This window comes from Acidovorax sacchari (assembly GCF_042847045.1).
Lineage (GTDB): Bacteria > Pseudomonadota > Gammaproteobacteria > Burkholderiales > Burkholderiaceae_C > Paracidovorax > Paracidovorax sacchari.
Map to the genome: position 1 here is coordinate 946,555 of NZ_AP035783.1, position 113,475 is coordinate 1,060,029.

Genomic DNA, 113,475 nt, shown 5'->3' on the forward strand with positions numbered 1-113,475 from the left:
CCAGCGTGGAGGCCACGCGGTCCGGCTACGAACTCACGCGCTCGCAGCTCGCGCAGGGCTATGCCTCGCGGCCGTCGCTGCTGGCTGCCGAGCAGGCGTGGCGGCAGGCGCAGGCTGCGCGGGCCGCTGCCTACGGTACGCTGCTGGGCGACAGCGTGGCGCTCTACCAGGCGGTGGGCGGCGGCGTCCAGCCGTGAGGCCAGCGCCCGCGCCCTGTCAGAGACGGAACACGCCGTCGTCGTAGGCGGCGTTGTAGTCGGCCGCGTCGCGCAGCGTCTTCTCGGCCATCTCCGCCGCGGCGGCCTGCAGCTTGGCCTGCCACTTGCCGCGGCGTGCGTAGTCGATCAGTTCGTCCGCGATGGCCGAACCCTGGCGGCCGGCGCTGCGCAGCTGGCCCCAGGCGACCAGCCGGCCCATGGTGGCGACGACGCCGCGGATGTCGGCGAGCTTCTGGCTGGCGCCGGCGATGGTCACGCGGTCCTCCAGGGGCTGCAGGCCGCGCAGCACGTAGGGCCGTCCGTCCATCTCCACCGGCTGCAGGAACGCCATCGAGACGGCCTGCACGCGCCGCTGCACGGCCACCACCCGTTCGGCCTGCGTGCCCCAGCGGGGCTGCTTCGTCTTCAGGTGCGGTACCAGCGATGAGGGCAGGGCCTGCTTGAGGTCCAGCAGGTAGTTGCCGTCGGGCGAGCCCTTGCCTTCCACGAGGATGGCGTAGCGGTCCACGCCCAGGCTGCCGGTGCCGGCGATGCGGCGGGCCACGTCGAGCACGCGGAAGAAGTGCGGATGGTCCGGGTCGTGCTGTTGCGCCTTGGCGAAGTCTTCCATGAAGCCCAGCACCCCGGCACGCTGGGCGTCGGTGACGGGCAGGGCCTTGCGTCCGTCGGTGCGCAGTCTGCGCTTGCGGCCTTTGGTGACCGTGCGGCTGTCGAGGAAGTCGGCGCGCTGCCGGTCCCGCAACCCGTCCAGCAGGGTGCGGACCAGCCCCTGCGCGGTCTGCGGCTCCACCCAGTAGGCCTTGCCGTCGCCCAGGGCATGGACGTAGGCGGACAGGAAGGCCGTGCAGAGTTCTTCCACCGCGAGGGGGGCCAGCTGCAGGCTGCCGGCACCCACCCGCAGGCTGGCCAGCAGCCGCACGAGGTCCCAGGTGGCGGGGGCGAGCGCGGCTTCGTCGAAGTCGTTCAGGTCAAAGTACGCGATCCGGTGCTGGCCCTTGTAGCTGCCGAAATTCTCCAGGTGCAGGTCGCCGCAGCACCAGGCGGGCGGCGCCGACTTGAAGATGCCGCCCCGTGGCAGGCGGGCGTAGAACAGGTGGCAGGTGCCGCGCAGGAAGACGAAGGGATCGCTGCGCATGTGCTCGTACTTGAGCGCCAGTCGTTCCGGGTCGCGGCCCGCGTTGTAGTGGAGGATTTCCTGTACGGCGTCCATGGGGATAACTCGGCTGTAGGGAGTCCCATTGTGCGCCCGCGGGCGGCCGTCCGGGCCCTGGCGGCCCCCTTGTTCCCGGTTCCGCCTTTCGATTGCGCCATCGCGGCATCAGGCCGCCTGCGCCCACTCCTGCGCCGGCACGCCTTCGCCGAAGTACAGCGCCCGGATGTCGGCGCGCTCGCGCAGGTCCGCGGCGCTGCCGCACAGGGCGCTGCGGCCGGTCTCGAGCACGGTGGCGCGGTGGGAGTGGCGCAGTGCCACGGTGGAGTTCTGCTCGGCGATGAGCAGCGTCAGCCCTTCCTCGCGGTTGAGGCGTGCCAGTTCGCGGAAGATGGCCTCCACGGTGCGGGGCGCGAGCCCCATGCTGGGTTCGTCCAGCACCAGCAGGCGGGGCCGGGCCATCAGCGCGCGGCCGATGGCGGCCATCTGCTGCTCGCCGCCGGAGGCGAGCCCGGCGGGCGTGCGGCGCAGGGCCTGCAGGCGCGGGAAGGCGGCATAGACGCGGTCCAGGTCCTGCGCGAGCCGCGAGCGCGGCGCGCCGCCGCCCAGGCCGCCGGCGACGAGGTTCTCCTCGATCGTGAGCGACGGGAAGCAGTGCCGGCCCTCCAGCACGGGCACCAGGCCGCGGCGCACCAGCGCGTCCGGCGTGGCGCGCAGCACATCGTCGCCATCGAAAGCGATGCGCCCGCGCGTGACCTGGCCGCGCAGGGCCGGCAGCAACTGCGAGACGGCGCGCAGCACGGTGGACTTGCCGGCGCCGTTGGCGCCCAGCAGGGCGTGGATCTCGCCGCCCCGCACGTCCAGGCTCACGCCCTGCAGCGCGGCGATGGCGCCCCGGTAGTGCACATGCACGTCCTGCAGGCGCAGCAGTGGTGCGTCGTCGTCCCGTGCGGCCATGGCGCTCAGCTCCAGGCGTGGAAGGGCGGTTTCACGCCGTTCAGGTGGTAGTTGCCCACGATGGCGTACTTCCACCGCACCGGGTCGTGCAGCGTGTGGGTGCGCGCATTGCGCCAGTGGCGGTCCAGGTGGTACTGGCCCAGCGTGGAACGCGTGCCGGCGAGTTCGAAGAGCTTGTTGGCGGCCTGCAGGGCGATCTCGGTGGATAGCACCTTGGCCTCGGCCACCGCGATCTGCGCGGCGGCCACGGTGTCCGCGTCGGGCGCAGCCAGGGCGCGGTCGATGGCGCGGCCCGCGCGCTCCAGCAGCGCCTCGCTCGCGTGCAGGCGGATCTGCAGGTCGCCTACCGCGTGGATGGTGTAGGGGTCTTCGGCGGCGGTGTCGCGCTGGCTGTCCACCCAGGGGCGGGTCTTGGTACGCACGAAGTCCTGCGTATCCTCGATGGCGTTGCGCGCGATGCCCACGTCCACCGCGGCCTGGATGATCTGGAAGATCGCGCCGTCCGCGGAAGGCCGGTCGTAGCCCTTCCAGGCCGGCACGAGGTGGGTGCGGGGCACGCGGACCCGGTCGATGAGCACGGTGCCGCTCAGCGTGGTGCGCTGGCCGAAGCTGCTCCAGTCGTCGATGACCGACAGGCCGGGTGCGTCACGCTCGGCGATGGCATACCAGGCGCGGCCCTGCGGATCGTTGGCCACGATGGGCACGTAGTGCGCCAGCAGCGCGCCGCTGGAGTAGAACTTGCGCCCGGTCACCACGACGTGGTCGCCGTCCTCGATGAAACGGGTCTCGAAGTCCGCGGCACGGCGGGAGCCCGATTCGGAAAAGGCGTTGCCGAAGCGCGCGCCCGCGAGGATCTCGCCGAACAGCAGGCGCTGCTGGGCCTTGTCCGACACGGTGCGGATGGCGGCCACGATGCCCAGGTGGTTCTGGGTGATCTGGCCGATGGAGGGGTCGGCCGCGGAGATGATCGCGATGACCTCCGCGAGCGTGGCATAGGACACCTCCGCGCCGCCGTGGGCGCGCGGCACGTTGATGGCCCAGAGGCCGCTCTGGGAATAGGCGTCGATCTCCTCCACCGGCCAGAGCCGGTCGCGGTCGCGCAGCGCGGCGCCTTCGCGGAAGCGCTCGGCCAAGCCATGGGCGACGGCCAGGGCTTCCCGGTCGTCGCGTATCACGTGGGCCGGGGCTGCGGGACGTGGCAGCCCCGGCACGGGCTGGCCGGGCTGCAGGGCCGCCTGCAGGGCGTGCGGGCGGACGGGCTGTTCGGTGGCGGGGTTCTGGAGCACGGCGGACATGGTGATTCCTCCTGGTGGTGGATGAAAGAGGGGCGTAAAGGAACGGTCGATCAGTCGTCGATGCTGCGGCGCAGCGGGATCTTCCGGTCGCGGGCATAGGCTTCGGAAGAGGCTTCGATCAGCGGACGCAGCAGCTTCCAGTCCGGCGCGATCCAGTCGGAGACCACCTTCCACTGCGTGCCGTCCCATTGCTGGAAGGCCACGCGGCCGTCGCCTTCGTGGTTGTCCCAGGTGACGTGGATGGAGTGGAAGAGGCCCTTGGCGCCGAGCGCCGCGGCGCGCGCCTCGTCGATGCGCAGGTTCTCGAAGCCCCAGCGCACTTCGTCGCCGGTGAGGGTGCGCCGGCCGAATTTCGCCTGCGCGATGCGCACGGCCTCGACGTTGAGGATGCCGTTGAGCACCCCGAGATTGTGATAGACGCTGCCGATGCGGCGCGTGTCTTCCAGGTTGCCCTTGCCCGCGGCGTACAGGGTCTTGCGGATCTCCTGCAGCACGGGGTACTGGTCGCCCGCCGCCACCGTGGTGATGGCGGTGTAGCCCTTGGCCGCGTCCCCCGCGGGCAGCACATCCTCCTCGGAGTTGGACCAGACGTTGCCGATGATGCGCGTGGCGGGAAAGCCCGTTTTCTGCGCCGTGCGCAGGGCCACCGGGTTCATCACGCCCCAGCCGCGCAGCACCACGTAGTCGGGCCTGGCGCGGCGGATGGCGAGCCACTGCGACTGTTGCTCGTTGCCGGGGTGCGGTACCTCGATCTGCTGCAGCGTGAAGCCGTACTGCTTCGCCAGCAGTTCGTAGATGGGGATGGTTTCCTTGCCGTAGGGCGAGCCGTGGTAGAGCACCACGATCTTCTTTCCCTTGAGCTTCTCGGCGCCGCCTTCCTTGCCGGCGATGTAGTTCACGATGCCCGAGGTCTCGCTGTAGGGGTTGAGCAGCAGCGGGAAGGCGTACTTGAACACGCGGCCGTCGGTGGTGTCGGTGCGGCCGTGGTTGATGGTGATGAGCGGCACCTTGTCGGCGGTGACGCGGTCCAGCATGGCATAGGCGATGCCCACCGACAGCGGGTTCCAGGCGGCGATGCCGGGGCGGGTCTTGAAGCGTTCGTACACCTCCACGCCGCGCTCCACCTCGTACTGCGTTTCGCCCTCCGCCCAGGTCAGCTTCACGCCGCCCACGCCGCCGTCGCGCAGGTTCACGAGGTTGAGGTAGTCGATGAAGCCGCCGAAGAAGCCCGTGCCCCCGGCGGCATACGGCCCTACGCGGTAGCTCTGCAGCGGGAAGAACTGTTCGTCGGCCCGGGCGGGCTGCACGGCGAGGGCAGCGGTGGCGGCCAGCGCGAGGGCTGCAGCGCGCAGGTGCGGAAGAAGGCGCATGGAAGATAACTCCTGGAGGACGGTGTGAAGCGATGGAAAGGGAAGGGGCGGTCAGCGCGGGGCGTGCGGGACGTGCGCGGCGATGCGGCGCGCACAGGCCTGCCGCAGGCGGCTGCAGAGTGCCGCCAGGCCTTCGGGCTCGGCGATGAGGAAGCCGATGATCAGCACGCCCAGCACGATGCGCTGGACCATCTCCAGCACACCGGAATCGAGCACTCCGCCGAGCGCCCAGCCGCCCAGGCGCGAGAGCAGCAGGGGCAAGGCGACCATGAGCGCTGCGCCGAGGAAGGCGCCGCGCAGGGTGCCGAGCCCGCCCAGGATGACGATGAAGAGGATCTGGAAGGAGCGGTCGAGGTTGAATCCCGCGGGCTCCACGGTGCGCAGGTACACGAAGGCCCAGAGCACACCGGCCACGCCGACGATGAAGGACGAGACGGCGAAGGCCAGCAGCTTGGTGCGCAGCACCGGGATGCCGATCACGCGCGCGGCCAGCTCGTTGTCGCGCACGGCAATGAAATGCTGCCCGGTGCGCGTGGACACGAGCCTCCATGCGGCCGCCGTGAGCAGCGCCACCACGGTGAGCGCGAACAGGTAGCGTGCTGCGGGGGTATCGAAGACCCAGGGCCCCACGCGCAGCTCGGGCGCATCCACCACGCCCGAGCGGCTGTCCAGGGTGAACCAGCCGAAGCGGGTGAGCGCCCATTGCACGAAGAACTGCGCGGCCAGGGTGGCGACGGCAAGATAGAAGCCCCGCAGCCGCAGGCTGGGCAGGCCGAAGACGAGGCCCACCGCCATGGCGCACAGGCCGCCCAGGACCATGGCGGCCGGCAGCGGCATGCCGGGCACCCGCAATTGCAGGTTCAGCGCCGCGAACGCACCCACTGCCATGAAGGCCGCCGTGCCCAGCGAGAGCTGGCCGGCATAGCCGGTGAGCAGGTTGAGGCCCACCCCGGAGAGTGACAGCACCAGGAAGGGCAGCAGGATGGCGTCGAACCAGTAGGGCGTGGCCAGCGCGGGCACGAGCCCGTACGCCAGCGCCAGCAGCGCGGCGGGGGGCAGCCAGCGGGGCGCCGTGCGGCTGCCGGGGACCGTGTGGACGACAGCCGTGGCGTGCGCAGCCGTGGCCGCGGTGGGAGGGAGGATGGCGCTCATGGTCATGCCCTTTCCACGAGGCGCTGGCCGAACAGCCCCTGCGGGCGCACCAGCAGGAAGGCGAGGGCGACGGCGTAGGCGAACCAGCCCTCGATGCCGCTGCCGACGACCGGGCCCAGGTACACCTCGGCCAGCTTCTCGAATGCGCCCACCAGCAGCCCGCCCACGATCGCGCCCGCGACCGAATCGAAGCCGCCCAGCACCAGCACGGGCAGGGCCTTGAGCACCACGAGCGACAGCGAGAACTGCACCCCCAATCGTGCGCCCCACAGCAGGCCGGCGGCCAGCGCGATCACGCCGGCGGCGGCCCACACCGCGGACCACACCCGGGGCAGGCGCAGGCCCACGGCGAGCGCGGCGAAGGTATCGTCCGCCACGGCGCGGAAGGCGAGGCCCGTGCGGGTGAAGCGGAAGAAGGCGGCCAGCAGGACCACCAGGGTGCCCGCGCACGCGGCGGCCACGAGGTCGAAGCGGGAGACCAGCATGCCGGCGACGTCCAGCGGCGTGTCCTCGATGCCCAGGTCCAGCGCATGCACCTGCGTGCCCCAGGCGAGTTGCGCCACGCCCTCGATCACGTAGGACAGGCCCAGCGTCGCCACGAACAGCGCCATCGGGGAGCGGCCGGCCAGCGGCCGCAGCACGGTGCGCTCGATGGCCAGCCCGAGCAGCACCATCAGCACGAGGGTGGCCGCGAGCGCCAGGGCGAAGGGCACGCCGCGCTCCACGAGGCTCACGAAGGTCAGCGCCGCCAGCAGCAGCTGCGCCCCCTGCGCGAAGTTGAGCACGCCCGAGGTCTTGTAGATGAGCACGAAGCCGATGGCCACGAGCGCATACATCACGCCCGAAAGCAGGCCGCCCACGAGCACTTCGGCGAAGAAGGTGAAATCCGCGTCCATCACGCGCCCTCCGCTTCGGTGCCGGCCTGCTCCACGCCCAGGTAGGCGTCGATCACGGCCGGGTCGTGCCTCACTTCGGCGGGCGTGCCGTCGGCGATCTTGCGGCCGTGGTCCAGCACCGCCACCCGGTCGGAGAGGCCCAGCACCACGCCGATGTCGTGCTCGATGAGCAGGATGGCGGTGCCGAACCGGTCGCGCGCCGCGCGCACCAGGTGGGCCATGTCGCGCTTCTCCGAAAGCGTCATGCCGGCCATGGGTTCGTCCAGCAGCAGCAGGCGCGGCGCGGCGGCCAGCGCGCGGGCCAGCTCGACGCGCTTTTGCAGCCCGTAGGGCAGGGTGGCGGCGGGCCGGTCGCGCACGGATTGGAGGTCCAGGAAATCCAGCACCGCGTCCGCCTGCACGGCCGTGCTGCGGCGGGCGGCGCGGGCGCCGGGCGCGCCGGCCCACTGCGCGAGCCAGTTCCCCTGCGGATCGGTACAGCCCAGCGCCACGTTGTCCCGCACCGAGAGGCCCCGGAACAGTGCGAGGTTCTGGAAGGTGCGCGCCACGCCCAGCCGCGCCAGGCGCTGCGTGGGCACATGCGCGAACTCCTCCGCGCCCAGCCGCACGCGGCCGCTGTCGGGGCGGTACAGGCCGCACACCACGTTGACCAGCGAGCTCTTGCCGGCCCCGTTGGGGCCGATCACGGCGCGGATCTCGGCGGGGGCGATGTCGAGGTCGATGTCCGACAGCGCCTGCACGCCGCCGAAGGAGAGGGCGACGTGCCGCAGCTGCAGCACGGGAAGCGGGGTGGGCGTTGCCATGGTGTGTCGGGCGCGGAATGTTCCGTTCGTGCGGGTGGGCGGAGCTCAGGCCTCCGCCGCCTCCAGTGCGGGCTGCGTGTGCGGCTGCGATGCCTCCGCGGCCTGGCGTGCTTCCAGCTCGCGCACCAGCGGCAGCACCTTGCGGCCGAAGTACTCCACCTCTTCGATGAAGTGCAGGAAACCGGTCAGCACCAGGTCCACGCCGATGGCCTTGAGCGCGACGATGCGCTCGGCGATCTGCTGCGGCGTGCCGATCAGGTTGGTGCGGAAGCCGTCGTTGTATTGCACGAGGTCCTCGAAGGTGGACTTCGCCCAGTTGCCTTCGCCTTCCGGCGAGGCGCGGCCAGCCTGCTTCACGGCATCCCCGAAGGCATGCACCGCTTCCACGTGCGCATGACGGATGATGTCCTGCAGCACGGCCTGCGCCTCTTCCTCGGTATCGCGGGCGATCACGAAGGCGTTGACCCCGATGCGCACGGTGTGGCCGTTGACGCGGGCCTTGGCCTGGATGTCGTCGATCTGGGCCTTGAGCCCCTCGGGCGTGTTGCCGTTGGTGAAGTACCAGTCGGACACGCTGGCCGCGTTGTCGCGCGCGGCGCGCGAGCTGCCGCCCTGGAAGATCTCCGGATGGGGCTTCTGCAGCGGCTTGGGACTGAGCGTGTAGTCGTTGAAGCGGTAGAAGTCGCCCTTGAAGGTGAAGTGGTCCTGCGTCCAGATGCCCTTGAGCGCGCGGATGAATTCGTTGGAGCGGCGGTAGCGCTCGTCGTGCTCCAGCCACGGCTCGCCGATGGCCTGGAACTCGCCCTTGAACCAGCCGCTCACCACGTTGATGCCGATGCGGCCGCCCGAGATGTGGTCGATGGTGGCGATCTGCTTGGCCACCACCGCGGGGTTCCACGGCCCCGGCAGGATGGCCGCCAGCACCTTCAGTCGCGTGGTCGCGTGCAGCAGCGCCTGGCTGAACGACACGGACTCGTGCTGGTGCTCCGCCCCGTAGCCTGCCGTGAAACGGATCTGGCTCAGGGCGTATTCGAAGCCGGCCTTTTCCGCCGCCACCGCCAGCCGCTGGTTGTATTCCAGGCTCCAGTCGGTGCGCTGCTCGATGGTGCTCACGACCAGGCCGCCGCTGACGTTCGGCACCCAGTAGGCGAATTTGACGGGTTCGTTGCGGGATGTGCTCATGGTGAAGGCTCCTTGGGTGGGATGGAGGAAGGCGTGCGGGATGCGTTGCGGGTGGGCGGCGCGGGCCGGCCCTCAGGCCACGGCGGCCAGCGCGGGGCGCACGGGCGTGGAGGCTTCCCGCCCTGCGCGCAGCAGCGGCAGGGCGCGTTCCACGGCCAGGTCGGCGCGTGCCAGCAGGGCCGGGTCGGTGATGCGGTAGTCGGTGAAATCCTTGTCGGTGCCGTACACGCCCAGGGGCAGGGTGCGGGCCTGGAAGAAGCTGAACAGCGGGCGCAACTGGTGGTCGATCACCAGGGCGTGGCGCTCGCTGCCGCCCGTGGCGGCCAGCAGCACCGGCACATCCACCAGGGCCTCGTGGTGCACGAAATCGAAGAAGTGCTTGAACAGGCCGGAGTACGTGGCCCGGTACACCGGGCTGCCCACCACGAGCACGTCCGCCTGTTCGACGGCGGCGATGTCGGCCTCCACCTCGGGCGGCAGCTGGTTGCGGTAGAGGGCGCCCGCCAGGCGGGGACCGACGGCGCCGAGTTCGATGGTGCGCACGCGGACCGGGACGGCGTCGCCGATCCTCTCGACGAGGTGTTCAACGAGCGCGAGGGTGCGCGAGGGGCGCTGGAGGCTGCCGGAGACGGCGACGAGATTCAGGGTTCGGGCCATGGTGATCCATTCGTTGCGATGAAGGGGGCGGCACCGCGGCGCGGTGTCCGTCCTGTCTTCAGCAGCTTGCGTGCCAGAGATTTTTTCCTTTGGAATCAATGGCTTGCGAATCCGCTGTCACGCAACGGGTGTGTGCTGCACAGCACGCTGCTGTCGCGTTGCTGCAGGATCAGCAGTCCACCGGGAAACGTGCATGCATATGCGTTTCCCGCAGCAGCGGATCACGAATAGAAGGAGGGCTCGGGCCGCTGCCCGTGCAGGGCCCACCGGCCCAGTTCGCGGCGCTTGTAGTCCACCGGGTCGTGCAGCGTGTGTACCCGCAGGTTGCGCCAGAAGCGGTCCATGCGCAGGGCGGCCGTGGTGGCGCGCGGGCCGGTCACCTCGAACAGCCGGTGCGCCACATCGAGCGCGGCGCGGCCCGCGGCCACCTTGGCGGCCGCCACGGCCACGGCCACGTCGCCGCGCGCCTGGGGCGGGAGCGCCAGCCCTTCGGACCAGGCTGCGTCGAACAGCGCGGCCGCGCGGTCCGCCAGCAGGCGCGCACCTTCGAGGGCCAGCCAGAAGTCGCCGTAATGGCCCAGCAGGTACGGGTCTTCGCCCGCCTGGTCCACGCCGGAGGCATGCCATGGGCGCGCATGCTGCAGCGTGAAGCCGCGCGCTTCGGCCAGCGCGCCTTCGCCCAGCCCCAGGTACACGTGGGCCAGCACCAGCTGAGCGAGCAGCGGGCGCAGCGCCGCGAAGGGGGAGGACAGGGGACCCGGGTCGGTGAGCAGCTCATGCGCCTGCACGCGCACCTGGTCGAAGACCACGCTGCCGCTGTCCGTCTGGCGCTGGCCGATGTTGTCCCAGTCGCCCTGCACCTGGATCCCTTCCCGGGTGGTCGGCACCACGGCGATCAGCATCCGGCCCGTGGGGTCGAATGCGGAGGCGAGCAGCATGTCGGAATCGCCCGCGCCCGAGCAGAAGCTCTTGCGGCCATGGAACGACCATGATCCGTCCGGTTGCTGCGTGGCCACGGTGCCCCGGTCCAGCGGGTTGAGCGCATTGCCCCAGAACCATTGCCGCGCCACGGTGGATTCGAGCCAGGGCTGCCACTGCGCCGGCCGGCCGAAGAGCTGCGCCGTGGCCAGCAGCAGGTGGTGGAAGCCGAACACGTGGGCGACCGCGCTGTCCACGCGCGCGAAGTGGCGCACCACGCCCAGTACATCGCTCCAGGAGGCCCCCGCGCCACCCAGGGCGGCGGGAACGGAGAGGGCCAGCAGTCCGCTCTCTCGCAGCAGGCGGCGCTCGTGCAGCGGCACGCCCCCGGCCTGGTCGCGCTCGATGGCCGTGGCGGCGAGGGATTCGGCCATGCGGTCCCGGGCACCGTGCCAGTCCCGGTGCGCTTCGGCTGCGAAATGCTTCATGGTGGGGGTCCTTTCGTGTCCGTGGTGAAGTGGAACAGCCGGCATCGCAGGGTCCGTGCCATCGCCGCCCGGGGGAGGCGGAGCGGGGCGGCTGCTGCGCAATCAGCAACCGCCCCGCCGGGCTGCTGCGGCAGTGTCCGCCAGGGCGCAGTTGCTGCTGCAGCCGCAAAACGTCTATCGATGCTTGGAATCCTTATTTGCCGCGGGGCGTCCGGATTCCCAGAATTGCTGTCCAGGCAGCAGTTTTCGTCCTTCCCGCACGCGCCGCGGCCTTCCCGGCGGCGCGGCGGGACCCTTACCGAGGAAAGAGCCCGACATGAGCCTTGCGACGATGCCAGTGCACGACCCTGCCGCCGATGGCGGGGACGCGGCCGCCGCCGCGCCTGCGTCCGACGTGGTGGCGCGGCAGTTGGCGGAGCAGTTCGCCCGGACGGCGGCCGAGCGCGACGAGCGCGGCGGCACGCCCAAGGCGGAGCGCGACGCGCTGCGCGACAGCGGCCTGCTGGCGATGAGCATTCCGGCCGCGCAGGGCGGCGGCGGGGCGGGCTGGCGCGATACGCTGGAGGTGGTGCGCATCCTGGCGCGCGCCGATTCGTCGCTCGCCCACCTGCTGGGCTTCCACCACCTCATGCTGGCCACGGTGCGCCTGTTCTCCCAGCCGCGCCAGTGGGAGCCCTGGTTCCGGCAGACGGCGCGCCTGCGGTGGTTCTGGGGCAATGCCCTCAACCCGCTGGACGACCGCACGCAGCGCACGCGCCAGGGCGGCTGGAGCGAGTTCTCGGGCCGCAAGAGCTTCTGCTCGGGCGCGCTCGATTCCGAGATGCTGGTCGCCTCCGCGCGCGACGCGGATTCGGGCGATCTCGTCGTGGCGGCGCTGCCCACGGGGCGCACCGGCATCTCCGTGGCACCGGACTGGAACAGCATCGGCCAGCGCCAGACGGACAGCGGCAGCGTGGTCTTCGAGCGCGTGCGGGTGGAGCCGCACGAGATCCTGGCCGACCCCGGTCCGCTGGCGACGCCCTTCGCCTGCCTGCGGCCCCTGCTGGCGCAGCTCGTGCTCGCCAGCATCTACCTCGGCATCGCCGAGGGTGCCTTCCAGGACGCGCGCCACTACACGCTCCACGAGGCCCGGCCCTGGCGCAGCTCGGGCGTGGCGCGCGCGATGGACGACCCCTATGTGCTGGGCCACTACGGAGACTTCTGGGTGGGGCTGGAGAGCGTGCGCGTGCTGCTGGACCGCGCCGCCGAACGCTTCGACGCCGCCTGGGCGCGGGATGGGCAACTCACGGCCGCCGAGCGGGGCGACGTGGCCGTGGCCGTGGCGACCGCCAAGGTGGCGGCCACGCGCACCGGCCTGGACCTCTGTACCCGCATGTTCGACGTGGCCGGCGCACGCGCCACGCACGGCGGGCTGCGCCTGGACCGCCACTGGCGCAACCTGCGCACCCACACGCTGCACGACCCGCTGGCCTACAAGCTGCGCGAACTCGGGGAGTGGGCCCTGCAGCAGCGCCATCCCGATCCCAGCTTCTACTCCTGACCGCCATGTCCTCCCTGCACTTCCATACCGCCTTTCCCGAAGACGGCGACGCACCGGCCCGGCACCGGGAGACGCCACCGCTGCTCACGCTGCCCGGCGCCCGCGCCATGCCCACCTCGATCCGCGCCACCGCGCAGGTGTTCGAGGATCCGCGCTCGCTGGCGCTGCTCGAGCGCATCCGCCTCGTGGCGCCCAGCGATGCCAACGTGCTCATCCTGGGCGAGACCGGCACCGGCAAGGAACTGATCGCGCGCCACGTGCATGCGCTGAGCGCGCGGCGCGAAGGGCCTTTCGTGGCCGTCAACTGCGGCGCGCTCTCCGAGACGCTGGTGGAAAGCGAGCTGTTCGGCCACGAAAAGGGCGCCTTCACCGGCGCCTTCACCGCCAAGGCCGGATGGTTCGAGGCCGCCAACGGCGGCACGCTGTTCCTGGACGAGGTGGGCGACCTGCCGCTGTCCATCCAGGTCAAGCTGCTGCGGGTGCTGCAGGAACGCGAGGTGGTGCGGCTGGGCGCGCGCAGGAGCCTGCCGGTGGACGTGCGCGTGGTGGCGGCCACCAACGTGCGCCTGCAGGATGCGGTGGCCGCGGGGAATTTCCGCGAGGACCTGTTCTACCGGCTGCACGTGGTGAACCTGGCGCTGCCCACGCTGCGCGAGCGGCCGGGCGACATCCTGCCGCTGGCGCGCCATTTCATCGACGAATACCGGCACCGCCTGGGCTACGGCGCCGTGCGGCTCGATGCCGGCGCGGAGCGCAAGCTGCTCGCCCACGACTGGCCCGGCAACATCCGAGAGCTGGAGAACGTGATCCACCACGGCCTGCTGATCTGCCGCCGCGGCGTGCTCCTGGCCGAGGACCTGCAGCTGTCGTCGCTGGGCCTGCAGCGCCGCCCCGGGAGCGACACGCCGGCGGACGCGACGCCGCTGCAGGCGCTGGAAGCGGCGCTGTCCGGCCTGTTCCAGCAGCAGGGCGACCAGCTGTACGAGCGCATCGAGGAAACCGTGGTGCGCGCCGCCTTCGAGTTCTGCCACCGCAACCAGGTGCAGGCTGCGCGCCTGCTGGGCATCAGCCGCAACATCCTGCGTGCGCGGCTCATCAAGAATGGGGACATCGCGGCGGCGAGGTGAACCGTTGCCCGCGGGCGCGCGCCCCGCGTTCAGCCAGACAGCGTCGCTCCGGCCCAGCGGCCCTCGCCGATCAGGCTGCGCACGCAGTCGCGCACCACGCCGCGTGCTGCCAGCACCGCCGGCGGCAGTTCGTCGTCGGCCAGGCTGCACAACAGGTTGACGCGGCGCGCCACCGGGGCGTCCAGGCGCGCGTGCCGGAAGCGCCTGTCGGCATCGGGATAGCGGCCCAGCGCGGCCCAGGGCTGCAGGGTGGAGCCCAGGCCCGCATCCACCGCGGCCATGACCATGGCCAGCGAATCGACCTCCAGCGCCACCTTCGGAGCGATGCCGGCGTGGTCGAAGGCCGCATCGATGGCGCTGCGCAGCCCGTGCGGACCCGTGGGCAGGATCAGCGGCTCGTCCCGCAGGGCCTCGATGTCCAGCTGCGCCGGCAGGGCGGGCTGGGCCACCGAGCGGATCAGGAACAGGGCTTCCTCCATCAGCGGCAGCACCTGCCAGCCGCGTCCCGCGCCGCTGGCCGGCCGGTGCAGGGCCAGGGCGTCCGGCCGGTGGCCGAACAGCACGGCGATGTCCAGCTCGCGCGCGCGCAGCATGGCCGCGAGGTGGCCGGACATGCCCTCGACCATGTGCAGCCGCACTTCCGGATAGCGCTGCCGCATCGCCAGCATCAGCGGCAGGCCCAGCAGTGCCGAAGTGGTGGGCGCGAGGCCGATGCTGACGCTGCCCGACAGCCGCGCATGCTGCGCCGAGCGCACGGCCTGCTCCGCGTGGCGCAGTGCCAGCTTGGCCTCGTGGAAGAAGGCCAGGCCTGCCTCGGTGGGGGTCACACCCTGCGGCGTGCGCTGCAGGAGCCGCGTGGCCAGTTCGCTTTCCAGGCGCGAGACCTGCTGGCTCAGCGCCGACTGCACCATGTCCAGTTCCAGGGCGGCGCGGCTCATCGAGCCGGCCTCGACGATGCGGACGAAGTAACGCAGCTGGCGCAGTTCCATGGCGTGATTGTCGTAGGGCGCAGGAGGTCCGGCGGCGGCGCCGCAGACTCAGTCGGCCGTCAGCTTGCGTGCCCGGGCGATGGCGCCCCACTGGTCGTATTCCTTGCGCATAAATGCCGCGAACGCGGCGCGGCTGGTGGGCTGCGGCGTCAGGCCGTGCTTTTGCAGGGCCTCGTGGACGCCCGGGTCGTTCAGTACCTTGACGATCTCGCGGTTCCAGGCGTCGAGCACCGGCGCCGGCGTCCTGCCCGGCGCGACGAAGGCATACCAGTTCAGGGCCTCGAAGCCCGGGTAGCCGGCCTCGGCCACCGTGGGCACGTCGGGCATGTAGGCCGGCCGCGCCAGTCCCGTGGTGGCCAGGGGGACGAGCCTGCCCGATTCGATGTGCGGCAGCGCCGTGGGCGGGGCCGAGAAATACGAGGCCACGCGCTCGCCCAGCAGGTCCTGCAGCGCGGGCGCGCCGCCCTTGTAGGGCACGTGCACCATGTCGATGCCGGCGCGCTGGTTGAACAGCTCGCCCGCGAGGTGCGAGGCGGAGCCGGCCCCGGTGGAGGCGTAGTCCACGCTGCCCGGCTTCGCTTTGGAGAGCTGCACGAACTCCGCCAGCGTCTTCACGCCCAGGCCCTTGTGCACGACCAGCACGTTCGGAAAATACACACCGCCGGAGATCGGCGCCAGGTCCCTGAACGGGTCGTAGTTCAGCTTCATCAGGTGGGGCGCGATGGTCAGCGGCCCGACGGAGCCGAACAGCAGCACCGAGCCGTCCGCCGCGGCGCCGGCCACCTGCTGGTGGGCGATGTTGCCGCCCGCTCCGCCCTTGTTGTCCACCACCACGGACTGGCCGATGTTCTCGCCCAGCTTCTTCGCGATCAGGCGTGCCGCCGCATCGGCCGCGCCGCCGGGCGCGAAGCCGACGACCAGCGTCACCGGCCTCTTCGGGGGAAAGTCCTGGGCCTGGGCGGCTGCGCCCGTGAAGCCCGCCAGTCCGGCCACGCAGGCGGATGCGGCCAGCGCCAGGGCGCGCAGGGGTTGTCGTCGGTTCATCGCAGGTCTCCTTGTGTTTTTGGGATCAGTCCGCGCCCGGCGCGATGGGCGAGGGCTGGCGCTTTTCCACCGCGTGGCGCAGCAGCGCCGCCGTACGGAAGATGCCGTGGGCGAACTTGCCGTAGGGCAGCGTGGCGAACAGCGCCATCACCGCGCCCAGGTGCAGGCACAGCAGCAGGGCCAGGGCCGGCGTGCCGCGCGCCAGCCACAGCGCCAGGCCGCTGGTGGCGGTCAGGAACAGCAGGGCGATGAAGCCGCGGTCCATGGGCTTTTGCGCGGCGTCGCCCTGCAACGGATGGCGCCGCAGGTGCAGGCGCCACAGTCCAGCGGTGCCCAGCGCCAGGCCGATGCCGCCCGGCACGCCCAGCAGCTTGGGCAGGCTGGGCAGGTCGTAGGGCGCGGGCAGGCCCAGCGCATAGTGGTAGAGCGTGGCCACGCCGGTGGCGGCAAAGCACAGCAGGAAGCCGTAGAAGGTGAGGTGGTGGCAGCGGCGGCGGGCCTGGGTGTAGGCGTCGTCCTCGTTGTTGCAGCCCTGGCCGTGGCCGCCGTCCAGGTATTTGAGCCGCAGCACCGCATCCGCCGCCTCGGCCGTGGCCGGCGGCGACAGGGGCGCGCCACTGGTGGCCGGCGCCACGTCGCGCCAGAAGCGGCGCACGCCCAGGCCCAGCGCCAGCACGGCGAACAGGAACACCGGGGCGAACAGGCCCACCAGCAGGTGGTGCGGGAAGATGGCGTAGAAGTCGCTGCCCGGCGCACTCCAGAGCGTGCCCTTCGACGCCACGGCCAGCAGCAGGAACAGCGCCAGCCCGCCTGCCAGGGCCAGCGACAGCGCCAGGCCGTTGTGGCGGTAGAGCCGCCCCAGGCCGGGCGGCCATGCGTAGTCGTGGTAGGTCTGGCCGCGCACGGTGGCCATGGCCTGCGGGACGTTCACCGCGAATGCGTGCGGCGGCGCGTACTGGCAGGCGTGCAGGCAGGCACCGCAGTTGTGGCACAGGTTGGCCAGGAAATGCACGTCCGCCTTCGGAAACTCCAGCCTCCGCGTCATGGCCGGGAACACGGCGCAAAAGCCCTCGCAGTAGCGGCAGGCATTGCAGATCTGCAGTTGGCGCGCCACCTCGGCCTCCGCCGCGGTGAGCGCCGGCGCAGGGCCGGCGGATGCGGCGGGTGGGGCGGATGCGGACGTGGGGGCGACGGCGACGGCAACGGGCTCGCCCCTGGCCAGGGCCTGGGCGTCGCGCGCGAGGGCTTCAAGCGATTGCATGGGGGTGTGCTCCATGGTCCATGGCGACCAGCGCAGACAGCGATCGGGCGGTGGCCCGCCGCGATGCCAGGGCGGCGTTGACGCCGGCGATGCGGCCGAAGGCCGTGCCGATGCTCATGCCCACGCCGGCCGTGTAACCCTTGCCCAGTACGTTGCCGGCCATCATTTCGCCGGCCACGAACAGGTTGGGACTGGCCGCGCCGCCGAAGCGCACGGCCGCGGTATCGTCGGTTTCCAGGCCGAGGTAGGTGAAGGTCACGCCCGGCTTGAGCGCGTAGCCGTAGAACGGCGCCGTGTCGATGGGGCGGGCCCAGTGCGTCTTGGGCGGCGCCAGGCCCTCGGTGCGGCAGTCGTCCAGCGCCGTGTGGTCGAAGCTGCCCACGCGGCAGGCGGCGTTGTAGGCGTCCAGCGTGCGCAGGAACGCGTCCACGTCCAGCCCCAGCTTCTGCGCCAGCCCGGGCAGGCTGTCGGCCCGCGTGCCGGGAAACACCGGCGGCATGAAGCGGCCCACGGCCTTGCTGTCGATGATCGAGTAGCCGATCTGCCCCGGCTGCTGCGCCACCAGGCGCCCCCAGATGGCATAACGCTTGGGCCAGAAGTCCTCGCCCTCGTCGTAGAAGCGCTCGGCATCGCGGTTGACCACCACGCCCAGCGAAACGCAGTCGATGCGCGTGCAGATGCCGCCGTCGTACAGCGGCGCGCGCGCGTCGATGGCCACCATGTGGGCCTGCGTCGGGTCGCCGATGCGGTCGGCGCCGTGGTCCTCCAGCAGGTGGCGCAGCAGCACGCCCTGGTTGTAGGCCGTCCCGCGGATCAGGAAGTTGTCCGAAGGCCACTCGCCACGCGCGTTGCGGCCCCAGGCCTCGCGCAGCCAGTCGCGGTTGGATTCAAAGCCGCCGGCCGCGAGCACGCAGGCCCGTGCCGCGATGCTCTCGCCGCCCTGCAGGTGCGCAGCGACGAAGTGCCCGCCGTCGATCTCGATGCGCTCCACGGGCGCTTCGTAGCGCACCCGCACGCCCAGCGCCTCGGCACTGCGGTAATAGGCGTTCACCAGGGCCTTGCCGCCACCCATGAAGAACGCGTTGGTGCGCGCTACGTGCAACGCCCCCGACAGCGGCGGCTGGAAATGCACGCCGTGGCGGCGCATCCAGGGCCTGCAATGGGCCGAGTGGCGCACCACCAGCCGCGCCAGCCGCTCGCTGGTGAGCCCGCCCGTGACCTTGAGCAGGTCCTGCCAGAACTCTTCTTCGGGATAGGCATCGACCAGCACGTCCTGCGGTGCATCGTGCATGCAGCGCAGGTTGCGGGTGTGGGCCGAATTACCGCCGCGCCAGGCGCGCGGCGCGGCTTCCAGCAGCAGCACGCTGGCGCCGGCCTCTCGCGCCATCAGCGCGGCGCACAGCGCGGCATTGCCGCCGCCGATGACGAGCACGTCGGGTTGCATCGTGGGGTGTCTCTTCCTGGTATTGGGCCGGCCGGGCGGAGGCTGGCCGGATGACCCGAACTCTAGGAAGAAGCCCGCCCCCGGTGCAGCGGGGCGGGCTCATGGGGGTATCACGCGACGAGATGGGCGCGCGCCGGAGCCCCCAAAGCGGCCGGTGGCGCGGATGGAGGCTCAGCGGTGCGTGAAGGCCGCCGGGCGCTTTTCCAGGAAGGCGGCCATGCCTTCCTTCTGGTCCTGCGTGGCGAACAGCGCGTGGAACAGGCGGCGTTCGTACATGAGGCCGTCGGAGAGCGTGCCCTCGAAGGCGCGGTTGACGGTTTCCTTGGCCGCCATGACGGCCACCTGCGAGAAGCCGGCGATCACCAGGGCCGCGCCCAGGGCTTCGTCCATGAGCTTGTCGTAGGGCACGACGCGGCTCACCAGGCCGGCGCGCTCGGCCTCCTGGGCATCCATCATGCGGGCGGTGAGGGCCATGTCCATGGCCTTGGACTTGCCCACGGCGCGCGGCAGGCGCTGGGTGCCGCCCGCGCCGGGAATGACGCCGAGCTTGATCTCCGGCTGGCCGAACTTCGCGTTGTCGGCCGCGATGATGAAGTCGCACATCATCGCCAGCTCGCAGCCGCCGCCCAGCGCAAAGCCGCTCACGGCCGCGATCACGGGCTTGCGGATGGAGCGGATGCGCTCCCAGTTGCGCGTGATGTAGTCGCCCTTGTAGGCGTCGGCGAAGCCGTACTTGGCCATGGCGCCGATGTCCGCGCCCGCCGCGAAGGCCTTCTCGCTGCCGGTGAGGATGATGCAGCCGATGCGCTCGTCGGCATCGAAGGCGGCCAGCGCGTCGCCCAGCTCGTCCATGAGCTGGTCGTTGAGCGCGTTGAGCTGCTTGGGGCGGTTCAGCGTGATGACGCCGACCTTGTCCGCCTCGGTGCGGACCTCGATGACTTCGTAGGCCAAGGGGTATCTCCTGGATGTCGTTGTGGTGCGGACGACTATACCCAAGGGCCGCCTTCCGCGCCCGTCCCGCAGGCTACCCGGCGGCCATGCCCGTGTCCGGCTGGCCATCCAGCCAGCGCCGCGCCAGGGGCGCGTCCGCCAGCGCCAGCGTGACGGTGTCGTCCGGCGCGCCGCCTTCGCGCTCCAGCGCCAGCGGCAGCCGCAGCACGCGGCGGTCGCGGGACACCAGCGCCGTGACGCGCTTCTCGCGGCCGGCGTAGAGCGCGACATCGTCCAGCCGCTGCACGCGCCAGGTCTCTCCGTGCGCCTCCACGGCCAGCCACTCGTCGCCCGCGGAAAAGCCGGCTTCCTCGGCCAGGCCGCCGCGCAGCACCACCTTCACCTGCAGGCCTGGGCCCTCGGACACCCGCAGGCCCAGCCGCTGCGCGGGCTGCGCCGCCTCCGCGCGCAGGGCCACGCCGTGCGCGGCCAGCATTTCCGCCAGGGGCAGGTCGCCGGTGCCGTGCACCCATTCGGCGATCTCGCGCGCGAACGGGCGGCCCGAGAGGGCCTCTAGCACCGCCAGCAGGTCGTCTTCCGACATGGGGCCGGCATCGCAGCGGTCCCAGAGCGCGCGCATCACGTCGTCGAGCGTGGTGCGGCCCTCGCGGCGCAGCGCCAGGTCCAGGCACAGGCCGACGAGCGCGCCCTTGGTGTAGTAGCTCACCGTGGCGTTCGGCGTGTTCTCGTCCTGGCGGTAGTACTTCACCCAGGCGTCGAAGCTGGCATCGGCCACGCTCTGCACCCGGCGCCCCGGCGTCTGCAGCACCTGGTTGATGTTCTTGGCGACCAGGCGCAGGTAGGTGGCGTCGTCGATCAGCCCGGCGCGGCGCAGCAGCAGGTCGTCGTAGTAGCTGGTGAAGCCCTCGAAGAACCACAGCAGGCGGGTGTAGTTCTCCTGGGTGTAGTCGTAGTGCGCCAGCTCGGCCGGGCGCAGGCGCTTGACGTTCCAGGTGTGGAAATGCTCGTGGCTGATGAGCCCGAGCAGCGTGGTGTAGCCCTCGGGCGTCCTGGCCTCGCCCTGGCGGGGCAGGTCGCGGCGGCTGCAGACCAGGGCCGTCGAGTTGCGGTGCTCCAGCCCGCCGTAGCCGTCGTCCACCACGTTGAGCAGGAACAGGTACTGCGCATAGGGCGGCTTGCCGGCGCCATGCCAGAAGCGGATGCCGGCCTCGCAGATGCGGCGCGCGTCGGCCACCAGGCGCTCGCCGTCGAACGAGGGCGCCGCGCCGGCCACGACCAGGCGGTGCGGCACGCCGCAGGCGGTGAAGCGGGCACTCCAGAAGGGGCCCATTTCCACCGGGCAGTCCACCAGCTCGTCGTAAGAGGCCGCGCGGTAGGTGCCGAAGCCCGCGCGCGTGGTCTTCTCCGCCGCGAGGCCCGTGGCCACGGACCAGTGCGACACCTCCGGCGTGGCGACGATCTCCAGGTCGTGGCGGGCGTCCTCCCGGCCATGCACGCGCAGGCACAGGCTCGTGCCGTTGAAGAATCCGCGCGACGAGTCCAGCCAGGCCGTGCGCACCGAGTTGTCGTAGGCGCTGACCTCGTAGGTCAGCACCAGCGGCGATCCTTCGCGGCAGGCGGCCTGCCAGAGGCTCTTGCTGCGCTGCACGAGCGCCACCTCCTGCCCGTCCTGGCGCGCTCGCAGGTTCTGCAGGTTCTTCGCGAACTCGCGCACGAGGTAGCTGCCGGGGATCCACGCGGGCAGCGACAGCTCCTGCTGCGCGGCGGGGCTCTCCACCGTGAGGGTGACGTGGTAGATGCGCGCGTGCAACTGCGCGGCTTCCACGCGGTAGTGGACGGCGGGGGCGTGCGATCGGTGGGCGGCCATGCGGTATCCGGGAGGGGCGGGAAAAGGGTCAGTTCGTGGCGGGCGCGGAGCCGGAGCCCGCGTCGGCGAGGCGCTTTTCCACCTCGCGCGCGTCGATGGCGCCCGGCACGCGCGAGCCGTCGGTGAAGATCAGCGTGGGCGTGCCGGTGATCTTGTGCTTCTTGCCGAAGGCCAGGTTGCGCTGCACGGCGGCCGTGTCGCAGCTCGCGGCCGGCGTGGTCTTGTCGCGCACCATGTGGTCCTGCCATGCCGCCGCGCGGTCCTTGGAGCACCAGATGTTGCGCGACTTCTCGGCCGAGTCGGGGCTCAGGATGGGATAGAGGAAGAGATAGACCGTCACGTTGTCCACGTTCTGCAGGTCCTTCTCGAAGCGCTTGCAGTAGCCGCAGTTCGGGTCCTCGAACACGGCGATCTTGCGCTGGCCGTTGCCGCGCACGATGGTGAACGCGTCCTGGAACGGCAGGGAGGCGAAATCCACCGCCGTGAGCTTGTTGATGCGGTCCTCGGTGAGGTTGCGGCGTGCCTTGGTGTCGATCAGTTCGCCCTGGATGAGGTAGTTGCCCTTGGCGTCGGTGTAGAACACATCGGTGCCGATGCGCACTTCGTACAGGCCCTGCATGGGCGTGGCGCGCACCTCGTCGATGTTCTGCAACTGCGGGATGCGGCTGCCCAGGGCCTTGCGGATCGCCGATTCCTGGGCGTGGGCGCCGAGGCCGAGGGTGAGCGCGGCGGCGCCGGCGAGCAGGGCGGGGATCAGTTTCATGGTGCTCCTTCGTGATGCGTGGATCTCTGGGGAATGGGCGGCACGGCGGCCGCCGCATTCCGGGATGGGGGCGGGCCGTCAGCCCAGGCCCATGGCCTGGCGCGTCACCCAGTCCTTCAGGGGGCCGCTGCGCTCGAATCCGCGCATGCCCCAGTTGCGCAGCCAGGGCACGGGCCCCTCGTGGTGCGAGAAAAGCTGCTGCAGGCCGTCCATGGCCCAGCCCATCGGCAGCAGCGCGGCCTTGCGCTCGCGCTCGTAGCGGCGCAGCAGGCGCTGGTCCGCCACGCCGCGCCAGTAATCGCGCTCGCGCAGCACGCGGGCCAGGGCCAGGGCATCGGCGAGGCCCAGGTTCAGCCCCTGGCCGGCCAGCGGATGCACGGTGTGAGCCGCATCGCCCGCCAGCGCCCAGCTGCGGGCCGGCGCCTTCGCGGACGCGGGGGCGCTGCCCGCGGCGGCCGGCATCGGCCCGCACCAGCGGTCGGCCTGCGCCTGCTGCAGCGGCCACGCGGCCCGGGGTGCGTCCAGCGTCAGGGCGCCCAGCGTGTCCAGGCTGGCGGAGCGGATGCGTTGTTCGAAATCGGAGGGTTCCATGGCCAGGAGGCGCTGCGCCTCGTCCTGCCGTACGGACCACACCACGGCCACGGAGTTCCCCTCCGGCCCCCCCAGGGGCAGGAAGGCCAGGATGCCGTCGGGCAGGAACCACTGGCGCGCCACCTGGCCGTGGGGCCGCTCGCAGCGCAGCCGCGTGGCCACCGCGTGCTGGCCGTACGGCACTTCGGCGTAGCGCACCCCGAATTCCTCGCGCGTGCGGCTCGCGCGGCCTTCGCAGACCACGGTGAGCGCGGCCTGCACGGGCGCATCGACCACCTCCACCTGCGGCTGGAAGCGCACGGCGTCGGCCAGCCGGGATTCCAGCGCAGGCACGTCGATGATCCAGGCCAGCGCCTCGGTGGCGGGATGGCGCTGCGCGTCGAAGGTGACCTCGCCGCCCATGTCGCCGTGCACGTCCATGCGCAGCACCGGCGTGGCGTGTTCCGCGCCGGGCCAGCTGCGCACGGATTCCAGCAGCGCGCGCGAGGCGGCGTTGAGCGCGTAGGCCCGCACGTCGGCGCCCTCGGCCGCCGGGGCCGGCCCCGGGACCAGGGCCACGCGCAGGCGCTCGCGCGCGAGAAGCAGGGACAGCGCGCGGCCCACCACGCCAGCGCCGCGAATACAGACATCGAAGGTTTGCGCCATGCGGCCATTGTAGGAGCCGGCCCGTGCTCTGCCGTGCGAAGGCACAATCGCCGCTTCCCCTTTTCCCACCGCGCTACCCGGAGACCTCCGCGTGACCTTCCGCACCGACCGCGACCTGGGCGGCACCATCTCCCGCCTGTTCATCCACCCCGTCAAGTCCTGCGCGGCCATCGCCGTGCCCGAGGCCCTGCTCACGCCCACGGGGCTGGAATGGGACCGGTCCTGGATGGTGGTCGATGCGGCGGGCGAATTCCTCACCCAGCGCACCGTGCCGCGCATGGCCCTGGTGCGTCCGCAGCTGGACGCGCAGGCGCTGTCGCTGCACGCGCCCGGCATGCCGGTGCTGCGCGTGGCCCTGCAGGCCGAAGGGCCGGTGGCGCAGGTGCGCGTCTGGGACGATGCCGTGCCCGCCCGGGACGCGGGCGAGGAGGCCGCGCGGTGGTTCTCGGAATGCCTGGACCGGCCCTGCCGCCTGGTGCGCTTCGATCCGGCCCACCGCCGGCTCTCCAGCCTGCGCTGGACGGACGGGGTGGAGGCGCCCAACCAGTTCGCCGACGCCTACCCCGTGCTGCTGGCCAGCGAGGCCTCGCTGCAGGAACTCAACGTGCGGCTGCAGACGGCAGGCGCGCCGGCCGCCGCGATGGAACGCTTCCGGGCCAACATCGTCATCGACGGCGTGGAGGCGCACGACGAGGACCGCATCGATGCCCTGCACGTCGACGCGGAAGGCGGCGAAGCCTGCCTGCGGCCGGTCAAGCCCTGCACGCGCTGCCCGATCCCCGACATCGACCCGGCCACGGCCGAAAGCACCCCGGACGTGGGCGACACCCTGCGCGCCTACCGGCAGGACCGCCGCGTGAACGGCGCCGTCACCTTCGGCATGAACGCCATCGTGCTCGAAGGGGCCGGCCGCGTGCTGCGCGTGGGCCAGCGCATCGCGGCCGACTGGCGCTTCGACTGACCCTCCGGGGCGGGCGGGCCGGCAGGGACACGGCCGCCCGGTAAAATCGCCGGTTTTCCCCCGAACCCTGAAAGCCCCGCCATGAGCCTGAAATGCGGCATCGTGGGCCTGCCCAACGTCGGCAAGTCCACCCTCTTCAACGCCCTGACCAAGGCCGGCATCGCGGCCGAGAACTACCCCTTCTGCACCATCGAGCCCAACACCGGCGTGGTGGAAGTGCCCGATCCCCGCCTGCAGCAGCTGGCCGGCATCATCACGCCCGAGCGCATCGTGCCGGCCATCGTCGAGTTCGTGGACATCGCCGGCCTAGTGGCGGGCGCCTCCAAGGGCGAAGGCCTGGGGAACCAGTTCCTGGCCCACATCCGCGAAACCGACGCCATCGTCAACGTGGTGCGCTGCTTCGAGGACCCGAACGTGATCCACGTGGCCGGCCGCGTGGATCCGATCGCCGACATCGAGGTCATCCAGACCGAGCTGTGCCTGGCCGACCTCGCCACGGTGGAGAAGGCCCTCAACCGCTACAGCAAGGCCGCCAAGAGCGGCAACGACAAGGAAGCCGCCAAGCTGGTCTCGCTGCTCACGCCCATCCAGGCCGCGCTCGACCAGGGCAAGCCCGCGCGCACGGTGCCCGTCAGCAAGGAAGACGCACCCCTGCTCAAGCAGTTCTGCCTGATCACCGCCAAGCCGGCGATGTTCGTGGGCAACGTGGCCGAGGACGGCTTCGAGAACAACCCGCTGCTCGACCGCCTGAAGGAATACGCCGCTGCCCAGAACGCGCCCGTCGTGGCCATCTGCGCCAAGATCGAATCCGAGATGAGCGAGATGAGCGACGAGGACCGCGACATGTTCCTGGCCGAGATGGGCCAGGACGAACCCGGCCTGAACCGCCTGATCCGCGCCGGCTTCAAGCTGCTGGGCCTGCAGACCTACTTCACCGCCGGCGTGAAGGAAGTGCGCGCCTGGACCGTGCCCGTGGGCGCCACCGCGCCCCAGGCCGCCGGCGTGATCCACGGCGACTTCGAGCGCGGCTTCATCCGCGCCCAGACCATCGCCTTCGACGACTTCATCGCCTTCAAGGGCGAGCAGGGCGCCAAGGACGCGGGCAAGATGCGGGCGGAAGGCAAGGAGTACGTCGTCAAGGATGGGGACGTGATGAACTTCCTGTTCAACGTCTGATTCGAGCAAGCCATTTCGGTCACTGCGTCCGCTAGTAGGGGGCAGTGGTCGATAGAAGTCCTTGATTCAATGATGGATGGCGGCGAATTGTCCGACTTGTATCGCCCACCTATCGACGATAAGGCGCTATTTGTCCGATAAACCGCTCATGCCACTGCCCAGTACCGCCGCCAGCGGTTGTTGCCCTCAAAGCGGACTTCCCCGCGCCCGATCAACTGCTCCAGGGCTCGTTTGACCTGTTTGGCGTGGATTTCACCACCGACGCGCCGGTGGATATCGCTAATAGCCGATCGAGGATAGCGCTGCAGATCCTCCATGATCAGCGCGGCCAAGCGGTGCGGCTCGATGCGTTTGAGGGTGGTTTCGCCGCTGAACTGCAGGCTGCGCAGCAGATTCGGATCGACAAAGTAGCGTGTTGCCTGGGTGCGCCCAGCGCTCTGCACTAGTTGCCAGTCCAGCAGGCGCTTGAGCCAGGGCTGCAGTGCCTCTACCGATGACAGATCCAGGGCGTTGATTAGTTCGCGGGCAGTCAGTGCGTCGTGTTGCGCCAACAGCCCTAATGCGATCCGCTCGCGCTGCGTGAGCTGATAGGTCTGATCCGCCCTGGCAATGAAGTCGATGACCTCGGGCTTGAGAATGCGGCGACGCACAGTCACTTGCACGCGGTCGTGTGTCTCGACCAACTCGGGAGCTGGACGACCTTGCGAGAGCAACACCTCGAAGATTTTGTCGAAGCCACTGCCTTCCCGCTCCATCAGTTTCAAGTCATGGAAGAGGCGAGCCAAGTGCTCGTTACGGCGTACCGTGGTGTGCAAGATGTTCCTTGGCGAGACACCCAGGGGCAGCGGCCCAGGGTTGACCACTTCCAGCCGGTCTGGATGCAGATTCAGGAAAACGTCGCCGCGCTGGGTGTAGGGGCGGTGTACCAAGGCATTGACCAGCAGTTCGCGCACCACGATTTCATCGAAGGCGGGCACGTTCTGGCGATACAGGCCATCGGGTAGCTCGTAGCGCTCGCGGAAGTCAGGCACTTCCTGCCAGACCGCCTCGATCAACTCCATCGGATTTTGCGTGTGGTCGTCCCACACCAGCTTGTTCACCTTCTGCCCATGTTCGTCGTACTTGATGAACTGGATGACTGGTGCCGTGGTCAATTGGGCGCGATGATGTTGGCGGCCAAGACTGAGCACGCCCAGGTTGGTGAGTTCCGCCCCTCGAGCGAGTTGATAGTGATCAAGAAGTTCGTCGTCAGACTTCTCCTTGACGGAGGGCTTGACGCGATCCGAGGCGCGCAAGGCGGCCAGCAACCTGTCGCGCTTCGCGATATCCATCTCCGCGCTTCGAACATGCAAGGTGGTTTGTGTTTCCCATGGCAGTGCAGAACGCTCACTGGCCAGGCGCATCACGTCATCGCCCGTCACGGGCTTGCTCTGGTCGGCCACCCGCAGGAAGTAGCGACCATCCGTGGTGGATGCGACGGCCATGGAGCGAGGGATGCGCAATTCGACGTACTGACCACCATTGGGCGAGGTGGTGACATCCGGCAATACGGTCACGTTGACCGTACGCTCTGCCAGCTTGCGGCGAAGTGTGTCAGGCAGGTCTGAAGGGATACGCTGGTCGGCAGGAGGCTCGCTCTGGCCATCCTCTATTCCCAGCAGCAGGCGGCCACCCGTTGCATTGGCAAAGGCGATGCAATCCTTGGCGATTTCGCTCCAGTCTGCCGTCTTGCCGGTGACCGCTCGCAAGGATTTCTGGTCGAGGAGTTGTCCTTCCAGGCTCAAGAGCCACCTTCCTCTGCTGGATTCATTTTTCCTCGTATGGAGGTCGTTTGGGATCGTTTCGAGTCTACCCGTTTGATGTTTGGAAACCCTGGAGCGATTTGGTACCCAGCGTACTCGAACGGTCTGTCGGGCAGGCGAGACGGCCTTGCCCATTTCCTCCCTTGGGTATGCTCGCTGCATCGTGCGGAGCAGGCGATGTGTACTGAGCGACGCTGCGCTGCACTCGTACAAATGCGAGACCTTTTGCACTTGCCTTTCGACCCGACGTTTGAGGGGGGCGTCACGCCGTCCCTGCGCCGAACAACGCGCCGGACTTCGGCGCACGTCCCCGCCACCCCATGCCTCTCCGCCTGACTGTGCGCCTGCGCCGCGCGGCGCTCGCCCTCCGGCCCGCGCCCATGCACGTGGACGGCCGAGAGCGCCTGCGCATGGTCCTGGGCGCGCTGCTCGGCGTGCTGCTGGCCGGCCTGCTCAGCCGCTGGGTGGGTGGCCAGTGGGGTATGTCGCCCTGGCTGGTCGCGCCGATCGGCGCGAGCGCAGTCCTGGTGTTCGGCGTGCCGGCGAGCCCGCTGGCGTAGCCCTGGCCGTGGCGCTGGCGATCGCGCTCATGGTGCGGCTGCGCTGCCTGCATCCGCCGGGCGGGGCGGCGGGCTGTTCGTGGTGATGGCGCACGGCGCATCGCCGCAGTTCGCGTTCTTTCCCGTGATGACCAATTCCCTGCTGCTGGTTGCGGCGGGCATGGCGTGGCATGCGCCCACGGGCAAGCGCTACCCGCACGCGCAGCAGGTCCGTCCCGCCCCCGCGAGCGCCACGGAGGCGCGCGCTGTGGGGCGCTTCACCCCCGAGGACCTGGATGCCGCATTGGCCCGCTACAACCAGGTGCTGGACGTCTGCCGCGATGACCTGGAGGCGCTGCTCCACCACGCCGAGGCCGAGGCCTGGCGCCGCAATTTCGGGCAGCTGCGCTGCGGCGACATCATGTCCGCGAGCCGGTCACGGCCGCGTTCGGCACAGGGCTGCAGGAGGCCTGGGCGCTGATGCGCCACCGCCGCATTAAGGCACTGCCGGTGGTGGACCGCGCGCGCCGCATCGTGGGCATCGTCACCACGGCCGACTTCATGCGCCAGATCGACCTCGACGTGCACCACGGCATCGGCGAGCAGCTGCGCGCGCTGGTGCGCCGCGTGGGCGCTGTGCATTCCACCAAGCCGGAAGTGGTGGGCCAGATCATGACCCGTCAGGTGCGCGTGGTGAGCGAACAGCGCCCCGCGCTGGAACTGGTGCCGCTGTTCACGGAGGACGGCCACCACCACATCCCCGTGATCGACGAGGAGCGGCGGCTGGTCGGCATCATCACGCAGTCGGACCTGGTGCGCGCGCTGCACCGGGCCGTGCGCTAGCATCGACGCATGCAGACCGGCATCCTCTACGCCACGCTCGCCTATGTGGCGTGGGGCATCTTTCCCGTGTACTTCCACCAGGTGGCCTCGGTGCCGGCGCTGGAGGTGGTGCTGCACCGCACGCTCTGGTCGATGGTGCTGCTGGCCATCGTGCTGGCGGCGCGGCGGCAGCTCGCCTGGGTGGCCGCGCTGCGCCGGCAGCCCCGGGTGGTCGCGGCCTTCCTGCTCTCGGCGCTGCTGCTGTCGGCCAACTGGCTGATCTATGTCTGGGCGGTACACAACCAGCACGTGGTGGATGCGAGCCTGGGCTACTTCATCCTGCCGCTGGTGAACGTGGCCATGGGCTATGCCTTCCTGCACGAGCGCCCGCGCCCCGGGCAGTGGGTGGCGCTGGCCGTGGCCGCGGCCGGCGTGCTGTGGCTCACCGTGCAGGCCGGCCGCCTGCCCTGGATCGCGCTGGTGCTGGCCCTCACCTTCGGCTTCTACGGCCTGCTGCGCAAGACTGCGGTGCTGGGCGCCATGGAGGGTCTGGCCCTGGAGACGGCCTTGCTCGCGCCGCTGGCCGTGGGCGGCCTCGCGTGGCTGGGCTGGACGGGGCAGGCTGCCTGGGTGCATGCCGATGCGGCCACGCTGGGCTGGCTGGTCGCGGCCGGGCCGATCACCGCCATCCCGCTGCTGCTGTTCGCGGCAGGGGCGCGCCGCATCCCGCTGGCGACGATGGGCGTGCTGCAGTACATCTCGCCCAGCCTGCAGTTCGCGCTGGGCGTGTGGCTGTTCGGCGAGGAGGTGCAGCCGGCGCGGCTGGCGGGCTTCGTGCTGATCTGGGCGGCGCTGGTGCTCTATACGCTGGAAGGCACCATGCTGCGCCGGCGTGCAGCGGCGCCCTGAGGGCTCCGGCCTAGCGCGGGTGGCCGCACTTCAGTGCACCATGACCTTGGGCCAGAGATAGAGCAGGCTCCCGGTCATGGCCAGGTAGCGCAGGAACTTGCCCACGGCCATGTAGGCCACGCAGGGCCAGAACGGCAGTTTCAGCCAGCCCGCTACGGCGCAGAGCGGGTCGCCCACCACGGGCAGCCAGCTCAGCAGGCAGGCCTTGGGGCCGAAGCGCTTCAGCCAGGCGAGGGCGCGCACGTTGGTGTGCTCGCCGCGGGCCTTGTCCACCGCCTTGTGCGCGCCCAGGCCCATCCACCAGCTGACGGCGCCGCCCAGGGTGTTGCCCGTGGTCGCCACGAGGATCGCGGGCCAGAACATCTGCGGGTTGAGCTGGATGAGGCCGAACACCGCCGGCTCCGAGCCCAGGGGCAGCAGCGTTGCGGAGATGAACGACACCACGAAGACCGTGCTGAGACCGTACTGGGGCAGCGCCAGCAGGTCCATGAGGTGTTGCATCCAGAGTTCCATAGCTGGCGCGAGTTTAGGGGGCCGTGGCGGGCCGGCGCTGTAGCCCGGCACGCCGTCGCGCTGTGGCGGGCCGTCCCATGCCATAGCCTGCGTGCAGGCGGCGGGGCAGGCCGTTTGGAAGATTTGATAAGCTGCGCCCCCACATGGAGCGTAACTGCTCTACCTGCACAGCCCGTCACCATGTAACATTCGGTAAGGCGATGTGCGCCGCCGTAACGTCTTTCAAGCAGTTCAAGCGCCAGGCGGTTCCCTGGCGGCATGGAGAGGGCATCCGTCGCTATGGGTCTTGCCAAATTGTGGGGATCGCTGCAAACGCGCGGCCCGGAGCGTTTTTCCAATACGGAGGCGTTCTCTCCGAGCGAGGCCTTTTCCGAATTCGACGAATCCGCGCAGTTCCGCGGCTCGGACCTGCAGGCCGCGCGCATCCTCGAGCGCCGGCTGGGCCGGCCCTACCGCCGGATGGTGCCCGTGTTCCTGTGCGGGCTCTATCTGGTGTGCACGCTGGCGTTCTATGCGCTGGGCATGGTGTCCGGGCCCCTGGTGCTGATGGTGGCGGCGCTGATCGCCTGCGGCATCGCGCTGGGCACGGCCTACATGCGTTTCGGCCACCCGGGCGAGGCGCCGGAGCCGGGGCGGATGCGCGACCGGCAGTTGCGCCTGCCCATCGTGGTGGCATCCGCGGCCACCCTGCTGCTCGTCTTCTACCTGGAGCCCGTCACGCAGATCGCGCTGGCGCCGTTCCTGTTCGTCGCCATGTCGTACGGGCTGCTGACGCTGTCGCGCCGCACGGCCCTGCTGCTGTGCGGCGGCATCCTGGCCGGCTATGCCCTGGTGATGGGGCTGCACTACGCCGAGCGCGCCGACGGCGTACTGCTGCGCCTGGAGGCCCTGCATTTCGTGGCGCTCGCGCTGGCCCTGCCGGCCTATGTGCTGCTGATGGGCCGCGTGCGGCTGCTGCACCGGCTGCTGCAGAAGACCAGCAGCGAGATGAAGTCCATCGCGGAGAGCGCGCGCCTGGATGCGCTCGGCTGCCTGAACCGCCGCTCGATCCTCGCCGCGCTGGAAGAGCAGAAGCAGCTGGCCGACGAGAGCGGCATCCCGCTGTGCCTGGCGGTGGTGGACCTGGACCATTTCAAGCGCATCAACGATGAGATGGGCCATCTGAGCGGCGACGAGGTGCTGCGCACCTTCTCGCAGCTGGCCCAGCAGATCGTGCGCGGCGACGATTTCTTCGGCCGCTACGGCGGCGAGGAGTTCCTGCTGATCTTCCCGGCCACGCCCCTGCTGCCCGCGCTCAATACCTGCGAGCGCATCCGCTCGCAGGTGGAGTCGCACGACTGGAAGGAGCCGTTGCGCGGGCGCGTCACGGTCTCGGTCGGCGTCACGCAGTACGTGCTGGGCGAATCCGTGCTGGAGTTCTTCTCGCGCGCCGACACCGCCATGTACCTGGCCAAGCAGGGCGGGCGCAACCAGGTGGTGGTGCAGGAGCCCGTGGGGGCCTTCGCCCCGACCGAGGCCGGCGAGCCGCAGGTCCCGGCGCACGGCTATTTCTGAGCGCGCCGGGCAATGCCCGGGTCCGCGTCCCCTGCTTTTCATTTGCTGAAAATTTAAGCAGGTACAATCCCGCCTCTTTTTTCTTCCGCCTGTTTTTTCAGCACTCCCGCGCGCCATGCAGATCGGCCACATTCCCCTGGCGAACCGCCTCTTCGTCGCCCCCATGGCGGGGGTGACGGACCGGCCGTTCCGCCAGCTCTGCAAGGCCTTGGGCGCGGGCTACGCCGTGAGCGAGATGGTGACCTCGCGCAAGGACCTGTGGAACAGCCTGAAGACTTCGCGCCGCGCCAATCACGAGGGCGAGCCCGGCCCGATCGCCGTGCAGATCGCCGGCACCGACGCGGCCATGATGTCCGAGGCCGCGCTCTACAACATCGACCGGGGCGCCGAGATCATCGACATCAACATGGGTTGCCCCGCCAAGAAGGTCTGCAACAAGTGGGCGGGCTCGGCCCTGATGCAGAACGAGGCGCTGGCCGTGGAGATCGCGCAGGCCGTGGTCGAGGCCTGCGCACCGCGCAACGTGCCCGTCACGCTCAAGATGCGCACCGGCTGGTGCCAGCAGCACAGGAACGCGGTACAGCTCGCGCGCGCGTTCGAGGACGTGGGCATCCGGATGCTGACGGTGCATGGCCGCACGCGCGAGCAGGGCTACAAGGGCCATGCCGAGTACGACACCATCGCCGCCGTGAAGGCCGCCGTGCGCGTGCCGGTGGTGGCCAACGGCGACATCGACTCGCCGGAAAAGGCGAAGGCGGTGCTGGCCGCCACGGGCGCCGATGCGATCATGATCGGCCGCGCGGCCCAGGGCCGGCCCTGGATCTTCCGCGAGATCGGCCACTACCTCGCCACGGGCGAGCACCTGGCGCCGCCGCTGGTGGCCGAGGTGCGGCGCCTGCTGCTGGACCACCTGCAGGACCACTACGCGCTCTACGGCGAAGCCACGGGCGTGCGCAGCGCGCGCAAGCACATCGCCTGGTACGTGCGCGCGCTGCCCGGCGGCGAGGCGTTCCGGCAGCACATCAACACCATCGACGACTGCGCCGCCCAGTGGGAGGCCGTCGCGCTGTTCTTCGAGGAGCTGGGCCGGCACATGGACCGCCTCCCCGCGGCGGCGCCCGAGGGGGCCGGCGCGGATACCGACGACACGCAGGAACCACAAGGACTGCCCGCATGAGCAACAAGAACATCGAAGACTGCGTCCGCGAGAGCCTGCAGGGATATTTCCGCGACCTCGGGGGCGAGACCCCCGACGGCATGTACGACATGCTCGTGCGCCTGGTCGAGAAGCCGCTGCTGGAGGTGGTGATGAACCACGCCGACAACAACCAGTCCCGCGCCGCCGAATGGCTGGGGCTGAACCGCAACACCCTGCGCAAGAAGCTCGTGGAGCACAAGCTGCTCTGACCGACCGAATCCACAACCTCCCCACCACCATGAACGCACTTCTCTCCGTCTCCGACAAGACCGGCATCGTCGAATTCGCCCGGGCGCTGCACGCCCTGGGCATCCGCCTGCTGTCCACCGGCGGCACCGCCAAGCTGCTGGCCGAGCAGGGCCTGCCCGTCACGGAAGTGGCCGAGGTGACGCAGTTCCCCGAGATGCTCGACGGCCGCGTGAAGACGCTGCACCCCAAGGTGCACGGCGGCCTGCTGGCACGCCGCGAGCTGCCGGAACACATGGCCGCGCTGAAGGAGCACGGCATCGACACCATCGACCTGCTGGTGGTGAACCTCTACCCCTTCGAGGCCACGGTGGCCAAGGCCGGCTGCACGCTGGCCGACGCCATCGAGAACATCGACATCGGCGGTCCCGCCATGGTGCGCAGCGCTGCCAAGAACTGGAAAGACGTGGGCGTGGTCACCTCGGCCGACCAGTACGACGCCGTGCTGGGCGAGCTGAAGGCCGCGGGCAGGCTGTCCGACCAACTGCGCTTCGCGCTGTCGGTGGCCGCGTTCAACCGCATAGCCCAGTACGACGGCGCGATCAGCGACTACCTCTCCTCCGTCACGTTCGAGGCCGAGAAGCTGTCCGAGGCCTATGTGCCCGAGCGCAACCCCTTCCCGGGCCAGAGCAACGGCCAGTTCGTCAAGGTGCAGGACCTGCGCTACGGCGAGAACAGCCACCAGCAGGCGGCCCTCTACCGCGACCTGTATCCCGCGCCCGGCTCCATCGTCACGGGCGAGCAGCTGCAGGGCAAGGAACTCAGCTACAACAACATCGCCGACGCCGATGCCGCGTGGGAATGCGTCAAGAGCTTCGACGCCGCCGCCTGCGTGATCGTCAAGCACGCCAACCCCTGCGGCGTGGCCGTGGGCCTGGACGCCGCCGATGCCTACGGCAAGGCCTTCCAGACCGATCCCACCAGCGCCTTCGGCGGCATCATCGCCTTCAACCGCCCGGTGGACGGAGCCGCTGCGCAACTGGTCGTGAAGCAGTTCGTCGAGGTGCTGATGGCGCCCGAGTTCACGCCCGAGGCGCTGGAGATCTTCAAGCCCAAGACCAATGTGCGCCTGCTGAAGATCGCGCTGCCGGAGCACAAGGGCACGACGGCCTGGAGCCGCGGCCGCAACGCCATGGACGCCAAGCGCATCGGCTCCGGCATGCTGCTGCAGACGGCCGACAACCACGAGCTGTCGCTGATGGACCTGAAGGTGGTCACGAAGAAGCAGCCCACCCTCGAGGAGATGGAAGACCTGCTGTTCGCCTGGAAGGTTGCCAAGTACGTCAAGAGCAACGCCATCGTGTTCTGCAAGGGCGGCATGACCATGGGCGTGGGCGCCGGCCAGATGAGCCGCCTCGACTCCGCGCGCATCGCCAGCATCAAGGCCGAGCACGCGAAGCTGTCGCTGCAGGGCACGGTGGTGGCGAGCGACGCCTTCTTCCCGTTCCGCGACGGCCTGGACGTGGTGGTGGACGCCGGCGCGACCTGCGTTATCCAGCCCGGCGGCTCCATGCGCGACCAGGAAGTGATCGACGCGGCCGACGAGCGCGGCGTGGCCATGGTGTTCAGCGGCGTGCGCCACTTCCGCCACTAAGAGCCGGCCGCCGCGGCGCCCGGCCGCGCAGATTCCAGGCGGTCCGGAGTCAGACCGTCTGTATCGACTGGCGCACGCTGTGCGTGCCCTGCACGTTGGCGGGGTTGCCCGCCATCACGTTCACCGGCGTGCGGCCCCCGTCCACGTCGGTGTTGGCGATGTGCACGGTGGATTGCCGGGAGTCGAAGCGGAAGAGGAAGGATTTCAGGTTCTGCGCGGTGGAGTCTGCGATGTCCACATGCGCGGTGATCGGGTAGCCGCCGCGCGTGACGGCCAGCTGCCCGATCTGGTTCGCATAGATGCCGCGCAGCTTCAGGTCCACGTCGCCGTTGATCTGGATCGCCTTGTCATGGCTGTTCTGGAATGACGAGTTCGTGATTTCCACCCGGGCCGGGCCCGGAGGGATGCTCTTGGCGGAATAGCCGGCGCGCTGCGCATCCACGGCCCGGTTCTCCGCGCCGTCCACGGTGACGAAGTCGTCGTCCGTCTGCAGGCCGTGCACGTTGTCGAGCCTGGCGTCGCCGAGCAGGTGGATGCCGTCGCCGCCCTTGAACTGCAGGTTCTTCACGGACGCGCCCGGCTCCAGGATGAAGACCGGCAGGTGCGTCTCCGCCGTGCCGCCGCCGTTCAGCCCTGGCCCGGCGCTGAAGAGTCGCCCCTGGCCGTCGAAGGTCTGGCCGGCCTTCACGACGATGGGTCGGTTCACCTCCACCGTGCCCGTCGGCGCGCCGACCTGCATGTTCGTGGGCGGCTTCGTGGCATGGGCCGTGCCGGCGCGGTTGGCATCGGTGTGCGCCGCGGCCCGTTGCGTGGTGTGCGAGGTCGGATGCGCCGCTTCGGCGCCATGCCCCGCGGCGCTGCCGCGGGAGCGGGACGACGGTGCGGCTCCGCCGCGCATGCGCTTGAGGAGGCCTTCGAGCAGGGTGGCGAGGGATTGCTGCAGCGCCTGGCTGCCCTGGTGCCGGGCGGCAGATGCGGCCTGGTCCGATGCCGCGGCATGCCGTGCGGTCAGGGAGGGCGAAAGAAAGGCGATGGGGTTCATGGATGCTCGCGGAAATGCGCCGCCGAAGCGCCTGTTCGCCATGCCCGATGCATGGCGTCGCATCCACTCTGCGCTCCGGAACCGGCACGCCGCTGCCGCCACGCGAAGCGGCGGCCGTGTTGCCGAAGCGCCACCCGGGCGGGCTTCGGCAGCGACCGGGGTCAGCCTGCGGAGACCAGGCGGAACACCTCGCGCGCCGCGGCGATGGTGTCGTCGATGTCCTGCGCGCTGTGGGCGCTGCTCACGAAGCCGGCCTCGTAGAGCGCGGGCGCGATGTACACGCCGCGGTCCAGCAGCCCGTGGAAGAGCGCGTTGAACCGCGCGCCGTCCGTGGTCATCACCGTCGGATAGTTCCGGGGCAGCTCGGGCAGCAGGAAGAAGCCGAACATGCCGCCTTCGCTGTCCGCGCTGAAGGGCAGGCCTTCCGCGCGCGCGGCGTCGGCCAGCCCGCCGACCAGGGCACGGGTGCGTTCGCCCAGCGCTTCGTAGAAGCCGGGGCGGGCGATCTCGCGCAGCGTGGCGAGGCCGCAGGCGGTGGCCACCGGGTTGCCCGAAAGCGTGCCGGCCTGGTACACCGGCCCGAGCGGGGCCAGCTGCTCCATGATCGCGCGCGGTCCGCCGAAGGCCGCGAGCGGCATGCCGCCGCCGATCACCTTGCCGAGCACCGTGATGTCGGGCCTGAAGCCCGGGATGTCGCGGGCATAGATGCTCTGCGCGCTGCCGAGCGCCACGCGGAAGCCGGTCATCACCTCGTCGAACACCAGCAGCGCGCCGTGCTGCGTGCAGAGCTCGCGGCAGCGCTGCATGAAGGGCACGCTGGCGCGCACGAAATTCATGTTGCCGGCGATGGGCTCGATCATGAGCCCGGCGATCTCGCTGCCGTGCAGCGCGAAGGCCTCCTCGAGCTGGGCGATGTCGTTGTATTCGAGCACCAGCGTGTGCTGCACCACCTCGGCCGGCACCCCGGCGCTGGTGGCGTGGCCGAAGGTGGCCAGGCCCGAGCCGGCCTTGACCAGCAGCGCGTCGGCATGGCCGTGGTAGCAGCCGTTGAACTTGACGATCTTGCTGCGGCCCGTGGCGCCGCGCGCGAGGCGGATGGCGCTCATGCCGGCCTCGGTGCCGGAGCTGACCAGGCGGATCATCTCCATGGACGGCACGTGGCGGAGGATCTCCTCGGCCAGTTCGACCTCGCGCTCGGTGGGCGCGCCGAAGCTGAAGCCGTCGAGCGCGGCCTTCTGCACCGCGTCCAGCACGGCCGGATGGCCGTGGCCCAGGATCATGGGGCCCCAGGAGCCGATGTAGTCGATGAAGCGCTGGCCGTTGGCGTCCCAGAAGTAGGCGCCCCGGGCTCGCTGCACGAAGCGGGGCGTGCCCCCCACTGCGCGGAAGGCGCGCACGGGCGAGTTGACGCCGCCGGGAATGAGCGCCTTGGCGCGTTCGAAGAGGGGGAGGTTGAGGTCAGTGCTGGGTGTCATGGGGAGGCATCACGAAGCCGTCGGTGGACGTGGGATCGGTCCCGGAGCCGTCGTCGGGGTCTTCGTCGTCGTCATCGTCGTCCGGCTGGGCCCAGAACATCCGGTCGGGCAGGATGTGGCCCATGCCCGGCCGGAAGCCGGCGTCCAGGCAGCGGTCGAGGTAGGTGAGCGCTTCGCTGGCCGCTTCGGCGAGGTCGTTGCCGCTGGCCACGAGCGCGGCGAGCGCCGCCGACAGCGTGTCGCCGGCGCCGGTGAAGGTGGCGTCGAACAGCTCGAAGCGCGTGGTGCCGAGCACGGTCTGCGCCGAGGTGAGCACGTTCTCGACGTGCTGCTCGGGCGCGGGAATGCCGGTGACCAGCAGGTAGGGCACCCCGAGTTCGGAGGCGGCCATGGCCAGGTCGCGTGCGGAGGGCTTGCGGTCGCTGGACCAGTCCGGCAGCAGCCAGCGCGAGAGCGTGCTGTAGTTGCCCACCAGCACGGAGGTCTGGGGCAGCAGCAGTTCCTGGAAGGCGTCGAGGTACTGGTCGATGAGGTCGTCGCGCCACCACGACAGGTTGGGCATGTACGCGATCACCGGCACGTCGTCGTAGTCGGACGCGATGGAGGCGATGGCGCTGAGGTTCTCGGGGCTGCCGACGAAGCCGACCTTGATCGCCTGCACGGTCAGGTCCTCGAGCACGCTGCGGGCCTGCTCGGCCACGGCCTCGTCGTCCAGGGCGTAGTGGTCGAACACCTGCGCGGTGTCGCGCACGTACGCGCCGGTCACGACGGCCACCGGATGCCCGCCCACGGAGGCGATGGTGGCGATGTCGCCCGTCAGGCCTCCCGCGCCGCTGGGGTCGCTGGCGTTGAAGGCCATCACGCAGATGGGGACCCCGCCGTCGTCGTCGGCGGCGCCGGAGGAGGGGGGAAGGGGAGCTTGGAGGGGGAATCTGTGGTCATTGCGCCGCACCAGCGTAACGGTTGGCACGGAAGCTGCGTCCCGCGGTGATGTCTAGATACAATCGTTGCATTCTATGTGAAGGCCCCTTAAGCTGTGACGGACCCTAAAACCTGGATGTGCCTGATTTGCGGCTGGATATATGACGAAGCCGCAGGTTCGCCCGAGCACGGAATAGCGCCCCAGACCCGCTGGGAGGATGTGCCCATGAATTGGACCTGTCCTGAATGCGGAGCACGCAAGGAAGACTTCGAAATGGTCCAGATCTGAGCGTGCCTCCGGCAAAAAGCGTCGTTTTTTACCATCATCAGCGGTGACGAAATTGACCCAGACCAGTGGCGCAACCTTCAAGGTGCTTGTCGTGGACGACAGCAACACCATCCGCCGGAGTGCCGAGATCTTTCTCAAGCAGGGAGGCCACGAGGTCCTGCTGGCGGACGACGGTTTCGACGCCCTGGCGAAGGTCAACGATTATCAACCCCAGTTGATTTTCTGCGACATCCTGATGCCGAAACTCGACGGCTACCAGACCTGCGCCATCATCAAGCGCAATGCGCGTTTCGCGGACACGCCCGTTGTCATGCTCTCGTCAAAAGACGGCGTATTCGACAAGGCGCGCGGCCGCATGGTGGGCTGCCAGGAATATCTCACCAAACCATTTACCAAAGACCAGCTGCTGAAAGCCGTTCAGCAGTTCGGTAATGCCCAACAAGGAGCGATGTAATGCCCATCCAGAAAGTTCTGGTTGTTGACGACTCGAAGACCGAGCTGATGTTCCTGACCGACCTGCTGCAGAAGAAGGGCATGCAGGTGCGCACCGCCGAGAACGCCGACGAGGCCTTCCGCCGCCTGGCCGAGGAAAAGCCCGACCTCATCCTGATGGACGTGGTCATGCCCGGCCAGAACGGTTTCCAGCTCACGCGCGCCATCAGCCGCGATCCCCAGTACGCCGACGTGCCCATCATCATGTGCACGAGCAAGAACCAGGAGACCGACCGGGTGTGGGGCATGCGCCAGGGTGCGCGCGGTTACATCACCAAGCCGGTGGATCCTGCGGAGCTGCAGGCCAAGATCGACGCGCTGAACTGATCCCGGCCGCCCGTCCATGGCCAATCGCGAAGCGCTCCGAGAACTCCAGACCCGGCTGGCGGCCCGATTGCAGGCCGCCCGGGTCGAGGGCTCGTCCGTGTCCTCCTGGCTGGCCGTGGAGTCGGCCGGCCGCCGTTTCCTGCTTCCCCTGGGCCAGTCCGGAGAGATCTTCCCCTGGACGGGCGTGCAGCCCGTCCCGTACACCCAGGGCTGGTTCCTCGGTGTCGCCAACCTGCGCGGATCGCTGATCGGCGTGGTGGACCTGGCCGGCCTGCTGGGGCAGCCCACCGCCCGCACCGAGCAGGCGCTCGGCGAGGCCAGCCTGCTCGTGCTGAACGCCGCGCTGGATGTGAACGCGGCGCTGCTGGTCGATCGCCTCTCGGGCCTGCGCGGCACCGATGCCTTCGTGGACTCCTCGCCCCCGGGTGCCGACGCACCCCCGTACTTCGGCACCACCTACCTGGATGCCGAGGGGACCCCGTGGCAGGAGCTGAACCTGCAGGCGCTCTCCCAACACCCCGCATTCCTCAGCATCAGCGCTTGAGCGCACTCCCTCTCTGAAGGCCGAACCATCATGTCCGTCGTGAATCCGTTTGCAAAACTCTTCCCCCGCAAGACCGCGGGAGATGCCTCTGCCGGCCAGGACTCGCTCGCGGCCGCCTCCTACCAGTCGGACGGCATGCAGAGCGTGCAGGGGGAGCCTTCGGCCCTTCCGCCGTCGCCGGAGGGCGAGGTCGCCGACGAGGACCTGATCTCGCTGCCCCTGCTCGGCCGCGCGACGGCGGCGGAACACCAGCGCCGGCTGCTGGCGCTGTTGGCCGTGGGCGTGGTGGTGCTGGCGCTGATCGCCGGCTGGGTGCTGAAGCAGGCGGACCGTTCCGCCCAGCAGCTCGCCGCCACCGGCCAGGCCCTGATGCAGTCCCAGCGGCTGGCGAAATCGGTCTCGCAGGCGCTGGTCGGCAGCCCGCAGGCCTTCCCCGACGTGGTGGATAGCTCGGGCGTGCTGGTGCGCAACGTGCGCGCGCTGTCGTCCGGTGACGATGACCTGCGCGTGCAGGCCCTGGGCGAGCCGTTCAAGCCCGACCTGGAAGCCATCACGCCGCTGATGGAGCGCGCGGAGCGCAATGCCGGCGTCGTGATGGGGCAGCAGAAGATCCTCACGCAGGTGGGCGATGCGCTGCGCACCATCAACCGCCAGTCGTCCGACCTGCTGGAGATCGCCGAGACGATCTCCTCGCTCAAGCTGCAGCAGAACGCCCCCTCCACGGACATCTCCGCGGCCGGCCAGCTCGTGATGCTGACCCAGCGCATCGGCAAGTCCGCCAACGAGTTCCAGACCACCGAGGGCGTGAGCCCCGAGGCCGTGTTCCTGCTGGGCAAGGACCTGAACTCCTTCCGCGAGATCGCCCAGGGCATGCTCGACGGCAGCAGCGAGATGCGCCTGTCCGCCACGCGCGATCCGCAGACGCGCGAGCAGCTCGAGAGCCTGATCAAGGTGTACGACCAGACCCGTACCCAGGCCGGCGCCATCCTCGGCAACCTGCAGGGCCTGGTGTCCGCCCGCGAGGCGCAGTCCGCCATCATTGCCGACAGCGAACCGCTGCGCCGCCAGCTGGAAGGCCTGCAGACCAAGCTCTCCGAGCAGACCGGCCTGGGCGCCGGGCAGCTGGCCGCCCTGGTGGCCGCCGGCCTGTTCGTGCTGCTGTGCGGCGTGGGCATCTCCCGCGTCCAGCTGATGGACAGCCGCACCCGCCAGGCCGCTGCCGAAATGCAGCAGCGCGACGCCCGCCGCCAGGAGCAGGAGGCCAAGCGCGTCAACGACGCCAACCAGGCCGCCATTCTGCGTCTCATGAACGAACTGCAGTCCGTCGCCGAGGGCGACCTGACACAGGAAGCCACCGTGACGGAAGACATCACGGGCGCCATCGCCGACTCGGTGAACTACACGGTGGAAGAACTTCGCCAGCTGGTGGGCAGCGTGCAGAACACGGCCACCCGCGTGGCCCAGACCACGGCGCAGGTGGACAGCACGTCCACCGAACTGCTGGCGGCCTCCACCGAACAGCTGCGCGAGATCCGCGAAACCGGCCGCTCGGTGCTCGACATGGCGACCCGAATCAACGAGGTGTCCGCGCAGGCGCAGGAATCGGCCGCGGTGGCGCGCCAGTCCCTCCAGGCCGCGGACTCCGGCCTGCAGGCCGTGCAGAACGCCATCGGCGGCATGAACTCCATCCGCGACCAGATCCAGGACACCTCCAAGCGGATCAAGCGGCTGGGCGAATCGTCGCAGGAGATCGGTGAAATTACCGAACTGATTTCCGACATTACCGAGCAGACGAACGTGCTGGCCCTGAACGCCGCCATCCAGGCCGCGTCGGCCGGCGAAGCGGGCCGCGGCTTCTCCGTCGTGGCGGAAGAAGTGCAGCGCCTGGCCGAACGCTCCGCCGACGCCACGCGCCAGATCTCGGCGCTGGTGAAGGCCATTCAGACCGACACGCAGGATGCGGTGGCCGCCATGGAGCGCTCCACGCAGGGTGTGGTGGAAGGTGCGCGCCTGTCCGACTCCGCCGGCACGGCCCTGACCGAGATCGACCGCGTGTCGCGGCGCCTCGCCGAACTGATCGAGCAGATTTCCTCGTCCGCCTCCCGCGAGGCCGAACTGGCCAACGGCGTGGCCGACAACATCCAGCACATCTTCGCGGTGACCGAACAGACCGGCGAAGGCACGCGCACCACGGCACAGCAGGTGCGTGAGCTGTCGCACATGGCCGAGGAGCTCCGCCAGTCCGTGGCGCGTTTCAAGATCGCCTGACGGGCCGGCCTGCAGCCAGCTAGCATCAACGAAACGGCTCGCGGAGCCGGGGACGAATTCATGTCACCTATTGACGCCGCAAACGCACCGGCCGCGGATTGGAGCCAGGGAGAACAGGATCTCGGGCCCCTGGCCTGGGTGCTGGATGAGTTGCGCAAGTCGCTCGATGGCGCCGTCAAGGCCATGCGCCGCTTCGTGCGCGATGCCGAGGCCGCGCGCGGATCCGATCTCGCCTCGCTGGACGCCGGAGCCCTGCGCATCGCGCGCCAGCAACTGCACCAGGCCAGCGGCGCGCTGGAGATGGTGGGCATGGGGCCGCCGGCCCTCGTGCTGCGCTCCATGGAGGCGGCCGTGCAGAAATTCGTGCAGCGGCCCGACCTTTGCAGCCAGGATTCCGCCGCCGTGATCGAGCGCGCGAGCTTCGCGCTGGTGGAATACCTGGAAAGCGTGCTGGCGGGCAAGCAGGTGTCGCCGGTGGCGCTGTTCCCGCAATACCGCGACGCGCAGGCCCTGACCGGCGCCGAACGGGTGCATCCCGCTGACCTCTGGCCGGTGGAGCGGCGGTTCCGCGAGCCCGACTTCGTGGTGGATGCCGCCCCCCTGGAATACGGTGCCGAGGCGCGCAGCCGTCTCGACGCCGCCGTGCTGCGCATCGTGCGCTCCGGCGACCTGGCCGCCGCGCGCGAGATGCAGGACATCTGCCTGGGCTTCGTGGCCGGGCAGTCCGACCGCCAGGCGCGTGCCTTCTGGAAGATCTGCGCCGGCTTCTTCGAGGCCCTGGCGCAGGGGCGCATCACGCCGGACGTGTACGTCAAGCGCGTGGCCTCGCGCGTGCTCATGCAGTACGCCACGCTGGCCCGCGGCGAGCCCACGGTCGCCGACCGCCTGGTGCAGGACCTGCTCTTCTTCTGCGCGCAGGCACGGCCCGTGTCCGACGATGCCGCCGCGCCGCCGCCCGGCCCGTCCGTGCTGCATGCCGTGCGCCAGGCCTTCGGCCTCGAGCGCTTCCGGCCGGTGGACTATTCCACGCCGCGTTTCGGGCTCTACGATCCGGCGCTCCTGGCCCAGGCGCGCAAGCGCATCGCCGCGGCCACCGAGACCTGGTCCGCCCTGGCCGGCGGCGACCGCAACAAGCTCAAGCCCGCGGCCGACCAGTTCAGCCTGGTCTGCGATTCCCTGGCCAAGCTGCAGCCCGGCAGCGAGCCGCTGTCCCGTGCGCTGTCGCGCGCGGTGGATTCCACGGCCCGCTCGGGCGAGCCGCCGCTGCCCGCGCTGGCCATGGAGGTCGCCACGGCCGTGCTGTACCTCCAGGCCTCCTTCGAGGAACTGGAAACCGCCCAGGACCACATGGCCGACCGCGCCACCCGGCTCGCGGAGCGGCTGGACAGCGTCGCCGCGGGTGGTGAGTCTGCGCCGCTGGAGCCCTGGATGGAGGAGCTCTACCGCCGCGTGAGCGACCACCAGACCATGGGCAGCGTGGTGGACGAACTGCGCGCCACCCTGGGCGAAGTCGAGAAGTCGCTGGACCAGTATTTCCGCAGCCCCGGCGACCTGCCGGTGCTCGGCAGCGTGCCCGGCCGTCTCGCGCAGATGCGCGGCGTGCTGTCCGTGCTGGGCCTGGACCAGGCCTCGCTGGCCGTGGTCCACATGCGCGACACCGTCGAACGGTTGTTGCGCGGCGACGTCCCCGAGGAAGAGCGCCAGGCGGTCTTCGAGAAGCTGGGCAGCAACCTGGGCGCGCTGGGGTTCCTCATCGACATGCTCAGCTACCAGCGCACCATGGCGCGCAAGCTGTTCATCTACGACGAGCCGGCGGGCGAATTGCGCATCCTGATGGGGCGCACGCGCACCCGCGCCGGCGACCTGCCCGAGGAGCAGGATGCCCATATCGAGGCGCGCGCGCCGCTGCCCGCCCCGCTGCCGCAGATCCCGGACCGGGTGCAGCCGCCGATCGAGGACGAACTGGACGCAGCGCCCGCGCAGCTGCCCGCCCCGGCGGATGCCCTCACGGCCGCCGGGCCAGCCGCGCCCCGGGCGCCCCATGCGGCGCCCGTGGCTCCCGCGCCTGCCGCCGTGGCTCCGGCTGCTCCGGTGGCCTCGGGAGACGATGCCGACGACGAGGCCGAGCTGCTGGACATCTTCCTGGAAGAGGCCCGCGAAGTGGTGGCCAACGGCCTGGAGGCGGTCGAAGGGCTGCGCGCCGCGCCGGCCGACCTGAGCGCCCAGACGACGCTGCGGCGCGCTTTCCACACGCTCAAGGGCAGTTCGCGCATGGTGGGCCTGGACGCATTCGGCGAGGCCGCCTGGTCGATGGAGCAGGTGCTCAACGCCTGGCTCGCGGAGCAAAAACCCATCCAGCCGCCGATGCTGCAGCTGTCGGACGAGGCACTGCGCGCCTTCGGCCGCTGGGCGGACGACATCGCCGCAGGCCAGGCCGGGGGCTGGGAGCCCCGGGGCTTCGCGGAGTCCGCGCAGGCCATGCGCGAGCGGGGCGAATACCTGCCGCTGGCCGGTGCTGCCGCGGTGGCTGCGGGCGTGGCCGCGGAGGCAGTGTCCGACGACGTGGCGGCGGAAGAAGCTCTGCATTCCGGGGTTCCTGCAGCGGACGCCGCGGACATCGCCGAACAGCCGGCAACCGACGCGCCGGTCTTCGATCTGGCCATGGACATCGAGGGACAGGACGCGGCAGCCCATGCGGAGGCGGAGCCTGCAACCTCCGGGGCTGCCACCGACGTGGCCCCTGCTTTCGACCTGGACCTGGATCTGGACTTTCCTTCCGAGGGGGCCGCGGCGGACGAAGTGCCGCTGGAGGCGCCGCTGGATTTCGCCGAAACCCTGCCGCCGGTGCCCGACGCGGCCACGGAGGCGCTATCCGGGGATGTCCCGGCGGAAGTACCTTCGGCGGAAGTGGCCGAAGACATCGATTTCTCGGCATTCTCCGAGGCGCTGGCCGAGGGGGCCGCGGGCCAGCCGGCGGAAGCCGCACTGCCCGCCGGGCACGACGATGCGCCGCTGCCTGCAATTCCGGATGCTTCCTCGCCCGACGCGGCGCTGCAGGCGGCGGGCATGCCGCCGCTGGCCGATCTGCTGGCCGAAGCGGAACTGCTTCCCGATGACGGCATGCCGTCCGAGGACATGTCGTCCGAGGGCGTGGCGCCCCTGGCGGAACTGCCGGCCGATGCCTGGCCCGACCTGTCGCTGGAGGGCGAGCCTGCCGCTGCGCCAGGAAATGCCGCCGTGGACGAAGGCGCCGCCGAAGAGGCTGCCTTGCCCGCTGTCGAAGCGAGCGGCGACGCGCCGGATGCCGTCGAGTTGCCGGCGGAACCGGAGCCTGCCCTGGCGGATGCCGCGGCGCTGCCGGAAGCCGAAGCCGAAGCCGAAGCCGAAGCCGAGGATGCGGTGGCTGCCGTGTCCGTTGCCGAGGAAGAGCCCTCGGCGGAAGCCGGCTTGGAGCAGGCGCTCGGTGCCGAGTCGCCGGAGGAGGCCGTCAAGGTCATCGAGACCCTGCGGATCGGCATCCCCCTCTACAACGTCTATCTCAACGAAGCGGACGAGTGGTCGCGCCGCCTCGTGACCTGCCTGCAGGAGTGGTCGCTGGAACTGCACGAGCCGCTGCCGGACACGGCCGTGGCGCTGGCCCACTCGCTGGCCGGCAGCTCCGCCACCGTGGGCTTCCAGGCGCTGTCGGACATGGCCCGTGCGCTGGAGCATGCCCTGCAGCACGTGCAACTGCAGCCGCAGGGCACGCCGGAGCAGGCGCGCGTCTTCATGGCTGCGTCGGAGGACATCCGCCGCCTGCTGCACCAGTTCGCCGCCGGGTTCCTGAAGGAACCCCATCCCCAGATCCTGGCGGAACTGCGCGAGATCCTCGAGTCCGAGATCGTGCCCGCCCCCTGGGAGCTGCCGGCCGGCGAGGCTGCGGATGCCGAGCCGGCCACCCAGACCACGGCGGACGACGACGCCACGGCCGAGGCCGCTCCCGTGCCCGAGGCCGAACCGGAAGAGCCCGCCCCGCGCGGCCATGTGGCGCCCGCGCTGTCGGTGCCGCTGCCCGCGCAGGATGCGGTCCAGGGTGCCGGGCGTGCGCTGGAGCCGGTGACCACCGATATCGACGACGACATCGACGCGCTGGACGTGATCGATCCCGACCTGTTCCCGATCTTCGAGGAAGAGGCGATCGAGCTGCTGCCCGCGCTGGGCGCTGCACTGCGCCAGTGGGCGGCCCGCCCGGAGAACCTGGGTGCCCGCAACGAGGCGCTGCGCGCGCTGCACACGCTCAAGGGCAGCTCCCGCCTGGCTGGCGCGATGCGGCTGGGCGAAATGGCCCACCGGCTGGAATCGGCGGTGGAGCAGGTGGATTCCGAAGCGCCGAGCGCCGAGGCGATCGAGCCGCTGCTGGTGTCCTTCGACGGCCTGCAGGCGAGCTTCGATGCCCTGCGCTCCATCGGTGCCCAGGGGCTGGCCCAGCCCGTGGCCGTGGAGCCGCTGGCGACGGAAGGCCCGGCTGCCGCGCCCGACGCCACGGTGGCGGAGTCCGTCCCGGCACCCGCGCCGCGCCGCGCCGTGGCCCTGCCCGGAGCGTCCCAGCTCACGGCGGCCCGGCCGGTCTCGAGCCAGTCGGTGCGCGTGCGCGCCCAGCTGCTGGACCGCCTGGTCAACCAGGCGGGCGAGGTGATGATCGCCCGCTCCCGCCTGGATGCCCGCATGGCGCAGATGAAGGATTCGCTGGCCGATCTCACCGGCAACCTGGAGCGCCTGCGCCAGCAACTGCGCGACATCGAGGTGCAGGCCGAGACGCAGATGCAGTCGCGGCTGGCGCTGTCGAAGGATTCGTCGGCCGACTTCGACCCGCTGGAATTCGACCGCTTCACCCGCGTGCAGGAACTGACCCGCATGATGGCCGAGTCGGTGAACGACGTGGCCACCGTGCAGCGCAACCTGCAGCGCACCATGGAAGGCGCGGAAGACGACCTGATCGCCCAGGGGCGGCAGGCGCGTGAGCTGCAGCGCGACCTGCTGCGCACGCGCATGGTGGAGTTCGAGGGCATTTCCGAGCGCCTCTACGCCGTCGTGCGGCAGGCTTCCAAGGAGACGGGCAAGCAGATCAAGCTCGACATCGCGGGCGGCTCCATCGAGATGGACCGCGGCGTGCTCGACCGCATGACGCCCGCCTTCGAGCACCTGCTGCGCAACTGCGTGGCGCACGGCATCGAGGCTCCGGAGGCACGGACGGCCGCGGGCAAGCCCGCGACCGGTTCCATCACCGTGGCCCTGAAGCAGGATGGCAACGACGTGTCCGTGGAGTTCCGCGACGATGGCGCCGGCCTCGACCTGGAACGCATCCGCGCGAAGGCGGCCAGCCAGGGCCTGATCGCCCCGGATGCCGTGGTCGGTCCCGCGGAAGCCGCCCAGCTGATCTTCATGCCCGGCTTCTCCACGGCCGCCGAGGTCACCGGCCTGTCCGGGCGCGGCATCGGCATGGACGTCGTGCGCTCCGAGGTGAACGCCCTGGGCGGACGCGTGGAAACCACCACCGAAGCGGGCCAGGGCACCTCGTTCCGCATGGTGCTGCCGCTCACGACGGCCGTGACGCAGGTGGTCATGCTGCGCGCGGGCGCGCTCACGCTGGGTGTCCCGGCCAACCTCGTGGAGATCGTGCGCCGCACCGGCGCGGGCGAACTGGACGAGGCCTACCGCACCGGCAGCTTCGAGGACGGCGTCGAGGCGCTGCCCTTCTTCTGGGCGGGCGCGCTGCTCCAGTCCTCGGCCAGCAGCCAGGAAACGTCGGGCCGCACCCGGCCCGTCGTGATCCTGCGCAGCGCATCGCAGCGCATCGCCATGCACGTGGACGAAGTGCTGGGCAACCAGGAAGTGGTGGTCAAGAACCTCGGCCCGCAGCTCTCGCGCCTGCCCGGTCTGGCCGGCATGTCGGTGCTGGCCTCCGGGGCCGTCGTGCTGATCTACAACCCCGTGGCACTCGCGACGGTGTACGGCGAGCAGGTACGGGGCCAGATGGCCGCGCCCGTGGCCGCTTCCCTGGAGGCCGGCTCCGCGCCGGCAGTGGCTGCCGGTGCCGTGGGCGGCGGTGGTGCACTGACCGTGCCCGTCGCCCAGGTGCCGCTGGTGCTGGTGGTGGACGATTCCATCACCGTGCGCCGCGTCACGCAGCGCCTGCTCAAGCGCGAGGGCTACCGCGTGGCGCTCGCCGCCGACGGGCTCCAGGCCCTGGAGCGCCTGCAGGAGGAGCGGCCGGCCGTGGTGCTCTCGGACATCGAGATGCCGCGCATGGACGGCTTCGACCTCGCGCGCAACATCCGCGCCGACCGCGAACTGCACGAGCTGCCGATCATCATGATCACCTCGCGCATCGCGCAGAAGCACCGCGAGCACGCCGCGGAACTGGGGGTCAACCACTACCTGGGCAAGCCGTATTCCGACGAGGAACTGCTGAGCCTGGTGCACCACTACGCCCGTGCCGCGGCCGCTGCTGCGGCGGGGCAGGGCGGCGAGGAAGCCGTGCCGGCGGAGGCCACTGCCGGCTGACGTGGAGCCGCCCGGCCGCCGGCCCACCGGTCAGGCTGGCGCGGCCTCCGACTTCACCACGGCATAGCGCGCCAGCGTCCGCTGGCGCGCCTCGTCGTGGTCCACGATGGGGTGCGGGTAGTTCTCACCCAGCCGCACCCCGGCGGCCTCCAGTTCCAGCGGGCCGGCCTCCCAGGGGGCGTGCAGCCAGCGGTCGGGCAGCTCCGCCAGCTGCGGCAGGTAGATGCGGATGAAGCGGCCCTTGGGGTCGAACTTCCGGCTCTGGCTCACCGGGTTGAAAATGCGGAAATACGGTTGCGCGTCGCAGCCGCTGGAACTGGCCCACTGCCACCCGCCGTTGTTGGCGGACAGGTCGAAATCGTTGAGCTTTTCCGCGAAATAGCGTTCCCCCCAGCGCCAGTCCACGCCCAGGTCCTTCACCAGGAAGCTGGCCACGACCATGCGCAGCCGGTTGTGCATGTAGCCCGTCTGGTTGATCTGGGCCATGGCGGCGTCCACCAGCGGGTAGCCCGTGCGTCCCTCGCACCAGGCGGCGAAGCGTTCCTGCGCTGGCGTGCCGTCCTCCCAGGCGATGGCGTCGTATGCGGGCTTGAAGCTGGCGCCGCCGGCCACCTGTGGATGGTGGGCCAGCACCTGGAAGTAGAAGTCCCGCCAGATCAGCTCGCTGAGCCACGTGGCGGCGCCGGTGCTGCCCTGGCGCATGCGCTCGTGGGCGGCGCGCGCTGCCCGCCGCGGCGACAGCGTGCCGAAGCGCAGGTGCACGCTGAGGTAGCTCGGCCCCTTCACGGCCGGAAAGTCGCGTGCCTCGCCGTACTGGTCGATCCGCTGCAGAAAATCGTCCAGCAGCGTGCGCGCGCCGTCCATGCCCGGCGGCAGGGGCAGGCGGTCCAGCCCCGCGGGCTCGAAGCCGATGTCGGCCAGCGTGGGCACCCTGCCGCGCTCGCCTTCCGGGCGGGGCGCGAGCCGGCCCGCATGGCGCTCCACGGGGTAGGCGCTCAGGTAGAACGCGTCCACCTTGCGCAGCCAGGCATTCTTGTAGGGCGTGAACACGGTGTACGGTGTGCCGCCCTGGGTCAGGACCTCCGCGCGCTCGAAGACGGCGTGGTCCTTGTAAGTGAGCATTTGCACACCACCTGCGACCAGCCGGTGGCGGACACGGTCGTCTCGCTCCAGGGCGGCCGGTTCGTCGTCGTGGTTCGCGAACAGGGCCTGCACGCCCAGGCCCACGGCCAGGGCGGGCACCTCCTCCGCGGCCACGCCGTGGCGCACGATCAGCCCGCCGTGGCGGTGGCCCGAGAGGGCGCGCAGGGACGCGTCGAGCTGCACCAGCGATTCGCGGATGAACTCCACGCGCCGGTCCGCCCGCGGCAGCGGGTCCAGGATGTCCGTGTCGAAAACGAAGACGCAATGCACCTGGCTGCACTGGCGCAGCGCGTGGTAGAGCGCGGCATGGTCGTCGCTGCGCAGGTCGCGGCGGAACCAGACCAGGCCTTTGGAAAAAGTGGGCTCCATGATCGTCGTTAAAATTGCGGGATGCCTGCCGATTCTGCGCCCATGAACCTGACGCACCACTTCCTGATCGCCATGCCGGGGCTGGAAGACGAGTCGTTTGCCCGCAGCGTCGTGTACCTGTGCGAGCACAGCGAGCGCGGCGCGCTCGGGCTCATCATCAACAAGCCGTCCGACCTCAGCCTCAAGGGCCTGTTCGACAAGGTGGACCTGTCGCTGCGGCGCGAAGACCTGTCGCTCGAGCCGGTGTTCCGCGGCGGCCCGGTCCAGACGGAGCGCGGTTTCGTGCTGCACGAGGCCATGGGCCCTTCCACGGGAGGCGACAAGCCCTCCGCGGGCGACGGCGGCGCGCAGGGCGAAGGCGAGGGCGCGGAGGAGTCCGCCTACGCCTCCACCATGTCCATTCCCGGCGGGCTGGAGATGACCACGAGCAAGGACGTGCTCGAGGCCCTGTCCACCGGCGCCGGCCCGCGGCGCGTGCTGGTCACCCTCGGCTATTCCTCGTGGGGCGAAGGCCAGCTCGAGTCGGAACTGGCAGAGAACAGCTGGCTCACCGTGGGGGCCGACCTGTCCGTGATCTTCGACACGCCCGTGGGCCAGCGCTACGACCGGGCCCTCGCCCTGCTGGGGCTGCAGTCCTGGATGCTCTCGCCCGAGGCGGGCCACGCATGAGCGGTCCCATGCCGGACCCCCTGCCTGCCGCTCCCGCCGCCGCATCCCCCGCCGTTCCGGCGCATCTCCAATCCTTCCTGGCCTTCGATTTCGGCGCCAAGCGCACCGGGGTCGCGGTGGGCTCGCGGCTGCTGCGCACCGCCAGCCCGCAGGCCACGATCCGCGCCGAAGGGGCGGATGCGCGCTTCGCCGCCGTGGCCGAACGGCTGCGCGAGTGGCAGCCCGATGCGCTCGTCGTCGGCGTGCCGTACCACCCCGACGGTGCCGCGCACGAGAACACCGCGCGCGCGCTGAAATTCGCCCGGCAGCTGCGCGGGCGCTTCGGCCTGCCGGTGTTCGAGGTGGACGAGCGCTACAGCACCACCGAGGCCCATGCGGGCGGCGCGAAAGATGCCGATGCCGCATCGGCCTGCATCATCCTGGAGCAGTTCTTGAGGCAACTTCCATGACTCCGACGCCAACTTCCGCCCCGCCCGGGGCCCTCACCCTCGATGCCGAGGCGCTCTACCGCGAACTGCTGTCCGGCGTGCGCGCGTTGCGCACCCCGCAGACGCATCTGGCCGGCATCGCGTCCGGCGGCGCCTGGCTGGCCGAGCGCCTGCAGCAGGACCTGGGCCTGCCGGGCGAGGCCGGCGTGCTGTCGTCGGCGCTGCACCGCGACGACTTCTCCCAGCGCGGCATGGCCGCCAGCGCCCAGACCCGCCTGGGCTTCGAGGTGAACGGCGCCGACATCCTGCTGCTGGACGACGTGCTCTACACGGGCCGCACCATCCGCGCGGTGCTCAACGAACTGTTCGACTACGGGCGCCCGGCGCGCGTGCGCCTCGCCGTGCTGGTGGACCGGGGCGGCCGGGAGCTGCCCGTGCAGGCCGAGTTCGCCGCGGCGCGCGTGGCGCTTCCCGCCACGCAGTCCCTCGCGCTGGCCCGTGCGGACGGCGGCGCCTTCCACTTCCACGTCCAGGAGGCCTGACGCCGTGCTCTCCAAGCGCAACCCCCAGCTCAACCGCAACGGCGAGTTGATCCACCTGCTGTCGATCGAAGGCCTGCCCCGCAGCATCGTCACGCACATCCTCGATACGGCGGCGAACTTCGTGTCGGTGAACGACCGCGAGGTGAAGAAGGTGCCGCTGCTGCGCGGCAAGAGCGTGTTCAACCTGTTCTTCGAGAACAGCACGCGCACCCGCACGACCTTCGAGATCGCTGCCAAGCGCCTGTCGGCCGACGTGCTCAACCTCGACATCGCGCGCTCGTCCGCCAGCAAGGGCGAATCGCTGCTGGACACCATCGCCAACCTCTCGGCGATGGCGGCGGACCTGTTCGTGGTGCGGCACAGCGAGTCGGGCGCGCCCTACCTGATCGCGCAGCACGTGGCGCCCCACGTCCACGTCATCAACGCGGGCGACGGCCGGCATGCGCACCCCACGCAGGGGCTGCTCGACATGTACACCATCCGCCACTACAAGAAGGATTTCTCCAACCTCACGGTGGCGATCGTGGGCGACGTGCTGCATTCGCGCGTGGCACGCTCGGACATCCACGGCCTGACCACCCTGGGCTGCCCCGAGGTGCGCGTGGTGGGCCCGCGCACCCTGGTGCCCGGGGACCTCTCCCACATGGGCGTGCGCGTGTGCCACACGCTGGAAGAGGGCATCAGGGACGCCGACGTGGTCATCATGCTGCGCCTGCAGAACGAGCGCATGAGCGGCGCGCTGCTGCCTTCCAGCCAGGAATATTTCAAGAGCTTCGGCCTTACCCCCGAGAAGCTGCGCCTGGCCAAGCCCGACGCCATCGTCATGCACCCCGGGCCGATCAACCGCGGGGTGGAGATCGACTCCGCCGTGGTCGATGGGCCGCAGGCCGTGATCCTGCCCCAGGTGACTTTCGGCATCGCCGTGCGCATGGCCGTGATGTCCATCGTGGCGGGGAATGAGGCTTAAACGATGAAGATACTGATCCAGAACGGCCGGGTGATCGATCCGGCGAGCGGGTTCGACAAGACCGTCGACGTGGCCGTCGCCGCGGGGCGGGTGATCGCGGTCGGCCGCGCGCCGCAGGACTTCCATCCGGCGCGCACGATCGACGCCACGGGCTGCGTCGTGCTGCCGGGGCTGGTGGACCTCGCTGCCCGCCTGCGCGAGCCCGGGCACGAGCACGAGGGCATGCTGGAGTCCGAGATGGCCGCGGCCGTGGCCGGCGGCGTCACCAGCCTCGTGTGCCCGCCGGATACCGATCCGGTGCTCGACGAGCCCGGCCTCGTGGAGATGCTCAAGTTCCGCGCCGAGAAGCTGCACCGGGCGCGCCTCTTCCCCCTGGGCGCGCTCACGCGGGGCCTGGCCGGCGACGTGCTGACCGAGATGGCGGAGCTCACCGAATCCGGCTGCGTCGGATTCGGCCAGGCCGACGTGGCGCTCGCCAGCACCCAGGTGCTGCAGCGCGCGCTGCAGTACGCCGCCACCTATGGCTACACGGTCTGGCTGCGGCCGCAGGAGCTGCACCTGGGCAAGGGCGTGGCCGCCAGCGGCCCGCTCGCGACACGCCTGGGCCTCTCGGGCATTCCCGTGGCGGCCGAGACCATCGCGCTGCACACCATCTTCGAACTGCTCAAGCCCATCGGCGCGCGCGTGCACCTGTGCCGCCTCTCCAGCGCGGCAGGCGTGCAGCTCGTGCGGCAGGCGAAGGCAGAGGGCCTGAAGGTCACCTGCGATGTGAGCATCAACTCGTTGCTGCTCACCGACACCGATATCGGGTATTTCGACAGCCGCGCCCGCCTGTCGCCGCCGCTGCGCCAGCAGCGCGACCGCGACGCCCTGCTGGCCGCGCTCGCCGACGGCACCATCGATGCGCTGGTCTCCGACCACACGCCGGTGGACGAGGACGCCAAGACGCTGCCCTTCGCCGAAGCCGAGCCCGGCGCCACGGGGCTGGAGTTGCTGGCGAGCATCGCGCTCAAGTGGTCGCGCGACCATGGCGTGCCGCTGGACCAGGCCTTCGCCAGGGTGACTTCCGAGCCTGCCCGCGTGCTGGGTTCCGCACTCGGCACCTTCGCCGCCAGCGCCGGCCGGCTCGTGGAGGGCGGCGTGGCCGACCTCTGCGTGTTCGATCCCCAGGCCGCCTGGACCGTGGAGCCCGGGGCGCTGCGCAGCCAGGGGCTGCATACGCCTTTCTCGGGCTACGAGCTGCCGGGCCGCGTGCGCTGGACGCTGGTGGGCGGCATCGTCGCGTTCGAGCGCGCCTGATGCGCTCGCTGCGCGCGGTGGCGCGCCTGATGCGGCTCCTCGCGCACATCCTGGCGGGGCTGGCCACGGTGCTGCTGCGATTCCCCCGCATGGGGCCGGACGAGCAGCATGCGCGCGTGCAGGCCTGGTCGCGCGAGTTGCTCGCACGCATCGGCATCAACCTGGAGATACGGGGCACCCCGCCAGCGGCCGGGCCGGTGCTCCTGGTGGCCAACCACCTGTCCTGGCTCGACATCACCGTCATGCACGCCGCCCGGCACTGCCGTTTCATCTCGAAATCGGACGTGGAGCGCTGGCCCGTCATCGGCCGGCTCGCCACGGCCGCGGGCACCCTCTACATCGAGCGCAACACGCGCCGCGACGCCATGCGCATCGTGCGCCTCATGCAGGAAGCGCTTGCGCGCCGCGAGGTGCTGGGCGTGTTTCCCGAAGGGACGACGGGCGACGGCACCGAGTTGCTGCCGTTCCATGCGAACCTTTTGCAGGCAGCCGTGATGGCCGACGCGCCGGTGCAGCCCGTGGGCCTGCGCTTCGTCGACCGCGCCACGGGCCGGCCCAGTGCGGCCGCCCTCTATGTGGGCGACGACACCCTGTTGGCTTCGCTCTGGCGCGTGCTGTGCACCGACGGCCTCGTGGCCATCGTGCACTACGGTCCGCCCCGGCACGCAGCGGGCCGCGACCGGCGCGCGTGGGCGGAAGACCTCCGGCAGGCCGTGGACGCACTGCGGCGGACCTGAACGTTCCGCAGCCTCAGGGCCGCGGCGACGGGCTGGAGGTACCCGCTGCGGGCCCGCCCAGGGGCGGCAGGCGGTTGGCCACCGGCATGGACCGCACGATGGACGTGCTCGTGCTTGCGTAGGGCGCGATCCTGCCCAGGCAGTGGTCCAGTTCCTCGATGCTCCGCAGGTGCAGGCGGCAGAAGAACGCGTCTTCTCCCGTGACCTTGTCGCACTGCACGATCTCCCCGATATCGTGGATCACCTGCTCGACCCGCGCGACCTCGCCGGGAAAGGGGCGCACCCGCACGATGGCGGAGATGGGAAAACCGACGGCCTTGTGCGACAGCTGGATCGAGAATTTCTCTATCACGCCGCGCTCGACCAGCCGCTTGATCCGTTCCGCGCAACTGGGCTGTGACAGCCCCACCCGTTCGCTGAGCGCCTTGACGGTGGTCTTGGCATTCTGGTGCAGTGCCACCAGCAGATTCCGATCGATGTTGTCCATTTTAAAAAATTAGGCAAAGAATAAAAATTTCTAATTTATTTAGGGATTCGCACGATCGGGGCTTTCTTTGTCCATTTCCATGGACGGGCTGCCTCCGTAAAATCCCTCCCATTCCAGGCGGCGGAATATAAACGATAGCAGCCTCCGGAACAATTTCATGCCCATCCGGAATGGGGCATTGCGCGCAACGAATGGAGCGCCTCACTGGAGGTGGTTATCCGGGTTGCGTCGTTTATCAAAATAACGTGCATCCAATGATCAAAAGTCAACTGAAAGAACTGGGTTATTGCCATTTCGTCCCGGAGATCGAATGCGATTCCCGTGAGCTGAGGGTTCTGCATCAGGAATTCGAGCAGCTCGAGCATGATCCCTATGCCCCTGCCGAAGTGAAGCGATTCCGGCGCTACGGGAACGGCGTCATCCTGCCGTGGACGGAAGAGGTGGGCATCCACTGGATTCCGCCGGTCGAGGACGACTCCGGCACGCCGCGATCGGGCTACGACCAGGGGGGCAACAATCCCGAGCACCCCGATATCCGGTATTTCCATGCACTCGGAGACAGCGTGAAATCGACGGATTTCCTCTGCGATCTGGTCCGGCACGATTTCTCGCACACGTTCTGGTCGGAGATCGATCGCCGGTCGCCCATCTATTTCGGTGTCCACTTCGTGAAAATCCGGTCCGGCGCGGCATCGGATCTCGGCATCAGTTCGCCGGACTGCTTCCACCAGGACGGCGAGCCGTTCACATTCGCGCACTTGGTGCGAAGGACACAAAGCACGGCCGGAGGTGTCAATTACATCGGTACCGTGGAAGCGAGGGGTCTTCCTCTGGAGAAGGTCGCAGAAAAACAGATAATCGCGAGCTTCGAGCTCTCCCATTTCATGGAAAGCTTCGTGGTGCACGACCCCCGGGTTTCACATTATGTGACGCCGATACGCCGGGACGAGCGGATTTCGGGCGATGGAGAGCGCTGTGTTATTCTGATCGACTTTTCCAGAATGAGGCAGAGCCTGTAAGCCATGGATGTCCTTCAGTCCCTGCTTCCCATCGTGATGGCGCTGGCCGGCGGTTTCGCCGTGGGCCGTTTCCTGCCGGAGAAAATCGGCTCCCTGCTGGTTCGGTGCATATTGCCGCTCGTATGGCTGCTGCTTTTCCTGATCGGCGCCGAGTTCGGCGAGGTCATCCTTTCCGCCCGGTCGGTCGGACAGGTGATCCGGTCCGCAGCGGTTTTCGCCGTGCTGACCACTTTGCTGCCTGCCGCGCTGATCTTCGCGGCGAAGGTGCGGGGCGCGGGGGCCCGGGAGGGACGCAGCGGCGGAACGCATATGCAGGCGATCTGGCCTCCGCTGAAGGAGTGCTGCCTCGCACTGTCCATGGTGGTGCTCGGCAGCCTGTTCTTTCTCGCCAATGCGAACTTCATGGACGGCGCGTTTCCGCTGCCCTCCAGTTCCGCCGTCCTGATGGCGCTGATCGCCCTCGTGGGGATCGACCTGGCCCGGGTGAAGCTCAGTGCCCGGTGGTTCTCATGGCGGGTGTTGATGGTGCCCGGGCTGGTGGTGGTGGGGTCCTTCGCCGGTGCGATGGCCGCCTCCCTGCTCACCGGTGAAACCATGAGAACCTCCATGGCGCTGTCCAGCGGGTTCGGCTGGTTCACCCTGTCCGGCGTGATGGTGGGCAACCACCTGGGCCAGACCTACGGGACCATGGCGCTCATGATCGACCTGTTCCGTGAATTGCTGGCGATCATCGCCCTCTACATGCTGGGCCGCTACCACCCGGCGGTGGGCATCGGCAGTGCCGGTGCCACCGCGCTGGATTCCACGCTGCCGATCGTGAAACAGGCCTGCCATCCGGATGCGGTGCCGATGGCCCTGGTCAGCGGCTTCGTCCTCACCATTCTCGCGCCGGTGTTCATCGCCTTCTTCCTGTCGTGAGGCCGCTTCCGGCGCTGCCCGCGCCCGCTCAAGCGCGCGGAAACGCCACCACGTGGTCCACCTGCGGCCGGATGCCGATCCATTCCCCCACGGCATGGTCATGGTGGCTCGGCACGTGGGCCATCACGGTGAGCCCGCTCTCGAGCTGCAGGGTGTAGAGGAATTCCGACCCCCTGAAGGACTTGCGCACGATGCGCGCCTGCACCGGAGCGCCGTCGTCGTGCACCACGTCGTCCGCGCGCAGGAGCACGTCGCAGGCGCCGCCCGGATAGCTGGAGGGCAGGGGGCATTCGGCCAGGTCTTCCAGGTCGCCCAGGGGCGTGCGCGCCACCACGGTGTCGCCGCGCTGCTCCAGCGTCGCGGGCGCGAACACGCCGTGCCCGATGAAGTCGGCCACGAAGCGCGTGGCCGGGCGGTGGTAGAGCGCATAAGCGTCGTCCCACTGGTGCAGCGTGCCGCTTTCCATCACGCCGATGCGGTCGCCAATGGCGAAGGCTTCCAGCTGGTCGTGGGTGACGAAGAGCGCCGTGGCGCCGGCCGCCTTGAGGATGCCGCGCACCTCGTGCGCGAGCCGTTCGCGCAGGTCCACGTCCAGGTTCGAGAACGGCTCGTCCAGCAGCATGAGGCGGGGCCGGGGTGCCAGCGCGCGGGCCAGCGCCACCCGCTGCTGCTGCCCGCCGGAGAGCTCGTGCGGATAGCGCGCCGCGCTGCCTTCGAGGCCCACGAGGCGCAGCACCTCGTCCACGCGGGCTGCCTGCTCCGCCTTCGGCAGGCGGTGGATGCCGAAAGCCACGTTGCGGCCCACGGTCAGGTGGGGGAAAAGGGCGTAGTCCTGGAACACCATGCCGATGCGGCGCTGCTCGGGCGGCACGCTGCGGCCGGCCGAACCCACGCTCTCGCGCTCCAGGCGGATCTCGCCGGCCGCCACGGGCTCCAGCCCGGCCACCGCCCGCAGCAGCGTGGTCTTGCCGCAGCCCGAAGGACCGATCAGCACGCCGATCTCGCCAGCGGCCAGGCCCAGGGTGGCGCCGTGCACGGCCGCCTGCGCGCGGCCGGGGTAGCGCACGTCCAGTTGGATGACTTCGAGGAACATGCGGGGATTCTAGAAGGGGCAATGCGTAGAATTCGCATTTGCATCCAGGGCGGTGCCGCCCGGCCGCCGTGGGCAGCCCCGCCCGTTGCGGCCTTTTCCTTCCCGGCTTTCGTTTTTCCTCCCACCGCCTTGCGTTTCCTCCCCGCCCTGCGCGCCGTTCCGCTGCTGCTGCTCGCCTGCTTCCTCACCCTGCCGGTGCTGGCCGTGTTCGCGTCCTGGCTGCCGTGGGGGCATGGCGGCGCCGAGTCCCTCGCCATCCTGCGCGAGATGGCGGCCACGGTGCTGCCGGACTACTTCGCCACCACCGTCTGGCTCGCGATCGCGGTGGGGGCGGGCGCTGCGCTGGTGGGAACGGCCACCGCGGCGGCAGTGACCCTTTTCGACTTCCGCGGACGGCGCACGCTCGAGTGGCTGCTGCTGCTTCCGCTGGCCATGCCCGCCTACGTGACCGCGTATGCGTACACCGATTTCCTGCAGTTCAGCGGCCCGCTGCAGGTCTGGCTGCGCGCCACCTACGGCCTGGAGGGCCGGCTGCTGCCAGAGGTGCGCAGCCTGGGAGGGGCGGTGTGGGTGTTCGTCTTCTCGCTCTATCCCTATGTCTATCTGCTGGCGCGCACGGCGCTCGGCGAGCGTGCCGCCCACCTCATGGAAGCCGCTCGCCTGCTGGGTGCGCCGCTCGCGCGCCGCGTGCGCACCGTGGCCCTGCCGCTGGCACGCCCCGCGGTGGCGGCGGGCGTGGCGCTGGCGTTGATGGAGACGCTGGCGGATTTCGGGGTCGCGAGTTACTTCGGCATCCAGACCTTCACGACAGGCATCTACAAGGCCTGGCTGTCGATGGACAACCGCCTCGCGGCCGCGCAACTCGCCACCCTGCTGCTGGTGCTGGTGGTCGTGCTGCTGCAGCTGGAGCAGCGGGCACAGCGGCGCATGCGCTTTGCCACCAGCGGCGTGGGCCGCGCGGGCTCCGCCGAGGCCCAGCCCCAGCGGCTCGCGGGCTGGCACTGTGTGGCCGCCTGGCTGGTGTGCGGGCTGCCGGTGGTGATGGGCTTCTTCGCGCCGGTGGCCTTCATGCTGCGCCCGCTGGCTGCGGACTGGTCCGTGCTGCCCTGGGGCCGGTTCGTGGAGTGGGCCGGCCACAGCGTGCGCCTGGGCGCCATCACCGCGGTCCTGGCCGTGGGCGTGGCGCTGGCGCTCGCCTTCGCCGTGCGGCGGCGCGCGGGTCGCCTGACGCGCGGTGTGGTGCAACTGGCCAGCGTGGGCTATGCCGTGCCAGGTGCGGTGATCGTCGTCGGCCTGCTGCTGCCCGTGGGCTGGCTCCAGGCCGCGGTGCCGGAATGGCGCGTGCCGGCACTGGTCACCGCCACGGCGGTGGGCATCATCTGGGCCTACCTCGTGCGCTTCTGCGCGGTGGCGCTGCAGTCGGTGCAGAGCGGCTACGCGCGCATCCCCGCCAGCCTCGACGACTCCGCGCGCATGCTTGGCACGGGAGGGCTGGGCCTGCTGGCGCGCGTGCACTGGCCGCTGCTGCGCCGCTCCACCGCGGCGGCGGCGCTCCTGGTGTTCGTGGACGTGATGAAGGAACTGCCCGCCACCATGGTGCTGCGGCCCTTCAACAGCGACACGCTGGCCGTCGTCGCCTACCAGCTCGCGCGGGACGAGCGCCTGGGCGAGGCGGCCCTGCCGTCGCTCGCGCTGGTGGCCGTGGGGCTGGTGCCGGTCATCCTGCTGAGCCGCACGCTCCGCGCGTCCGGTGCGCGCTGACATCCCGGCGCGCCGTTGTGGGCCCTAGACTCGCGGCATGACCGCCGCCACGCCCCATACAGACGTCACCATCTACCACAACGCCCGCTGCAGCAATTCGCGCGGTGCGCTCGCCCTGCTGCGGGAGCACGGCATCGAGCCGCGCATCGTGGACTACCTCGCCGAGCCGCTGGACGAGGCCGTGCTGCGCACGCTGTTTTCTCACGTGGGCGGCCCCGTGCGCGCGCTGCTGCGCCCGAAGGAGCCCGCCTGGCAGGCGCTGGGCCTGGACGACGAGACCATCGGCGACGAAGCGCTGATCGCGCACGTGGCGCGCCATCCGGAGTTGATGAACCGGCCCATCGTGGTCACGCCGCGTGGCGCGCGCCTGTGCCGGCCGCCGGAAACGGTGCTGGAGCTGCTGCCGGCCGCCCGCTGAGCGTCGGGCGCTCCGGACGATGGGCTGCGCCTACTCCCGCGTGACGCGCAGCACTTCCTCGGGGCTCGTGATGCCGGCACGCACCAGCCGCTCGCCGTCTTCGCGCATGAGCGTCATGCCGCCCGCGATCGCGGTGGCGCGCAGCTCCGCCTCCGCGGCCTGGCCGTGGATCTGCGCGCGCAGCGTGTCGTCCACCACCAGCAGCTCGAACACGCCCGTACGGCCCCGGTAGCCGCTGGGCTCGGTCGGGTCGAGCTTGCGCACCAGCCGCTGCGCCAGCACGCCCAGCAGGGAGCTGGAGAGCAGGAACGGCTCCACGCCCATGTCGGTCAGGCGGGTGACGGCGCTGGCCGCATCGTTGGTGTGCAGCGTGGCCAGCACCAGGTGGCCCGTCAGCGAGGCCTGGATGGCGATCTGCGCGGTCTCGAAATCGCGGATTTCGCCGATCATGATCACGTCCGGATCCTGGCGCAGGATGGCGCGCAGCGCCTTGGCGAAGGTGAGGTCGATCTTGCTGTTGACCTGGGTCTGGCCCACGCCCGGCAGCTCGTACTCGATCGGGTCCTCCACCGTCATGATGTTGCTGCTGGTGGCGTCGAGCCGGCCCAGCGCCGCATACAGCGTGGTGGTCTTGCCCGAGCCCGTGGGCCCGGTCACGAGCACGATGCCGTGCGGCTGGTGGATCAGCCCGTCGAAGCGCCGCAGCGTGTCGCCCTGCATGCCCACGGCCTCCAGGCTCAGCTTGCTCTCGCTCTTGTCCAGCAGGCGCAGCACCGCCCGCTCGCCATGGGCGCTCGGCAGGGTGGACACCCGCACATCGATCGCCCGCGTGCCCAGGCGCAGGCTGATGCGGCCGTCCTGGGGCAGGCGCTTTTCGGAGATGTCCAGGTCCGCCATGATCTTCAGGCGGGAGATCAGCGCCGCATGCAGCGCGCGGTTGGGCTGCACCACCTCGCGCAGCGTGCCGTCCACGCGGAAGCGCACGCTCGAATGCCGCTCGTAGGGCTCGATGTGGATGTCGCTCGCGCCGTCGCGCGCAGCCTGCGTGAGCAGGGCGTTGAGCATGCGGATGATGGGCGCGTCGCCGGCCGATTCCAGCAGGTCCTCTACGGCCGGCAACTCCTGCATCATGCGCGAGAGGTCGGCGTCGGATTCGACCTCGCTCACCACCGTGGCCGCGCTGGATTCCCCCTGCGAATAGGCCGCGCTGATGCGCTGCGCGATCGCATGCGCGTCCAGTGGCATCAGCTCCCGCACGGCATGCTTGCGCATGACCTCGGACAATGCCCCGGCGTCCGGTGCGGGGCCGTGCCAGAGCACGCAGGTATGGCCGTCGTCCTCCAGCAGCAGTTGCGAACTGCGTGCGAAGGCATAGGGAAGCGGATGGCGCATGGCGTGGCGGGGAAAGTCGGAGGACGGGAGTGTCCGGTTACTGCGGGTTGTAGGCCCCGGCGTCGGCCGGTGCCGGGGCGCGTGCGGGCGCCTGCGCGGGCGCCGGGACCGGCGGGATGAGCGGCACCAGCGGCGCGGGTGGGGTGCTGCGCACGGCGGGCGCCTCGCCCTGCGGCGTGGCCGCGGGAGCCGGTGTGGGCGAAGGCGCGAGCGGCGGCAGCACCGGGGCTCCGGATACCGCGCGCATGACCGTGCTGGGTGCCGGCTGGGTGTTCTGCTGCAGCGCGCGGATGGCTTCGTATCGGTCCATCATCAGGGCGTCGCTCGTGGCCGTGTCGCGGATCACCACCGGGCGCAGGAAGACCATCAGGTTGGTTTTCTGGCGCCTGCGGTTCTCGTTGCGGAAAAGGCCGCCCACGACAGGCAAGTCGCCCATCAGCGGCACCTTGTCCTGGCCCATGGAATACCGGTCTTCCAGCAATCCGCCCAGTACGATCACGTTGCCGTCGTTCACCAGCACCGTGGATTCGATCGAGCGCTTGCTCGTCGTCGGGCCGTTGGCTTGCGACAGCGTGCTCGAATCCACCTGCGACACCTCCTGGTAGAGCGTGAGCTTCACCGTGCCGTTCTCGCTGATTTGCGGGCGCACACGCAGCATCAACCCCACGTCCTTGCGCTCCACCGTCGTGAATGGGTTCACGGTGCTGCTGCCCGTGGTGTTGGCATACGAGCCGGTCACGAACGGCACGTTGTTGCCGATGATGATCTGTGCTTCCTCGTTGTCCAGCGTCATCAAATTGGGAGTGGACAGGACATTGGCGTCCCCCGTGTTCTCGAGGAAGTTCGCGAGTGCTCCGAGGTAATAGTTGCCATTGATGCGCGGCGCAATGGCGACGTTGAGCCCTTTCCCCAGCCCGGATGCACTGCTGGCGATACCCGTGGCATTCCCGCTGGCAGCAGCCAGTGCGAGGCTGAGGATGTTGGCGTTTCCGCCGGTGGTGGATGCCGAGGAATTGGTGCCGATGACACCGATGGTGCCATTGCCATAGTTGCCCATCACCCCCTGCCACTGGATGCCGAATTCGGCGACCTTGTTGGCGGACACCTCGACGATCAGGCTCTCCACCAGCACCTGCGCGCGCCGGCCGTCGAGCTGGTCGATCACTGCGCGCAGTTGCCGGAACTGCGGCTCGGGCGCGGAGATGATGAGCGAGTTGGTGGACGGGTCGGCCTGGATCTGCCCGCCCGTGGACGGCTGGTTGCTGTTCGCGCTGTTCAGGCTGCCGGCGCTGCTGCCCAGGCCACCGGCGCTCGAGCTGCCGCCCATGCCGCCGCCCGTCCCGCTGCTGCCGGTCTGCATGAGCCCCGAGCCCGAGAGCCCGGTGGAACCGGTGCCCGAACCGCCGCTGGAAGAGGACGGGCCGGAGGAGGACACGGCACCGCCGGCGTTGCTGCCCATGGAGGCCGCCAGCGCTGCCCGCAGCGTGGTCGCGAGCTTGGTGGCGTCCGCATTCTTCAGGTACACCACGTGGATGTTGCCCGACGCCGCCGCGCTCCCCACGACCGGCGCCTGGTCGAGCTTGTCCACCAGCGTGCGCACCAGCGCCAGGCGGGCGGGATTGGCGGCACGCACGATCAGCGAGTTGCTGCGCGGCTCGGGCAGCAGCGTGGTGCGGTAGGCCGTGTCGCTCTGCCCCGGGATGGCGCCGGCCGCGCCCGTCGCGGTGGCGGCCATTCCGGGCGTGCTGCCCGTGCCTTCCACCAGGCGCGACACTAGCGGCGCGAGCTCACTCGCCACCGCGTTGCGCAGCGGGATCACTTCCACGTCGCTGGCGTTGGACACATCCATCGCCGCGACGATGCGCGCGATGCGCTGCAGGTTGTCGGCGTAGTCGGTGATGACCAGCGAGTTGTTGCCCGGGTTCACGTTGATCGTGTTGTTCGGGCTGATGAGCGGGCGCAGCACCGGCACCAGGTTGGCCGCGTTCTCGAAATTGAGCTTGAAGATCTGCGTGACGATCTGCCCGCCGCCGGGCGCGCTGCCCGAGCCGCCCTGGGTGACCGTCACCGATCCCGACTGCAGCTTGGCGTCCGCCTCTGGAACGACCTTGTAGAGACCCGCGGATTCCACCACCGTGAAGCCCTGCAGGCGCAGGGCGGCCAGGAACTGCTGGAAGGCTGCGGCCGGCGGCACCGCCCGTTCCGTGACCAGCGTGAGCTGGCCCTTCACGCGCGGGTCCACCACCACGTTGCGCCCGGTGATCGTGGCCATGGTGCGAGCCACCGCCTCGATGTCGGCACCGGCGAAGTTCAGCGTCACGGGCTCGCCCGGGCGCACGCTGGACGGCGCCGCGCCGGTGGCGGTCTGGGCATTCAGCGGGCCGCCGGCAGCGACGAGCATCGCGCCGGCGGCGATGGCATGGAGGGCAAACCGCAGGCGCTGCGAATTCAAGGAAGTCATAGGGTCAACCCACGGTGATGAGGGAACGGGCGCCCGTGCGCCGTCCGATGATGTTGAGAAGGTTCGAGAGCACGGCTTCGCGCTCCGGCGCGGCCGTGGCCTCGCCCTCGAAGCGCAGGCGCTGGCCGATCCAGCGGCCGCTGCCGGTGAGGCGCAGCGCGCCGTCCAGCGTCGCGAGCGACAGCGTGGTCACGTCGCCGCCCTGCAGTGTGAGCCGATAGCTGCCCATCGGGCGCAGCGTGGACAGGCGCGAGGACATGCCCAGCGCATCCAGCTGCGCCTGGCCGGCGATCACGACGCGCCCTGCGGCGCTGTCCATCGCGAGGCCCTGCGTGCGCAGCGCCAGGCGGCCCTGGGGCTGCAGGGTATTGAAGGGGGTGCCCAGCCCCGACAGCACGGCCGCCGGCCACTGGCTCTGCCCGTCGGCCACGGCCACATGCACGCCGCCCCAGCGCAGCGCGACGCGGGCCGCGATCGGAGAGGCCGTGCAGCAGTCCGCCCGCACTTGCGCGCGCAGCCCGGTCCAGGTGGGCCGCAGCGTCCAGTGCAGCTGCCCGGGCAGCGCCGCGCGGTCGGCACTGCCCTGGCCTCCGGTCAGCACCAGTTGCGCCGAGCCGGTCCAGACCGTGCCGCGCGCCTGGGCGAGCAGGACCTGCCCGCCGCTCGCACGCTCCACGCCCGACGCCAGCCACGCAGCCGGCGCGAAAAGCACCAGGGTGGGAAGCGCGCCCAGCAGGCAGCCGGCCACGGCCCAGAGACGGGGAGACCGGGGAGGGCGCGGCACGCCTGGGCGGATGGATCGGGTGGTGCGGGGCACGGTGGTGGGAAGGTGTCGGGAAAGAGTCCGTTGCAATGGAAATCCGGGATATCGGGCTGGATGGCCTACCGTGCGGGAAGGGCCAGCACCAGCGTGCCGTCCCAGCGCGGCATGGCGTCGTCTGCCGCCGCTGCAGCAGCCGGCTTGCCGGCGCGGGCGGCTGCCGGGCCCGGGGCAACTGCGCGTTGCGGCGAGGTCGGGCCGAGCACCGCCGCCGACCCGCCGGGCTGCGGTGCCGCCGCCGTGCTGCGGGCCAGCCGCGCCTCGACGGGCACGGCGCGGGCATTGCTGCGCGCCTGCGACAGCCATTCGCCCAGCCCGTCCGCGGGCGCACCCTTCAGCGTGACCGTCGCGCGGTCGCCCAGGATGTTGATCTGTGCCTGCGTGCCCAGGCGCTGCGTGAGCGACGTGCGCAGCGCCTGCGATGCGTCGCCGGCCGGCGCAGCGGGAGCGGCCTGCAATTGCAGCGCTTCCGACTGCAGGGCCTGCATGCGCTGCAACTGGGCGTCCAGTGCGGCATGCTGCGCCGGCGCCTCGCGCAGCGTGCGCAGCGCCGGCGCCAGCGCCACCCACCAGAGCAGCGCCACCGCCACGACCGTGCCGGCCGCGAGCACCAGCGACTGTTCGCGCGGAGCCAGCGTCTTCCAGCGTGCGCGCAGCGCTTGCGTGCGGGATGCGGAGGCCGCGGAAGAAGAGGGTGGCCGTGACGGCTTCATGGGCGTGCCCCTTCGCGCAGCAGCACCGCGCCATCCTGCAGGCTGGCCTGGTACCCGGCAGCGGCCAGGCGTTCATTGGTCGTGGTCAGTTCATCGGGCTGCAGCTCGATGCCCCGCAGCCGCAATTCCCCGGAGGCATAGTCGATCCCGGTGGGCAGGCGCCCCGCAGGCAGCGCGCTGCCTGCAGACGCGAGCATCGGTTCCAGGTCGCGTGCGGAGACCCCGCCCGCCTGCTGTCGCAGCCGGGCCACTTCGCGTTCCATCTGGACCGGCGCGTCCACCACCACCTGCACCTGCGGAAAGGTCTGGGTCAGCGCATTGCGCACCCCGGCCTGCTTGTCGGCGAGCGCCTGGCGCTCCTGCCAGGCCCAGGCGTTCAGCCCGGCCACCTGCGCCGCCACGCACACGCCCAGGGCCCAGCGCGCGGCCCGCCATTGCGGCGCTCGCGCGAAGGTGCCGAAGGCCGTCGCCGTCTTGCGCAGCGTGCGCGTGCGGCGGTTGCTGGCGAACTCGAACTGCGCCAGTTCCCATGTGCCGCGGGCGGCCGCCAGCGCGCGCTGGCTCGCCGTATGCAGTACCGCGGGGCGGCCGGTCATCTGTTCGGCGAGCCGGGCCACTGCCGGCTCCGCCTGCAGCGGGGGCGGCGCCTCGCCGCCGTCCGCACCGGCTGCATCGGCCGCGCGCGAGGCGCCCGTGAGCTGGAGCGCGGCAGGCGAGAGCGGCAACACGGACGGGACGGCCTCCGGGCCCTGTCCCGTGGCCACCAGCAGCGGCTCCTCGGGCGTTCCGATCACGTAATACGCAGGCACGTCCCCGTTGCCCGGCGCGAACTCGGGCACCACCCGCTGCACCGGCCGGCCCGCAGCCTCCAGCGCCTGCAGGGCCGCGCGCAGCCAGTTCCGGTCGCACACGGCCACCCAGGCCGGCACGCCCGGCCGCGCACCCGGTTCCAGTGCGAAATGCAGTTGCGATGGGTCGTCCAGCAGCCGCTCTTCCAGCAGCCCTTCGAGCACTGCGCGCAGCCGCGGCGCCTGCGCGCCCTGGGGCAGCGTGACGCGCTGCCATGACAGGGCCTGGATCGGCACCACGGCGACCACCTCGCCCGCCCGCCCCGGATCGGGAAGCAGGGACGCGCGGGCGCTGTCGTGGCGGGTGGCGGTGTGGCCGTCCGTGGTCAGCGTGTAGCCGTATTCGGTGGCCGGCCCGGGGGCGCTGCCCAGGGGCAGAAAAAGGACGAGGGTGCTCATGGGTGGAATTCGCGGGCCATTTTAGGGGCGCTGCATGACGGCAGGTCCGGCGCCTGCGCAGGTCATCGTGCGGCGGCGGGGCTCCTCACGAACGCGCCGCGTTCGCGCCACAGCGTGCGTGCCGTGGAGCCGGCCTTGTACACCAGCGAACGTTCCTCCACGACGGTGTCGCCCAGGCGCAGGCGTCCCCGCACTTCGTAGTATGAGGACATGGTCGAGTGGGTCTCGGGCGGGATCTGCAGGCTGCCGCCCAGCTGCCGCGTGGCGTCCGCGGAAGTCTTGAAATGCTGCGACTCCCGCGCCTGCACCAGCCGCTGCGCACCTGCCGTGTCCAGTCCTTCGATGCTGGCCTGCAGCACCTGCGCGCTCGCGGTGTTGAGGTTGACCGGCGTGCGCCGCGGCAGCAAGGTTGCATATGGCTCCAGAGCCGCGACCGTGGACGCCGACAGCCCCAGCCACGTGAGCTGCGTGAAGCTGCGGGGCATGAGCGGGACAGACGCGAGGTCGGCCGGCGCGGCGGCGGGCGCTGCCGCGGTGCCCGTGCCCGTGCCGGGGGTGCCGGCTCCCGCTGCATTGCCCTGCGCCATCGCCTTGCGCAGCCCTTCCGCGAGCTGCTGCAGCTCCTGCTGCGGCAGCCCCAGCGCATCGAACAGGCGGCCGAACTGGCGCAGGGCGGGCGCGGACACGGCGCCGCCCTCGACCAGGTTATAGACATTGAGCCGCGACTGCAGGTCCGTGATCTGTCCCGACAGGAAGGCGTTGGCGGTATCCGTGCTGGCATCCGGCTCCGCCGCCGCGCCATCGGGCCCCGCCGCGAGGAAGGTGGACAGCCGCGCTTCTTCCAGTGGAACGGCCCAGGGTTCCGCGAGGTGGTCCGTACCGTCCCCGCCGCGCGCGAACAGGTCTTCGCGCAGGATCAGCCGCGACCAGTCGAGCGCGCCGACCAGCAGCCAGGCCGACTGCACGCGCGCCCGTTCGGCAGATTCCACCTCGACGGCGCGCCATTGCTGCCACATCGCCGCTGCCGCGAAAGTGGCCACCAGCGCCACGGTGAGCATCGCCGCGAGGAGCGCCGCCCCGCGCTGGCGCACGGCGCCCGTCCTGCCGCCACCGCGCCGCTTCACGACTTGCCTCCGCCATTGGTGGGATTGACCCAGTCCCGCGTGATCGTGCCGGCGAGCGCGCGCCCCGGCGGCAGCACGATCTGCAGGCGCACCCCGTCGGGAATGTTCGTCGGGGCCGTCGGCCCCATGGTCTGCGGGGTGGGGGCCGTGGCGCTGCTGGACAGCCCGTTGTACCAGGCCCCGTCGCGGTAGTAGAAAAGGCGCCATTCCTGCAGCGGCATCAGCACGGTTTCCCCGCGTTCGGCCCCGGCGTTCCCTGCACCGCCCGAGCGCGCCCACAGCGCCGCCCGCTGCCAGGCCGTGTTCCATTCGCCCAGCGTGCGCAGCGGAGACGATTGCCAGCGCAGCCACTGGTCCGTGCCGTTCACCGCGCGCCGCGCCCAGGCCACCACGAATGCCCCTTCGTCCGGCGTGCCACTGCCGCGGCGCGTCAGGCGCAGCACCTGCCCGTCCCAGTCGATGGGCGTGGTCTGGTCCATGGCCTGCAGCGCATCCAGGTCCGCGGTCCACTGCGCCAGCGCGGCTTCCACCACCAGCAACTCGTCCCCGCGCGCCCGCGTCTGCTCCTGTGCCCGCGCCATCCCATCCAGGCCGCGCCAGCTCATGAGCGCCAGCAGCGACATGATCACGATCGCGACCAGCAACTCCACCAGCGTGAAGCCGGCGGAGTGGCGCAATGCCGGCATCGGGTCCGCGCGCTTCGCCATGGTCAATGGTCCAGCCGGCAGCATATTGCCCGGGGCAGGGGGATCGGGCACGGCCTCACCCGTCCGAAGGCCGCGGAGCAGGCCACGCCAGCAGACGCCGTGGAACGGGCTTGGCCCGGCCACGGGCGGCGTGCCCCTTCCCGCCGCGCGCAGCGTGGCGAGAGAAGGGGGAAGGCGCGCAGCGCCTCAGGGGGATGCCCCATCAGTACCTCCCCACGATGGTGGACAGCCGCAGCACCGGCCCCGCCGCATCGAAAACCTGCGCATCCACCCGGCGGAATTGCGGATTGGGCGTCGGCCGCACGGCCACCGCCACGTCATAGCGCAATCCGGCCTGTTCACAGGGTACGGTGCTGTCCCCGATGGAGGGCATCTGGCGCGCGAGCCGCACTTTCACGAGTTCGTTTTCCGCGCAGATGTGCGCGAGCATCACGTCCGCCTGTCGCGCGGCATTGCGGGCCAGCGCCGAGGTGGCCTGCGTGCCGGCCGTCAGCGCGATCGCCACGATGGCCAGGGCCACCAGGACCTCGACCAGCGTGAAACCCGCGGCCGATGCCCGGCCTGCGCACCGGTGCGCGGGGGCTGCCCGCCGGATCATTGCACCGTCTCCGCCGTGAAGGGACGCAGGCCGTCGGTCGCCACGCGCACCGAGCGCCCGGGATGGGACTGGCTCGCAAGCACCACCTGCTGCGGTGCGATCAGCGGCTCGGGGCCCAACTGCAGCAGCGCGGGGCCGACCACGTAGGTCGAGGGATCGAGCCAGGCGCCCGGGGCCGGATTGCCGGGCAGGCCCTCGAACCGGAAGCTTCCGCCCACGGCACGCCAGCGCACCGGCGCGCCGGACGCGCGGGACTGGGCCCGCCCCGCCTCCAGCAGCGCGGCGAGGCGCTCGCCTTCGCGCTGCAGGGCCGTCTGGCCGTCGTCCCGCAGGGCGAAACCCACGCCGGCCGTCGCGATGGCGATCAGCGAGATCACCACCAGCAGTTCCAGCAGCGTGAAGCCCCTGGCGCCGCGGCATGCGCTGCCCGGGGCAGGGCCCGTGCCATGGCAGGGGCCGCGGTGCCGGCGCTTACTGCCAGCTGCCGATGTCGGCATTCTTGCCCTCGCCGCCCGACTGCCCGTCGGCGCCGAAGGACATCACGTCCACTTCGCCCTTGATGCCGGGATTCAGGTACTGGTAGGGCCGGCCCCAGGGGTCGTTGGGCAGCTTCTCGAGATAGGGGCGCCAGTTGCCCGGGACCGGGCCGTTCGTGGGCCGGGCGATCAGGGCCTGCAGCCCCTGTTCGGCGGTGGGATAGCGCTGGTTGTCCAGGCGGTAGAGCTTCAGCGCCTGGACGATGTTGGTGATGTCGGTGCGCGCCGCGGTCACCCGCGCATCGTCCGCACGGTCGATCACATTGGGGACGATCAGGGCGGCCAGCACCCCGATGATGACCAGCACGACCATCAGCTCGATCAGCGTGAAGCCGCGCGCGATCCGGCTGCGGGCGTTCCTGGCGCGCCGTGCGATGGCGCCTGCGTTGCGGGAGATCACGGTCTTCTGAAAAGTGGGAGACATATCCGGTCAATGATAATCGTGACATGGTGACAAACACATCCGGCCCCTGGGGCGTTCGGCTCGGCACCCTCGCCCTGTGGGTGCTCGCAGGCGCCAGCGTGGTTTTCTGGGGACTTCGGCTGGCAGTCCGGCCGGCCCCCATCGCCGCGCCCGTCGCGGCGCCCGCGCCGGCGGCTCCGGATGCGCAGGCGCTCGCGCGGCTGCTGGGCGCGGGCCCGGCCGTTCCCGGTGCGCCCGCTGCACGCGAGCCCAGCCGCTTCGCCCTGCAGGGCGTTCTCTCCGGCACGGCCAGCGGCGGCGGCGCGGCCCTCATCGCCATAGACAACCAGCCCGCGCGTCCGTTCCGTCTCGGGGCCACCGTGGCCGAAGGCCTGGTGGTGCAGTCCCTGGGTCGCAGGCAGGTGCGCCTTGGTCCATCCCGGGGCGGCGAGGCCACGGTCACCCTCGAAGTGCCTGAAAAAGGAGGCGAGGCAACGGGTGTAACAACTGTCGCACCCTAGGCTGCCGCCGCGTGTCTGCGCAGGCTCACGCGGGATCCAGGCTGCCGATCTCGCAGCACTCCCAGGCGCCGTAGCCAGGCGCATCCAGCGGCCATTCATCGGCGCGCGGTGCGCGGGACGGATGCTCCAGCAGCCAATGCACGCAGCGCGCCACGCCGGCATGCGTGATCCACACGACGTCGGCGGCACCCATGGCGCGCGCCTCCCGCAGGGCGGCCTGCACGCGCGCCAGCATTCGCTCCAGGCTTTCACCATCCCCTGGCGCGTGGCCAGGGAAGTCGGCCATCCATGCATCGACGGCCGCGCGCCCGATCCCGTCCCAGGAGCGCCCCTCCCAGGTCCCGAAGTCCATTTCCACCAGCCGCGCGTCCGGCTGCGGGCAGAGGTCGGAACGCAGGGCCTGCAGCGAACGGGCCAGCTCCGCGCAGCGCCCGAGCGGCGAATGCCGGACGGGCAGGGTGGTGGCAGGCAGGGCGCGGGCCAGGCGGCTGGCGGCATCGGCGGTGGCCCGTGCGTCCGCCGCCACATCCAGCGAGCCATAGCAGACGCCTCTCTCCATGCATGGCGCGGCATGCCGTACCAGCCAGAGCCGCACGGACCGGGGGCTCATGCAGCCGAGGTGCCGGCCACCGCGGCGCATCCCAGGTAGAACGCGATCTCGGCCACCTGCTGCACGGCCCCCAGGCAATCCCCCGTGAAGCCCTGCAGGCGCCGGGCGAACCAGGCACGCAGCGTCCAGGTGGCCAGTCCGCTGGCGCCCAGCGCCGCCAGGGCCGGGGCCGGGCCCAGCAGCCAGGCAGCGAGCACCAGCGCGGGCGCGGCCCAACAGCCGGCCGCCAGCAGCGCGCCTAGCGTGATCCGGTCCGCCAGCGGCTTGCTCTTGGAGGTGGCCTCATGGCCCACGTGGGGCAGGGTGCGCACCAGCAGCAGGGGCCAGAAGCGGGACACCACATGCGCACCTGCCAGCGCCGGCAGTGCCACGGCCAGCCCGCGGTGCCCCAGCATCGCCAGCAGCGCGAGCTTGCTGGCCAGGGCCAGGCACAGGGCCATGGCCCCGAATGCGCCGATGCGCGAATCCTTCATGATTTCCAGGGCCCGCCCGCGGTCCGCGCTGCCGCCCAGGCCGTCCGCCACATCCGCCAGCCCGTCCTCGTGGAAACCTCCGGTGAGCACGACGGTGGCCGCGGTGCTGAGCGCCGCGCAGGCCAACGTGGCATAGGGCTGGGGACCGAACAGCAGGTGGAGCGTTCCGTACACCAGGGCTGCCACGGCCGCCACGATCCAGCCCACGCCCGGGAAGTGCGCGGCGCTCGCCCGCAGCATGGCCGGGCTGAAGCCCACCCAGTCGGCGCACCTCCCGGTCACGGGAATGCGGGTGAAGAACTGCACGGCCAGCAGGAAGTGGCGGAGTGCCTGCATGGACGGCAGCGGGGTGGGGGCCTGTGGTGGGTGGAAGGCGTCAGCCCCGGCCCGCGGGCGCCTGCAGGAACAGCCGGTACGCGGGATTCTGCGTTTCTTCCACGTAGGGATAGCCCAGCGTCTGCAGGAAGGCGTCGAAGGCCTGTGCGTCGCCCGCCGGCACCTGCATGCCCACGAGGATGCGGCCGTAGTCCGCTCCCTGGTTGCGGTAGTGGAAGAGGCTGATGTTCCAGCTCGGCTGCATCATGCTCAGGAACTTGAAGAGCGCGCCCGGGCGCTCCGGGAAGATGATGCGCAGCAGCCGCTCGTCCTGGGCGAGCCCGGAGCGGCCCCCCACGAGGTGCCGAAGGTGCTCCTTGGCCAGTTCGTCGTGCGTGAGGTCCAGCGCCTCGAACCCGTGGCGCTGGAAGTTGCGCGCGATCTTCTCCGACTCGCCCTTGCCATGCGTGGTCAGCCCGACGAAGACGTGGGCTCGCGACGCATCGCTGATGCGGTAGTTGAATTCCGTCACGTTGCGGGGACCGCCGGGCAACTGGCCGACCACCTCGCAGAAGCGCCGGAAGCTCCCGCGCTCCTCGGGGATCGTCACCGCCAGCAGTGCCTCGCGCTCTTCGCCCACCTCGGCACGCTCCGCGACGAAACGCAGGCGGTCGAAATTCATGTTGGCGCCGCACAGGATGGCGGCGTACGTTTCTCCGCGGGTCTTGCGCTCGGCAACGTACTGCTTGATGGCCGCCACCGCCAGCGCCCCGGCGGGCTCCACGATGCTGCGCGTGTCCACGAAGATGTCCTTGATCGCCGCGCAGACGGCGTCGGTGTCCACCGTGATGAATTCGTCCACCAGCCCGCTCGCGACGCGGAAGGTCTCCTCGCCCACCAGCTTCACGGCCGTGCCGTCCGAGAACAGTCCCACGTCGGAAAGCGCCACCCGGTTGCCGGCAGCGACCGAGCGCACCATGGCGTCGGAATCGTTCATCTGCACCCCGACGACACGGATGTCCGGCCGCACGGCCTTGATGTAGTTGGCCACCCCGCTCACCAGGCCGCCGCCGCCGATCGCCACGAACACCGCGTCCAGCCGGTTGCTTCCCAGGCTCTGCAGCTGGCGCAGGATTTCCATGGCGATGGTGCCCTGGCCGGCGATCACGTCCGGATCGTCGAAAGGATGCACGAAGGTCAGGCCCTGCTCCTGCTGCAGGTGCGCGGCATGCTCGTAGGCGTCGGAGTAGCTGTCCCCGTGCAGCACGACCTCGCCGCCCAATGTCTTCACGGCGTCCACCTTGAGTTGCGGCGTGGTCGTGGGCATCACCACCACCGCCCGCGTGCCCAGGCGCCTGGCGCTCATGGCCACGCCCTGCGCATGGTTGCCGGCCGAGGCGCAGATCACGCCGCGCTGCAGCTGCTCGGCAGACAGGTGCGCCATCTTGTTGTAGGCCCCCCGCAGCTTGAAGCTGAACACGGGCTGCTGGTCCTCGCGCTTGAGCAGCACCGTGTTGTGCAGCCGGCGGCCCAGCGCGCGCGCGGGCTCCAGTGCCGACTCGACGGCCACGTCGTACACGCGCGCCGTCAGGATCTTCTTGAGGTAGTCGGCGGGCGTCAGGGCGGGGGAGGGAGTCTTCGTCATGGATGCATGGGCTTCGGCAGGGCCGACATCATAGGCGTTTGCCTTCCGCCGGTTCGCCGCAGCCGGGCGGGGCAAAAAAAACGGCCCCGGATCGTGAGATCCGGGGCCGAATCCATCCTTTGAGGAGATGGAGGAGACAATAGGCGCGTCGGGTGGGTTTTTCTGACCCGCCAACCCTTTCGGGCAACGCATGGGGCAAGTGTAGCGCAACCGATGCTGCGATGCAGCAAAATTGCGATGGCGCAGCCACAAAAGTTGTCAGGCCGCCAATTTGATGGGAAAAAACAACATGGAATGCACAGTCACCTGGACCGGCGCTTCGGGCACGCGCTCGGGCATGGGGTTCATCGCGGAAACCGGCAGCGGCCACATCCTGGCCATGGACGGGGCGCCCGATGCCGCCAATCCCGCCAACGGCGGCCAGAACCTGGCCCCGCGGCCGATGGAGACCGTCCTTGCCGGCACCGGCGGTTGCACGGCCTATGACGTGGTGCTTATCCTGCGGCGGGGCCGGCACGATGTCCGCGGCTGCAGCGTGAAGCTCAGTTCCGAACGCGCGGACACGGACCCGAAGGTGTTCACCCGCATCCACATGCAGTTCACTGTCACCGGCAAGGCCTTGCCGCCTGCCGCGGTCGAGCGTGCCATCGCCATGAGCCACGAGAAGTACTGCTCCGCGAGCATCATGCTCGGCAAGACGGCGGAGATCACCACCGGCTTCGACATCGTGGAGGCCTGAGCCCGGCCGCGTCCTCCATATCTATATATGGTGCGCCGTGGCCGTCATCACCCGGGCCGCGGCGGCCATGAGCATCCGGGCCGGGGCGGGCAGGGCCGTCGCACCGGCGGCACGTGCGTCGTCCGCATGCCGCTGCTCGTCGGCCTGCATGCGTTCGATCACCGCCAGGGAGGGCGCGTCCTGCGCCGGCATGCGGTCCAGGTGCCCCTGCAGGTGGCGTGCCACCTGGTTTTCCGTCTCCACCACGAATCCCAGGCTCGCGGCGTCGCTGACCTGGGCCGCCGTCCAGCCGATCGCGAATGCGCCCGCGAACCACAGCGGATTCAGCAGGCTGGGCCGGCTGCCCAGTGCGTCGAGGCGTTCGGCCGTCCAGGCCAGGTGGTCGGTTTCCTCGCGCGCGGCCTCCAGCAACCGGGCGCGCAGCGCCGGGTCGCGCGTGACGGCGGCCTGTCCCATGTAGAGTGCCTGCGCGCAGACTTCACCCACGTGGTTCACCCGCATGAGCGCTCCGGCCTCGCGCCGCTGGGTGGGAGACAGGTCGCCTTCCGGCAGCCCCCTGGCTGGCGACGGCTGCGCGGCGTGGGGGCGTGCGAAGAGCGTGCGCAAGGCGTTGTCCGCGGCTATCAAGAGCTTGTCCATGGCGATGAATGTCGATGGCAGAAGGGTTGGATTGCTGCAAAAAAAATAGCGGAAGGACCCGGTTCCATCGCGTCCTATCTCAATTCCAGGGAACCTTTTTGTGTGTTGCGATGCTGCAACGAAATAGGGCTTTCGGGGCGATTGTGCGGGAATTCCTTTGCGAAACGGAACGGCCTCTGTTGCAATAAGGGCAACTTCCCCACCAGGAGGTTGGCCCGGGGTTGGCGGACTGCGCCTGTCGTGCGTACCAGCCCCCCGAACCGGCGCCCTCGTTTAACCTTGGAGTAACTCGCAATGAAAAAATCCCTGATTGCCCTGGCCGTGCTGGCTGCTTCCGGCGCTGCAATGGCTCAATCTTCCGTCACGATGTTCGGTATCGTCGATACGGGTGTTGCCTACATCAACAACGCCAACTCCGCTGGTCAGAACGTGTACGGCCTGACCACCAGCGGCAACGCCACGAGCCGTCTGGGCTTCCGTGGCACGGAAGACCTGGGTGGCGGCCTGAAGGCTGGCTTCTGGCTCGAAGGCGAGATCTTCGGCGACAACGGCAACGCCAACGGCTTCAACTTCCAACGCCGCTCCACCCTGAGCCTGGCTGGCAACTTCGGTGAAGTGCGCCTGGGCCGCGAACTGACCCCTTCGTACAACAAGGCCAGCAGCTATGACCTGTTCGGCCAGACCGGCATCGGCCAGTTCCAAGGCTGGAACGAGTGGCTCGGCCTGAACGGCGCAACCGGCGTGACCGCTGACACGAACAACATCCGTTCGAGCAACATGGTCAGCTACTACACCCCCAACTTCGGTGGCTTCACCGGCGGCGTGGGCTATGGCTTCGACGAGCAAACCGTGGGCAAGGCCGGCCGTTACTTCGGTGGCTACGCTGCTTACGACAACGGCCCCCTGAGCGTGACCGTGTCCTATGACCAGCGCAACACCGGCTTCACGCTGGCTGGCATCTCCACCGCTGGCAAGCACAACATCCTGACCGTGGGCGCTTCCTACGACCTGAACGTTGCCAAGCTGATCGCCATCGCCCAACAATCGAAGTACGAAGCTGACGGCTTCTCCGGCGACGCCAAGTTCAACAACTACGCCCTGGGTGCTTCCATGCCCGTCGGCGCAGGCGAATTCAAGCTGCAATACGCCCTGTACGACCAGAAGGCCATCGACTCCAAGGCTCACCAGCTGTCCCTGGGCTATGTCCACAACCTGTCCAAGCGCACCGCTCTGTACGGCACCGTGGCTTACCTGAAGAACAAGGACAACTCCAACCTCGGCCTGGCCACCAAGGGCCTGACCGTTGCCGGCCCTGGCATCGGCAACAACCAGACCGGCGTGCAAGTCGGTATCCGTCACGCTTTCTGATGGATGGCTGGCCCAGCCAGCTTGACTCAGCAAGTCAGAAAACCGCTGCCCTCGGGCAGCGGTTTTTTTTTGTCACCTCGGTAACAGGATCTAAGGGAAAACGACTGTGGGTATGCCGCTAACGCATGTTCCGATGCAAGTCATTGATTTCTAGAATAAAAGTTCCTTCACCCCTCCCGCAGAAAGAGACAACACATGCGTATTTCGTTTGTGAAAAAAGCGGTGGCACTGACCACCCTGACAGCAGCGGCTCCCTTCACCTTCGCGCAGCAGGCCGGCACGAGCAGCGTCCAGCTGTATGGCATCGTGGACATGGCGTATCGCCATACCAACAACGAGGGTCCTGCCGGCAGCCCGGGCGGCTCGCTGGACCAGATGGTCGGGGGCGGCATGTCCCAGAGCCGCTGGGGCATCAACGTGACCGAAGACCTGGGCGGGGGGCTGAAGGCACTGGTCAACCTGGAAAACCGCTTCGGCGCCGATACCGGCACGCCGGCCACGCCGTACTTCCAGCAATCCTGGGTAGGCCTGCAGGGCGGCTTCGGCCGCGTGACGCTGGGCCGCCAGTACAACATCCTCTTCGACCTGGTGACCAGCACGTATGCGTCCTATCCGTACTCGCCGTACATGGACGTCTACAAGCCCGAGATCGGCTTCGCGCTGGGCGCGCGTGCAGACAACATGATCAAGTACATGGCCGAGGTCGGTCCCTGGCGTGGCGGACTGCAATACTCCTTCGACGAAAGGAGCGCCACGGGCGGCAAGACGGTCGGCGGCTACATCCGCTATGCATCGGGCGGCCTGGCAGCCGGCCTGGGCTACCAGAACTACGAGTTCGCCTCCGGCAAGAAGATCGATGCCTGGACGCTGGGCGGCTCCTACCGCATGGGCAACTGGTACTTCAATGGTGGCTATGGTCAGAACAAGGTGGATGACGGGCTCACCGCCGTGGACCGTGCCGTGCTCTCCGCGATGTGGCAGGGCGGCATCAACGGCGGCTTCGGCGGCCCGGCCTTCCTGGCGGCCAACAAGCGCACGATCTACAAGATCGGTGCCGGCTACCAGATCACGCCGCAGATCAACCTGGGTGCGCACTACTTCCGTGCGGAGCAGAAGGGCAATACCGATCTGGCCAAGGCCAAGGCCGATTTCTTCACCATGGCCCTCGACTACGCATTCTCCAAGCGGACGGACGCCTATATCGAAATCGACCACACCAAGCTCAAGGGAGACCAGGTCAGCCTGAACAACTACGCCGGCCAGGCCAACGGCGCCAAGTCGCGCACCGGCTACACCATCGGCCTGCGGCACCGTTTCTGATCCGTCCGCGGGGCGGCGGGCGGGCGGCGCGATGCCGCCGGCACGCTGGTCCTCGCGAAATCCTGCTGCGCGATCGTGGAGCAGGCCTGCATGCCCTCCTGCCCGCCATGGGTCGGAGGGCATGCGTCCATCTGCCCGTCCATTGCCGTTGGCCGCCTCCATGTCCATCATGAATGCGGCCAGGCCAGCGACCGGTTTGCGCCCACAATCATCCGCGATGGCGCGGGTATTGCATGCAGTGGCCGCATGCCCTGCTAGCATGCCTGCTTCTCTGCCGCTCCTACGATGCTTGCCTTCATTCTGAGACGCCTCATCCAGGCCGTGATCGTCATGGTCGCGGTGGCCTTCATCTCCTTCATGCTGTTCCAGTATGTGGGCGATCCCGTCACCTTCCTGCTGGGGCAGGACGCCACGCCGGACCAGATCCGGGACATGCGGGCGGCACTCGGGCTGGACCAGCCTTTCATCGTGCAGTTCTGGCACTTCCTCGTGAACGCGGCGCAGGGCGAGTTCGGGCTGAGTCTCCGGCAGGGGGCCAAGGTGTCCAGCCTCATCGCCGAGCGGTTTCCCGCCACGCTGGAGCTGGCGCTGGTCGCCGCCGTCCTGGCCCTGGTGGTCGGCGTGCCCATGGGCGTGTATGCGGCCCTGCGCCGCGGCACCTTCACCAGCCAGCTGTTCATGACGCTGTCCCTGCTGGGTGTGTCGCTGCCCACCTTCCTCATCGGCATCCTGCTGATCCTCGTGTTCGCCGTCCACCTGGGCTGGTTCCCCAGTTTCGGGCGAGGCCCGGTCACGCAGGTCGGCTGGTGGAGCACGGGCCTGCTCAATGCCAAGGGCTGGCACCACATCACGCTGCCGGCGGTAACGCTGGCCATCTTCCAGCTCACGCTCATCATGCGCCTGGTGCGTGCCGAAATGCTGGAGGTGCTGCGCACCGACTACATCAAGTTCGCCCGCGCCCGCGGCCTGTCCGACCGGGCCATCCATTTCGGGCACGCGCTGAAGAACACGCTGGTGCCGGTGATGACCATCACCGGCCTGCAGCTGGGCGGCCTCATCGCCTTCGCCATCATCACCGAGACGGTGTTCCAGTGGCCCGGCATGGGCCTGCTCTTCATCCAGGCGGTGACGTTCGCGGACATTCCCGTGATGGCGGCCTACCTCTGCCTGATCGCCCTGATCTTCGTGGTGATCAACCTGGTCGTGGACCTGCTGTATTTCGCGGTCGATCCCCGCCTGCGCGTGGGCAAGGCGGGAGGGCACTGAGATGGTCGTCGCAGCATCCAAGCCGGCACCGTCCGCACCGCCCCGCCTGCGGGCCGGCGGCCGCGCCTTCGCCCACATCGCGCAGTTCCACCCGGAACTGACGGCCTTCCGCCGCGACCTGCATGCCCATCCCGAACTGGGTTTCGAAGAGGTGTACACGGGTTCGCGCGTGAAGGAGGCGCTCAAGGTCTGCGGGGTGGACGAGATCCACGACGGCATCGGCCGTACCGGCATCGTGGCGGTGGTCCATGGCCGCAGCCGCTCCAGCGGCAGCATGATCGGCCTGCGGGCCGACATGGACGCCCTGCCCATGTCGGAACAGAACGAGTTCACCTGGAAGTCCTGCAAGCCCGGGCTCATGCATGGCTGCGGCCACGACGGCCATACGGCCATGCTGGTGGGGGCCGCGCGCTACCTCGCCGCCACGCGCCATTTCGACGGCACGGCCGTGCTCATCTTCCAGCCCGGCGAGGAGGGCTTCGGCGGTGCGCGCGTGATGATCGAGGACGGCCTGTTCGAGCGCTTTCCCGTGCAGTCGGTCTATGCCATGCACAACTGGCCAGCCATGCGGCCCGGCACCATCGGCCTCAATTCCGGGGCGATGATGGCCTCGGCCGACCGCATCACCATCGAGATCACCGGCCGGGGAGGCCACGGCGCCCACCCCTACCAGACGGTGGACGTGGTGCTGGTGGCCGCCCACATCATCACCGCGGTGCAGGGCATCGTCTCGCGCAACGTGCGCCCGCTCGACAGCGCCGTGATCAGCCTGTGCGCGATGCAGGCGGGCGACCTGGGCGCCTTCAGCGTGCTGCCCGGCACGGCCACGCTCGTGGGTACCGTGCGCACGTTCTCGCCCGCGGTGCAGGAAATGATCGAGCAGCGCCTCAAGGACCTGTGCAGCGCGGTGGCCCTGGGCTTCGGTGCCACGGCCACCGTACGCTACGAGCGCATCTATCCCGCGACCATCAACACCGAGAGCGATGCGCAGTTCGCGGGGGACGTGGCGGTGTCGCTCGTCGGCGCCGAGAACGTGGTGCGCGACCTCGAGCCCAGCATGGGCGCGGAGGATTTTTCCTTCATGCTGCAGAGCAAGCCGGGGGCCTACCTGCGCATCGGACAGGGCACCGGGCCCGGCCACAGCGCGCTGCACAACAGCCGGTACGACTTCAATGACGAAATCCTGCCGCTGGGTGCCGCGCTGCATGCGGGCCTGGTCGAGCAGGCGATGCCGCTGGCAGCGGTCTGAGGGCACGATCATGAAATTCCCACGCACGGCATTGCGCGCCGCCATCGGCGCATCCCTGGTCGCTGCAGCCTGCATGGTGGGCGCGCAGACCATCCGTGTCGCCAACCAGGGCGACGCGCTGTCGATGGATCCGCATTCCCTGAACGAAAGCCTGCAGCTCAGCGTGACCGGCAATGTCTATGAGCCCCTCGTGGGCCGCAACAAGGACCTGAGCCTGGCGCCCGCTCTGGCGACGCGCTGGACGCAGACCTCGCCCACGGTATGGCGATTCGAGTTGCGCCGGGGCGTGCACTTTCATGACGGCAGCCCGTTCACCGCCGACGACGTGCTGTTCTCGCTGGCGCGCACGCAGGCCGGCAGTTCGGACATGAAGACGTACACCAACGACTTCAAGGAAGTGCGCAAGGTGGACGACTACACGGTCGAGATCGAGACCAAGTCCCCGTATCCCATCCTGCCCGACGTGCTCACGCTGGTGTACATGATGTCGCGCAAGTGGTGCGAGGCGAACCAGGCCACGGAGCCGGTGGACCGGCGCAAGGGGGTGGAGAATGCGGCGTCGTTCCGGGCCAACGGCACGGGGCCGTTCCGCCTGCGCGAGCGCCAGCCCGGCGTGCGCACGGTGTTCACGCGCAACGTGCAGTACTGGGGGGCGATCGAGGGCAACGTGGCCGAGGTGGTGTTCACCCCCATCGGCAACGATGCCACGCGCGTCGCGGCGCTGCTGTCGGGCCAGGTGGATGTGATGGAGCCCGTGCCCGTACAGGACATCGAGCGCGTGAACACGAGCCCGCTCACGCGCGCCGTGACCGGGCCCGAGTTGCGCACCATCTTCCTGGGCATGGACCAGAAGCGCGACGAACTGCTGTATTCGAGCGTGAAGGGCAAGAACCCGTTCAAGGACAAGCGCGTGCGCCAGGCCTTCTACCAGGCGATCGACATCGAGGGCATCCGCAAGACGGTGATGCGCGGCGCGTCGAACCCGTCGGCGCTGCTGGTCGGCCCGGGGGTGAACGGCTTCCAGCCCGACATCAGGCGGCTGCCATACGATGCGGACGCCGCGCGCAAGCTGATGGCCGAGGCAGGCTATCCGAACGGTTTCGAGGTGGGCATGAACTGCCCGAACGACCGCTACGTGAACGATGCGCGCATTTGCCAAGCCGTGGCCGCCAACCTGGCGCGCATCGGCGTGAAGGTGAACCTGCAGGCGGAGACCAAGGGCACGTACTTTCCCAAGGTGCTGCGGCGGGACACCAGTTTCTACATGCTGGGCTGGATGCCCGCCACCTACGACGCGCACAACGCGATGAACGCGCTGATGGCCTGCGTGGACGAGAAGGGCGCCGGGCAGTTCAACCTGGGCGGGTACTGCAACCCCAAGGTGGACGAACTCACGCGGCAGGTGCAGTCGGAGACCGACAAGGCCCGGCGCGACGCGATGATCCGCCAGGCATTCGAGATCCACGCGGCCGACGTGGGCCACATCCCGCTGCACCAGCAGGCCCTGGCCTGGGGCGTGTCGCGCAAGGTGGCGCTGGTGCAGATGGCCGACAACTTCATGCCATTCAAGTGGATGAGCCTCGCGAAGTGACACGCTGATCCGTTACGCCCGCGTGAGGATGCCGCTGTGCCCCACGCTTTTCCCGAATCCCACGATGAAAAAAACGCTCTTCCGATGGTTCGACAGCGATGTCGGCTACAGCTTTCGCACCTCGCCCGTCGCCATGGGTGCCGCGGCGATCGCGGTGGTGTGCGTGTTCTGCTCGCTGTTCGCGGGCTGGGTGGCGCCGCACAATCCGTTCGATCTCACCACGCTCGAATTGAGCGATGCCCGGCTGCCGCCGGCGTGGAGCGATGGCGGCTCCTGGAAATACCCGTTCGGCACGGACGACCAGGGACGCGACATCCTCTCGGCGCTGATCTACGGCGCGCGCATTTCGCTCGTCGTCGGCCTGGCATCGGTCGCGCTGTCGGTGGTGGTGGGGGTGGCGCTCGGGCTGCTGGCGGGCTTCAAGGGCGGTTGGATCGACGCGGTGCTCATGCGCCTGTGCGACGTGATGCTGTCCTTTCCCGCGATCCTCGTGGCCCTGCTGATCGCCGGGGTGGGCCGTGCGGTGTTCCCCAACGCGCACGAGTCGCTGGCCTTCGGCGTGCTGATCCTGTCCATCTCGCTCACGGGCTGGGTGCAGTACGCGCGTACGGTGCGCGGCTCCACCCTGGTGGAGCGCAACAAGGAATACGTACAGGCGGCACGGGTGACGGGCGTGTCGTCCTCGCGCATCATGCGGCGCCACGTGCTGCCCAACGTGCTCGGGCCGGTGATGGTGCTGGCCACCATCCAGGTGGCCACGGCGATCATCACCGAAGCGACCCTGTCCTTCCTGGGCGTGGGTGCGCCGCCCACGTCGCCCTCGCTCGGCACGCTGATCCGCATCGGCAACGACTACCTGTTCTCGGGCGAGTGGTGGATCACGGTGTTCCCGGGCGTGATGCTGGTGTTGATCGCGCTTTCCGTGAACCTGCTGGGCGACTGGCTGCGCGATGCGCTGAATCCTCGGCTGCGCTAGAGATGGAGAACACCCCCCTGAGCGGCTGCGCCGCTCCGTGCTGCCGCCAGAGGCAACTGCCCTTCGTGCACGTCCAAGCCTGCGCAGGCAGGCTCGGAGCCGCGGCACTCAGCCCCCGCTCTCCCCGTGCTGCGCACGGCGGGCAGGGGGACGACGCCAGCGGCCTGGCAAAGCCAGTTCCGCGGCGTCTGCTGGCGTGGCCTGCTCCGCGGCCACAGGTCGGGCCGCGCCGGTTTTGGGCGCTGCGCCGAAGTGCAACGGATAACGGATGGATGGCCTGCCATGTCCCTTCTTGAAGTCGAGAACCTCGTCGTCGAATTTCCGGGCCGCCGCGGGACGCTGCGGGCGCTGGACGATATTTCCTTTTCGATCGCGCCGGGCGAGATCCTGGGCGTGGTGGGCGAGTCGGGGGCGGGCAAGTCGCTGACCGGTGCGGCCATCATCGGGCTGCTGGAGCCGCCGGGACGCGTGGCGGGCGGGCGGATCCTGCTGCAGGGCGAGCGCATCGACGACCTGCCGCCGCAGAAGATGCGCCATGTGCGCGGGCGGCGCATCGGTGCGATCTTCCAGGATCCGCTCACCTCGCTGAACCCGCTCTACACGGTCGGCAGGCAACTGGTGGAGACGATCCAGGCGCACCTGCCGGTGAATGCCGCGGAAGCGCGGCGCAGGGCGATCCAGCTGCTCAAGGACACGGGCATTCCCGCGGCGGAGCAGCGCGTGGACCACTATCCCCACCAGTTCTCGGGCGGCATGCGGCAGCGGGTGGTGATTGCCCTGGCGCTCGCTGCCGAGCCCCAGCTCATCGTGGCCGACGAGCCCACCACCGCGCTGGACGTGTCGATCCAGGCGCAGATCATCCAGTTGCTGAAGAACATCTGCAAATCGCGCGGCGCGGCCGTGATGCTCATCACCCACGACATGGGCGTGATCGCCGAGACCTGCGACCGCGTGGCCGTGCTCTATGCGGGCCGCGTGGCGGAGATCGGGCCGGTGCACGAGGTGATCAACCACCCCGCCCATCCCTATACGGCGGGCTTGATGGCGTCGATTCCCGACATGGCGCAGGACCGCGAGCGCCTGAACCAGATCGACGGCGCGATGCCGCGTCTCAACGCCATTCCACCGGGCTGCGCCTTCAACCCGCGCTGCCCCCATGCCTTCGACCGCTGCCGCGTGGAACGGCCGGAACTGCTGCCCGCCGGGCCCACGCGCGCCGCCTGCTGGCTGCATGCCGCCACGCCGAACGCCTCCGCCGCCATCCAGGAAGCCGTGTCATGAGCAACGCGATGCCCACCCCGAAGAACGCCTCCGCAGCGCCGCTGGTGCAGGCGCATGACCTGGCCAGGACTTTCGATGTCTCCGCGCCATGGCTCAACCGTGTGCTGGAGCGCAAGCCTCGCACCCTGCTGCATGCAGTGGACGGCGTGAGCTTCACCATCGAGAAGGGCAAGACCCTCGCGCTGGTGGGCGAATCCGGTTGCGGCAAGAGCACGGTGGCACGGCTGCTCGTGGGCCTGTACGAGCCCACCCGCGGCGGTCTCACCTTCGACGGGCAGGATGCCCATGCCGCCTTCAAGGGCCGCGACGCGCGCACCATGCGCCAGCGCATCCAGATGATCTTCCAGGACCCGTACGCGAGCCTGAACCCGCGCTGGATCGTGGAGGACATCATCGGCGAGCCGCTGCGCGAGCATGGTCTCATCACCGACAAGGCCCAGCTGCGGCAACGCGTGGGTGAGCTGCTGCAGTCCGTGGGACTGTCCCCGCTGGACATGGCCAAGTACCCCCACCAGTTCTCGGGCGGGCAGCGCCAGCGCATCTCGATCGCGCGGGCATTGGCGACCGAGCCGGAGTTCCTGGTGTGCGACGAGCCCACGTCGGCACTGGACGTGTCCGTGCAGGCGCAGGTGCTCAACATCATGAAGGACCTGCAGCGCGAGCGGCACCTCACGTACCTGTTCATCAGCCACAACCTCGCCGTGGTGCGCCACGTCAGCGACCAGGTGGGAGTGATGTACCTGGGGCGCCTCGTGGAACTGGCCGACAAGCGCGAGCTCTTCGCCGCGCCGCGCCATCCCTACACCCGCATGCTGCTGGACGCCATCCCGAAGATGCACGATACGGGCCGCGCACGCACGCCCGTGCAGGGGGAAGTTCCGAATCCGCTCAATCCGCCCTCCGGCTGCGCCTTCAACCCGCGCTGCCCCCATGCCAATGACCGCTGCCGCACCGAGCGGCCGCAGCTCATCGACGACGGCGGCGTGCGCGTGGCGTGCCACGGTATCGAAGAGGGGCGGATCCCGCGGGTCGCCGCCGCGCAGGCCGCCTGACGGCCACGCGAGCGAAATGCCCCTGAGCGGGGGGCAGGCAGTCAGTTGAAGCGGCCGTGCGTCCCGCCCAGGCCGTAGCGGCCGGCCCCGAGCAGCATCACGGCGAGGGCGCCGAACAGGTACATGCCCTGCAGCTCCAGCGCCCAGCCGCCCTGCTGCGTCATCGTGAACAGCTGGCCCATGTGGACGAGGCCGATGGCCACCACCATGTTGACGAAGATGATGGCTGCTCCCGCGCGGGTGGCGACGCCGGCGATGACCATCAGGGGTGCCAGGATTTCACCGACGTACACTAGGTAGCCCAGGGCGCCCGGCAGGCCGGCCTTTTCCAGCATGCCCGTGATGAAGCCGGCGCCGTTCTGCAGCTTGAAGAGGCCGTGCAGCAGGATCAGCACGCCCAGCGCGAGGCGCAGCACGAGCTTGCCTGCGTCGTCCAGGGCCGGTGCCGCGGCCTGGGTGGCCGCCGAACCGGGGCGCAGGGGTTGAACGGGTCGGGTGGATGCGGTCGAGAGGGTCATGGCAGTGCTCCTGGCAGCAGGGGGTGAGTGATCGATGCCCGCAGTGTGCGCGCCGCCGCCGTGGGGTGTCGGTGCGTTTTCGCACACTGTCCCCGCGATGTCTCCCGGAGCGTGTCGGAGGGCGCCGCGCCACGGGCTCGGCCGTGGACGACAGCGGTCATGTCTCCTTCGGCTGGCAGCCCTGGCCGCCGTGCCGGCCGATCAGGCGGCTGCCAGTGCCGGGTGGCGCGCGTGCGGAAGGGGCGCCACCGCCCTGGCTGTGCCATGGGAACGCCATTGCGCTGCCGCAGGGGTCGCCTGGGCCTGGAGCTTGAAGACCGCCACCAGCGTGTTGAGCTGTTCCGATTGCGCCCGCAGGCTGGCGGCTGCGGCGGCGCTCTGCTCCACCAGTGCGGCGTTCTGCTGCGTCACCTGGTCCAGGTGGTTCACCGCTTCGCCCACCTGGCCGATGCCGCTGCTCTGTTCGGCCGAGGCGTTGGCGATCTCGCTGATCAGGGTGCCGACCTGGCGGACCTGCGCGACGATGTCGTCCATGCTGCGGCCCGCCTCGCCCACCAGCTGGCTGCCGTTGTCCACCTTCGCCACGCTGTCCGCGATGAGATCCTTGATCTCCTTGGCGGCCTGGGAGGAGCGTTGCGCCAGCGTGCGCACTTCGCTCGCCACCACGGCGAAGCCGCGGCCCTGCTCGCCGGCCCGCGCCGCTTCCACGGCCGCATTCAGCGCCAGGATGTTGGTCTGGAAGGCGATGGAGTCGATGACGCTGGTGATGTCCGCGATCCTGCTCGACGAGGCCGCGATGGCCTGCATGGTCTCCACGACACTCCCGACGATGGTGCCGCCCTGTTCCGCCGCCTGGGTCGCGCGGGCGGCAAGCTGGTTGGCTTCCCGGGCGGTGTCGGAATTGGTCTTCACGGTGCTGCTCAGTTCCTCCATCGAGGCCGCGGTTTCCTCGAGGCTGCTGGCCTGCTGCTCGGTGCGCTGGCTCAGGTCCGCATTGCCCATCGCGATCTCGGCCGCGCCGGTGGCGATGCTCTCGCTGCTGTCGCGCACCTGTCCGACCATGGACACGAGCTGGCCGTTCATGTGCTGCAGGGCCTGCAGCAGTGCCGCGGGTTCGTCCCTGCCCTGGATGTGGAACGAGGACGTGAGATCGCCCTGGGCCACGGCCGATGCGACGGAAACCCCGGTGGCCAGTGGCTGGGTGATGGAACGTGTCACCACGGCTGCCAATGCCAGGCCGCAAACGAGCGAGAAGGCGATGAGGACGCTGAAGACCAGTATGGCGCGGTCGTATCCGGCGCTCGCTGCGGCAGCGGCGGCGGTACCGCCATCCTCATTCAGCTTCACCAGTTGCGCCAGTGTTTCGATCAGGTCGGAGAACAGCTTGGCAGAGTCCCCGGTCGCCAGGGTGTTCGCCGCGGCCGCCGAAGCACCACCCTCATCCAGCAGCGTCACGAGGCGGCGTTCGTGGATGCGGTAATTGTCCAGCTGCGTGCGGAAGACGTCGTAGAGCTTCTGTTCTTCGGGCGAGGAAATCATCTTTTCATAGACGGCAACACCGCGTGGCAATTGCTCGTCCATCAGTGCCTTCTGGGTTGCCAGTTGGCGCTGGCGCCCTTCGGCAGTGGCTTCCAGCAGGCGCCGCAGGCTGGCCCGCCGGGCGCTGTTCAGCACGGAACGCAGTTCACCGACGGCCCGGACGCTGGGCAGCCAGTTGGTGCCGAGCTCGCTGGCGTGGTAGTTGATGCTCCGGATCTGGACGATGCCGAACAGCCCCAGCCCGAGCAGAAGGGCCAGCAGGGTACCGAAGCCCAATGCCAGCCGGGTGCCGATCTTGACTTGTCGAAGGATTTGCATGAAAGGACTCCCTTGGTGTGCAAGTTGATCATATTTATCAAACTTAACACAATCTTACGGGAGTCCATTGTTTTTGTCTCTTCCCGAAATCAGAAAATCTCATGCATATCAAAGAGATGACTAATTTTCTCCAAAGGTTGGCAATTTCTGATTTGTCATTTATATCATTTTATGGCTTTCGCTGACGCTGAGAGCCCGGAGGTCAGTTGCTCACTCAGAACGGCCAGGATCTCGTCCGAGAGCGCCGGACGCCCGGACGCCGTGGCACGCGCCAGCACCATGCCGCCGACCATGGTGGCCAGCATCTGCATGGCACGCGCACGGGCTTCGGCGCCGGGTTGCGCCGACGGCTCCAGTCCTTCGGCCACGCGGGCGAATCGTTCGATGTTGCGCTCGATGCCCTGGGCGAATACCTCGGACAGTTCGCCACCTGCGCGTGCGGCGTCCACTGCCAGTGCCGCGACCGGGCAGCCTTCGCCTGGGTGGTCGCGGTGTTCGGGTGACAGGTAGCTCGCCACCCGGGCTGCCAGGCCTGCAGGCTGGTCGCTCGGGATCGACCATTCGAAAGCGAGAGCGCATGCTTCGCGCACCAGGGCATCCTTGCTCTCGAAATGCCGGTACAGGCCACCGTGCGTCAGGCCTGCCCCGCGGGTGATCTCTGCCACCCCCACGCCTTCCAATCCGTGCTCCCGGTACAGGCGCGCAGCCGTCTCCAGGATGTTCCTGCGGTTTGCGGAGGATTGTGCCTTGGACACTTTCATGGGAGATCCTTATTGATGATGTTTGTACGCAATGGGATGCGACGGCTTATGATGATGCCCATCATCTTAAACGGCGCGTTCTCTCATGTCTCCTGCATCCACTTCCACCACCGGCGGTAACGGCCACTCCCCTTCCATGGCGGGCCATCCGGGCACGCCTCGCGTGGTCATCACCGGGATGGGCATGGTGTGCCCGCTGGGTTGCGGGTCGGAACTGGCGTGGCGGCGGCTTCTGGAGGGCCGTTCGGGCCTGCGGCGCCTGCCCGAAGCCGTGGTGGAAGGGCTGGATGCGGCAGTCGGCGGCATGGTGCCGGCGCCAGCGGAGGATGCCGAAGGGGGCTGGGAGCCTGGCATGGCCGTGTCCGCCAAGGATCTGCGCAAGATGGACCGCTTCATCCCCATGGCCCTGGAGGCGGCACGGCAGGCACTCGCACAGGCCGCATGGGCTCCCGCGGACGCGCGGGCACGGGAGCGCACCGCCACCGTGATCGCCTCGGGCATCGGCGGCTTCGGGGCCATCGCCGAGGCCGTGCGCACCACCGACACGCGCGGCCCCCGGCGCCTGTCGCCTTTCACGGTACCGTCCTTTCTCGTCAACCTGGCCGCCGGCCACGTATCGATCCGCCACGGCTTCCAGGGGCCGCTCGGCGCGCCCGTGACGGCCTGTGCCGCGGGCGTGCAGGCGCTGGGAGACGGAGCCCGGATGATCCGGGCCGGCGAGGCCGACGTGGCCGTCTGCGGTGGCACCGAGGCCGCCATCGATCGCGTCAGCCTGGGGGGATTCGCCGCGTCGAAAGCCCTGTCCACCGCGTTCGCGGACCGGCCGGACCAGGCCTCCCGGCCTTTCGATGCCGCGCGCGACGGTTTCGTGATGGGGGAGGGTGCCGGCGTGCTCGTGCTCGAATCGCTGGACCATGCGCTCGCGCGCTGCGCGGTGCCGCTGGCCGAGCTGGTGGGTTACGGCACGTCCGCCGACGCACACCACATCACCTCCGGGCCCGAGGACGGCGACGGCGCGCGGCGCGCCATGGCGCTGGCCCTGGCACAGGCGGGGCTGGCGCCGGGGCAGGTGCAATACCTGAACGCCCACGCCACCTCCACCTACGTGGGTGACCGTGGGGAACTGGCCGCGGTCCGCAGCCTGTTCGGGACGGACGGCGCGGTCGCGATCAGTTCGACCAAGGCCGCCACGGGCCACCTGCTGGGTGCCGCCGGCGCCGTGGCCGCCATCTTCACGGCGCTCGCGCTGCGCGACCAGGTGGTGCCCGCGACGCGCAACCTCGTGCAACCCGATGCGCTTGCCGAGGGTCTCGACCTGGTGGCCGGAAGCGCACGCCCGATGCCGCTGCAACACGCCCTGGTCAACGGGTTCGGCTTCGGCGGCGTGAATGCCTCGCTCGTGCTCGAACGCTGGGCGCCTGGCGCTTCCTGATGCCGGGCATGGGCGAGGCAGGCGCTCACTCCTCGCCCTCCAGATCTGCCAAGAACGCCGCAGCCGGAACATGGACCAGTTCCGAAGACGACAGCCCGGTCCGGCGGGAGTGCCGCACCGCCATGGCATATCCGAGTGCATAGCCCGAATGGCGCGGAAGTGTGTCCGGCTGGGTTCCAAAGAACCACTTCGCATGCCCATAGTCCGTCCGGTCGTGGTGTGCGCGGGCGAGTGCAGCGATCGCCTTGAGCCGGACCGGGGACAGCGAATGCGCATAGAACGGCGGACCGTTGCCCTCGAATTCCGATTCGAACAGGCACGCCAGCCCTTCGCTGACCAGCGCTTCGCCCAGAGTATTGCCGTAGCCGGGACCGGCCCAGCGCGCGCAGTGGTGCAGCTCGTGGGCCAGCAGGCTGCGCAGGGCGTGGCCGAACGCCACGGGGTCGGCCTCATGGCGATGCATGTCGATGGGCAGGAACACGCGGTGAGCGGACGGCGTGTACCCGCCTGCGCCCAGCTCCGGAATGGTGGACGCCGGATCGTGATAGACCACCACATCGACGCCTTGCAGCGGCAGCCGTTGCACCACGGATGCCGTCACGGCCTCCAATGCCGCCCGCAGGGCGTCCACGTGGATGCCCAGTTCATCGCCTGCGTTCAGCAGGTGGATCGCAACGACAGGGGTCGATGGCATCGTGTGGTTCCGGGCGGGTGCGAAAGCGCTTCACGTATAGCGCTTGGCCCGGAGGTTGTCCTTCATCTGCTGCAGGCGTGGCTGCAGCGGCTCTCCGATGCGCAGTGCCACGCAGGTGGCGAGCACGTCGATCACCAGCAGGTGCAGCAGGCGCGAGACCATCGGGCTGTAGCGGTCGTAACCTTCCGGATGGTCGGCTGCGAGGTGGATGTGGCAGGCGCTGGCCAGGGGCGAGCCGCTGGCGGTGATGGCGATCGTGGTGGCGCCATTCTTGCGGGCGATGTCGGCCGCGTCCATGAGGTCGCGGGTGCGGCCGGAGTTGGAGACGATCACCACGCAGTCGCCCGGCCCCAGCAGGGTGGCGCTCATGACCTGCATGTGGCCGTCGCTGGTCGAAAGGCTGGTCACGCCCAGCCGGAAGAACTTGTGCTGCGCGTCCTGCGCCACGATGCCCGAATTGCCCGCACCGTAGAACTCGATCCGCCGGCCCGTCTGCCAGGTGGCGGCGATCGCCTGCGCAGCCTGCTCGATGGCCTTGGTGCTCGCCGCGTTGCGGTACTGCAGGAAGGCTGCGACGGCGTTGTCCACCACTTTCACGAGCACATCGCCGGTCTTGTCGTCCGCGTCCACGCTGCGGTGGATGAACGGCACGCCCTCGCTCACGCTCCCGGCGAGCTTGAGCTTGAAATCGGCCAGCCCGTCGTAGCCCATGCTGCGGCAAAAGCGCACCACCGTGGGCTTGCTCACTCCCGCCCGCGCCGCCAGCTCCCGTACCGGCAGCCGCGCGAACGCACGCGCGTCCTGCAGCACCAGCTGGCCCACCCGCTGCTCGGCGGGGGCCAGCGAAGGCAGGGAGGCAGTGATGCGTTCGAGCATGTCAGTAGTCCCGTGCGAAAGCTGGAGTGCTCTGGATGAGTGCCACTGCCCATAGCCTGTGAAACTGGCGCGGCCTCACCCGTCGAATGGCCGCGGAGCAGGCCAAGCCAGCAGACGCCGTGGAGCCGGCTTTGCCGGGCCACTGGCGTCGTCCCCCTGCCCGCCGTGCGCAGCACGGCGAGAGCGGGGGGATGCGGCGCAGCCGCTCAGGGGGGTGTTTCAAGATTCCTCCATCCAGCTATGCCCTTCGCGCGCCACCATGGCGCTCGCGGCGCTGGGCCCCCAGCTGCCGGCGGCGTAGGGCCGTGGGCCGTCTTCCGAGTCGCGCCAGGACTGCATGATGGGCTCGACCCAGCGCCATGCTGCTTCCTGCTCGTCGGCGCGCACGAAGAGGTTCAGCCTTCCCGCGATCACGTCGAGCAGCAGGCGTTCGTAGGCGCCCACCCGCTCGGTGCCGAAGCGCTGTTCGAAGTCCAGGTCCAGGTGGACCGGTGCCAGGGCCTGCACTTCGGAGATGCGCATGCCGCGCTTTTCCTGGCCGGCGGCGAAGAGGTGCAGCGCCACGCCGTCGCGCGGCTGCAGGTGGATCACGAGGCGGTTGGCGCTGCCCAGCGGCGTGCGGTAGATAGCGTGCGGCGTGGGCCGGAAGTTGATGGCGATGTGTGCCTCGTGCGAGGCCAGCCGCTTGCCGGTGCGGACGTAGAACGGCACGCCCGCCCAGCGCCAGTTGGCGATCTCGGTGCGCAGCGCCACGAAGGTTTCCGTGCGGCTGTCCGCGGGCACGCCGTCTTCCTCGGCATAGCCGCGCACGCGCTCGCCGCCCAGCGAGCCGGCGGTGTACTGGCCGCGCACCACGTCCCGCGACAGCGTGGCCGGGGTCCAGGGCACCAGCGAGCGCAGCACCTTGAGTTTCTCGTCGCGGATGGCGTCGGCGTGGGCGTTGATGGGCGGCTCCATGCCGATGGCGCAGAGCAGTTGCAGCGCGTGGTTCTGCACCATGTCGCGCAGCGCGCCCGTGCCGTCGTAGAAGGCGCCGCGCTTTTCCACGCCGAGCTTCTCGGCCATGGTGATCTCGATGCTGGCCACGGTCTCGCGGCGCCAGAGCGGCTCGAACAGGGCGTTGCCGAAGCGCAGCGCCAGCAGGTTCTGCACCGACGGCTTGCCCAGGTAGTGGTCGATGCGGAAGATCTGCTCTTCGTCGAACACGCGGCGCACGGCGGCGTTGATGGCGCGGTTGGAGGCCAGGTCGTGGCCCAGGGGCTTTTCCAGCACCACCCGCGTGTGCGGCGTGGCGAGGCCCGCGGCGCCGAGCTGCTCGCAGGCCGTGGTGAACAGGCCCGGGGCGGTCGCGAGGTACATCACCACGGTGTCGGCCTGCCGCTCGGCGAGGCGCGCCCCGAGCGCCGCGTAGTCGGCGGGCCTGGACAGGTCCATGCGCTGGTAGTGGAGCAGGGCGGCGAAGCGCTCGAACTCCTCGGCGTTGGGGCGCTTGTCGCCCTCCACTGCCGCGAAGCGGCTGGCGATGAGTTCGCGGTAGGCCGCATCGCTCAGGTCGTCCCGCGCCACGCCGATGATGCGGCCTTCCTCCGGCAGCGATCCGTGCCGGAACGCCTGGAAGAGGGCCGGCAGCAGCTTGCGCCATGCCAGATCGCCCGTGCCGCCGAACAGGACCAGATCGAAACTCATTGCTGCTGCGCTCCCGATGTCTGAAGTGGGTGGAGTGAGGAAACCCGGACGGCGGGAAACGCCGCGGTCCATGGCGCGATGTTACCGAGTTTCACCTTGAGGTGGCGGCTGACAGGAACTCCGGTTACAACGCGCCTACACTCGCGGGTGGCGCAGCGGGGACATCGCACCCTCGCCCCACCCAACCCCGGAGGATTGCATGAACCAACTCGACGCCCTCAAGCAGGTCACCACGGTGGTGGCCGATACGGGCGATTTCCGACAGCTCGGCGCCTACCAGCCGCAGGATGCGACCACCAATCCCTCGCTGATCCTCAAGGCGGTGCAGAAGGCCGAGTACGCCCCCTTGCTGCAGGAATCCGTCGAACGCTGGCGCGGACGGCCGCTCGACGAGATCATGGACCGGCTGATCGTGCGCTTCGGCTGCGAGATCCTGTCGCTGATTCCCGGGCGCGTCTCCACCGAAGTGGATGCCCGTCTCTCGTTCGACACCATGGCCACGGTGACGCGCGGCGAGCGCATCATCGATCTCTACCGGGCCGAGGGCGTGGACACGGCCCGCGTGCTGATCAAGATTGCCTCTACCTGGGAAGGCATCGAGGCCGCCCGCATCCTGGAGCAGCGCGGCATCCGCACCAACCTCACGCTGCTGTTCTCTCCCGTGCAGGCCGTGGCCTGCGGCGCGGCCAAGGTGCAGCTGATCTCGCCCTTCGTGGGCCGCATCTACGACTGGTACAAGAAGCAGGCCGGCGCGCAGTGGGACGAGGCGGCGATGTCCGGCCCCAACGATCCCGGCGTGCAGTCGGTGCGCCAGATCTACCAGTACTACAAGCACTTCGGCATCCGCACCGAGGTCATGGGCGCGAGCTTCCGCAACGTGGGGCAGATCACCGCGCTGGCGGGCTGCGACCTGCTGACCATCGCGCCGGAACTGCTGGCGCAGCTGGCCGCGTCGGAGGCGCCGCTCACCCGTGCGCTCGACCCGGACGCCGCCCGCAGCCTGGAGCTGCAGCCAGTGCAGTACGACGAGCCCGGCTTCCGCTACGCGCTCAATGCCGACGCCATGGCGACCGAGAAGCTGGCCGAGGGCATCCGCGCCTTCGCTGCCGACGCCGCCAGGCTCGAGCAGATGGTCCTCGCCGCATGAGGAGGGACGCCGCGATGACCCTCCAAGCTGCCGGACGCGTGCGCTGCGACCGCACCGCTGCCTGGGCCGCGCTGCAGGCCCACTACGATGCCGCGGGCCGTGGCTTCGATGTCCGCGACGCCTTCGCGGCGGACCCGCAGCGCTTCGGGCGCTTCAGCCAGGAAGCGCCGCACGTCTTCGCCGACCTGTCCAAGAACCGCATCGGTGCCGACACCGAAGCCCTGCTGCTGCAACTGGCCCGTGAATGCGGCCTGGAGGGCTGGCGCGACGCGATGTTCGCGGGCGAGGCGATCAACCACACGGAGCAGCGCGCGGTGATGCACTGGCTGCTGCGCGAGCCGGCTCCGGCCGTGCCGCCCGCGGCCCCGGAGGCCTCCGGCGCGGTGGCCGCCGGCCGGCGCGACGTGCATGCCACCCTGCAGGCCATGCTGGATTTCGCTGAGCGCGTACGGGCCGACGATGCCATCACCGACATCGTGAACATCGGCATTGGCGGCTCCGACCTGGGCCCGTCGATGGTGACCAAGGCGCTGGACGACCTGTGCCATCCGGGCAAGCGCCTGCATTTCGTCTCCAACGTGGACGGCGCGGAGCTGGGCGGCGTGCTGCGCACGCTCCGCCCGGAAAGCACGCTGTTCCTGGTCGCCTCCAAGACCTTCACCACCGCAGAGACGATGACCAACGCGCACGCCGCGCGGGCCTGGTTCCTGGCCCGGGGTGGCAGCGAAGAGGGATTGCAGCGTCATTTCGCCGCGCTGACCACGAACGTGGAGGCCGCGGCCGCCTTCGGCATCCAGACCACGTTCGGCTTCTGGGACTGGGTGGGCGGGCGCTATTCGCTGTGGTCCGCCATCGGGCTGCCCATCGCGATCGCCGTGGGAGCGGAGGGTTTTCGCGGCCTGCTGGCGGGCGCGCATGCGATGGACGAGCATTTCCGCACTGCGCCGCTGGAGCGCAGCCTGCCGGTGCGCCTCGGCCTGCTGGACGTCTGGTACCGCAACTTCCACGGCTTCGCGACGCGCAGCGTGGCGCCCTACAGCCATGCGCTGCGCCGGCTGCCGGCCTACCTGCAGCAGCTGGAGATGGAAAGCAATGGCAAGGGCGTGGATGCCGAAGGGGAGACGCTGCCCTTCGCCACGTCGCCCGTGGTCTGGGGCGAGCCCGGCACCAACGGCCAGCACGCCTTCTTCCAGATGATCCACCAGGGGCCGGACATCCTGCCGGTGGAGTTCATCGTGCTGCGCGAACCGGGCCGCGACCTGCCGGAGCAGCATCCCCGCCTCGTGGCCAATGCCCTGGCGCAGGCCAAGGCGCTGATGCAGGGCAAGGCCAGCGACGACGGACACCGCCGCTTCACGGGCAACCGGCCGAGCACTTTCCTGGTGCTGGATCGCCTGGATCCCCCGTCGCTGGGCGCGCTGATCGCGCTCTACGAGCACCGCGTCTTCGTGAGCGGCGCGCTCTGGGGCATCAACAGCTTCGACCAGTGGGGCGTGGAACTGGGCAAGGTGCTGGCCAAGGACCTGGAGCCGCGCCTGGCTTCGGGCAACGGCGAGGGGCTGGATGCCTCCACCGCCGGACTGCTGCGGCGGCTTGCACCGGGGGGCTGACGCCTTTCCATCCTTTTTTTCCTGCACCCAGCACGACAGCCCGCTCCATGCGGGCTGTCTGCTTTGGGCCGCCGGGAGGTGCTTTCCATGCTGTATTGCATGGATTAGGGAATATCCCAGGCAGTCTGCGCAAAAAAGTACCAACAAGGGTGAAGCGAGTACCAGCATGGAGGGGAGCCTTGGACAGAATTCCACCCCACGGCGACCTGTTCGACATGAAGGCGGGCGTCGCTCACCCAAGGAGACAACATGAAGCGTTTTCTGAAAGCGGGCCTCGCCCTGGCCGTGGCCGGCGCAGCCGGCCTGTCCCAGGCCGCCACCGAACTCGTGATCGCGACCGTCAACAACGGCCACATGATCGAGATGCAGAAGCTCACCCCCTTCTTCGAGAAGGCCTACCCCGACATCAAGCTCAAGTGGGTCACGCTGGAGGAGGGCACGCTGCGCCAGCGCGTGACCACGGACATCGCCACCAAGGGTGGGCAGTTCGACGTGATGACCATCGGCCTCTACGAGGCGCCGATCTGGTCGAAGAAAGGCTGGCTCAAGCCCATCGCCACGGACGCGGCCTACGATGTGGACGACCTGCTGCCCGCCATCCGCGACGGCCTGTCGCATGACGGCAAGCTCTACGCGGCCCCGTTCTACGGCGAGAGCTCCATGCTCATGTACCGCAAGGACCTGGCCGACAAGCTGGGCGTGAAGTTCTCCGACCAGCCCACGTGGGCCGAGGTGAAGGCCTTCGCCGACAAGGCGGGCGACCCCAAGGCGGGCGTGTATGGGATGTGCCTGCGCGGCAAGCCGGGCTGGGGCGACAACATGGCCTTCCTCTCCACGCTGGTCAACACCTACGGCGGCCAGTGGTTCGACATGGCCTGGAAACCGCAGATCGACTCCCAGCCCTGGAAGGACGCCATCGGCTTCTACGTCGATCTGATGAAGAAGGACGGCCCCCCGGGTGCCTCGGCCAACAGCTTCAACGAGAACCTGGCGCTGTTCAGCGAAGGCAAGTGTGCGGCATGGGTGGACGCCACCATCGCGGCTTCGTTCGTCAGCGACCCGAAGCAATCGAAGGTGGCCGACAAAGTGGCCTTCGCGCAGGCGCCCACCGCCGTGACGCCCAAGGGCGCGAACTGGCTGTGGTCGTGGAACCTGGCCATCCCCGCGGGTTCGTCCAAGGATGAGGCGGCGCAGAAGTTCATCCGCTGGGCCACCTCCAAGGACTACATCGCACTGGTGGCCAAAGAGGCTGGCTGGGCTGCCGTGCCCACGGGCACGCGCAAGTCCACCTACGCGAATCCCGAGTTCCAGAAGGTCGCCAGATTCGCAGCCGCCGAGAAGAAAGCCATCGACTCGGCCAACCTCTCGGACAGCACGCTGCCCAAGTCGCCCTATACCGGCGTGCAGTACGTGGCGATCCCCGAGTTCCAGGCCATCGGCATCGCGGTGGGACAGCAGATGAGCGCGGCGCTCTCGGGCAAGGCGACGGTGGAACAGGCGCTCAAGACCTCGCAGACCATCGCGGAACGCGAGATGAAGAAGGCCGGGTACTACAAGTAGCAAGCAGGCCTCCGCCCCGGCGGCTGCGCGGCATGCCGCGCGGCCGCACGCCAACCGCAAGGGACACGCTGCCATGAAAAGACTCCTGCCCCGCGCCCTGATGGCGCCCGCGGTGCTCACGCTGCTGGCGTGGATGATCGTGCCGCTCGCGATGACGGTGTATTTCTCGGTCGTCAGCTACAACCTGATGCAGCCGGGCGAGCATCCGTTCGCGGGCCTGGACAACTTCCAGTACTTCATCACCGACCCGGACTTCTGGCCGGCGGTATGGAACACGCTGCTGCTCATCGGCAGCGCCATCGCCATCACCGTGGTGCTGGGCGTGTTGCTGGCGCTCCTGGTGAACGAACCCTTCCCGGGGCGCGGCATCGTCCGGGTGCTGCTGATCTCGCCCTTCTTCGTCATGCCCGCGGTCAACGCGCTGCTGTGGAAGCACATGATGATGAATCCCATCTACGGCATCCTGGCCGACCTGTGGCGGTTCTTCGGCGCCACGCCCATCGACTGGATGACCGACTACCCGCTGCTGTCGGTCATCATCATGGTGGCCTGGCAGTGGCTGCCCTTCGCCTGCCTGATCTTCATCACCTCGCTGCAGTCGCTGGACCGCGAGCAGATGGAGGCCGCGCGCATGGACGGCGCCACCGCCGTGCAGCGTTTCTTCTACCTGGTCATCCCGCACCTGGGCCGCCCGATGGCGGTGGTCATCATGATCGAGATGATCTTCCTGCTGAGCGTGTTCGCGGAGATCGCCATCACCACCAGCGGCGGCCCGGGCAACGCCAGTACCAACATGACCTACCTGATCTTCAAGCAGGCGCTCATGAACTTCGACGTGGGCGTGGCCTCCGCAGGCGCGCTGTTCGCCGTGGTGCTGGCCAACATCGTGGCCGTGTTCCTGATCCGGATCGTCGGCAGGAACCTGGACTGAAAAGGCGCTGAACCACCATGCAAGTCCATTCTTCCGCCGGCGGCCGGCTCGCGCTCGCCATCCGCACCGTGGGCGCCTGGGGCGCCGCGCTGCTGCTGTTCTTCCCCATCGCCTGGCTGTTCCTCACGGCCTTCAAGACCGAACTGCAGGCCATCCACGTGCCGCCGCTCTTCGTCTTCGAGCCCACGCTGGAGAACTTCAGCGAGGTGCAGCGGCGCAGCGACTACCTGCTGTATGCGCGCAACTCGCTCATCACCAGCCTGGGATCGACCGTGCTGGGCCTGCTGATCGCCGCGCCCGCGGCCTATTCGATGGCGTTCTTCCGCACGCGCAGGACGCGGGACGTCCTGATGTGGATGCTCTCCACCAAGATGATGCCGGCCGTGGGCGCGCTCGTGCCCATCTACGTGATCGCGCAGACCGCCGGCATGCTGGATTCGCTCACGGCGCTCACCATCGTGTTCACGCTGTCGAACCTGCCGATCATGGTGTGGATGCTCTACAGCGCCTACAAGGACATTCCGCACGAGATCCTGGAGGCCGCGCGCATGGACGGCGCGGGCCTGTGGGCAGAGTTCCGCCACGTCGTGCTGCCGCTCTCGGTGGGCGGCATGGCTTCCACCGGCCTGCTGTGCCTGGTGCTGAGCTGGAACGAGGCCTTCTGGGCGCTCAACCTCACTTCCGCCAAGGCCGGCACGCTGGCCACGCTCATCGCGTCCTACTCCAGCCCCGAAGGGCTCTTCTGGGCCAAGCTCTCCGCCGCCTCGCTCCTGGCCATCGCGCCCATCGTGGTGTTCGGCTGGTTCAGCCAGAAGCAGCTGGTGCAGGGGCTGACCTTCGGCGCCGTCAAGTGAGCGCGTGGGCAGAGACAACGAGACACAAGAAAGGCAGACACCTTCCATGGCCTACCTCGAACTCCAGGGCATCCGCAAGCGCTTCGGCGATGCCGAAATCATCAAGGGCGTGGACCTGCAGATCCGGAAAGGCGAATTCATCGTCTTCGTGGGGCCGTCGGGCTGTGGCAAGTCCACGCTGCTGCGGCTGATCGCGGGACTCGAACCCATCACCAGCGGCAGCCTGATGCTGGATGGGCGCGACATCACGCACACACCCTCGGGCAGGCGCGACCTGGCGATGGTGTTCCAGAGCTACGCGCTGTATCCGCACATGAGCGTGTACGACAACATGTCGTTCGCGCTCAAGCTCGCGGGCGTGGCCCGGGACGAGATCCGGGCCAAGGTGGAGCATGCGGCCCGCACGCTCAACCTCACGCAGTACCTCGGCCGCACGCCCAGGGAGTTGTCCGGAGGCCAGCGCCAGCGCGTGGCCATCGGACGCGCCATCGTGCGCGAGCCCAAGGTGTTCCTGTTTGATGAACCGCTCTCCAATCTCGATGCGGCCCTGCGCGGCAACACCCGCGTGGAGATCCACAAGCTGCACCGTGCCCTGGGCGCCACCACCATCTACGTGACGCACGACCAGGTCGAGGCCATGACCCTGGCCGACCGCGTCGTCGTCTTCAAGGACGGGCTCATCGAGCAGGTCGGCACGCCGCTGGAGCTCTACGATCACCCGGCCAACCGCTTCGTCGCGCAGTTCATCGGCATGCCGTCGATGAACATGGTGGCGGCCCGGGCCATCGCGCCCTTCGCCGCGGCCACGGGGGGCGTGCTGCCCGCAGACGGCTTCCTGGGCGTGCGGCCCGAGGGGCTGCGCGTGCACCGCAGCGATGGCCCGGACGGAGAGCAGGGCGTGCCGGGCCGCGTCGAGCTGGTCGAGGCCCTGGGGGCCGACACGCTGATCCACGTCGATGTGGCCGGCGTGCCGCTGGTGGCACGCCAGAACGAGCGCACGTCGCTGCAGCCCGGCGACGGCGTGGCCGTGGAACTGGATCCCGCCGTGCTGCACTGCTTCGACCGCGAAGGCCGCGCGCTGCGCACCTGAACACGTTTTCTTCTTCGCCCCGCTCATTCCACCACCCATTCCTTCAGCGGACCATCGCCGTGACCCCTGCGCACCTTCCTCCGGCTCCCACGGAGTTCACCATGCTTCACCTGGGCCTGGGCTCGTTCCACCGGGCGCACCAGGCCGTCTATCTGCAGCGCCTCATCGACGCAGGCGATACGCGCTGGTCGCTCTCGGGCGCCAACATCCGGCCCGACATGCCCGAAATCATCGCCGCGCTGCAGGCGCAGGGCGGTCGCTACACGCTCGAAACGGTGTCGCCTGCGGGCGAGACCTTCTACGAGGAGATCGCAGCCATCCGCGAGGTTCTGCCCTGGGGCCCCACCCTGGCCGCCGTGATCGCGCGCGGCGCCGCACCTTCCACGCGCATCGTCTCCTTCACAGTGACCGAGGCGGGCTACTACCTCGATGCCCGGGGCCGGCTGGACATCGGTTTCGCCGAACTCGCGGCCGACATCGACCGCGCCCGCCACGCAGAGGTGAGCGGCGAGAACGGCACGCTCTACGGCGCAGTCACCGCCATCCTGCGCGCGCGCCGCGCGGCCGGCGCAGGGCCGCTCACGCTGCTCAACTGCGACAACCTGCGCCACAACGGAGACCGCTTCCGCGCCGGCCTGCTCGAATTCATCGAGCGCGCAGGCGATGCCGGCCTGCTGGCCTGGGTGCAGGACCATACCGCCTGTCCCAACGCCATGGTGGACCGCATCACGCCGCGCGCGCCGGCCGAGCTGCGCGGCCGGGTGCGGGCCGCCACGGGCCGCGATGACGCCGCCGCCATCACCGCCGAGCGCTTCATCCAGTGGGTGATCGAAGACCGGTTCGCCGCCGGCCGGCCGGCGTGGGAGCACGTGGGCGTGGAGATGGTCGAGGACGTGCAGCCCTACGAAGAGGCCAAGATCCGCCTGCTGAACGCCGCGCACAGCTGCATCGCCTGGGCGGGCACGCTGGCGGGGCTGGACTTCATCCATGAAGGCACGCACGACGCCGCCATCCGCCGGATGGCCTACGACTACGTGACCGACGACGCCATCCCCTGCCTGGGCCGCCCTGGCCAGCCCAGCCCGGTCGATCTGCCTGCCTACCGCGACGTGGTGCTCGACCGCTTCGGCAACCCCGCCATCCGCGATACCAACCAGCGCGTGGCCATGGACGGCTTTTCGAAGATTCCCGGCTTCATCGCGCCCACCGTGCGCGAGCGCCTGGCCGCCGGCCAGTCCATCGACAGCGTGGCCATGCTTCCCGCGCTGTTCCTGGCCTTCCTGCAGCGCTGGCACCAGGGGCGCCTGCCCTATGCCTACCAGGACCAGGGCATGGACGAGGCCGTGGCGCACGCCATCTGCGATGCGGCCGATCCCGTCGCGGCGATGTGCGCAGACGCCGGCCTGTGGGGCGACACCGCAGGCGATCCGCGCCTCATCGACGCGATGCGGCGCGCCAGCGAGCGCGTCGCGCGATTCATTCAATCCAGGAGCTGACCCCCATGACGACCCCCTCCCGCCTGCAAGACCGCCACGTACTGCTCACCGGAGCCGGCGGCGGCATCGGCCTGGCCGTGGCAGAGGCCTGCCTCGCCGAAGGCGCGCAGTGCAGCGTCGTCGATCGCGGCGCAGCCGTGCCCGCGGAAGTGGCCGCGCTGCAGCAGCGCCACCCCGGGCGCATCGCCTATATCCCGGCCGACATCACCGAGCCTGGCGCCATCGTGCGCCTGCTGGGCGAGGCCATCGCCGCCTTCGGCCCGGTCCACACGTTGTTCAACAACGCCGCGGTATTCGACCTGGCGCCCCTGCTGGAAAGCGACGAGGCCTCGTTCGACAGGCTGTTCGCAGTCAACGTCAAGGGCATGTTCTTCGTGATGCAGGCCGTGCTGCGTCACATGGTGGAGGCCGGCACGCAGGGCGCATCGGTCATCAACATGGCCTCGCAGGCCGGCCGGCGCGGCGAGGCGCTGGTGTCGCACTACTGCGCCACCAAGGCCGCCGTCATCAGCTACACGCAGAGCGCGGCACTCGCCATGGCGCCGCACGGCATTCGTGTCAACGGCATCTCGCCCGGCGTGATCGACACGCCCATGTGGGCGCACGTGGACAGCCTCTTCGCCCGGGCCGAAGGGCTGCCCATCGGCGAGAAGAAGCGCCAGGTAGGCCTGGCCGTGCCGCTGGGCCGCATGGGCGATCCGCGCGACGTGGCCGGCGCGGCCGTGTTCCTCGCCAGCGACGAGGCCCGCTACATCACCGCCCAGACGCTCAACGTCGATGGCGGCAACGTCATGAGCTGAAAAGCATGCACGCCACCGATTTCCATCTCTACATCGACAGCGCCGACATCGCGCAGATCGAAACCTGCCTGCCGCACCCGGTCATCCACGGCGTGACCACCAACCCCACGCTATTGCTGCGTGCCGGTGTGAAGCAGGCTGCGGTCCCGAGCCTGCTGGCGCGCTGCATCGAACTGGGTGCGCGGCAGGTGCAGGCACAGGTGTCTTCCTCCGACACGGACGGCATGCTCGAAGATGCGCAGGCCTTGCTGCGCCACTTCGACAGGGGACAGCTGGTGGTGAAGCTTCCCGCCACGCGCCAGGGGCTGGATGCGGGCGCCCGGCTCATCGCGCAAGGCACTCCCGTCACCTGGACGGCCGTCTATGCCCTGGAGCAGGCGCACTTCGCAGCGCAACTGGGCGCGGCCTATGCGGCCCCGTACCTGGGCCGGCTGAATGATTCCGGGGTGGATGGCCTCGCGCGCATCGCGCAGATGCAGGCACTGGTGGCGCAGGCGCCGGCCCCGCGAACGCGCCTGCTGGTGGCCAGCGTGCGCTCCCGCGATGCCTACCTGGCCCTCCTGCAACTGGGCGTGGGTGCCATCACCATCCCGCCGCAGCTGTTCACTGAACTCTTGGACCACCCCGCCACGCTGGAGGCCGAGCGCGGCTTCCTGGCCGATGCGGCGGCGTGCTGAACCGCCAGGAGACTCCCGCATGCGTGTAGCCTTCATGGGCGAGGCCCTCATCGACTTCACCTCCTCCGGCACCCATGGCGCACTGGGCTTCGCGGGCCACGTGGGCGGCTCTCCGCTCAACGCCGCCATCGCCTGCGCCCGGCTCGGCCAGCCCACCGGCCTGCTCACGCAGCTGTCCACCGATCTTTTCGGCGAGCGCATCCTGGGCTACCTGCAGTGCAACGGCGTGGACACGCGCTTCGTGCCGCGCAGCGCAGCGCCCTCCACGCTGGCCTTCGTCGAGCGCACGCCGCAGACCAACCGCTACGCCTTCTACGCCGCCGGCAGCGCCGATGCGACCTGGGCTCCCGATCCGCTGCCCGAACTGCCGCCTGAATGCGCCTTCCTGCATTTCGGCTCCATCGCCATGCTGCAGCAGCCTGCGTCCGCGCGCATCCTGGACATGGTGCGCGCCTCGGCAGGGCGCCGCGTCGTGGTGCTCGACCCCAACGTGCGGCCCAGCCTGATCGGCGACATGGTGCATTACCGCGCGCAGGTGGCGCAGTGGGCGGGCCACTCCGATGTCGTCAAGCTCAGCGACGAGGATGCGGAACTGCTCGCGCCCGGCCAGCCGCCGGGCGCGCTGGCGGCGGATTACCTGGCCGCCGGTGCCCAGGCCGTGGTCGTCACCCAGGGGCCAGCCGGCGCCACGCTCTGGCGCGCGGGCCATGCCCCCCTGGCCGTGGCCACGCCCCGCGTGCAGGTGGCGGACACCATCGGCGCGGGAGACACCTTCACCGCGGGGCTCTCGGTGGCCTTGCTGGCGCACGGCGTCGAGCGGCCCGCGCAGCTGGCTGCACTGGACGACGACGGCTGGCGTGCAGCCATGCGCTTCGCGGCCGCCGCCGCGGCGCTCAACTGCATGCGGGAGGGGGCCGATCCTCCGTCGCTCGCCGCCGTCCAGGGGCTGCTCGCCTGCACCGACAATGTTCCTGAAGCCCTCCCGATGGGTGCTTCGAACCCATGCACGCCATGACGACACCCCGCAAGCGCCCCGTTCCACGGCAACGCCAGCCGGTGCTGGAGCGTGACATCGCGCGCTCACCTTCGCTGGGTTACGAGACGTCCGAGGAGGCCGGCCTGGTGCGCTGCCTGGCGCACGGGTTTCCGAGCCCGCTGGTGCGGTGGCACTTCCACGAAGACTACGAACTGCACCTGATCACCGAGACCTCGGGCAAGGCCTTCATCGGTGACTGGATCGGGCCGTTCCAGCCCGGCCACCTCGTGCTGTGCGGTCCACGCCTGCCGCACAACTGGATCTCGCTGGACGTCGCCGAGGGCGGGGCCCCCGGCCGCGACCGCGTGATCCAGTTCTGCCACGAACCCATCGAGCGCGCCGCCGCCGGCATCCCGGAGCTGCGCGAGATCATGACCCTGCTGGAGCGGGCGCGCCACGGCATCGAGTTCTTCGGCATGTCGCAGAAAGCGCTGGAGCACTGGGACACCGTCAAGGCCGCACGTGGCCTGCGTAGGCTGGGCCGGTTCTGTGAATTCCTCGCCGACCTGGCCGACTGCACCGACTACCGCCTGCTGTCGAGCGTGCAGATGCAGGGCCAGCACGGAGCCGACGGCGATGCCCAGGTGGACCGGATCAACGGCATCGTGGACCGCATCACCCGCAACATCGCGGAGCCCATCTCCATGCAGGAGGTGGCCACCGAGCTGGGCATGAGCGAAAGCCGCTTCAGCCGCTTCTTCCGGCGTGCCACCGGCAACAGCTTCACCGACTTCGTGAACCGCGTGCGCATCAACAGCGCCTGCCACCTGCTGATGCAGACCGACGACTATGTGACCGACATCTGCCACCAGGTCGGCTTCAACAACGTGGCCAATTTCAACCGGCGCTTCCTGGAGATCAAGGGCATGACGCCCACGGAATTCCGCCGGCAGGCCGACACCCGCTTCGGCGGGGTGCTGCAGAACTGACAAAACCTGCACAAGGGAGCCATTCGTGTACCTGGGCATCGATCTCGGAACCTCCGAACTCAAGGCACTGCTGCTGGCCCCCGACCACCGCATCGTGGGCGTGGCGCGCGCACCGCTGACCGTGCAGCGGCCGCAGCCGCTGTGGTCCGAGCAGGCGCCGCAGCAGTGGTGGGATGCGCTGGAAGCCGTCATGCAGGCGCTGCGCAGCGCCCACCCCACGGAACTGGCGGCGGTGCGCGCCCTGGGCCTGTCGGGCCAGATGCACGGTGCCACGCTGCTGGACGCGGCCGGCAAGGTGCTGCGTCCGGCCATCCTGTGGAACGACGGCCGCAGCACCGCGCAGTGCGAAGCGCTTTCCCGCGCCGTGCCACGCCTGGGTGAGATCAGCGGCAACCTGGCGATGCCGGGCTTCACCGCGCCCAAGCTCCTCTGGGTGCGCGAGCACGAGCCCGGCGTCTTCGCCCGCACGGCCCGTGTGCTGTTGCCCAAGGACTGGTTGCGCTTCATGCTGAGCGGCGAGGCGGTGGGCGAGATGTCGGATGCGGCCGGTACGCTGTGGCTCGATGTGGGCGCGCGTGACTGGTCCGATGAACTGCTGGCAGCGACCGGGCTCACCCGGGTCCACATGCCGCGCCTGGTCGAAGGCAGCGAGGCCTCGGCGCGGCTGCTGCCCGAACTGGCTGCCCGATGGGGCCTGGGCGGCAACGTCGTGATCGCCGGTGGCGCAGGGGACAATGCGGCGAGTGCCGTCGGCATGGGGCTGGTCGAGCCGGGGCAGGGCTTCGTCTCGCTGGGCACTTCGGGCGTCGTGTTCGTTTCCACCGACCGTTTCCTGCCCAATCCTGCGCAGGCCATGCACGCGTTCTGCCACGCACTGCCCGGGCGCTGGCACCAGATGTCGGTGATGCTGTCGGCCGCGAGCGCCGTGCAGTGGGGGGCCAAGGCTTTCGGCTTCGCCAGCGAGGCCGCATTGCTGCAGGCCGCGGCCACCGTGGCGCAGCGGGAACGCTGCCCGCTGTTCCTGCCCTACCTCTCGGGCGAACGCTCGCCGCACAACCATGCCGGGGCGCAGGGCGTGCTGTTCGGACTGACCCATGCGCATGGCCCGGCCGAGATCGCCTACGCGATCGTCGAGGGGGTGGGGTTCGGCCTGCGGGACGGCCTGGACACCTTGCGCCTGCCCGAAGGCACGCTGCTGCGCGAGATGGCGCTGGTCGGAGGCGGCGCGCGCAGCGCCTGGTGGGGACAGTTGCTGGCCGACATCCTGCAGGTGCCGCTCACCCTCTACGAAGGCAGCGAAACCGGCGGTGCCCTGGGCGCGGCACGGCTGGCCTGGCTGGCCGATGGCGGCCGCGTGGCCGAGGTCTGCACACTGCCGCAGCCCCGGCAGCGCTTCGATCCCGCCACAGCGGACGCCGCCGGGCATGCGGCGCGCCATGCGCGCTTCCGAACCCTCTACCAGGCGCTGCGCGATCAGTTCTGACACAAGGCCCCGCGCCACGGCACGGTGCCGGTGTACGACGCAGACACCATGAAAAAGGGCCGCTTGCGCGGCCCTTTGGTCGGGTGAGCGAGGCTCAGCCGGGCATTACATGCCCATGCCACCCATGCCGCCCATGTCGGGCATGGCGGGAGCAGCCGCTTCGTCCTTCGGAGCCTCGGCCACCATGGCTTCGGTCGTCAGCAGCAGCGAAGCCACGGAAGCGGCGTTCTGCAGGGCCGTGCGGGTCACCTTCGTCGGGTCCAGAATGCCCATTTCGAGCATGTCGCCGTAGGTGTCGTTGGCGGCGTTGAAGCCGTAGTTGCCCTTGCCGTTCAGCACGGCATTGACCACCACCGAGGGCTCGCCACCGGCGTTGGCCACGATCTCGCGCAGGGGCGCTTCGATCGCCTTCAGGATCAGCTTGATGCCGGCGTCCTGATCGGGGTTGTCACCCTTGATCTCGCCAGCAGCCTGCTTGGCGCGCAGCAGGGCCACGCCACCGCCGGCCACGATGCCTTCTTCCACGGCAGCGCGGGTGGCGTGCAGCGCGTCTTCCACGCGTGCCTTCTTTTCCTTCATCTCGACTTCGGTGGCAGCGCCGACCTTGATCACGGCCACGCCGCCGGCCAGCTTGGCCACGCGTTCCTGCAGCTTCTCGCGGTCGTAGTCGCTGGTGGCTTCCTCGATCTGGATGCGGATCTGCTTCACGCGGGCTTCGATGTCAGCGGCAGCGCCTGCGCCGTCGATGATGGTGGTGTTTTCCTTGCCCACTTCGATGCGCTTGGCCTGGCCCAGGTCGGCCAGGGTCACCTTCTCGAGCGTCAGGCCCACTTCCTCGGCGATCACCTTGCCGCCCGTCAGGATGGCGATGTCTTCCAGCATGGCCTTGCGGCGGTCGCCGAAGCCAGGCGCCTTCACGGCCACGACCTTCAGGATGCCGCGGATGGTGTTGACCACCAGGGTCGCCAGGGCTTCGCCCTCGACTTCCTCGGCGATGATCAGCAGCGGACGACCGGCCTTGGCAACCTGCTCCAGCGTGGGCAGCAGGTCACGGATGTTGCTGATCTTCTTGTCGAACAGCAGCACGAAGGGGTTGTCCAGCAGGGCAGCCTGCTTTTCGGGGTTGTTGATGAAGTAGGGCGACAGGTAGCCGCGGTCGAACTGCATGCCTTCCACGACATCCAGCTCGTTGTCCAGGCTCTTGCCGTCTTCCACGGTGATCACGCCTTCCTTGCCGACCTTGTCCATGGCGTCGGCAATGATCTTGCCGATGGATTCGTCGGAGTTGGCGGAGATCGAACCCACCTGGGCGATTTCCTTGGAGGTCGTCGTGGCCTTGGAAGCCTTCTTCAGCTCGGCGACCAGGGCCGTCACGGCCTTGTCGATGCCGCGCTTCAGGTCCATCGGGTTCAGGCCGGCGGCCACGTACTTGGAGCCTTCGCGGACGATGGCCTGGGCCAGCACCGTGGCGGTGGTCGTGCCGTCACCGGCGTTGTCGCTGGTCTTGGACGCCACTTCCTTCACGAGCTGGGCGCCCATGTTCTGCAGCTTGTCCTTCAGCTCGATTTCCTTGGCCACGGACACGCCGTCCTTGGTCACGGTGGGGGCGCCGAAGGAGCGCTCGAGCACCACGTTGCGGCCCTTGGGGCCCAGGGTCACCTTGACGGCGTTGGCGAGGATGTTCACGCCTTCGACCATGCGAGCGCGGGCTTCGCCGCCGAAAACTACGTCTTTTGCTGCCATTTTGTTTCTCCGGATTCAGTCAACAGGAAGTTGGAAGAGGATGTGATCCGCGAAGCGATCACTTCTCGACGACTGCGAACAGGTCGTCTTCCTTCATGACCAGCAGTTCGTCGCCGTTGACCTTGACGGTCTGGCCCGAGTACTTGCCGAACAGGACGCGATCGCCGACCTTGACGCTCAGCACGCTGAGTTCGCCCTTGTCGTTCTTCTTGCCAGGGCCCACGGCCAGGACTTCGCCTTGATCGGGCTTCTCGGCAGCGTTGTCGGGGATCACGATGCCGGAGGCGGTCGTGGTTTCGCTTTCAATGCGCTTGACGATCACGCGATCGTGCAGGGGGCGAAGGTTCATTTGCATCTCTCCTGGTTCAATAAGGATTGCGACATCGACAGGACGCCCGCGGAAGGCGGGCGTCGGGATCTTCAGCGGCCGTGTCCCACACGGTTGTTAGCACTCGTCCGCTTCGAGTGCTAATGATACGGGCATTTGCTGGCGTTTCAAGGGGCTGGGGCGGGATGCCATGGCCGGCGACCGGCGCATGCCCGCGAAGGGCCTTGCCCCCTGGCTGGCTGGAGAGGATAATTCGTCTCCATGAACATTCTGACCAACGTGATCAAGGCATCTTTCGCCACCTAGTTGCGCCCCTGATCGCGTATCGGAGGGCTGCGCGCCTTCCGGTCACCACAGACCCCGGCAGGCTCGCACCTCCGGGGTTTTTTGTTTTCCAGACTTTCCCACCGACACCCATGCGTACCTACGACAAGTTGATCGCCACGATTCCCGACCGCCGGAGCTTGAGTTCCGTGCGCCCGGGCTTCGGCGACAGCACACCCCCCATTCCACGCTAGCCCGAAGGCGGATCTTCTCGCCTGGGCTGGCGACCTAGCCAACCAGGCGGCAGCTGCTCGCAGAGCCGAGTGCAGCCGCGAAGAAAGATTCGCCATGAGAAACTCCCGCAACCATATCGCCCGTCTGCGCAACATCGGTGTCATCGCCCACGTCGACGCGGGCAAGACGACCACCACCGAACGCATCCTGTTCTATACCGGCGAAAGCCATCGCATCGGCGAAGTGCACGACGGCACGGCGCACATGGACTTCGATCCGCAGGAGCAGAAGCGCGGCATCACCATCCACAGCGCGGCCGTCACCGTGCATTGGAAGGGCACGCAGCTCAACCTGATCGACACGCCCGGCCACATCGACTTCAACATCGAGGTGAACCGCTCGCTGCGCGTGCTCGACGGTGCGGTCGTCGTGTTCGACGGCGTGGCGGGCGTGGAGCCGCAGACCGAGACCAACTGGCGCCTGGCCGACAGGTACCGTGTGCCTCGTATCGCCTTCATCAACAAGCTCGACCGCGTGGGAGCCGATTTCGGCCGCGTGGTGACCATGATGGGGGAGCGCCTGGGCGTGCGCGTCGTGCCGCTGCAGATTCCCATCGGCGCGGAAGGCGACTTCCGCGGTGTGGTGGACCTGCTCAGCCTGCGTGCCCGCATCTGGGACAGGGACGATGCCAGCACTTCCTACCGTGAGACCGACGTGCCCGCCGACCTGGCCGAGCAGGCTGCGCATGCACGCGCCCGCCTGGTCGAAGCAGCGGTGGAGCAGGATGAAGCTGCCCTGGAGGCCTACGTGAACGGTGAACCCATCGCCGTGGACATGCTGCGCTCGCTCTTGCGCCGGGGGGTGCTGGCGGGTGCCTTCGTTCCCGCGCTGGCGGGCTCGGCCTTCAAGAACCGCGGCGTGGAGCCTTTGCTCGATGCCGTGGTGGACTACCTGCCCTCGCCGGAAGACGTGGCGCACGCGGGCCGTGCCGACGGCAAGCCGGCATCGGCGGCAGATCCGTTCTCGGCCCTGGCGTTCAAGGTCGTCGCCGACGACCATGGTGCCAAGGTGTTCGTGCGTGTTTACAGCGGCCGGCTGGTCCGGGGCGATGTGGTGCTCAACACCAGCACGGGCAGGACCGAGCGCGTATCGAGGCTGTACGAGGTGCATGCCGACAAGCACATCGAGCGCGAGGAACTGGTGGCGGGCGACATTGCCGCCGTCGTCGGCCTCAAGGACACCCTCACGGGCCACACGCTGAGCGATCCGGCCCATCCCGTGGTGCTGGAGCAGATCAGCGTGCCCGAGCCGGTGATCCACGTGGCCATCGAGCCCCGGGCAAGCGCCGACCAGCAGGGCTTGTCGAAGGCGCTGCAGTCCCTGCTGCGCGAAGACCCGAGCCTGCGCCTGCAGCAGGACGCCGAGTCCGGCCAGACCATTCTGTCCGGCATGGGCGAACTGCAGCTCGAGGTCTCGATCGAGAAGCTGCGCGCGCGCCATGGGATCGATGTGTCGGTCGGGCGCCCCCAGGTGGCCTACCGTGAAACCATTTCCCGCCGCGTGGAGGTGAACCATGTGCACAAGAAGCAATCGGGCGGTCCTGGCCAGTTCGCCGAGGTGAGGCTGCAGTTCGAGCCCCTCCCCCGGGGCGAGGGCATCCGCTTCGAGAGCCGCGTTGTCGGCGGCACGGTGCCGCGCGAGTTCATTCCCGCGGTGGAGGCCGGCATCCGCCGTGCCGCCCGCTCCGGCGTGGTGGCTGGCTTTCCCGCCGTGGACTTCGTCGCCACGCTGGTGGATGGCAGCTACCACGAGCGCGATTCGTCCACGGTGGCGTTCGAACTGGCGGCCGTGGCGGCGTTTCGCGACGCCTTTGCCAAGGCCGGGCCCCTGGTGCTGGAGCCGGTGATGGCCGTCGAAGTCATCATCCCGGCCGAGTGCCTGGGTGACGGCATCGGCGACCTGAACCGCCGCCGTGGCGTCGTCCGCGGCCAGGGCCAGCGCGGCAACGCCGCCACGATCGAGGCGCAGGTGCCGCTGAAGGAAATGTTCGGCTACATCGGCAGCCTGCGCGCGCTGTCGTCGGGGCGTGGGCAGTACTCGATGCAACTGGACCACTATGGGGTGGTGCCGGAGAGGGAGATGGCCGCGTTGATGCGGTGACCTGGCGCACGCCAGGGGCGATACCCTGGCAGGGGCGCGGACGGTGTCCGCGCCCTTTTTTCCTGGCGGATCGCCGGCGCCGGGCGGGCAATTCACCGTGCCTGCATCATGGGTCCCGGCTTTCCAGTCCTCTGGGGGCCGTCGCCGAAGCCGTGCTGCTGCCGGGCCTGTCGCGGACAGCCCAGGCACCGATCGCCGTGGCGGCCGCCCCAGCGCACCAGAAATAGAAAAACAGCGTGCTCAGGTGGGCGGCCAGTACGCTTTGCCCCAGCCACAGCGCAGCGCAGGAAAGTGCCAGCGCAGCCACGGCACCCGCAAGAAGTCCCCCCCCGGGCACACGCCGCAGCGCGCATGCCCAGCGTGAGCCGCGGGCCTCCAGGGCGGGGAGAAGGCCCCGTGCCGCCTGCCACCAGGCAGCCACCAGAACAATGGCGCCCATGGTGATCCAGACGTTTTCCCTCCGGACGATGGCGGGTGCCGACAGGCCGAGGGCATACAGCCCCAGGCTGGAGAGCATCAGCAGGAAGCCTGGATGGCATGCGATGGTACGCAGGCTCGCCGCGGGAGCGGTGGACACGGAGAAGCCGGTCCAGAGCACGCAGGCCAGCACCAGGCTCGCATGGGCGAGAAACTGTTTCGGAGGTCCCAGATGTCCCAGCAGCCACGCCAGAAGCGCGAACCAGAGCAATGCGACGACCGGGCGCAATGAAGGCCCGGGCAGGCGCGAGTCCGGTGCCGCAGGCCATAGCCGCACGCACACCGTCAAGGTCGCGAGCAGGCCTGCAGCGAGGAACCACGGGGCTTCCGCGTCCTTGCGCCCACCCATCCACATCCAGAGCAGTGCAAGCCCTGTGGCCGCTGCTGTGAACATGGCTTTAGCGTGTGGAAACGCCTGTGGCATGTCGGACGTGCGGATCCAGTCCCGCATGCCATCCGCCCAGATGCGGAACGGCCGGCACCACTGCATCGCCAGGCGCCCCAGCCCCTGGCTGCGGGCCGTGGCCAGCACGACTGCCATGATGAAGAGGGCCAGCCACGCACTTTGCAGGCGAAGCCCCGCCTCGGGCTGGGGAAAGGCTGCCACCGATTGACGGAGCCGGGTCTTGCGTTGCTCCTCCAGCGCCGGCCAGAGCGACGGATCTGCCACCCAGGTAATGCGGCGCAACTCGAACAGGTCTTCATCCTGCCAGGGGTGGTCCGCCGGGGGGCGGTCTGCCATGGGCTTCCAGGCTCCGTAGTCCAGCCATACCGGAGCCGGCAGCGCGGGAACCGAGGCGGGCGAACCGCCGACTGGCCGCAGAGGCGGAGCGCCGCGCTCCAGTTGCAATGCAAGTCCATGCGAGAGCGTGTCCAGCACCGACGGTCGCGCGGCTGTGCCGAGCAGAACCTGCAGGCCGCCGGCCTGGGGGGGCGCGGAAAGACGGGCTGACCAGACCAGTGTGCTCAGCGGCTCGTCCGGCGCGAGGCTGCCGCTTTGCCGCAGCGCCGAAAGGCCGGTCTGCCATTGCGCCGTGGACGGGCAGAAGGTGGTGCGTGCCTGGCCACCCCGTTCGCCTGTAGCTTCCACGGTCAGCCAGCACGCTTCCCGTGGCAAGGTGCCGAAGGTGTGCGTGATGCGGGCTTGCAGCAGGTCGCCTGCCCGGAGGCCGGACGGATGGGATGTCCACCGATAGGTTCCGCCGGGGAGCATCCCCTCGTCCGGAGCGAGCGGCAGGGGCCGTAAGGCCCAGCCGGGTCGCGGCTGGCTCGCCAGATCGCCCTGCGGGACCAGGTAGGGTCGGAAAATGCCCAGGCTCGCCAGCGTCCAGTCCTGTGGTGAACCGGACGGCTGGAAGGTGATGGACAGGCCGCGGATACGCGTGCCTGCCGGGATGTCTGCCGGCAGCGGCT

The 113,475-nt window shown here is 69.5% G+C and carries 99 protein-coding genes and 1 pseudogene (2 of these 100 cut by a window edge); 51 read left to right on the forward strand and 49 right to left on the reverse strand.

Annotated features, from left to right (window positions below; genetic code table 11):
* Positions 1-197, forward strand: the 3' end of a protein-coding gene (locus ACGHC0_RS04290) for an efflux transporter outer membrane subunit (RefSeq protein ID WP_415267529.1). 1,216 nt of this gene lie to the left of the window's left edge; only the last 197 of its 1,413 coding nucleotides appear in the window; the start codon falls outside the window, past its left edge; its stop codon occupies positions 195-197.
* Positions 198-216: 19 nt separating this feature from the next.
* Here the strand turns inward: ACGHC0_RS04290 and ACGHC0_RS04295 are convergent, their stop codons facing one another.
* The 10 genes from ACGHC0_RS04295 to ACGHC0_RS04340 form a co-directional block, all read right to left on the reverse strand.
* A complete protein-coding gene (locus ACGHC0_RS04295; RefSeq protein ID WP_415267530.1) occupies positions 217-1,428 on the reverse strand; it encodes a DUF2252 domain-containing protein in 1,212 nt (403 codons plus the stop codon).
* Between the two features lie 108 nt (positions 1,429-1,536).
* Positions 1,537-2,325: an ABC transporter ATP-binding protein gene (locus ACGHC0_RS04300; protein ID WP_415267531.1), complete on the reverse strand. Its 789-nt coding sequence runs from the start codon at positions 2,323-2,325 to the stop codon at positions 1,537-1,539.
* A 5-nt stretch (positions 2,326-2,330) separates the two neighbouring features.
* Positions 2,331-3,620 (reverse strand): SfnB family sulfur acquisition oxidoreductase, encoded by a 1,290-nt coding sequence (locus ACGHC0_RS04305; RefSeq protein ID WP_415267532.1) that lies wholly within the window; start codon positions 3,618-3,620, stop codon positions 2,331-2,333.
* A gap of 50 nt (positions 3,621-3,670) precedes the next feature.
* Positions 3,671-4,990 (reverse strand): ABC transporter substrate-binding protein, encoded by a 1,320-nt coding sequence (locus ACGHC0_RS04310; protein WP_415267533.1) that lies wholly within the window; start codon positions 4,988-4,990, stop codon positions 3,671-3,673.
* Positions 4,991-5,041: 51 nt separating this feature from the next.
* Complete coding sequence (locus tag ACGHC0_RS04315) at positions 5,042-6,148, reverse strand: branched-chain amino acid ABC transporter permease (protein ID WP_415267534.1); 1,107 nt, start codon at positions 6,146-6,148, stop codon at positions 5,042-5,044.
* The gene (locus ACGHC0_RS04320; protein WP_368354140.1) at positions 6,145-7,038 is read right to left on the reverse strand and encodes a branched-chain amino acid ABC transporter permease; all 894 of its coding nucleotides are present in this window, start codon (positions 7,036-7,038) and stop codon (positions 6,145-6,147) included. The genes ACGHC0_RS04315 and ACGHC0_RS04320 overlap by 4 nt, the downstream gene beginning before the upstream one ends.
* Positions 7,038-7,841 carry an ABC transporter ATP-binding protein gene (locus tag ACGHC0_RS04325; RefSeq protein WP_415267535.1) on the reverse strand — a complete coding sequence of 268 codons (804 nt, stop codon included), beginning with the start codon at positions 7,839-7,841 and terminating at the stop codon, positions 7,038-7,040. Before ACGHC0_RS04325 ends, ACGHC0_RS04320 begins: the two co-directional genes overlap by 1 nt.
* 45 nt (positions 7,842-7,886) lie before the next feature.
* The gene (gene sfnG, locus ACGHC0_RS04330; protein WP_415267536.1) at positions 7,887-9,023 is read right to left on the reverse strand and encodes a dimethylsulfone monooxygenase SfnG; all 1,137 of its coding nucleotides are present in this window, start codon (positions 9,021-9,023) and stop codon (positions 7,887-7,889) included.
* Between the two features lie 72 nt (positions 9,024-9,095).
* Positions 9,096-9,680, reverse strand: coding sequence for an FMN reductase (gene msuE / locus ACGHC0_RS04335; RefSeq protein ID WP_368354143.1), 585 nt, complete (start codon positions 9,678-9,680; stop codon positions 9,096-9,098).
* Positions 9,681-9,901: 221 nt separating this feature from the next.
* The gene (locus ACGHC0_RS04340) at positions 9,902-11,086 is read right to left on the reverse strand and encodes an acyl-CoA dehydrogenase family protein (RefSeq protein ID WP_368354144.1); all 1,185 of its coding nucleotides are present in this window, start codon (positions 11,084-11,086) and stop codon (positions 9,902-9,904) included.
* Between the two features lie 316 nt (positions 11,087-11,402).
* Between ACGHC0_RS04340 and ACGHC0_RS04345 the strand changes: the two genes are divergently transcribed.
* Positions 11,403-12,626: an acyl-CoA dehydrogenase family protein gene (locus ACGHC0_RS04345; RefSeq protein WP_415267537.1), complete on the forward strand. Its 1,224-nt coding sequence runs from the start codon at positions 11,403-11,405 to the stop codon at positions 12,624-12,626.
* A 5-nt stretch (positions 12,627-12,631) separates the two neighbouring features.
* Entirely contained in the window at positions 12,632-13,753 is a 1,122-nt protein-coding gene (locus tag ACGHC0_RS04350; protein ID WP_368354146.1) for a sigma-54 interaction domain-containing protein, read from the forward strand.
* Positions 13,754-13,782: 29 nt separating this feature from the next.
* Here the strand turns inward: ACGHC0_RS04350 and ACGHC0_RS04355 are convergent, their stop codons facing one another.
* The 8 genes from ACGHC0_RS04355 to ACGHC0_RS04390 all read right to left on the reverse strand — a co-directional run bounded on the left by ACGHC0_RS04355 (position 13,783) and on the right by ACGHC0_RS04390 (position 23,308).
* Positions 13,783-14,742: a LysR family transcriptional regulator gene (locus ACGHC0_RS04355; protein ID WP_415267538.1), complete on the reverse strand. Its 960-nt coding sequence runs from the start codon at positions 14,740-14,742 to the stop codon at positions 13,783-13,785.
* 48 nt (positions 14,743-14,790) lie between these two features.
* On the reverse strand, positions 14,791-15,786 hold the full coding sequence (locus ACGHC0_RS04360; protein ID WP_368354148.1) for a Bug family tripartite tricarboxylate transporter substrate binding protein: 996 nt from the start codon (positions 15,784-15,786) through the stop codon (positions 14,791-14,793).
* Positions 15,787-15,811: 25 nt separating this feature from the next.
* On the reverse strand, positions 15,812-17,047 hold the full coding sequence (gene tcuB / locus ACGHC0_RS04365) for a tricarballylate utilization 4Fe-4S protein TcuB (protein WP_415267539.1): 1,236 nt from the start codon (positions 17,045-17,047) through the stop codon (positions 15,812-15,814).
* On the reverse strand, positions 17,034-18,491 hold the full coding sequence (tcuA, locus tag ACGHC0_RS04370) for an FAD-dependent tricarballylate dehydrogenase TcuA (RefSeq protein WP_415267540.1): 1,458 nt from the start codon (positions 18,489-18,491) through the stop codon (positions 17,034-17,036). The genes tcuB and tcuA overlap by 14 nt, the downstream gene beginning before the upstream one ends.
* A 171-nt stretch (positions 18,492-18,662) precedes the next feature.
* Positions 18,663-19,442, reverse strand: a complete 780-nt coding sequence (locus ACGHC0_RS04375; protein ID WP_368354151.1) for an enoyl-CoA hydratase — start codon at positions 19,440-19,442, stop codon at positions 18,663-18,665.
* Between the two features lie 73 nt (positions 19,443-19,515).
* Positions 19,516-21,309 carry a M61 family metallopeptidase gene (locus ACGHC0_RS04380; RefSeq protein ID WP_368354152.1) on the reverse strand — a complete coding sequence of 598 codons (1,794 nt, stop codon included), beginning with the start codon at positions 21,307-21,309 and terminating at the stop codon, positions 19,516-19,518.
* A gap of 28 nt (positions 21,310-21,337) precedes the next feature.
* Positions 21,338-22,072, reverse strand: coding sequence for a DsbC family protein (locus ACGHC0_RS04385; RefSeq protein ID WP_368354153.1), 735 nt, complete (start codon positions 22,070-22,072; stop codon positions 21,338-21,340).
* Between the two features lie 78 nt (positions 22,073-22,150).
* Positions 22,151-23,308, reverse strand: a complete 1,158-nt coding sequence (locus ACGHC0_RS04390; protein ID WP_415267541.1) for an FAD-dependent monooxygenase — start codon at positions 23,306-23,308, stop codon at positions 22,151-22,153.
* A 91-nt stretch (positions 23,309-23,399) separates the two neighbouring features.
* On the opposite strand from ACGHC0_RS04390, the gene ACGHC0_RS04395 reads away from it, so the two are divergent.
* Together ACGHC0_RS04395 and ychF are read left to right on the forward strand one after the other, a co-directional pair.
* The gene (locus tag ACGHC0_RS04395; protein ID WP_368354155.1) at positions 23,400-24,269 is read left to right on the forward strand and encodes an MOSC domain-containing protein; all 870 of its coding nucleotides are present in this window, start codon (positions 23,400-23,402) and stop codon (positions 24,267-24,269) included.
* Between the two features lie 81 nt (positions 24,270-24,350).
* Positions 24,351-25,445, forward strand: a complete 1,095-nt coding sequence (gene ychF, locus ACGHC0_RS04400) for a redox-regulated ATPase YchF (RefSeq protein WP_026431439.1) — start codon at positions 24,351-24,353, stop codon at positions 25,443-25,445.
* 146 nt (positions 25,446-25,591) lie between these two features.
* Here the strand turns inward: ychF and ACGHC0_RS04405 are convergent, their stop codons facing one another.
* The gene (locus ACGHC0_RS04405; protein ID WP_415267542.1) at positions 25,592-27,229 is read right to left on the reverse strand and encodes an ATP-binding protein; all 1,638 of its coding nucleotides are present in this window, start codon (positions 27,227-27,229) and stop codon (positions 25,592-25,594) included.
* Between the two features lie 338 nt (positions 27,230-27,567).
* Here ACGHC0_RS04405 and ACGHC0_RS04410 point away from each other — a divergent pair.
* Together ACGHC0_RS04410 and rarD are read left to right on the forward strand one after the other, a co-directional pair.
* Positions 27,568-28,629: pseudogene (locus tag ACGHC0_RS04410) on the forward strand (CBS domain-containing protein).
* A 9-nt stretch (positions 28,630-28,638) separates the two neighbouring features.
* Entirely contained in the window at positions 28,639-29,517 is an 879-nt protein-coding gene (gene rarD, locus ACGHC0_RS04415) for an EamA family transporter RarD (protein WP_415267543.1), read from the forward strand.
* A 30-nt stretch (positions 29,518-29,547) separates the two neighbouring features.
* Here rarD and ACGHC0_RS04420 read toward each other — a convergent pair whose 3' ends face one another.
* Complete coding sequence (locus ACGHC0_RS04420) at positions 29,548-30,030, reverse strand: YqaA family protein (RefSeq protein WP_415267544.1); 483 nt, start codon at positions 30,028-30,030, stop codon at positions 29,548-29,550.
* Positions 30,031-30,309: 279 nt separating this feature from the next.
* Here ACGHC0_RS04420 and ACGHC0_RS04425 point away from each other — a divergent pair, with 279 nt between their 5' ends.
* The 4 genes from ACGHC0_RS04425 to purH all read left to right on the forward strand — a co-directional run bounded on the left by ACGHC0_RS04425 (position 30,310) and on the right by purH (position 34,622).
* Positions 30,310-31,584, forward strand: coding sequence for a sensor domain-containing diguanylate cyclase (locus tag ACGHC0_RS04425; RefSeq protein ID WP_368354158.1), 1,275 nt, complete (start codon positions 30,310-30,312; stop codon positions 31,582-31,584).
* 115 nt (positions 31,585-31,699) lie between these two features.
* On the forward strand, positions 31,700-32,761 hold the full coding sequence (gene dusB / locus ACGHC0_RS04430; protein WP_415267545.1) for a tRNA dihydrouridine synthase DusB: 1,062 nt from the start codon (positions 31,700-31,702) through the stop codon (positions 32,759-32,761).
* Positions 32,758-32,991 (forward strand): Fis family transcriptional regulator, encoded by a 234-nt coding sequence (locus ACGHC0_RS04435; RefSeq protein ID WP_011794051.1) that lies wholly within the window; start codon positions 32,758-32,760, stop codon positions 32,989-32,991. The genes dusB and ACGHC0_RS04435 overlap by 4 nt, the downstream gene beginning before the upstream one ends.
* A gap of 29 nt (positions 32,992-33,020) precedes the next feature.
* Positions 33,021-34,622 carry a bifunctional phosphoribosylaminoimidazolecarboxamide formyltransferase/IMP cyclohydrolase gene (gene purH, locus ACGHC0_RS04440; protein WP_368354160.1) on the forward strand — a complete coding sequence of 534 codons (1,602 nt, stop codon included), beginning with the start codon at positions 33,021-33,023 and terminating at the stop codon, positions 34,620-34,622.
* 49 nt (positions 34,623-34,671) lie between these two features.
* Here purH and ACGHC0_RS04445 read toward each other — a convergent pair whose 3' ends face one another.
* The 3 genes from ACGHC0_RS04445 to thiD form a co-directional block, all read right to left on the reverse strand.
* Positions 34,672-35,664: a pectate lyase gene (locus ACGHC0_RS04445; RefSeq protein WP_415267546.1), complete on the reverse strand. Its 993-nt coding sequence runs from the start codon at positions 35,662-35,664 to the stop codon at positions 34,672-34,674.
* 161 nt (positions 35,665-35,825) lie between these two features.
* Positions 35,826-37,139, reverse strand: coding sequence for a glutamate-1-semialdehyde 2,1-aminomutase (gene hemL, locus ACGHC0_RS04450; protein ID WP_415267547.1), 1,314 nt, complete (start codon positions 37,137-37,139; stop codon positions 35,826-35,828).
* On the reverse strand, positions 37,123-37,998 hold the full coding sequence (gene thiD, locus ACGHC0_RS04455; protein ID WP_415267548.1) for a hydroxymethylpyrimidine/phosphomethylpyrimidine kinase: 876 nt from the start codon (positions 37,996-37,998) through the stop codon (positions 37,123-37,125). The genes hemL and thiD overlap by 17 nt, the downstream gene beginning before the upstream one ends.
* A 177-nt stretch (positions 37,999-38,175) precedes the next feature.
* Between thiD and ACGHC0_RS04460 the strand changes: the two genes are divergently transcribed.
* From ACGHC0_RS04460 to ACGHC0_RS04485, 6 genes are read left to right on the forward strand one after another with little or no spacing between them, the layout of a single operon-like run.
* Positions 38,176-38,349 carry a rubredoxin gene (locus tag ACGHC0_RS04460; RefSeq protein WP_011794056.1) on the forward strand — a complete coding sequence of 58 codons (174 nt, stop codon included), beginning with the start codon at positions 38,176-38,178 and terminating at the stop codon, positions 38,347-38,349.
* Positions 38,350-38,392: 43 nt separating this feature from the next.
* On the forward strand, positions 38,393-38,803 hold the full coding sequence (locus ACGHC0_RS04465; RefSeq protein ID WP_011794057.1) for a response regulator: 411 nt from the start codon (positions 38,393-38,395) through the stop codon (positions 38,801-38,803).
* Positions 38,803-39,168 (forward strand): response regulator, encoded by a 366-nt coding sequence (locus ACGHC0_RS04470; RefSeq protein WP_011794058.1) that lies wholly within the window; start codon positions 38,803-38,805, stop codon positions 39,166-39,168. The genes ACGHC0_RS04465 and ACGHC0_RS04470 overlap by 1 nt, the downstream gene beginning before the upstream one ends.
* A 16-nt stretch (positions 39,169-39,184) precedes the next feature.
* A complete protein-coding gene (locus ACGHC0_RS04475; RefSeq protein WP_368354164.1) occupies positions 39,185-39,712 on the forward strand; it encodes a chemotaxis protein CheW in 528 nt (175 codons plus the stop codon).
* 30 nt (positions 39,713-39,742) lie between these two features.
* Positions 39,743-41,980: a methyl-accepting chemotaxis protein gene (locus tag ACGHC0_RS04480; protein ID WP_368354165.1), complete on the forward strand. Its 2,238-nt coding sequence runs from the start codon at positions 39,743-39,745 to the stop codon at positions 41,978-41,980.
* Positions 41,981-42,040: 60 nt separating this feature from the next.
* The gene (locus ACGHC0_RS04485; protein ID WP_415267549.1) at positions 42,041-48,523 is read left to right on the forward strand and encodes an Hpt domain-containing protein; all 6,483 of its coding nucleotides are present in this window, start codon (positions 42,041-42,043) and stop codon (positions 48,521-48,523) included.
* A gap of 30 nt (positions 48,524-48,553) precedes the next feature.
* On the opposite strand, the gene ACGHC0_RS04490 is transcribed toward ACGHC0_RS04485, so the two are convergent.
* Complete coding sequence (locus ACGHC0_RS04490) at positions 48,554-50,035, reverse strand: cryptochrome/photolyase family protein (RefSeq protein ID WP_415267550.1); 1,482 nt, start codon at positions 50,033-50,035, stop codon at positions 48,554-48,556.
* Between the two features lie 21 nt (positions 50,036-50,056).
* Between ACGHC0_RS04490 and ACGHC0_RS04495 the strand changes: the two genes are divergently transcribed.
* The 6 genes from ACGHC0_RS04495 to ACGHC0_RS04520 are packed head-to-tail and all read left to right on the forward strand — an operon-like array spanning position 50,057 to position 54,677.
* Positions 50,057-50,704, forward strand: a complete 648-nt coding sequence (locus tag ACGHC0_RS04495; protein WP_368354168.1) for a YqgE/AlgH family protein — start codon at positions 50,057-50,059, stop codon at positions 50,702-50,704.
* Positions 50,701-51,153: a Holliday junction resolvase RuvX gene (gene ruvX, locus ACGHC0_RS04500; RefSeq protein WP_368354169.1), complete on the forward strand. Its 453-nt coding sequence runs from the start codon at positions 50,701-50,703 to the stop codon at positions 51,151-51,153. Before ACGHC0_RS04495 ends, ruvX begins: the two co-directional genes overlap by 4 nt.
* Positions 51,150-51,674 carry a bifunctional pyr operon transcriptional regulator/uracil phosphoribosyltransferase PyrR gene (gene pyrR / locus ACGHC0_RS04505; protein WP_368354170.1) on the forward strand — a complete coding sequence of 175 codons (525 nt, stop codon included), beginning with the start codon at positions 51,150-51,152 and terminating at the stop codon, positions 51,672-51,674. Before ruvX ends, pyrR begins: the two co-directional genes overlap by 4 nt.
* A 4-nt stretch (positions 51,675-51,678) precedes the next feature.
* Positions 51,679-52,641 carry an aspartate carbamoyltransferase catalytic subunit gene (locus tag ACGHC0_RS04510; RefSeq protein ID WP_011794066.1) on the forward strand — a complete coding sequence of 321 codons (963 nt, stop codon included), beginning with the start codon at positions 51,679-51,681 and terminating at the stop codon, positions 52,639-52,641.
* Positions 52,642-52,644: 3 nt separating this feature from the next.
* Positions 52,645-53,940: a dihydroorotase gene (locus ACGHC0_RS04515; RefSeq protein ID WP_368354171.1), complete on the forward strand. Its 1,296-nt coding sequence runs from the start codon at positions 52,645-52,647 to the stop codon at positions 53,938-53,940.
* Positions 53,940-54,677: a lysophospholipid acyltransferase family protein gene (locus ACGHC0_RS04520; protein WP_415267551.1), complete on the forward strand. Its 738-nt coding sequence runs from the start codon at positions 53,940-53,942 to the stop codon at positions 54,675-54,677. The genes ACGHC0_RS04515 and ACGHC0_RS04520 overlap by 1 nt, the downstream gene beginning before the upstream one ends.
* Positions 54,678-54,690: 13 nt before the next feature.
* On the opposite strand, the gene ACGHC0_RS04525 is transcribed toward ACGHC0_RS04520, so the two are convergent.
* Positions 54,691-55,164, reverse strand: coding sequence for an Lrp/AsnC family transcriptional regulator (locus tag ACGHC0_RS04525; RefSeq protein WP_415267552.1), 474 nt, complete (start codon positions 55,162-55,164; stop codon positions 54,691-54,693).
* A gap of 254 nt (positions 55,165-55,418) precedes the next feature.
* Between ACGHC0_RS04525 and ACGHC0_RS04530 the strand changes: the two genes are divergently transcribed.
* Complete coding sequence (locus ACGHC0_RS04530; protein WP_415267553.1) at positions 55,419-56,183, forward strand: 2OG-Fe dioxygenase family protein; 765 nt, start codon at positions 55,419-55,421, stop codon at positions 56,181-56,183.
* A gap of 3 nt (positions 56,184-56,186) precedes the next feature.
* Positions 56,187-57,101 carry a lysine exporter LysO family protein gene (locus ACGHC0_RS04535; RefSeq protein WP_368354175.1) on the forward strand — a complete coding sequence of 305 codons (915 nt, stop codon included), beginning with the start codon at positions 56,187-56,189 and terminating at the stop codon, positions 57,099-57,101.
* 28 nt (positions 57,102-57,129) lie between these two features.
* Here ACGHC0_RS04535 and ACGHC0_RS04540 read toward each other — a convergent pair whose 3' ends face one another.
* Entirely contained in the window at positions 57,130-58,194 is a 1,065-nt protein-coding gene (locus ACGHC0_RS04540) for an ABC transporter ATP-binding protein (RefSeq protein ID WP_368354176.1), read from the reverse strand.
* A gap of 129 nt (positions 58,195-58,323) precedes the next feature.
* On the opposite strand from ACGHC0_RS04540, the gene ACGHC0_RS04545 reads away from it, so the two are divergent.
* Complete coding sequence (locus ACGHC0_RS04545; protein ID WP_415267554.1) at positions 58,324-59,955, forward strand: ABC transporter permease; 1,632 nt, start codon at positions 58,324-58,326, stop codon at positions 59,953-59,955.
* Between the two features lie 37 nt (positions 59,956-59,992).
* Positions 59,993-60,373 carry an arsenate reductase (glutaredoxin) gene (arsC, locus tag ACGHC0_RS04550; protein ID WP_415267555.1) on the forward strand — a complete coding sequence of 127 codons (381 nt, stop codon included), beginning with the start codon at positions 59,993-59,995 and terminating at the stop codon, positions 60,371-60,373.
* A 30-nt stretch (positions 60,374-60,403) separates the two neighbouring features.
* Here arsC and ACGHC0_RS04555 read toward each other — a convergent pair whose 3' ends face one another.
* From ACGHC0_RS04555 to gspG, 10 genes are all read right to left on the reverse strand, one after another.
* Complete coding sequence (locus ACGHC0_RS04555; RefSeq protein WP_011794072.1) at positions 60,404-61,765, reverse strand: GspE/PulE family protein; 1,362 nt, start codon at positions 61,763-61,765, stop codon at positions 60,404-60,406.
* Positions 61,766-61,802: 37 nt separating this feature from the next.
* Positions 61,803-64,226, reverse strand: coding sequence for a type II secretion system secretin GspD (gene gspD, locus ACGHC0_RS04560; protein ID WP_368354179.1), 2,424 nt, complete (start codon positions 64,224-64,226; stop codon positions 61,803-61,805).
* Positions 64,227-64,230: 4 nt separating this feature from the next.
* The gene (gene gspN / locus ACGHC0_RS04565) at positions 64,231-64,974 is read right to left on the reverse strand and encodes a type II secretion system protein N (RefSeq protein ID WP_368355578.1); all 744 of its coding nucleotides are present in this window, start codon (positions 64,972-64,974) and stop codon (positions 64,231-64,233) included.
* Positions 64,975-65,108: 134 nt separating this feature from the next.
* Complete coding sequence (gene gspM / locus ACGHC0_RS04570) at positions 65,109-65,759, reverse strand: type II secretion system protein GspM (RefSeq protein WP_368354180.1); 651 nt, start codon at positions 65,757-65,759, stop codon at positions 65,109-65,111.
* Positions 65,756-67,006, reverse strand: a complete 1,251-nt coding sequence (gene gspL / locus ACGHC0_RS04575; RefSeq protein ID WP_415267556.1) for a type II secretion system protein GspL — start codon at positions 67,004-67,006, stop codon at positions 65,756-65,758. The genes gspM and gspL overlap by 4 nt, the downstream gene beginning before the upstream one ends.
* A gap of 62 nt (positions 67,007-67,068) precedes the next feature.
* Entirely contained in the window at positions 67,069-68,130 is a 1,062-nt protein-coding gene (gspK, locus tag ACGHC0_RS04580) for a type II secretion system minor pseudopilin GspK (protein ID WP_415267557.1), read from the reverse strand.
* The gene (locus tag ACGHC0_RS04585) at positions 68,127-68,816 is read right to left on the reverse strand and encodes a type II secretion system protein J (RefSeq protein ID WP_415268381.1); all 690 of its coding nucleotides are present in this window, start codon (positions 68,814-68,816) and stop codon (positions 68,127-68,129) included. The genes gspK and ACGHC0_RS04585 overlap by 4 nt, the downstream gene beginning before the upstream one ends.
* A 223-nt stretch (positions 68,817-69,039) precedes the next feature.
* The gene (gene gspI / locus ACGHC0_RS04590; protein WP_368354183.1) at positions 69,040-69,435 is read right to left on the reverse strand and encodes a type II secretion system minor pseudopilin GspI; all 396 of its coding nucleotides are present in this window, start codon (positions 69,433-69,435) and stop codon (positions 69,040-69,042) included.
* Positions 69,432-69,932, reverse strand: coding sequence for a pilus assembly FimT family protein (locus tag ACGHC0_RS04595; protein WP_368354184.1), 501 nt, complete (start codon positions 69,930-69,932; stop codon positions 69,432-69,434). Before ACGHC0_RS04595 ends, gspI begins: the two co-directional genes overlap by 4 nt.
* Entirely contained in the window at positions 69,907-70,395 is a 489-nt protein-coding gene (gene gspG, locus ACGHC0_RS04600) for a type II secretion system major pseudopilin GspG (RefSeq protein ID WP_011794081.1), read from the reverse strand. The genes ACGHC0_RS04595 and gspG overlap by 26 nt, the downstream gene beginning before the upstream one ends.
* 23 nt (positions 70,396-70,418) lie before the next feature.
* Here gspG and ACGHC0_RS04605 point away from each other — a divergent pair, with 23 nt between their 5' ends.
* Complete coding sequence (locus ACGHC0_RS04605) at positions 70,419-70,895, forward strand: type II secretion system protein N (RefSeq protein ID WP_368354185.1); 477 nt, start codon at positions 70,419-70,421, stop codon at positions 70,893-70,895.
* A gap of 25 nt (positions 70,896-70,920) precedes the next feature.
* Here the strand turns inward: ACGHC0_RS04605 and ACGHC0_RS04610 are convergent, their stop codons facing one another.
* Genes ACGHC0_RS04610 through ilvA form a run of 3 tightly spaced genes read right to left on the reverse strand, consistent with a single transcriptional unit; the run spans position 70,921 to position 73,938 of the window.
* Complete coding sequence (locus tag ACGHC0_RS04610) at positions 70,921-71,505, reverse strand: histidine phosphatase family protein (protein WP_368354186.1); 585 nt, start codon at positions 71,503-71,505, stop codon at positions 70,921-70,923.
* Positions 71,502-72,314, reverse strand: a complete 813-nt coding sequence (locus ACGHC0_RS04615; RefSeq protein ID WP_368354187.1) for an adenosylcobinamide-GDP ribazoletransferase — start codon at positions 72,312-72,314, stop codon at positions 71,502-71,504. The genes ACGHC0_RS04610 and ACGHC0_RS04615 overlap by 4 nt, the downstream gene beginning before the upstream one ends.
* 40 nt (positions 72,315-72,354) lie before the next feature.
* On the reverse strand, positions 72,355-73,938 hold the full coding sequence (ilvA, locus tag ACGHC0_RS04620; protein WP_415267558.1) for a threonine ammonia-lyase, biosynthetic: 1,584 nt from the start codon (positions 73,936-73,938) through the stop codon (positions 72,355-72,357).
* Between the two features lie 289 nt (positions 73,939-74,227).
* Here ilvA and ACGHC0_RS04625 point away from each other — a divergent pair, with 289 nt between their 5' ends.
* On the forward strand, positions 74,228-74,677 hold the full coding sequence (locus tag ACGHC0_RS04625; protein WP_368354189.1) for an OsmC family protein: 450 nt from the start codon (positions 74,228-74,230) through the stop codon (positions 74,675-74,677).
* Positions 74,678-74,698: 21 nt separating this feature from the next.
* Here ACGHC0_RS04625 and coq7 read toward each other — a convergent pair whose 3' ends face one another.
* On the reverse strand, positions 74,699-75,316 hold the full coding sequence (gene coq7 / locus ACGHC0_RS04630; RefSeq protein ID WP_368354190.1) for a 2-polyprenyl-3-methyl-6-methoxy-1,4-benzoquinone monooxygenase: 618 nt from the start codon (positions 75,314-75,316) through the stop codon (positions 74,699-74,701).
* Between the two features lie 294 nt (positions 75,317-75,610).
* Here coq7 and ACGHC0_RS04635 point away from each other — a divergent pair, with 294 nt between their 5' ends.
* The 8 genes from ACGHC0_RS04635 (at position 75,611) to ACGHC0_RS04670 (ending at position 85,419) form a co-directional block, all read left to right on the forward strand.
* On the forward strand, positions 75,611-76,684 hold the full coding sequence (locus ACGHC0_RS04635) for a porin (RefSeq protein WP_368354191.1): 1,074 nt from the start codon (positions 75,611-75,613) through the stop codon (positions 76,682-76,684).
* Between the two features lie 195 nt (positions 76,685-76,879).
* Complete coding sequence (locus ACGHC0_RS04640) at positions 76,880-78,004, forward strand: porin (protein WP_368354192.1); 1,125 nt, start codon at positions 76,880-76,882, stop codon at positions 78,002-78,004.
* Between the two features lie 285 nt (positions 78,005-78,289).
* Positions 78,290-79,270 (forward strand): ABC transporter permease, encoded by a 981-nt coding sequence (locus ACGHC0_RS04645; protein ID WP_013593353.1) that lies wholly within the window; start codon positions 78,290-78,292, stop codon positions 79,268-79,270.
* 1 nt (position 79,271) lies between these two features.
* On the forward strand, positions 79,272-80,519 hold the full coding sequence (locus tag ACGHC0_RS04650; protein ID WP_415267559.1) for a M20 aminoacylase family protein: 1,248 nt from the start codon (positions 79,272-79,274) through the stop codon (positions 80,517-80,519).
* A gap of 10 nt (positions 80,520-80,529) precedes the next feature.
* Complete coding sequence (locus ACGHC0_RS04655; protein WP_415267560.1) at positions 80,530-82,110, forward strand: ABC transporter substrate-binding protein; 1,581 nt, start codon at positions 80,530-80,532, stop codon at positions 82,108-82,110.
* Between the two features lie 64 nt (positions 82,111-82,174).
* On the forward strand, positions 82,175-83,086 hold the full coding sequence (locus ACGHC0_RS04660; protein ID WP_368354195.1) for an ABC transporter permease: 912 nt from the start codon (positions 82,175-82,177) through the stop codon (positions 83,084-83,086).
* 282 nt (positions 83,087-83,368) lie between these two features.
* Complete coding sequence (locus ACGHC0_RS04665; RefSeq protein ID WP_415267561.1) at positions 83,369-84,367, forward strand: ABC transporter ATP-binding protein; 999 nt, start codon at positions 83,369-83,371, stop codon at positions 84,365-84,367.
* On the forward strand, positions 84,364-85,419 hold the full coding sequence (locus ACGHC0_RS04670; protein WP_368354197.1) for an ABC transporter ATP-binding protein: 1,056 nt from the start codon (positions 84,364-84,366) through the stop codon (positions 85,417-85,419). Before ACGHC0_RS04665 ends, ACGHC0_RS04670 begins: the two co-directional genes overlap by 4 nt.
* 41 nt (positions 85,420-85,460) lie before the next feature.
* On the opposite strand, the gene ACGHC0_RS04675 is transcribed toward ACGHC0_RS04670, so the two are convergent.
* The 3 genes from ACGHC0_RS04675 to ACGHC0_RS04685 all read right to left on the reverse strand — a co-directional run bounded on the left by ACGHC0_RS04675 (position 85,461) and on the right by ACGHC0_RS04685 (position 88,555).
* Positions 85,461-85,937 (reverse strand): DoxX family protein, encoded by a 477-nt coding sequence (locus ACGHC0_RS04675; RefSeq protein ID WP_368354198.1) that lies wholly within the window; start codon positions 85,935-85,937, stop codon positions 85,461-85,463.
* Positions 85,938-86,138: 201 nt separating this feature from the next.
* Positions 86,139-87,794 (reverse strand): methyl-accepting chemotaxis protein, encoded by a 1,656-nt coding sequence (locus ACGHC0_RS04680; protein WP_415267562.1) that lies wholly within the window; start codon positions 87,792-87,794, stop codon positions 86,139-86,141.
* A gap of 164 nt (positions 87,795-87,958) precedes the next feature.
* A complete protein-coding gene (locus ACGHC0_RS04685) occupies positions 87,959-88,555 on the reverse strand; it encodes a TetR/AcrR family transcriptional regulator (RefSeq protein WP_415267563.1) in 597 nt (198 codons plus the stop codon).
* Between the two features lie 136 nt (positions 88,556-88,691).
* Between ACGHC0_RS04685 and fabF the strand changes: the two genes are divergently transcribed.
* The gene (gene fabF / locus ACGHC0_RS04690; RefSeq protein WP_415267564.1) at positions 88,692-89,987 is read left to right on the forward strand and encodes a beta-ketoacyl-ACP synthase II; all 1,296 of its coding nucleotides are present in this window, start codon (positions 88,692-88,694) and stop codon (positions 89,985-89,987) included.
* Between the two features lie 25 nt (positions 89,988-90,012).
* Here the strand turns inward: fabF and ACGHC0_RS04695 are convergent, their stop codons facing one another.
* The 3 genes from ACGHC0_RS04695 to zwf all read right to left on the reverse strand — a co-directional run bounded on the left by ACGHC0_RS04695 (position 90,013) and on the right by zwf (position 93,243).
* Entirely contained in the window at positions 90,013-90,681 is a 669-nt protein-coding gene (locus ACGHC0_RS04695; RefSeq protein WP_415267565.1) for a DUF2268 domain-containing protein, read from the reverse strand.
* Between the two features lie 30 nt (positions 90,682-90,711).
* Positions 90,712-91,557 (reverse strand): MurR/RpiR family transcriptional regulator, encoded by an 846-nt coding sequence (locus ACGHC0_RS04700; protein ID WP_053844624.1) that lies wholly within the window; start codon positions 91,555-91,557, stop codon positions 90,712-90,714.
* A 219-nt stretch (positions 91,558-91,776) separates the two neighbouring features.
* Complete coding sequence (gene zwf, locus ACGHC0_RS04705) at positions 91,777-93,243, reverse strand: glucose-6-phosphate dehydrogenase (protein ID WP_019702554.1); 1,467 nt, start codon at positions 93,241-93,243, stop codon at positions 91,777-91,779.
* Between the two features lie 199 nt (positions 93,244-93,442).
* Here zwf and tal point away from each other — a divergent pair, with 199 nt between their 5' ends.
* The 12 genes from tal to xylB all read left to right on the forward strand — a co-directional run bounded on the left by tal (position 93,443) and on the right by xylB (position 106,856).
* Positions 93,443-94,390, forward strand: a complete 948-nt coding sequence (gene tal, locus ACGHC0_RS04710; RefSeq protein ID WP_368354202.1) for a transaldolase — start codon at positions 93,443-93,445, stop codon at positions 94,388-94,390.
* Between the two features lie 14 nt (positions 94,391-94,404).
* A complete protein-coding gene (pgi, locus tag ACGHC0_RS04715; RefSeq protein WP_415267566.1) occupies positions 94,405-96,000 on the forward strand; it encodes a glucose-6-phosphate isomerase in 1,596 nt (531 codons plus the stop codon).
* 249 nt (positions 96,001-96,249) lie between these two features.
* Positions 96,250-97,560 carry an ABC transporter substrate-binding protein gene (locus ACGHC0_RS04720; protein ID WP_368354204.1) on the forward strand — a complete coding sequence of 437 codons (1,311 nt, stop codon included), beginning with the start codon at positions 96,250-96,252 and terminating at the stop codon, positions 97,558-97,560.
* A gap of 73 nt (positions 97,561-97,633) precedes the next feature.
* A complete protein-coding gene (locus ACGHC0_RS04725; RefSeq protein WP_368354205.1) occupies positions 97,634-98,491 on the forward strand; it encodes a carbohydrate ABC transporter permease in 858 nt (285 codons plus the stop codon).
* Between the two features lie 17 nt (positions 98,492-98,508).
* Complete coding sequence (locus tag ACGHC0_RS04730; protein ID WP_415267567.1) at positions 98,509-99,345, forward strand: carbohydrate ABC transporter permease; 837 nt, start codon at positions 98,509-98,511, stop codon at positions 99,343-99,345.
* A 46-nt stretch (positions 99,346-99,391) separates the two neighbouring features.
* Positions 99,392-100,435 (forward strand): ABC transporter ATP-binding protein, encoded by a 1,044-nt coding sequence (locus ACGHC0_RS04735; protein ID WP_415267568.1) that lies wholly within the window; start codon positions 99,392-99,394, stop codon positions 100,433-100,435.
* A 101-nt stretch (positions 100,436-100,536) separates the two neighbouring features.
* Positions 100,537-101,931, forward strand: coding sequence for a D-arabinitol 4-dehydrogenase (gene dalD / locus ACGHC0_RS04740; RefSeq protein ID WP_415267569.1), 1,395 nt, complete (start codon positions 100,537-100,539; stop codon positions 101,929-101,931).
* Between the two features lie 5 nt (positions 101,932-101,936).
* On the forward strand, positions 101,937-102,731 hold the full coding sequence (locus ACGHC0_RS04745) for an L-iditol 2-dehydrogenase (RefSeq protein ID WP_415267570.1): 795 nt from the start codon (positions 101,937-101,939) through the stop codon (positions 102,729-102,731).
* A gap of 5 nt (positions 102,732-102,736) precedes the next feature.
* Positions 102,737-103,408, forward strand: a complete 672-nt coding sequence (locus ACGHC0_RS04750) for a transaldolase family protein (RefSeq protein WP_415267571.1) — start codon at positions 102,737-102,739, stop codon at positions 103,406-103,408.
* 19 nt (positions 103,409-103,427) lie between these two features.
* A complete protein-coding gene (locus tag ACGHC0_RS04755) occupies positions 103,428-104,423 on the forward strand; it encodes a carbohydrate kinase family protein (RefSeq protein WP_415267572.1) in 996 nt (331 codons plus the stop codon).
* Entirely contained in the window at positions 104,420-105,373 is a 954-nt protein-coding gene (locus ACGHC0_RS04760; protein WP_415267573.1) for an AraC family transcriptional regulator, read from the forward strand. The genes ACGHC0_RS04755 and ACGHC0_RS04760 overlap by 4 nt, the downstream gene beginning before the upstream one ends.
* A gap of 25 nt (positions 105,374-105,398) precedes the next feature.
* Positions 105,399-106,856, forward strand: a complete 1,458-nt coding sequence (gene xylB, locus ACGHC0_RS04765; RefSeq protein WP_415267574.1) for a xylulokinase — start codon at positions 105,399-105,401, stop codon at positions 106,854-106,856.
* 105 nt (positions 106,857-106,961) lie between these two features.
* Here the strand turns inward: xylB and groL are convergent, their stop codons facing one another.
* Complete coding sequence (groL, locus tag ACGHC0_RS04770) at positions 106,962-108,599, reverse strand: chaperonin GroEL (protein ID WP_368354214.1); 1,638 nt, start codon at positions 108,597-108,599, stop codon at positions 106,962-106,964.
* A 58-nt stretch (positions 108,600-108,657) separates the two neighbouring features.
* On the reverse strand, positions 108,658-108,948 hold the full coding sequence (locus tag ACGHC0_RS04775; RefSeq protein WP_013593381.1) for a co-chaperone GroES: 291 nt from the start codon (positions 108,946-108,948) through the stop codon (positions 108,658-108,660).
* 591 nt (positions 108,949-109,539) lie between these two features.
* Between ACGHC0_RS04775 and fusA the strand changes: the two genes are divergently transcribed.
* Positions 109,540-111,585: an elongation factor G gene (gene fusA, locus ACGHC0_RS04780; RefSeq protein WP_415267575.1), complete on the forward strand. Its 2,046-nt coding sequence runs from the start codon at positions 109,540-109,542 to the stop codon at positions 111,583-111,585.
* 106 nt (positions 111,586-111,691) lie between these two features.
* On the opposite strand, the gene ACGHC0_RS04785 is transcribed toward fusA, so the two are convergent.
* Positions 111,692-113,475 carry the 3' portion of a hypothetical protein gene (locus tag ACGHC0_RS04785; RefSeq protein ID WP_415267576.1) on the reverse strand. The gene runs 1,600 nt beyond the window's last position, so the window shows 1,784 of its 3,384 coding nt (coding positions 1,601-3,384); its start codon lies off the right edge, out of view — the gene reads right to left on this strand; the stop codon is at positions 111,692-111,694.

Bases quoted from the DNA above. Each gene is read 5' to 3' on its own strand.
- ACGHC0_RS04295 (WP_415267530.1), bottom strand. From the start codon at position 1,428: ATGGACGCCGTACAGGAAATCCTCCACTACAACGCGGGCCGCGACCCG.
- ACGHC0_RS04300 (WP_415267531.1), bottom strand. From the start codon at position 2,325: ATGGCCGCACGGGACGACGACGCACCACTGCTGCGCCTGCAGGACGTG.
- ACGHC0_RS04305 (WP_415267532.1), bottom strand. From the start codon at position 3,620: ATGTCCGCCGTGCTCCAGAACCCCGCCACCGAACAGCCCGTCCGCCCG.
- ACGHC0_RS04310 (WP_415267533.1), bottom strand. From the start codon at position 4,990: ATGCGCCTTCTTCCGCACCTGCGCGCTGCAGCCCTCGCGCTGGCCGCC.
- ACGHC0_RS04315 (WP_415267534.1), bottom strand. From the start codon at position 6,148: ATGACCATGAGCGCCATCCTCCCTCCCACCGCGGCCACGGCTGCGCAC.
- ACGHC0_RS04320 (WP_368354140.1), bottom strand. From the start codon at position 7,038: ATGGACGCGGATTTCACCTTCTTCGCCGAAGTGCTCGTGGGCGGCCTG.
- ACGHC0_RS04325 (WP_415267535.1), bottom strand. From the start codon at position 7,841: ATGGCAACGCCCACCCCGCTTCCCGTGCTGCAGCTGCGGCACGTCGCC.
- sfnG (WP_415267536.1), bottom strand. From the start codon at position 9,023: ATGAGCACATCCCGCAACGAACCCGTCAAATTCGCCTACTGGGTGCCG.
- msuE (WP_368354143.1), bottom strand. From the start codon at position 9,680: ATGGCCCGAACCCTGAATCTCGTCGCCGTCTCCGGCAGCCTCCAGCGC.
- ACGHC0_RS04340 (WP_368354144.1), bottom strand. From the start codon at position 11,086: ATGAAGCATTTCGCAGCCGAAGCGCACCGGGACTGGCACGGTGCCCGG.
- ACGHC0_RS04345 (WP_415267537.1), top strand. From the start codon at position 11,403: ATGAGCCTTGCGACGATGCCAGTGCACGACCCTGCCGCCGATGGCGGG.
- ACGHC0_RS04350 (WP_368354146.1), top strand. From the start codon at position 12,632: ATGTCCTCCCTGCACTTCCATACCGCCTTTCCCGAAGACGGCGACGCA.
- ACGHC0_RS04355 (WP_415267538.1), bottom strand. From the start codon at position 14,742: ATGGAACTGCGCCAGCTGCGTTACTTCGTCCGCATCGTCGAGGCCGGC.
- ACGHC0_RS04360 (WP_368354148.1), bottom strand. From the start codon at position 15,786: ATGAACCGACGACAACCCCTGCGCGCCCTGGCGCTGGCCGCATCCGCC.
- tcuB (WP_415267539.1), bottom strand. From the start codon at position 17,047: ATGCAATCGCTTGAAGCCCTCGCGCGCGACGCCCAGGCCCTGGCCAGG.
- tcuA (WP_415267540.1), bottom strand. From the start codon at position 18,491: ATGCAACCCGACGTGCTCGTCATCGGCGGCGGCAATGCCGCGCTGTGC.
- ACGHC0_RS04380 (WP_368354152.1), bottom strand. From the start codon at position 21,309: ATGGCCGCCCACCGATCGCACGCCCCCGCCGTCCACTACCGCGTGGAA.
- ACGHC0_RS04385 (WP_368354153.1), bottom strand. From the start codon at position 22,072: ATGAAACTGATCCCCGCCCTGCTCGCCGGCGCCGCCGCGCTCACCCTC.
- ACGHC0_RS04390 (WP_415267541.1), bottom strand. From the start codon at position 23,308: ATGGCGCAAACCTTCGATGTCTGTATTCGCGGCGCTGGCGTGGTGGGC.
- ychF (WP_026431439.1), top strand. From the start codon at position 24,351: ATGAGCCTGAAATGCGGCATCGTGGGCCTGCCCAACGTCGGCAAGTCC.
- rarD (WP_415267543.1), top strand. From the start codon at position 28,639: ATGCAGACCGGCATCCTCTACGCCACGCTCGCCTATGTGGCGTGGGGC.
- ACGHC0_RS04420 (WP_415267544.1), bottom strand. From the start codon at position 30,030: ATGGAACTCTGGATGCAACACCTCATGGACCTGCTGGCGCTGCCCCAG.
- ACGHC0_RS04425 (WP_368354158.1), top strand. From the start codon at position 30,310: ATGGGTCTTGCCAAATTGTGGGGATCGCTGCAAACGCGCGGCCCGGAG.
- dusB (WP_415267545.1), top strand. From the start codon at position 31,700: ATGCAGATCGGCCACATTCCCCTGGCGAACCGCCTCTTCGTCGCCCCC.
- ACGHC0_RS04435 (WP_011794051.1), top strand. From the start codon at position 32,758: ATGAGCAACAAGAACATCGAAGACTGCGTCCGCGAGAGCCTGCAGGGA.
- purH (WP_368354160.1), top strand. From the start codon at position 33,021: ATGAACGCACTTCTCTCCGTCTCCGACAAGACCGGCATCGTCGAATTC.
- ACGHC0_RS04445 (WP_415267546.1), bottom strand. From the start codon at position 35,664: ATGAACCCCATCGCCTTTCTTTCGCCCTCCCTGACCGCACGGCATGCC.
- hemL (WP_415267547.1), bottom strand. From the start codon at position 37,139: ATGACACCCAGCACTGACCTCAACCTCCCCCTCTTCGAACGCGCCAAG.
- thiD (WP_415267548.1), bottom strand. From the start codon at position 37,998: ATGGCCTTCAACGCCAGCGACCCCAGCGGCGCGGGAGGCCTGACGGGC.
- ACGHC0_RS04470 (WP_011794058.1), top strand. From the start codon at position 38,803: ATGCCCATCCAGAAAGTTCTGGTTGTTGACGACTCGAAGACCGAGCTG.
- ACGHC0_RS04475 (WP_368354164.1), top strand. From the start codon at position 39,185: ATGGCCAATCGCGAAGCGCTCCGAGAACTCCAGACCCGGCTGGCGGCC.
- ACGHC0_RS04480 (WP_368354165.1), top strand. From the start codon at position 39,743: ATGTCCGTCGTGAATCCGTTTGCAAAACTCTTCCCCCGCAAGACCGCG.
- ACGHC0_RS04485 (WP_415267549.1), top strand. From the start codon at position 42,041: ATGTCACCTATTGACGCCGCAAACGCACCGGCCGCGGATTGGAGCCAG.
- ACGHC0_RS04490 (WP_415267550.1), bottom strand. From the start codon at position 50,035: ATGGAGCCCACTTTTTCCAAAGGCCTGGTCTGGTTCCGCCGCGACCTG.
- ACGHC0_RS04495 (WP_368354168.1), top strand. From the start codon at position 50,057: ATGCCTGCCGATTCTGCGCCCATGAACCTGACGCACCACTTCCTGATC.
- ruvX (WP_368354169.1), top strand. From the start codon at position 50,701: ATGAGCGGTCCCATGCCGGACCCCCTGCCTGCCGCTCCCGCCGCCGCA.
- pyrR (WP_368354170.1), top strand. From the start codon at position 51,150: ATGACTCCGACGCCAACTTCCGCCCCGCCCGGGGCCCTCACCCTCGAT.
- ACGHC0_RS04515 (WP_368354171.1), top strand. From the start codon at position 52,645: ATGAAGATACTGATCCAGAACGGCCGGGTGATCGATCCGGCGAGCGGG.
- ACGHC0_RS04520 (WP_415267551.1), top strand. From the start codon at position 53,940: ATGCGCTCGCTGCGCGCGGTGGCGCGCCTGATGCGGCTCCTCGCGCAC.
- ACGHC0_RS04525 (WP_415267552.1), bottom strand. From the start codon at position 55,164: ATGGACAACATCGATCGGAATCTGCTGGTGGCACTGCACCAGAATGCC.
- ACGHC0_RS04530 (WP_415267553.1), top strand. From the start codon at position 55,419: ATGATCAAAAGTCAACTGAAAGAACTGGGTTATTGCCATTTCGTCCCG.
- ACGHC0_RS04535 (WP_368354175.1), top strand. From the start codon at position 56,187: ATGGATGTCCTTCAGTCCCTGCTTCCCATCGTGATGGCGCTGGCCGGC.
- ACGHC0_RS04540 (WP_368354176.1), bottom strand. From the start codon at position 58,194: ATGTTCCTCGAAGTCATCCAACTGGACGTGCGCTACCCCGGCCGCGCG.
- arsC (WP_415267555.1), top strand. From the start codon at position 59,993: ATGACCGCCGCCACGCCCCATACAGACGTCACCATCTACCACAACGCC.
- ACGHC0_RS04555 (WP_011794072.1), bottom strand. From the start codon at position 61,765: ATGCGCCATCCGCTTCCCTATGCCTTCGCACGCAGTTCGCAACTGCTG.
- gspD (WP_368354179.1), bottom strand. From the start codon at position 64,226: ATGACTTCCTTGAATTCGCAGCGCCTGCGGTTTGCCCTCCATGCCATC.
- gspM (WP_368354180.1), bottom strand. From the start codon at position 65,759: ATGAAGCCGTCACGGCCACCCTCTTCTTCCGCGGCCTCCGCATCCCGC.
- gspL (WP_415267556.1), bottom strand. From the start codon at position 67,006: ATGAGCACCCTCGTCCTTTTTCTGCCCCTGGGCAGCGCCCCCGGGCCG.
- ACGHC0_RS04585 (WP_415268381.1), bottom strand. From the start codon at position 68,816: ATGCCGGCATTGCGCCACTCCGCCGGCTTCACGCTGGTGGAGTTGCTG.
- gspI (WP_368354183.1), bottom strand. From the start codon at position 69,435: ATGATCCGGCGGGCAGCCCCCGCGCACCGGTGCGCAGGCCGGGCATCG.
- ACGHC0_RS04595 (WP_368354184.1), bottom strand. From the start codon at position 69,932: ATGCCGACATCGGCAGCTGGCAGTAAGCGCCGGCACCGCGGCCCCTGC.
- gspG (WP_011794081.1), bottom strand. From the start codon at position 70,395: ATGTCTCCCACTTTTCAGAAGACCGTGATCTCCCGCAACGCAGGCGCC.
- ACGHC0_RS04605 (WP_368354185.1), top strand. From the start codon at position 70,419: ATGGTGACAAACACATCCGGCCCCTGGGGCGTTCGGCTCGGCACCCTC.
- ACGHC0_RS04610 (WP_368354186.1), bottom strand. From the start codon at position 71,505: ATGAGCCCCCGGTCCGTGCGGCTCTGGCTGGTACGGCATGCCGCGCCA.
- ACGHC0_RS04615 (WP_368354187.1), bottom strand. From the start codon at position 72,314: ATGCAGGCACTCCGCCACTTCCTGCTGGCCGTGCAGTTCTTCACCCGC.
- ilvA (WP_415267558.1), bottom strand. From the start codon at position 73,938: ATGACGAAGACTCCCTCCCCCGCCCTGACGCCCGCCGACTACCTCAAG.
- ACGHC0_RS04625 (WP_368354189.1), top strand. From the start codon at position 74,228: ATGGAATGCACAGTCACCTGGACCGGCGCTTCGGGCACGCGCTCGGGC.
- coq7 (WP_368354190.1), bottom strand. From the start codon at position 75,316: ATGGACAAGCTCTTGATAGCCGCGGACAACGCCTTGCGCACGCTCTTC.
- ACGHC0_RS04635 (WP_368354191.1), top strand. From the start codon at position 75,611: ATGAAAAAATCCCTGATTGCCCTGGCCGTGCTGGCTGCTTCCGGCGCT.
- ACGHC0_RS04640 (WP_368354192.1), top strand. From the start codon at position 76,880: ATGCGTATTTCGTTTGTGAAAAAAGCGGTGGCACTGACCACCCTGACA.
- ACGHC0_RS04645 (WP_013593353.1), top strand. From the start codon at position 78,290: ATGCTTGCCTTCATTCTGAGACGCCTCATCCAGGCCGTGATCGTCATG.
- ACGHC0_RS04650 (WP_415267559.1), top strand. From the start codon at position 79,272: ATGGTCGTCGCAGCATCCAAGCCGGCACCGTCCGCACCGCCCCGCCTG.
- ACGHC0_RS04655 (WP_415267560.1), top strand. From the start codon at position 80,530: ATGAAATTCCCACGCACGGCATTGCGCGCCGCCATCGGCGCATCCCTG.
- ACGHC0_RS04660 (WP_368354195.1), top strand. From the start codon at position 82,175: ATGAAAAAAACGCTCTTCCGATGGTTCGACAGCGATGTCGGCTACAGC.
- ACGHC0_RS04665 (WP_415267561.1), top strand. From the start codon at position 83,369: ATGTCCCTTCTTGAAGTCGAGAACCTCGTCGTCGAATTTCCGGGCCGC.
- ACGHC0_RS04670 (WP_368354197.1), top strand. From the start codon at position 84,364: ATGAGCAACGCGATGCCCACCCCGAAGAACGCCTCCGCAGCGCCGCTG.
- ACGHC0_RS04675 (WP_368354198.1), bottom strand. From the start codon at position 85,937: ATGACCCTCTCGACCGCATCCACCCGACCCGTTCAACCCCTGCGCCCC.
- ACGHC0_RS04680 (WP_415267562.1), bottom strand. From the start codon at position 87,794: ATGCAAATCCTTCGACAAGTCAAGATCGGCACCCGGCTGGCATTGGGC.
- ACGHC0_RS04685 (WP_415267563.1), bottom strand. From the start codon at position 88,555: ATGAAAGTGTCCAAGGCACAATCCTCCGCAAACCGCAGGAACATCCTG.
- fabF (WP_415267564.1), top strand. From the start codon at position 88,692: ATGGCGGGCCATCCGGGCACGCCTCGCGTGGTCATCACCGGGATGGGC.
- ACGHC0_RS04695 (WP_415267565.1), bottom strand. From the start codon at position 90,681: ATGCCATCGACCCCTGTCGTTGCGATCCACCTGCTGAACGCAGGCGAT.
- ACGHC0_RS04700 (WP_053844624.1), bottom strand. From the start codon at position 91,557: ATGCTCGAACGCATCACTGCCTCCCTGCCTTCGCTGGCCCCCGCCGAG.
- zwf (WP_019702554.1), bottom strand. From the start codon at position 93,243: ATGAGTTTCGATCTGGTCCTGTTCGGCGGCACGGGCGATCTGGCATGG.
- tal (WP_368354202.1), top strand. From the start codon at position 93,443: ATGAACCAACTCGACGCCCTCAAGCAGGTCACCACGGTGGTGGCCGAT.
- pgi (WP_415267566.1), top strand. From the start codon at position 94,405: ATGACCCTCCAAGCTGCCGGACGCGTGCGCTGCGACCGCACCGCTGCC.
- ACGHC0_RS04720 (WP_368354204.1), top strand. From the start codon at position 96,250: ATGAAGCGTTTTCTGAAAGCGGGCCTCGCCCTGGCCGTGGCCGGCGCA.
- ACGHC0_RS04725 (WP_368354205.1), top strand. From the start codon at position 97,634: ATGAAAAGACTCCTGCCCCGCGCCCTGATGGCGCCCGCGGTGCTCACG.
- ACGHC0_RS04730 (WP_415267567.1), top strand. From the start codon at position 98,509: ATGCAAGTCCATTCTTCCGCCGGCGGCCGGCTCGCGCTCGCCATCCGC.
- ACGHC0_RS04735 (WP_415267568.1), top strand. From the start codon at position 99,392: ATGGCCTACCTCGAACTCCAGGGCATCCGCAAGCGCTTCGGCGATGCC.
- dalD (WP_415267569.1), top strand. From the start codon at position 100,537: ATGCTTCACCTGGGCCTGGGCTCGTTCCACCGGGCGCACCAGGCCGTC.
- ACGHC0_RS04745 (WP_415267570.1), top strand. From the start codon at position 101,937: ATGACGACCCCCTCCCGCCTGCAAGACCGCCACGTACTGCTCACCGGA.
- ACGHC0_RS04750 (WP_415267571.1), top strand. From the start codon at position 102,737: ATGCACGCCACCGATTTCCATCTCTACATCGACAGCGCCGACATCGCG.
- ACGHC0_RS04755 (WP_415267572.1), top strand. From the start codon at position 103,428: ATGCGTGTAGCCTTCATGGGCGAGGCCCTCATCGACTTCACCTCCTCC.
- ACGHC0_RS04760 (WP_415267573.1), top strand. From the start codon at position 104,420: ATGACGACACCCCGCAAGCGCCCCGTTCCACGGCAACGCCAGCCGGTG.
- groL (WP_368354214.1), bottom strand. From the start codon at position 108,599: ATGGCAGCAAAAGACGTAGTTTTCGGCGGCGAAGCCCGCGCTCGCATG.
- ACGHC0_RS04775 (WP_013593381.1), bottom strand. From the start codon at position 108,948: ATGAACCTTCGCCCCCTGCACGATCGCGTGATCGTCAAGCGCATTGAA.
- fusA (WP_415267575.1), top strand. From the start codon at position 109,540: ATGAGAAACTCCCGCAACCATATCGCCCGTCTGCGCAACATCGGTGTC.